This is a genomic window from Flavobacterium sp. Arc2, from assembly GCF_041431385.1.
Lineage (GTDB): Bacteria > Bacteroidota > Bacteroidia > Flavobacteriales > Flavobacteriaceae > Flavobacterium.
On the sequence record NZ_JASMRH010000013.1, the window covers coordinates 1 to 115,343 of the forward strand.

Below are 115,343 nucleotides of genomic sequence, written 5' to 3' on the forward strand. Positions count from 1 at the left end.
GGGTTCGGAAAATCGACTTTTTCTTGTTCAGATTATCTAACCTTTTTGGATAATCCCCAACTTTTGCGCTTGATCCGTTTTTCGGGGCAAAATACTGATCTCACTATGGCTTAAAAACAAAAAAGACCTTACATTGCTGTAAAGTCTTTCTGCTTTTCGATCTAGAAAATATTAGGGTTTATTTCCGTTGAGTTTATTCCAAAAAAAAAGCCTGACATTGCTGTCAGGCTTTTAAAAAGCTCCCTCTCTTGGGCTCGAACCAAGGACCCTCTGATTAACAGTCAGATGCTCTAACCAACTGAGCTAAGAAGGAAACTGTGTATTTTTATATATAAGAACTTTTTAATCTTTTTTTGTTGCTTTATAGTGATGTGCGTTTCAGTTGTAAAGCGGTGCAAAGATAGGCTATCATTTGGTTTTTGCAAATAAAAATTAAACTTTTTTTATTTTTTTTTACTTCCCTACAATTGCCTTGTAAATATCGTTTCCATTGGCAAATAATAACAGCGTTATAAGTAATACGAAACCAACCATTTGTGCGTTTTCTAGAAACTTATCGCTTGGTTTCTTACCGCTAATAATTTCGTATAATAAAAACATCACATGACCTCCATCAAGTGCAGGAATAGGTAATAAGTTCATAACACCAAGCATAATTGATAATAAAGCAGTAATTCTCCAGAACGTTTCCCAACTCCATGTACTTGGAAAAATATCAAATATGGCTTTGAAACCACCTACTTGTTTGTAAGCTCCTGTACTTGGACTGAAAATCAATTTCAGTTGTTTTCCGTATCCTACTACTTGGTTTTTTCCTTTTGTAATTCCTACTGGAATCGATTCCAAGAAACTGAATTCTTGTTTGCTTACTTTGTAGTATCCTAATTTTTCCAACGAATCAAAACTTAATCTACCAAGCTGAACGCCTAATTTTCCGTCATTGTTAACTGTAACCTGTATTTGTTTTTCTTTTTGATCACGCAATACTGTTGCAGGAATAGTCTTTCCTTTGTTGTTTTCTAATATAGTTTGTGCTTGATCAAAGTATTTTGCAGTTTGTCCGTTAAGGGTTACCACAACATCTTTTGGTTGTATTTCTTTATTGGTAGATTGATCGGTAACAGCACCAATAACAAACGGCATTCTGATATCTAATAAGGTTCCTTTTTCAAATTTAGACAATCGATCCACAAAATCAACAGGCATTTTTATGGTTTGCTGGGTTCCGTTTCTTTCAATAAGGATCTCTTTTCCCAAAATAACTTTCATATTGATGTCATTGTCGAACTTTGCGATTTTTACACCATCAACCGAAATTATTTTATCTCCTGTTTTGAAACCCGCGTTTAACATGGCTTGATTTTCAATCAATAAACCGTCTTTCAAATCTGAATTGGCAATATAAGTATCACCATAAGCAAAGGCCATCCCGATATAGATAATAAAAGCTAAAATGAAGTTTACCGTAACTCCACCTAACATAATGATTAAACGTTGCCATGCTGGCTTAGAGCGAAATTCCCAAGGTTGTGGTGGCAATGCCATTTGTTCCTTGTCCATGCTCTCATCAATCATTCCAGAAATTTTTACATAACCTCCTAACGGCAACCATCCGATTCCGTATTCAGTCTCTCCAATTTTCTTTTTTATAAGGGAATATTTAACGTCAAAAAACAAGTAGAATTTTTCGACTCTGGTTTTGAATAATTTAGCAGGAATAAAATGTCCTAATTCGTGAAGTATAATAAGTAATGATAAGCTCAATAAAAATTGAGAAAGCTTGATAAATAGATCCATTTTTAAATTTTAATTCTTTTTATGACTCACAAAAGTAAGGTTTTCTATTTGTATAATTTACAATAATTGTTCCACAAGATTTTAAAAGTTTGTTAATTAATGGAATTTAGGTTTTATGTTTCGGCGATGTCCACTAACTTTACTTTTTAGGAAAGTGTGCTAAGTACCCACAAGCTAAGAAAAATATTTTTAGAGATCTGCTTTTTAGGACCTACCCCGTTTAGGTATTGACTCTTAGCTTGTATCTTTTTTTGTAATGCTTTTGCAAAACAGATGAATGTATTTTACGGCTTGTGTTGCTTGAATCACTTCTCTAATAATTATTTTAACCTTTAATGATCTCAGATATATATGTCTTCAAAACTATTCACTTCGTTACAAATAAAAAGCATTTCGCTTAAAAACAGAATCGCAATTTCGCCAATGTGTCAATACTCTGCTGTTGATGGCTTTGCCAATGATTGGCATTTGGTGCATTTGGGTAGTCGTGCCACAGGCGGCGCAGGCTTAATAATTCAAGAAGCCACCAGTGTTTCTCCAGAAGGGCGCATCTCTCCAGAAGATTTGGGTCTTTGGAAAGACGAGCAAATAGAAAAATTAGCGCAAATCAATCGATTTATTGTGAGTCAGAATTCAGTTCCTGGAATTCAATTAGCACATGCCGGAAGAAAAGCAAGTAGTTCTTCTCCTTGGAATGGCCATAAAAAACTGGATGCTAAAGAAGGCGGATGGATAACCGTGGCGCCAAGTGCAATTCCGTTTCAAGATACAGACGCGATGCCAGCAGCTCTTGATAAGGCTGGAATTGAAAAAGTGCTTGCTGATTTTAAGGCAGCGACGATAAGATCAGTGAAAGCAGGATACCAAGTGATGGAAATTCATGCAGCGCATGGTTATTTATTGCATCAATTTCTTTCTCCTTTATCTAATCTTAGAACGGATGAATACGGAGGAAGTTTTGAAAACAGAATCCGTCTTACACTGGAAGTACTCGAAGCAGTACAATCAGAATGGCCAAAAGACTTACCCATGTTTGTGCGTATTTCAGCCACTGATTGGGCAGATGGAGGATGGAATGCAGAAGAATCTGTACAGCTTTCTACAATTTTAAAAGAAAAAGGGGTTGATTTAATTGATGTTTCATCAGGTGCATTAGTGCCTTATCAACAGATTCCTGTAGCACCTAATTACCAAGTACCGTTTGCTGAGCAAATCAAAAAAGAAAGCAGAATCTTAACGGGAGCCGTAGGTCTAATTACCAAAGCGCATCAGGCAGAAGATATTATTAGCTCTGGAAAAGCAGATTTGGTTTTGTTTGCGAGAGAATCTTTAAGAGATCCTAATCTTGCGTTGACCTTTGCTAGAGACTTAAATGAAGATATCGCTTGGCCACAACAATACGAAAGAGCTAAGAAATAGTTTTTAAGTTTTTTTTTAAAACATATAAGTCATTTAAGTTTTGAGTCTCTTTACATAGACGACTTATATGTTTAATAAACTATTAAATCTGCGCTATCTGCGTGCCATCAGCCATAGAGTAGACGTATTACATGTCTTCAATAAATTTATATGTTTAAATTACACAGATATATAAACGATAAAAAAATCCGTTTTTATCTGTAACAATCCGTGTTATCCGCGTTCCATTAGACAAACAAATAAAAAACATGCAAAAAATAAAAACCGCCTTGCTATCCTACGGTATGTCCGGAAAAGTATTCCATGCACCATTTCTAGAATTTCACCCCGGATTTGAATTGCTCGGATCTTGGGAACGAAGTAAAAAATTGATTCAACAGGATTATCCTAATGTAAAGAGCTATGCCACTTTGGAGGACGTTTTGGAATCCGATGCTGAGTTGATTATCGTCAACACTCCAGTGGGAACTCATTTTGAATATGCCAAAAAAGTACTGCTAGCGGGCAAAAATGCCGTAGTCGAAAAAGCCTTTACTACCACAGTTGCCGAAGCGCAAGAATTGGTGAATTTAGCGACTGAGAAAGGAGTGAAGCTCGCTGTTTTTCAAAATAGGAGATGGGACAGTGATCTTAAAACGGTAAGACAGATTCTTTTAGACGGTGTATTGGGAGAACTAGTTGAAGCCGAATTCCATTTTGATCGCTACAATCCGCTTTTGAGTCCGAAGCTACACAAAGAAACGGCCAATGATGGGGCCGGAATATTAAAAGACCTTGGGCCACATTTAATAGATCAGGCGTTGTATTTGTTTGGATTTCCGCAAGCTGTTTATGCCGATATTAGAATTACCAGAGAAAACTCTCTGGTTGATGATTGGATTGACATTTTGCTGTATTATCAGGAATTCCGGGTGCGTTTAAAAGCTGGCTTTTTTGTTCGGGAAGCAAATCCCGCCTATACTATTCACGGTAAAAAAGGATCTTTCTTGAAACCACGTGGCGATGTGCAGGAAGACGATTTGAAATTAGGTAAAAAACCAAATTTAGATACTTGGGGAACAGAGCCAATTGAAAAAGAAGGACTCTTGCATACTGAAATTGACGGCACAATAGTGCAAGGCAAAATTCCAACACTACAAGGGAATTATTATGATTTTTTTGACGGAGTCTACGATTCCATTGCAAACGGCAAAGAAGAACCAGTTACCGGACAAGACGGACTAAGAGTCATGCAAATCATCGAAGCGGCAATTCAAAGTAGTGCTCAGAAAAAAGCAATCTATTTATAGTTGTTAGATTCTTTTTAAAATAGTAACCATTAAGGAATTAAGAGATACACAGTGTGAATTCTTTATTCAACCTTAATTCCTTAATGGTTTATATCCCGATTTTTACCGTCTCTTGGCAGAAAATCAGTGCTTTACAAGATAGAATTCATACTTTTTATAAACAATAACGATGTAATTACAGTCCATTGTTGTTTTGATAAAATCCTCGCCTCGCTTTTTTGTATTTTTGTGCCTTTCAAATAATAAAACAGCTTGTTTTGATAGATTTAAATTTTATAGACCGGTTTAAAACCGAAGGAAAACTCAAAAAATCATACAAAAACGCGAAACTTTCTTATCTAAGAAGAATTCGTTATGCTGTTTCTGCATTTTACTTTGGGATGGGATTGTGTTTTGCAACCTGGGCCAGTAGAATTCCAGATATTAAGATGGCATTGCATTTAAGCGACGCTGATTTAGGAACTATCTTATTTGCACTTCCGGTAGGACAGTTGATGATGATGCCTTTTTCGGGGAAATTAGTCACTCGGTTTGGAAGTCACCGCATCGGAATATTTTCATTATTAATGTATGCTTTTAGTCTTAGCAACATGGGGTTAGCTACTACTTCATGGCAATTAGCATTGGGTTTATTTCTATTTGGATTATTCGGAAATATGAATAATATCGCCATCAATACGCAAGGTGTTTATACAGAGAAACTTTACAAGAAAACGATCATGGCTTCTTTTCATGGGGTGTGGAGTTTTGCAGGTTTTACCGGTGCATTGATTGGTTTAGCGATGCTTTCATTTCAGCTTTCTCCGTATCACCATTTTTTAATCGTTGGTGTTATTGTGATTACATTGATTGCGTTTAATTATAAGTTTTTGATAAAAGCTAAAAGAACTCCTATAACTGTAGAGAAGAAAAAATTATTCACAAAGCCAGACAGTGCTTTGATTTGGCTGGGAGTCATAGGTTTTGGGTGTATGGCAAGTGAAGGAATTATGTTTGACTGGAGCGGAATCTATTTTAAAGATGTAGTCAAAGCTCCTGGTCCGTTAATTATTTTGGGATATACTTCCTTTATGATTATGATGGCAAGCGGACGCTTTTTAGGCGACGGTCTGATTTTTCGCTTTGGAAGAAAAAAAGTGATACAAACCAGTGGGCTTCTAATATCTACAGGGCTTTTCACAGCCGTAGCTTTTCCATACTTAATTCCATCTACACTTGGTTTTATGCTAGTTGGACTAGGAGTTTCTACCATCGTGCCTACCTTATATAGTCTTGCAGGAAAAAATCCCACCGTTCCACCCGGAGAGGCTTTAACCATCGTTTCGAGTGTGAGTTTTCTTGGGTTTTTAATGGGGCCGCCCGTTATTGGCTACATTGCTGAACTGATGGGTTTACGATTTTCTTTCGCCTTCATTGGTGTTTTCGGAATTTTAATCGCTTTAATGGTGAGCCGAATCAAAGCCATTCAATAATTTTTTTGGAGCACTACTTTTATTACTTTCAAGAACGTATCACCTGCTCTTCGCTATATCTTTCATCTCGTTTTAAGAACGAGATAAAAGGATGCCGCTGTGATCAGGGCTATTTATTGCGCTAGGGGGTCCTAACTAAAAGGGAGTAATCGTTACAAGAACCTCTCTACTACAAAAACATTTCCCTTGTAAGAAGTGCGGCATTATCGATGTTTCGCTGGGAATACATTAAATAAATTAACTGTAAATAATATTATTTAATAAAAATTTAACAACGGTATTGAAATTTAATTATATTTATCGTGTGAAACAAAAGAATCAAATGGTTCCTTTTGTTTTTCAATACCACTTTTATCGAAGTAGTCCTTTTTGGTTTTAAACCAAATTTCCCAAAAACACTTTTTTTTTATTTCTGATGCCAAATCCTATTTTGGATTTTTGTTGTGCCCAGAAATAAATTCAATCCTATTTTATTTAAAATTGAAAGTTCCCAAATCGCTTGGCGGACCTATTGCATTTATTTTAAAAAAAGGAATTTATGAGAAAAATTGGGCTGACACTTTTCGTTGTTTTACAAATAGGATTTGCTTTTGCACAAAATAAAACGGGAATTTCAGGAACTGTTTTAGATGCCAAAACACAACAGCCCTTAGCCTATGTCGTCGTTTCAATTCAAAACACAAACGCGATGCAGCTCACAGAGACCAGCGGGAAATTTAGTTTTGACGACTTAATTCTGGGCGATCAATTGGTGCTTTTCCACAGTCAAGGCTACAAAGACGCCTTGTTTCCAGTAACAATCCATGCGGGAGAAGTACTCGATTTAGGCACGATAATGCTGGAGGAAGATGAAATTTCAGACCAGCAGCGGAGTTTAATTCGGCTTTTCGAAAATGATTTAACTGATGACAATAGTGGTTCAGAAAGTACGTCAGGATTGCTACAGTCTTCCAAAGATGCTTTTCAGCAAGCCGCCGCTTTCAATTGGGGTCAGGCGCGTTTCCGGATTCGGGGACTGGATAGTGAAAATGCAATAACCATGATCAATGGTGTTTCCATGAATAAATCCTATGACGGCAGACCACAATGGAGCAATTGGGGCGGACTAAACGACGCCACCAGAAATCAGGAATTTACCGTGGGTACCGCCCCGTCTGATTATACTTTTGGTGGCATTTTAGGAACTCAGGAAATCAATACTCGCGCTTCCATTTATAGACCAGGAACTAGAATAACTGTGTCAGGAACGAATACAAATTATAATTGGCGCATGATGGGAACCTTTGCTTCAGGAATGAGTGACAGCGGTTGGGCCTTGGTTGTTTCGGCAGGAAAACGATATGCAGAGGAAGGCTATTTTGAAGGAACTACCTATGACGCGAATTCTCTTTTCCTGAGTGTTGAGAAGAAATTAAGCGACAGTCATTCCCTGAATTTTACCGGTTTTTATACCCCAAATAGCCGAGGAAAGAATTCGCCAAATACCGCTGAGGTAACAGAACTAACCAGCGGAACCTATAATTCCTACTGGGGATATCAGGACGGAAAGAAACGAAACGCCAGAGTAAAAACCATCGAAGAACCCATCTTGATGCTCAATCATTATTTTAAGATAAACGATCACAGCAATCTTAATTCTAGCGTGATGGTTCAGTTTGGGAAAATAGGAAACAGCAATCTCGATTACCAAAATGCCAACAGTCCGGATCCAACTTATTTTAGAAAATTACCCAGTTATTACAGTTCGTTGTATGGCAAAGATGAGGGAGAATATTCAGGGGATTTTACACCAGATTATGAAAACGCGGAGAAGAGCCGAGTTCAGTTTTTAGCAAATCCTCAAATTGATTGGGATGCGCTGTATCAGGCTAATCAAAAGGCAATAATAAATTCTAATGGAAATACTACGGGCTACGAAGCGGCCAAAAGTCATTATGTTTTATACGAAGACCGCACAGACGATCAAACTATAGTCGCTTCTTCTAATTTCAATACGCAGCTTAATGAAAATTTGATTTTTAATGCGGGAGGGTCTTTCCGAAAATTAGAATCTCACAATTACCAGCTCCTTTTGGATCTTTTGGGCGGTTCCTACTTTGAGGATATTGATGGTTTTTATAGTGGAAATCAAGCACAGTCTGATTTGAATAACCCAAACAGGCAGGTTGTTGTAGGAGATGCTTATGGATACAATTATAAATATGCAGCCACTGTTTTTGATGCTTTTTCCCAGTTTAAATTTTCTTACGATAAAGTCGACTTCTATTTGGCTCAGTCTTTTTCCGCTACAAATTATCAAAGAGAGGGTTTGTATAAAAACGGAATTTATGAAACGATTTCCTTTGGCAAAAGTGAGAAAGTACCTTTTGAGAATTTCGGGTTTAAAGGAGGTGTCTTATTTAAAGTTTCAGGGAAACAGTCATTAAGTTTCAACGGCGCCCATTTGTCTAAAGCGCCCACTATTAAAAATACATTTCCTAATTCCCGATTAAACAATTCTATTGTGGACGGACTACAAAGTGAAACGATAAATAGCCTGGATGCAACCTATGTGTTGCGTTCCCCAAAGTTAAAAGCGCGACTGACGGCTTATTATTCGACAATAAAAAATGCGACTAAAACTTCCTTTTTTTATGCCGAAGGTATTTTTGACAATGGCGCCGGGTATACAAATACCAATGCTTTTGTAAGCCAAACATTAACGCAATTAGATCGTAAGAATATTGGCGGGGAATTTAGTTTTGAATACCAACTCAACAGTACGATAAAAGGGAGTTTTTCTGCAGGCTACGGTCAGTTTACCTATGATAGTAACCCTAATGTGAGTATTAATAATGATGCAGTTGCTTCCGTAGAAAATACCAAGCCGTCATTCGATTTTGGAAAAGCAATTTTAAAAAACTACAAACAAGCCGGAATGCCGCAACAGGCGTACGGACTAGGGATTGAATACCGTGATCCCAAATATTGGTGGATAGGAATTAATATTAATTATTTGGCAGACAACTATATTGATGTCTCTCCCATATCAAGAACAGATCATTTTTACACTAATCCTGCCAGCGGATTTTCTTTTCCGGAAGCTACAGAAGAGAGGGCTAGGGAATTATTGAAACAGGAAAAATTTGATCCGGTGATGTTGCTTAATCTTATAGGAGGGAAGTCATGGCGCATCAAAGGGAAATACCTGGGACTTTTTGTGAGCGTCAATAATGTACTCGACAACAACTATAAAACGGGTGGCTACGAGCAGGCAAGAAATGCTAATTTTAGACAACTTAATCAGGATGTTTCTGGTGGTACGCCCTCCTTTGGCAACAAATACTTTTATGGCTACGGAAGAACTTATTTTGTTAATCTCAACTTCAATTTTTAATTATAAAAAACCAATCTTATGAAATCTACTTTCTATAGTTTCCTTTTTTTGATGGTATTTGGCGCTATTTTTTCGGGCTGCGCAAGCGATGCGGTGGAGATACCAAAACTGAGTTGTACGCAACCTGATTTAGCCACAAATAAAACCGTAGCAGAAGTTCGAACTAACGCCGGAGCCATTGTTACACAATATACATACGACGACATCATTGAAGCCTATGTGGTTTCCAGTGATGAAAACGGTAATTTTTTCAAAACTATTTCTTTGCAGACTTTAGGAACTGCAACAACTCCTGCCATAGGATTTAGCGTTCCTGTTGATGCGACTAATACCTATGTTGATTTTAGAGTGGGGAATAAAGTGTATGTGAAACTAAAAAATCAGTACACTGATATCAATTATGGAAGCCTTCGTATTGGTAGTATTTATGTCAACTCCTATAATGAAGGTGCGGTGGGACGATTGTCGCAAAACGACTATAAAAATGTATTGCACGCTTCTTGTACCACTTTAGGAGAAGACCTTTTGGTACGACATCTTACGATTCCAGATTTAGTTTCTGATGCCAACATAAACACTTTGGTAGAATTGTCAGACGTTCAGTTTACCGAGGCAGCGCTCGGCCGACACTATTTTGAAGAAACGAAGAATATTGGTGGTGCGACTAATTGGAGTTTGATAGATAAATTTGGGAATCAGGTACTTTTTAGAACGAGTAGTTATGCTGATTTTGCCCAAAGCATGGTTCCTGGCGGAAACGGAAAGGTGAGAGGAGTTTTAACCAAATTTGGTTCTGATTATCAGTTGCTGTCCCGTTCCGAAAAAGACGTGGTTATGACCCAAACAAGAAGAGCTCCGTTTTTCTCTCAAGATTTCCAATCGGTGGTGGATAAAACCAATTTGAGTCTGCCTGGCTGGGCAAATATTGTTCAGAGTGGTACAATCTTCTGGAAGGGTACTGTGTATTCTGGGAATGGTTATGCCGAGTTTAATACCACAGGGGCCAAAGTGTTGTCAAATATCGCTTGGTTGATTTCGCCTAAAATTGATATGGATACACATACTAATGAGATACTCACTTTTAGAACAGCTCAACATCACCTCGATGTGGATTCTCCACTGAATTCGCTGGAAGTACTGGTGTCTAGTAATTTTGATGGCGTGAATGTAACTAAGGCGACGTGGACTGCACTCAAAGTAATATTACCTAAACAGGCTACACCTTGGTATCAGTTTGTGGGTTCCGGTGGAGTAGATTTATCTTCTTATAAAGGGAAAATAAACATCGCTTTCAAGTACACCGGTTCTGGGAAGAATCTGGCTTTGGACGGTGCCTTTCAAGTGGATGATGTTCAGGTTTTTGGAGATTGATGGTAACTACATAGTAGTAAAAAATATAATTTATGTAGTGTGTATTTTATATATTTGCCAACTTACTAATCAAATCAAATTATGAAATCTATTTTATTATCACTCGTTTCTTTATTATTCGTTTCTTGCTTATCAGATACAAATACAGAAGTAGAAACTCAAGCTGTTGATTATACAGTTAAAAATGAAAAAGAAATTGTGGATTATATTGCCGCAAATAAATTGACTGCTACAAGAACCGATTCAGGTTTGTATTATGTAGTTAATGAAGCAGGAACAGGTATTAAACCAACAGCTTCTTCTAATGTTACAGTAGCTTACAAAGGATATTATACCAATGGAAATGTGTTTGATAAAAGTACTGATGAAGGTATATCGTTTGGTTTGAACCAAGTTATAAAAGGATGGACAGAAGGGATTCCTTATTTTAAAGAGGGAGGTAGCGGTATTCTATTAGTTCCATCTGCTTTGGGTTATGGAAATAACGGTAGCGGACCAATTCCAGGAGGTGCTGTTATTCTTTTTGATGTTAAATTAATCAAAGTGAATTAGTTTAAGTTCATACATTATAGAAATAAAAAAAGGCTGTCTAAATTTTTAGACAGCCTTTTCTACTTTTACATAGTCACTATTATTTTATTTCAATAATGCTAACGGCATAACCTCCGCCTGGCGCACTCAATTGAGATAGTTTAGACTTGCTTGTCACAACTACTTTACGAATAACGTAGGCTTGAGGGTTTGTTTTGTAATGCGCATCTTTTGCATCGGCATAGATAGTCGCGGTGTATTTTTTTCCTTTATCTAAGAAATCAAATTTGATATTTGAAGTACGTGGTGTTTCACCATTTACATTTCCTACAAACCAGTTGTTAGTTCCTTTAGCTTTACGGGCTACAGTAATGTATTGTCCTGGTTCTGCTTCAAGGTATTTGCTTTCTGTCCAGTCGATGGCTACATCTTTAATGAACTGAAAAGCATCCAAAAAGCGATTGTAATTTTCAGGTAAATCGGCTGCCATTTGTAACGGACTGTACATAGTAACATACAAAGCCAATTGATTTGCAATTGTGCTATTTACATGCGAATGATTGTCAGGATTCAATTTGCTCAAATCCATTTCGAAAATACCTGGCGTATAATCCATTGGACCACCAATTAAACGGGTAAAAGGCAATAAAGTAACATGGTTAGGTTTAGAACCACCAAAAGACTGGTACTCTGTTCCTCTAGCCGATTCGTTCCCAATTAAGTTGGGATACGTTCTGCTTATCCCTGTAGGACGAACAGCCTCATGTGCATTTACCATAATTTTATATTCTGCTGCTTTTTCTAACGCATATTGATAATGGTTTACCACCCATTGGTTGTAATGATTTTCCCCTTGCGGCAAAATATTCCCTACATAACCACTTTTTACAGCATCATATCCATTGTCTTTCATGAATTGGTAGGCTGTGTCTAAATGGCGCTCGTAGTTGCGAACAGATCCTGAAGTCTCATGATGCATAATCATTTTTACTCCTTTAGATTTTGCATACGCTTGGATTCCTTTTACATCAAAGTCTGGATAAGGAGTTACAAAGTCAAAAACATAATCTTTAGAATGACCAAACCAATCTTCCCATCCTTCATTCCATCCTTCAACTAAAACACCACCAAAACCATTTGCAGAAGCAAAATCAATATATTTCTTGACATTTGCAGTAGTCGCTCCATGTGTACCGTTCGGTTTTGCTTTAGTGTAATCAGTTACGCCCAGTTCTACAGAAGGGTAGTCATTAGTATACGACCAAGAACTTTTACCAGTAATCATTTCCCACCAAACACCAACGTATTTAACTGGTTTAATCCAAGAGGTATCTTCAATTTTACAAGGGTCATTTAAGTTCAATGTCATTTTAGAAGCCAAAATATCTCGGGCATCATCGCTAACCATAATGGTACGCCATGGAGAGGTGTTAGGTGCTTGCATGTATCCTTTATCTCCTATCGCATCTGGCGTTAACCAAGATTCGAAAATCATGTTTTTATCATCTAAATTCAAGTGCATACAAGAATAGTTAATTAATGCAGCTTCGTGAAGGTTGATGTATAATCCATCTGCCGTTTTCATCATTAATGAAGTTTGCACCCCTGTAGTTGAAAACGAAGTTTGAGAAACATTAGCAGTCTTTGCTTTTTCGCTTAAACCTCTAATTTCAGATAATTTAGAAGTGGTGAAATCGTATTCCTGCGTGTCGTAATCTCCAGGAATCCAAAATGCGGTATGATCTCCTGCCATCGCAAATTGCGTTCTTTCTTCTTTAATTACAAAATAAGTAAGGTTCTTTTGAGTCGGAAATTCATAACGGAAACCTAGACCTTCGTCGAATAAACGAAAACGAATTACGATTTGTCTGTCAGTTCCTTTTTGGTTTAAAGTAACGGCAAGTTCATTATAATGATTGCGAATTTGGGCTACTTCACCCCAAACTGGTTTCCAGTTTTCGTCAAATGTGGCCGTTTTTGTATCTACTATTACGAAGTCATTCAGTAATGATTTTTCGTCGTTTTTTAGTTCTAAACCTAATTTACTGGTTTTTATAACCTCTTTGTTTTTGTATTTTAAAGCGTATGTAGGAGTTCCGTCGTTTTGTAACGAAAATTCCATTGTCAAGGCTTCATTTGGGGATTTTAATTGTTGTGCATGGGCACCACTAAATAAGGCAAGCCAGATAAAGGAAGTGAAAAATAAATGTTTCATTTTTTTGGAATAAATTAATGATTACTATTTGTTGGGTCGTACTATGCTGTTCTTATGTAAGTTCGATATCGTAAATATATGCCCTTTATGCCTCGAATGTTTTTGTGATTTTTAAAAAGTAGATTAGGGAATGTTTTAAGAGCTACAAGTTGCTAATAATCAAGTTTTTGTATATATTTGGTAATAAAAAAAAGTAGTGGGTTTTTAATCAAAAAAGGGAACAGTAAGACTGGTTTGACAACCAAACGTACTTGTAGCGTGTCGATTTCTTTATTTAATTCCCGTTCCTATTCGCATGACATTAGCCTCGAATTCCTCACGCAGACCTGCTGCTTTGTTTTTGATTTGGGAACGATAATTATAAATTGTGGAAACAGAATAGCGAAGGAAAACAGCAATTTTAGCGCTATCCTTAATACCTAAACGGATCAGTGCTATTATTCTTAGTTCGGTATTCAAAAGCTCTCCGTCTTTCAGTTGGGTTAGATCTGTGTCAACAAGTAAAGCTTCAAATTCGTTGATGAAGTCAGGAAAGAGTAATAAGAAGGTTTTGTCAAAATTCGTGTAAAACTCTTTTAATTCAGATTCTATAAACTGTTTTGATTTGATTGCGCTGATGAGGTTGTTCATTTTACCTGCGGTTGCCATCACATTCAGTTTTCGACGATAACCTTCTAATTTCCCAATATAATCTGAACATTGATCCATGTATTTACCAATGTAAATCTCTTTTACAAGGTTAGCTTCTGTTAATGTACTGTTTGTCTCTTTTAGTTTTAAATTAATGGCTTGTAAGGCAACATTTAGTTCTAGCAATTGAGAATTTGCTTCGTTCAGCTCTTTTTGTGCAGTCTTTAATTTTTTCATTTGCTTGAAAAGTAGAATCAGTACAACTAACAAGATTACAGTTAGTAAACTCATACTAACTAGAAATAAAACGAGTTGTTTTTGGTTCTTTTGATTCTGGTGTTCATAAGCTTCACTGATGATGGGCATCATTTTAGAAATCTCGTAGGTTCTCAAACGAGCATTGCAAAAGAGCGCGTCTTCTAGTGAACGTTGTATGTATTTGTAGGCTCTGTCTATGTCGCCTTCTTCGTATAATAAAAAGGCCAGATTGCGAAGTGAAATATTTTCTTTTTTGGCCAACTTTAAATCAGAAATTGCAGAAATGGCCAACCATTTTTTCTCCGCTTCTCTATCTTTTTTTTGATGATAGGCATAAGAAATAATGTAAGCAAAGACCGCCCGATCAGGATCAGAAAGAGAAATACTTGGAAAAACACTAAGGAGTTGTTGCAACGATTGGTCCTCTTTGCCTTTTTTTATTAAAAGCTCTGCTTGAATAATAAGGTGTTGTCGCGCTTGTTTGGGAAAATACTGCAGAGAAGAATCACGGTATTTTTGTGTTAAGGCAGCATATTTTTCTTTTTCATAAGTGGAAGTAGCATAATCGTACATGTAGCCATAGAGAACCCTATTAACAACGTAATAAGAACCCTTTAATTCTGGAGAACGATTACCTGGATTTTTTGCAAGAATATCGGTTGCCTCTTTGTACATTCCTAAAGTACCCATTATGGATGCGAGATTTAGTGCGGCTTGATCACTTCTTTTGGAATCGTCTAGGCGAATTGCGATTTGCATACTTTTTCGAGCAAAAACCAAAGCGGAATCCGATTTATATACTCTGTATTCTTCGTATAGTTGGTCATAAACCTCCTGTTTTTGAAGTTCGCTCAAAGAAGGTTTTAAAAGTTGCTTAAGGGAGTCAATGGTATGCTCTTTTTGATTTGAATAGAACTGATGATTCTCGATTGTCTGATCCAATTCCCGCAGCAAAGACGCTGAATTCTCTTGAGCCAAAAGCAAAGCCGGCAAAAAGAGAACAAAGAAAAATGGCAAAAATCGATTCATTAAAAGGGAATTTAGATTGGGTAAAATTAACTAAAAATACAAAGGAATTCACGATTCCTAGGGCTAAATAAATAGTGGTGTTCTTAGTTATAATCAAAGGGAACACGAGTTTTTAAACGATTAGCAAACATTGTAAAATGCAATTATTAGTTTTAAACCTATAAATACTATCAATTTTCACGGCTTTCGCTTTTTATAAAGACATATATTCCATAAGTATCGCGCAAATCATTAAATTTGTAGCTTATACAAAGATATGTTAGAAAAAGAAGTAATAAATTTCGAAAAAACAGCCATTGTTGGGATTGTAACTCAAAATCAAAGTGAAGAGAAGCTTAATGAATATCTTGACGAATTAGAGTTTCTAACCTTTACGGCAGGTGGACAAGTGGTCAAACGTTTTTCACAAAAAATGGAACGACCAAATCCTAAAACATTTGTAGGAACTGGAAAAATAGAAGAGATTCATCAGTATGTAAAAGAGAATGAAATTTCAACATTGATATTTGATGATGAATTGACTCCTTCGCAACAAAAAAATATTTCAAAAGTAATAGAGGAATGCAAAATTCTCGACAGGACACACCTTATCCTGGATATATTTGCGCAAAGAGCAGAGACTTCTTATGCCAGAACCCAAGTAGAATTGGCGCAATGCCAATACCTTCTACCTAGGCTTTCTGGAATGTGGACTCACTTAGAGCGTCAAAAAGGAGGAATTGGAATGCGTGGGCCTGGTGAGACTGAAATTGAAACAGACAGACGTATTGTCCGTGATAGAATTGCCTTATTGAAAGATAAAATCAAAGCGATTGACAAACAAATGGGCACACAACGCGGTAATCGCGGAGCTATGGTTCGTGTTGCTTTGGTTGGTTATACTAATGTTGGGAAATCAACTTTGATGAATGCCATTGGGAAAAGTGATGTTTTTGTCGAAAACAAGCTTTTTGCCACTTTGGACACCACAGTTCGAAAAGTAGTTATTAAGAACTTGCCTTTCCTGCTTTCTGATACGGTAGGTTTCATTCGAAAATTACCTACACAACTAGTAGATTCTTTCAAGAGTACGCTGGATGAGGTTCGTGAAGCGGATCTATTGTTGCATGTCGTTGATATTTCACATCCTGAATTTGAAGATCATATTGCATCGGTGAATCAAACGTTGATGGATATCAAAGCAAACGACAAACCGGTAATTATGGTTTTCAATAAGATTGATGCCTACAAGCATTTGACGATTGATGACGATGACTTAATGACGGAGAAAACACCAAGACACAATACTCTAGAAGAGTGGAAATCTACTTGGATGAGTCGCGTAGGAGAGGAGAATGCGTTGTTCATTTCGGCAACAAACAAAGAAAATTTCGAGGAATTAAGAGAACGTCTTTATGAAACAGTAAGACAAATTCACATTACGCGTTTTCCTTACAATAAGTTTTTATATCCTGATTATAAAGATGCCATCGAGAAAGAAGACAAAGAAGATCAAGAAGAGGAAACAATAGAGTAGTTCCTAACTCTCTTAAAATATATAGTACCCCAATCCCTTTTGATATTTCATTAGGGATTTTTTTTGGGGCATGCCCCAGCCTCCACTGCGTTGCAGCTGCGTCAGGATATCCGCAGCGCTGCATCATAGCTTATTTCATACTTAAACCCAATAATAAATGCTAAAAAAGTATTTTTAGGGCTTACAAACAGCTATTTATTGCAGATTTAGTAAAAGCAGGTATAAATACCTGCTTGTTATTGTTAATAAAACGTTAACTTGCTAAAATAATTTTAATTAACAAAGTTTTTTTACTTTCTCCGCCAGTCATTTGGGTTGATTTTATCTTAGCTCATAAATAAATCGATTCCATATGAAGCAAAAACTACTTTTTATAAGTGCCTTATTTTTAGTATTGGTCAGTCAACTTTCGCAAGCCCAAAACAGCTCCAATGATTATTTGGTAAGAGCCACGACGGGAACTTCGGGATCTTCAGAAAATGTAACGGCAAACAACAAGCAATATGTTGTACAGCAAAGTATAGGACAAGCGAGTGTAATAGGGACATTTTATAGCAATGAGTACACCGTGCGCCAGGGTTTTATACAGCCCGATGTATTGGCAAAAATTATAGATTTAGGCATTCCATTAAACTTGGAAGCCATTGTTTATCCAAATCCATTTGTAGAAGGTGTCACCATATCCTTTACAGAACAAATTAACGGCAAAGTAGAAGTGGCTGTTTTTGATCTGTTGGGACGACAGGTATTTTCAAAAAGCTATGCGGCCAATCAAGAGCTAAAGGTTCAGTTTAGCGACCTTCCTGTTACGGGTTATATTTTAAAGGTCACTGCCAACAACAAACAATTCATAAAAAACATACTTAAAAAGTAAGCCGCAATCCAGGATTTATTTATCCATTGATTCTTTTTACTCAAAAAACAACAACTAAAAAAACGCATCAAAACAACATGAAAAAAATTACTTTAGTACTGCTGCTAATCGCAGCAACAAACTTTGCCGTGGCACAACAGCTGTATGTAGAAGGCGGAAAATCATTAACGTCATTCGATTACAAAAACGCACAAGGCAATAGCCTTGACAATCTACAAGCTACCACACACAGTTTTATGTCCATAGGGTACACAGAGCAATTGTTCACAAAAAACCTGAAGCTATCATTGGGCGCAAATTATGCGGGTTATGGCGCGATAGGGAGCGATGATGTTGTAGGGAACTTTATGGAATGGGATGTAAACTATGCAGGATTAAATGCAGGGCTGGATTATAAGTTGTTTAACATTAAAAAAGCAAGTGTTTTTGTAAAAGCAGGGATGTCAGCCGCATTTTTTGTTCAGGGCAGCCAAACACTTAACAATAGTGTGATTGACTTAAAAAACAATGATGACTTTAATTCCACTTTAATAACCATGCAAATAGGGGCAGGTTTCTCACATCCCATTTCAGAAAACCTTTCTTTTTATGTGCAATACTTGTATGGAAAAAGCTCAGATATGGCTTCAGGGAATGCAGAATTAAGAATTGAGAGTAACAATATAGGCTTTGGACTGCTAATTGACATTTCCAAGAAACAGTAAACTGCAAAATAAGAATACGATACAAATTAGAATAAAAAAAAACGATTATGAAAAGACTACTACTCTTATTGCTCTTATTAATGACGGCATTCCAAGGTTTTTCACAAACCAAAGGAATCAGTTACCAGGCGGTTATATTAAATCCAAAAGCGCAGGAAATACCAGGAGTAAATGCACAAAATAATATATTGGCCAACACCTCTGTTTCGATAGAATTTACTGTTGTAAATGCTTCAGGCACTGAAGAATACAAAGAAAAGCATACTACAAAAACGGACAGGTATGGTATGATCAACCTTTTGATAGGAACCGGAACACAAACAAGTAATACTGATTTTGCGGCTATTGTTTGGAACGGTAGTACAAAGAAATTAAAAGTGGGGATTGATTTTACAGGGGGCAGTAATTTCAGCCCTTTAAGTGAGCAAAACTTGACCTATATGCCACAGCCACCAACGGTAGAAGTGACTATTGAAATGACAAAAAATTCGGTAGCTATTGCTGCAGAAAAGGCAAGAGCATTACAAGCTGAACAAATTAATGCTACTGGTATTACAACATTGAAAACGGAACAAAGCACTCAGAATACTGCCATTGCATTAAATACAGCAAAAGCTGGAATTACACAATCTCAGGCAACAACCATTAGCAATACAAGCGGAATAAACACAGGCGATCAGGATATTTCAGGGATTGCCATAAATGCAGCTGGTATTACAACATTAAAAACGGAGCAAAGCACTCAGAATACTGCTATTGCATTGAATACTGCTAAAGCTGGAATTACACCAGCGCAAGCAATTGATATCGCTACAAATAATGCAAAAGTATCCTATCCGGGCGACCAAGATATTTCAGGGATTGCCATAAATGCAGCTGGTATTACAACATTAAAGACGGAACAAAGCACTCAGAATACTGCCATTGCATTAAATACAGCAAAAGCTGGGATGACACCATCTCAGTCAACAACCATTAGCAATACAAACGGAATAAACACAGGCGATCAGGATATTTCAGGGATTGCCATAAATGCAGCTGGTATTACAACATTAAAAACGGAGCAAAGCACTCAGAATACTGCTATTGCATTGAATACTGCTAAAACTGGAATTACACCAGCTCAAGCAATTGATATCGCTACAAATAATACAAAAATATCCTATCCGGGCGACCAAGATATTTCAGGGATTGCCATAAATGCAGCTGGTATTACAACATTAAAGACGGAACAAAGCACTCAGAATACTGCCATTGCATTAAATACAGCAAAAGCTGGGATTACACCATCTCAGGCAACAACCATTAGCAATACAAGCGGAATAAACACAGGCGACCAGGACATTTCAGGTATTGCGACCAGTTCAACAGCAATTGCGGCAGAAACCTCTCGTGCAATAACTGCAGAAAAGGCTAATGCATATGCAATTGCAACAAAAGTCGATAAAGAAGTAGGTAAAGGATTAACTACCAACGATTACACGACAGTTGAAAAAACAAAAATCGCCGCAATAGTAGGTGTTAACACAGGCGACGATGCAGTAAATACTAAATATAGCAGTTTAGTAACTAATGCAACACATACAGGTGATGCTACAGGAGCTACAGCTCTTACAGTGGTTGCAATAAATGGCACTTCTTTAGCTAGTTTAACAACGGGAATTTTAAAAAACACGACAACAACAGGAGTTCCTTCTATTGCAATCGCAATTGATTTTCCAACACTCAACCAAAATACAACAGGTACTGCTGACAATGTAAGTGGTACAGTTGCCATTGCAAACGGAGGTACAGGAGCAACTACAAAAGCAACAGCTTTTGATGCCTTAAGCCCAATGAATGCAACAGGGGATATTGTTTATGGTGGAACAAATGGAGCTGGCACAGTCTTACCAAAAGGAACAGCTAATCAGGTGCTAACTATGAATGCTGGCACAACTGCTCCTGAATGGACTACTCCCGCAACAGGCCAGACCTCAGGCACAACAGCAGGCGATATGCAATACTGGAACGGTACAGCATGGGTAATAGTAGCAACTACTGTAAATGAAGGGGCTGCACTGCAAATGATAAGCGGAGTTCCAACGTGGGTTGGTGGAACACCTCCGACAGTTCCTGATGCACCAATTATAGGAACAGCTATTGGAGGAAATGGTCAGGCAAGTGTAACATATACTGCTCCAGCAAGGAATGGTGGTTCAATAATAACTGAATATACGGCAACTTCATCACCAGGTAATATTAGTGGTACCTTGACACAGGCAGGAAGTGGTACAATAAACGTTATGGGGCTTACCAATGGGACCACATATACATTCACGGTGACAGCTACCAATACCGCTGGTGATAGTTCGTCAAGTGCATTTACCAATTCAGTAACGCCTTCACCACCTCTGACAGTTCCTGAAGCACCAATAATAGGAGTTATCGACCTAATTGGAACAAGTGCATTTGTAAGATATTCTGTCCCGACATTTGATGGTGGTTCACCAATAGTCTATTATACAGTTTACTATGATGATAGCCGAAGGCAGCAATCTGTGATTTCAACACGGTTAGAAGATGCTGGAATTGCGATATATCGTCTTTCTGTTGGTTACAGATATGAATGCACAGTAACAGCAACGAATGCAATTGGAGAGAGTGAACACTCAAGTTCTAGTGATTTTTATGTAAGTGAAGCTTATGATCAAATGACTGCTGAGGAAATAAGCCAATTGTTTGCCCAACAAAAGACTAGGTAATTTACGTGAAGGTAGAGTATTCATGAATGCCATCAATAATAAAAATAATCCAATGAAAAAATACTATACCTTTATCGTAACCCCCCTGGTGCTCCTCTGCGACGAGTACCTACTTAAATTGAAAGATAAGTCGTAGCGTTTGCAACGCGGATAATAAAAAGCCCTTTTGATGAATTTCAAAAGGGCTTTACAGTATGCTTATTTTTGTTGGTTTCTAGAAACCGTAATTCACACCAACTCCAAAAGCCACTTCGTCGCAGCGGATTGCTTCTATCCCTCAAGTGTCCTCAGTTTAATTTGTATGCTAGTTTCCTCTATCAGCAATCATTAATCAATATTATTTTTTGCCACACATAGGTAAAGCAGTAAAGGTCTTAAAAGGTTTTTGGGCTAAGTTGAGGTATTTGAGGTCGTTGTTAAATTTAGTAACAGTTAAATTTGTGTGAATGGACAAACAAAACTACTTTTGATAGTATCAAATGATGCTATCAATGAAACCACCGTATGAGATTACACCAAATATTTTAAAACTGATAAGTGCTATTTCTGAGAAATTAGAGGAAGTTAATGCAAATTTTTTAAACAGACAATCTCCACAACTTAGAAAGCAAAATAGAATAAAAACAATTCATTCTTCTTTGCAAATTGAGGGTAATACGTTAACAGAAGAACAGATTACTGCATTAATTGAAAACAAAAGAGTTATCGGTCCTGAAAAAGATGTTTTGGAGGTTTTGAATGCAATTAAAGTGTATGAAAGACTAGAAGAATTTAGCTTTTCATCTGATAAGAGTTTTTTGAAAGCACATTCGGAATTGATGTCAGGTTTAATAGAAAACGCAGGGAAATATAGAAGAAAAGGAGTAGGAATAGTTAAAGGAACTAAAGTCGAGCATGTTGCTCCGCCTTATGAAAATGTTCCTTATTTAATGAATGACTTATTTGAATATCTTAAGAATTCAGATGAATTGGTTCTTATAAAAAGCTGTGTCTTTCATTATGAAATGGAGTTTATTCATCCATTTCTAGATGTAAATGGTAGGATGGGTAGATTATGGCAAACTTTAATTTTAATGTCAGAATACCCAGTATTCGAGTTTTTACCTTTTGAAACACTAATTAGTAAAACTCAGAGTGAATATTACAAGTCATTGGCTATGAGTGACAAATCAGGAAAATCAACTTTTTTTATTGAGTACATGCTTGGGGTGATTAATGAATCGCTGAGTTCTTTACTCTCTTATAATAACAGAGTTTTAAAAGATATTGATAGATTAGACTATTTTTTAAATCTTGGTTTAAACGAATTCACAAGAAAGGATTATATGAATATTTTTAAAGATTTGTCATCGGCAACAGCAAGTAGAGACTTAAAAAAAGGGATGCAACTAAATTTATTTAAAAGTGAAGGCAGTCTTAATAAAACTAAATATATTGTAAATAAAAACTAGGGTTCGCAATGCTGGATTATTAAAAATAGAATCTTTATGAGATTGCTTCGGCAGTTCGCTATCGCTAGTATCCCATCTGGTGCTCGTTTGCGACGAGTATCTACTTAAATTTAATGATAAAACGTAGCGTTTGCAACGCGGATAATAAAAAGCCCTCTTGATGAATTTCAAAAGCCCTTTTGAATACGCTTGATATTGTTGTTTTCTAGAAATCATAATTTACTCGAATTCTAAAAAACTCACCTATCTGAAAGGATTGTATTGAGTTGTCATGGTATATTATTCTCAAAGCCACGTTTGTCAAATATATTTGTTGGTTTTCATGGGGAACTTCAGCCCATTAAGAAGAATATTACGCATTAGAAATAATGGTTATAGACTTAGACTTTGTTATTTCTTATCTTAAATCAAGTGTTTGAAATCTTATAGTCGGTAACTTTGTGTGTAATTAATTTTAGTTTATAAAGTACAGAAACCAGCCAATTATATGTCAAACATAGTAAAGCCAAGAATACTTATTACAGGAGCTACCGGTCAGGTTGGTGGCAAAACAATCGACTTTCTTTTATCAAATACTTCCATAGAAATTGTAGCCGCTGTAAGAACAGCTAAAAAAGCAGTTCCCTTTACCAATAAAGGAATCGAGACAGTTATTCTAGATTTTGATGATGAAAGTACGCATATCCCCGCTTTTAGAAACATTGATCGGGTCTTTATTATTACTGGATATACCGTAGACATGCTCCGCCAAAGTAAAGCACTATTGGATAATGCCAAAAAAGCAGGAGTCAAACACATAGTACATCTTGGTGCTTGTGGTCCAGACGACACCACTATTGGGCATTGGGCGTGGCACCAGTTTGTGGAACGTTATATAGAATGGTCCGGTTTTTCTTTTACTCATTTGCGACCTCAAGATTTTATGCAGAATCTACTGAGTTATGGTGGCAAAAAAGTAATAGCAGATGGTGTACTTCATCATTATGTTTCGGATGCCAGACTGAGTTGGGTTGATGTGGAGAATGTAGCGGAAGTGGCTGCTCTCACTTTAGCGTTTCCGGAATTGCATGCTGGCAAAACGTATAGGCTTGGCTATGATGCTAAAAATTTTAGTGAGATAGCTGCTCTGATGACTTCCATTATTGGCAAGCCTTTTCGTTATAACCCGCTTTCCCCCGATGTGTTTCTTCAGTCAATGATTGATTCAGGTGCAGAAATGGCGTACATGGGATGTGTATATGACCATTGGAAACGGTATGCTGCAGGGACTATTCCTGGTGCTGATAGTACATTTGAAAATTTTCATGAAATCACAGGTAAACAGCCTACAAAATGGATCGATTTTATCGAGAAACATAAAACAGAATTAGAGTATTAAAATCCTGATATGGAAGTTAATCATTCTCTCTGGTTCTCGTTTGCGAGAAGGACCTATTTAGTTTAATAAGATTAGTTCGGCATCCTAGCTAACAAAAACAAGAATTTGCTACTTCCTCCGCAACAGTGAATCTGCAAATCAAAAGCCCTTTTGAAATTTTCAAAAGGGCTTTTGATTACGTTTTTTATTGGTGGTTTCTAGAAACCGTAATTAACCCCTATTCCAAAGACTTCTTTTACTTGTACCGCTTGCACGGAATTGTCATCGTATATAGTTTGCAAAGCGACATTTGCTGATAGGTATTTGTTGATTTTCATTACCACATTCATTTGGTAATCGATATCTACATTTTGTGGATTGTCCAAATAATTAGAATATAAATTCAGACGATTCTCTATAGAAACGTTCGCCATTATAACGAACTTGTAGTAAGCTGCAATGCTAGCTCCAAATTCAAATCGAGAGTTGTCTCCTTGTAAAACACCAAATGACGGGCCAAATTCTGTATAGTGATTGTGTACCAAGATCAGTTTTGAGGTCGCCGGAGAAAAATTCACACTCAGGTTATTGCTTTTTTTCCAAAGCATACCAGGTCCTAATTGGAAATAAGCCGGAGAGAAAAAATGGGAGATATTCACATCGTTTTTATCATAACCAGCGTCCATCTGCGTTTTAAAATTGAAAAACATAGAATAGTACCAGTCGCCTTTTGCTTTTTTACCCCAAATGGAATTCAGCTCTAAACGGTCATCTGTTTTAGCAGTTTTGTCATCGCCCTTAATTTTAGTTAAACCATAAGCAAGGATGAATTTATTATCCCAAACAACGTCTCCTTTTTTATAGTTGAAGTCGTAGTTTATGCCAAAATTCCCTGCTATGTTTGAAGTTCCACCACCGAGCCATTGTTTGTTGTAGGCTGACTGGTTAAAAAGCAGAGAGAGGTTTCCTTTTTTTGTCCAAACCTTAGTGGTATCTTTTGGAATTTCTTGAGCGCTTCCAACAAGTACAGTTAGAATAAAAACAATGGAAAGTAGTGATTTTTTCATGTTTCGGTGTTTTTAATTGATCCTATTTTTTTGCTTTATATAAGGGAACGGCAGAGCAAGCTTCACCATACATGATGCTGCGGGCGAAGGGTTGCAAATTCTGTGCGGCCAAAACATAGGCACGCATAGGCACTGGTTTTTGTGAACAGCCTTTTATAATAATTGATTTATTAGCATACGCTGAATAGTCAATTTTAGCTAGTAGCTCTTCATATAAAGCGGCATTTAAATCGTCAATGTTTCCATTTGTTATTTTCTTGGCATAAGGGGCAAGTTGAATCGTCACTAAGATGGAAGCCCATGCGGGAACAATGGCGTCCGTACTGCAATTGACAGCTACAAACTGATCCTGATACTGCGTCCAATCATGATTTTTAAGGTGTTCCCTAAAATCCTTTTCTTTCAATAGAAATCCTTCCAAGAGCCATTGTGAAATGTCAACCTGGGATCGAATGCCTTTTGGGTAGTAATCCTCTAAATCGAATACTTCCAGCGCACTATTTGCTACTTTATTAATTATCTCTTCCATGTTCTTAGTTTAAAGGTAAGAAAAAGTTAAGGGTTTAAAGTTAGATTGACAACTTTAAACCCTTAAATTCTAAACTCATTTTTAAAGCATTCCTAGTTCTAATTTTGCTTCTTCGCTCATTAAGTCTTTGCTCCAAGGTGGGTCAAAAGTAATTTCTACTTCGGCATCCTTTACATGCTCAATTGATTTTACTTTTTCTTCCACTTCTCTTGGTAAACTTTCTGCAACAGGACAGTTAGGAGAGGTTAATGTCATCAGGATTTTCACTTCGTAATCAGTATTTACCATTACGTCATAAATCAATCCTAATTCATAAATATCTACAGGAATCTCCGGGTCATAAATTGTTTTTAACTTTTTTACGATCGCTTCTCCTAATTCGTTTGTGTCTATATCTTGTTCCATTTTTATTTTAGTTATATTCTGTTTTTATTTTTGTGAATTGAATGCCAAAGCATACATTTTTATATTCTTGATCATTGACACTAATCCGTTAGCACGTGTTGGTGATAAATGTTCTTTCAATCCTATTTCGTCGATAAAATCCATATCGGATTCGAGAATGTCTGTGGCAGTTTGATTTGAAAAAGTACGGATCAATATGGCAATAATTCCTTTTGTCAAAATCGCATCACTGTCGGCGGTGAAGACTACCTTGTCATCATTTTTCTCTCCCTGCAACCACACTTTCGACTGGCATCCTTTTATCAAATTACTTTCTGTCTTGAATTCTTCTTTGATTAATGGAAGCTTTTTTCCTAATTCGATTATGTATTCATATCGCTCCATCCAGTCGTCAAACATGGAGAATTCGTCTACTATTTCGTCTTGTATCTCTTTAATTTTCATCGTTTTGTTTTGCAAATGAATTTATTTTATTTACGAACTTTTCAATCTCATTTGGTGGAAAACCATGGTCAAAACTAGTTGTTTCATAGGTTTTATCTTGAAATTTGATTTTAAAATTTGCAATTGCCGCACCGTCATAAAAACGTTTTTCGGTAGGTGCCTTAAGTTTTGATAAGCTATCTAGTTCTATTTTACTGAATAAGTCTACTAGCTCTTCCCAATCATTGTCTGCAATCTTTGTAGCCACGGCTTTGTCGAGTCCACGTCTGTCTATGGAAATGGTGACCATTTGATTTTGAACCGTTATTTTTTGGTAAAATCCTCTTGAATTTGCAGTGTACTCAATAACTGCAGATTCTAGATTTTGCTTGTTTTGAACTTCACAGCTCTTTCCAAGAAAAATAGTCAATAATAGTAAAGATAGTATTCTCATTGTTTATAAACTTAAGATAACATTAGTGTTGCTCTTTTTACCGCTTCAACCATAACGTCAATTTCTTCTTTTGTATTGTAAAAAGAGAATGAAGCTCGTATTGTCCCCGGAATATTAAAATAAGTCATAATCGGTTGCGCGCAATGATGCCCAGTTCTAACCGCTATTCCTAATTTGTCGATTATGGTACCAATATCGTATGGATGAATGCCTTCAATATTAAACGAAATTACGGAAGTTTTTTCTTTTGAGGTACCAAAAATTTTCAAACCTTCAATTTCTAATAAACGTTTTGTTCCGTATTCCAATAATTCTAACTCTTGTTTTTGAATATTTTCAAAACCAACAGCATTCATATAATCGATCGCAGTTCCTAAAACTATTCCGCCAGCAATATTTGGTGTTCCTGCTTCAAATTTATGGGGTAGTTCAGCATAAGTTGTTTTTTCGAAAGTTACCTCTTTGATCATTTCGCCACCACCTTGATAAGGAGGTAGTTTATTTAACCAATCTTCTTTTCCGTATAAAATTCCTATTCCCGTTGGGCCGCATATTTTATGTCCAGAAAAAACATAGAAATCACAATCTAATTCTTGTACATCAGGCTTTAAATGGGGTACGGCTTGTGCTCCATCAATTAAAATAGCAGCGCCAACGGCATGTGCTTTATCAATCATGTACTTGATAGGGTTGATTGTCCCTAGTGCATTTGATATATGATTTGTCGTGACAATTTTAGTTTTTTCAGATAGTAATTTATCGTACTCGGCCATGATCAATTCCCCTTTTTCATTCATAGGGATGACTTTTAGGATAGCGCCTGTTTTCTCGCACAACATTTGCCAAGGCACGATATTACTGTGGTGTTCCAATGCTGAAACTAATACTTCGTCACCGGGTTTTAAAATAGCAGCAAATCCGTTAGCTACTAAATTGATTCCGAAAGTAGTTCCTGAAGTAAATAGTACTTCATGAGAAAACTTGGCGTTAATATGATTTTGAATTTTACCACGTGAAATTTCGTAAGCATCGGTGGCTAGTTGACTCAAAGTATGTACGCCGCGATGGATATTGGCATTAATTTCCTGATAGTATTTTGAAATGGCATCAATCACTATTTGTGGTTTCTGAGATGTGGCTCCGTTGTCGAAATAAACCAAAGGCTTTCCGTTTACTTGTTGTGAAAGTATCGGAAAATCGGCTCTTATTTTTTGAATGTCTAGCATAATTATTTAGAAAAGTTCTAAATACAAAAGTACTAAAATCCTAATTGTTTTCGCTGCTAATTCACTGTTTTTTATGTTTGTTTCTTATGCTTTGATAGAAATATACTATTGAATTAATGATGAAAAATTTTACTAAATTGCAGTAAAATAGTATCAAATGAAAAAATTCTTTAAACTCGTTGGTTTTGCCTCTTTTATCGGGATTCTTTATTATGGATTTATAACCTATCCCAAATTAGATTTGATTTCGGGCTTTTCAGCCAAAAGTATTGCTTCGGGACATTTTATAGATCATCGTTCTATGGAAATGATTGAAAAAGGAGACAACGATATTAAGATGATTGATTTGGCTACAAATACAATTGACGAAAACGGACAATTTGCAACCGCTTCTGTTTATGGTTTGAAAGAGAGAAAAGCAATTTACCGTGAAGGTTTAGGTGCAACATTAATAGATGCTGATTTTGACATAAGCGCGCCATACGAGGTTCCCAAAAGAACCAAGTTAGTTTCTGACAAGCTTTTTCCCTACGGAAATCAGGAGGCGAAAGATACGGTTTTCAGTTCAGTGGATTATGCTAAGCTGAATGCGGCTGTAAGCAATGCTTTTGACTCGACAGATAAAAAAGACAAAAGAACGCGCTCTGTTATTGTAATACACAAAGACCGAATTATTGCAGAGAAATACGATACGGGTTTCGATAAAGACAGTAAGATTCTGGGTTGGTCGATGACCAAAAGTATTACGGCTACTATTTTTGGGATACTTGAAAAACAGGGAAAATACGATATCTACAAACCAGCTCCGATTGTGGAATGGCAGAAAGACAAACGCAAAAATATTACTACAAACGACTTGCTTCATATGAATTCAGGATTGGAATGGGAGGAGAATTACAGCACGATTTGTGATGCAACTAAAATGCTATTTCAAGCGGAGAACATGGGAAGGGTACAACTCGAAAAACCATCCGTGTTTGAACCCAATACACATTGGAATTATTCCTCAGGAACAACAAACTTGCTATCTTATATTTTGAGAAATCAGTTTAAGACCCATCAAGAATATTTAGATTTTTGGTATTCGGCGTTGATTGATAAAATAGGAATGAAATCGATGGTGGTTGAAACGGATATGGCAGGAAATTTTGTAGGATCATCCTATTCTTGGGCTACTACGAGAGATTGGTCAAAATTTGGTTTGTTGTACTTGCACAAAGGAAACTGGAATGGTGAGCAGTTGTTTGATGCTGGTTGGGCTGAATATGTGGCAGGACCAACCAAAGGATCAAAAGGAGATTATGGAGCCCACTTTTGGTTAAATGCTGGTGGGAAATTTCCAGATGTGCCTAGAGATATGTTTTATTGCAGCGGTTTTCAAGGACAGATGGTAGCGATTATCCCGTCAATGGATTTGGTTATCGTGCGCATGGGCTTAAAAGAGAATCCAGAGTTTGATTTTAATGGGTTTTTGAGAGGAGTGATTGGGAGTTTGAAGAGGTAAACAAAATGTAAAGATGTAAAAGCACGTTTTTATAGCCCCGATAGTAATGGAAATCCTTTTTGAGGTTTTTCACCGAAAAAAGATTGAAATGAAAAGCGGGAATAGCTCCCAAAAAACAGAAGAGTTTATAACAAATGTAAAAAGGCAAAGGGCGCAAAGTTCATTAAAAACTCTGCGCCCTTTGCGTAAAACTTAGCGTCCCGATAGCTATCGGGATTGCGGTTATAAATTATTACAAATCAAATCCAATTTTAACACCTAATTTGGTGGCGATAATTTTAGTGATTCTTTGTTTTAATTCTGGTATTTTGATGCTTTCGATAACGGCATTCGAGAATGCGTACATTAATAAAGCTTTGGCTTCTTTTTGTGGAATTCCACGTTGACGCATGTAGAACATAGCTGTTTCATCTAGTTGCCCGATGGTACAACCGTGTGAACATTTTACATCATCAGCAAAAATCTCTAATTGTGGTTTAGCGTTTATTGTTGCTTTATCACTCAATAGGATATTATTGTTTTTTTGGAATGCGTTTGTTTTTTGAGCTTCTTTCTCTACGTAGATTTTCCCGTTGAAAACACCGGTCGAACGGTCAGAAAAGATTCCTTTGTAATCTTGGTGGCTTTCACAATTTGGAGTAGCATGTTGTACCAATGTGTAATGGTCTACGTGCTGTTTTTCTCCAATAATCGTAATTCCGTTTAAGTAACTTACTATTCTTTCTCCAAAATGGTAGAAGTTCAAGTTGTTTCTAGTTAGGTTTCCACCAAAAGAAAAAGTATTAACCGCAACACTACTTTCTTGTTTTTGCGACACGTAAGTATTGTCAATCAAGTTAGCGGTTAGGTTGTCATTTTGAATTTTATAGAAATCCACTATGGCGCGTTTTTGAGCAAAAATCTCAGTAACCGAATTGGTTAATACTGGATTTTCAGTCAAACTCTGGTGACGCTCAATAATTTGAACATGTGAATTTTCACCTACAATTACCAAGTTTCTGGGTTGGACCATAAGCGCAGACTCATTTCCCGTAGAGAAATACATGATTTCAATTGGTTTGTCAGCGACTTTGCTTTTTGGGATATTGATGTAAGCTCCTTCAGTAGCAAAAGCCGTATTCAATGAAGTTAAACTTTCTTCTTTGTTAGCAATTTGATTATAGTAGTTGTCAATAATCATTTTGTATTTTGGTTTATTCAATGCCGAAGACATTAAGCAAACATCGATTCCTTCGTGGGTTGTAGACGATAAGTACGAACTGAAAATACCATCAATAAATACTACTTTATAAGTATCTACTTCATGTAAAAAATATTTTTTTACATCAGAATATTGAATACTGTTTTCTTTTTTAGGGAAAACGGTAAAGTCGTTTTTTAAGAGAGCATTTAGCGAAGTATATTTCCAAGCTTCATCTTTCTTTGTTGGGAACCCTTTATTTTCAAAGTTTTTCATAGCCGAAGTTCTTACATCGTGAAGTTCAGTGTGAACATCGATGCGCTCTTCGAAAGCCATAAAAGACGAGATTAATTTTTCTTTCAAATCCATTTTTTTTATTGTTTAAAGTTTAAGGTTTAAAAATTTAAAGTTAGCTCGCGGCAACTTTAAACTTTAAACTTCAAACAAAATTTTATGCTTCTTGTTCTTGTTTGATCCAGTCGTATCCTCTTTCTTCTAGCTCTAAAGCTAAAGAAGCGTCTCCAGATTTTACAATTTTACCGTTAAGTAAAACATGAACGAAATCAGGAACGATATAATCTAATAAACGTTGGTAGTGCGTAATTACTACAATTGCGTTTTTGTCGCTTTTTAATTTATTAACTCCGTTAGCTACGATACGTAACGCATCGATATCTAATCCAGAATCAGTTTCATCAAGGATAGCCAATTTTGGCTCTAACATTGCCATTTGGAAAATCTCGTTACGTTTTTTTTCTCCACCTGAAAATCCTTCGTTAAGAGAACGAGACAAAAATTTTCTGTCAATTTCTAATAATTCTGATTTTTCACGAATCACTTTTAGCATTTCGTTAGCAGGCATTTCTTCGTGTCCGTTTGCTTTACGAGTCTCGTTGATTGCTGTTCTGATAAAATTCGTTACTGAAACTCCGGGAATCTCTACTGGATATTGAAACGAAAGAAACACTCCTTTGTGTGCTCTTTCTTCTGGAGCTAATTCACTAAGGTCTTCTCCTTCTAAAGTGATTTCTCCTTCGGTTACCTCGTAGTTTTCATTTCCTGCAATGATTGACGCAAGCGTACTTTTTCCAGCACCGTTTGGCCCCATTATGGCATGAATTTCTCCTGCTTTTACTTCAAGATTAATTCCTTTTAATATTTCTTTGTCACCTATTGAGGCGTGTAAATTTTTTATGCTTAACATTCGTTTTTTATTTTAAACCATTAAGGTATTAAGATTCATTTAGTTCTCTTTTGCAGCAGGAAAATTATCCTACCGAACCTTCAAGAGATATTTCCAATAATTTTTGTGCTTCCACAGCAAACTCCATTGGTAACTTGTTTAGTACATCTTTACTGAAACCATTCACGATTAAAGCAATTGCCTTCTCAGTTGGGATTCCACGTTGATTGCAATAGAAAACCTGGTCTTCACCAATTTTACTTGTTGTAGCCTCATGTTCAATTTTTGCTGATGGATTTTTGCTTTCGATATAAGGGAAAGTATGTGCTCCACAGTTGTTACCCATTAATAACGAATCACATTGTGAAAAGTTTCTAGCGTTATCTGCATTTGGCGAAATACGAACTAAACCACGGTAGCTGTTTTGTGATTGTCCCGCTGAAATTCCTTTAGAAATAATGGTCGATTTAGTATTTTTACCTAAATGGATCATTTTTGTTCCCGTATCTGCTTGTTGAAAATTATTGGTAACAGCAATCGAATAAAACTCACCTACTGAATTGTCTCCTTTTAATATAACAGATGGATATTTCCAAGTTACGGCAGAACCAGTTTCTACTTGTGTCCAGGAGATTTTTGCATTCTTCTCGCAGATTCCTCTTTTAGTCACAAAATTGAAAACTCCACCTTTACCTTCTTTGTTTCCAGGATACCAGTTTTGTACTGTAGAATATTTAATTTCTGCATCGTCCATAGCAACTAATTCTACTACGGCAGCGTGCAATTGATTTTCATCACGACTCGGTGCAGTACAACCTTCAAGGTAACTTACATAACTACCTTCATCGGCAATTAGTAATGTTCTTTCAAATTGGCCTGTTCCAGCTTGATTTATTCTAAAGTAGGTTGAAAGTTCCATTGGGCAACGAACGCCTTTAGGAATATAGCAAAATGAACCGTCAGAGAAAACAGCTGAATTCAATGCGGCGTAAAAATTATCTTTTTGTGGGACAACAGTTCCTAAATATTTACGAACTAATTCAGGATGTTCTTTAATGGCTTCAGAAATACTCATGAAGATTATTCCTTTCTCACCTAATGTTTTCTTGAATGTTGTAGCGACTGAAACAGAGTCAACAACAATATCCATAGCCACATTATTCATCATCTTTTGCTCATCGACAGAGATACCTAACTTTTTATACATTTCTAAAAGTTCCGGATCTACATCATCTAATGTTTTATTAGGATCTACCGCTTTTGGCGCAGAATAATAAGAAATAGCCTGAAAATCTGGTTTTGTATAATGTACGTTTGCCCACTCTGGTTCGATCATTTCCTGCCAAGCACGAAAAGCCTCAAGACGCCATTCAGTCATCCATTCTGGTTCTTCTTTTCTAAGCGAGATAGCGCGAACGATATCTTCGTTTAAGCCAATAGGAAATGTATCCGATTCTAATTCGGTGTAAAATCCGTACTCATATTCTTTAGTTTCGAGTTCGAGTTTTAAATCGTCTTCTGTGTATTTTGACATTTTTTCTTCTAATTAGAACCATTTAGGAATTAAGTTGATTTGAGCGTTGTATGCGCTTCATTTTCTTAATTTCTAAATAGTGTGAAATTTATGTTTTTTAAGTCGATGTGTTATTAAAGTGAGAAACTTTCCCCACATCCACATGTTCTATTTGCATTAGGATTGTTGAAAATGAATCCTTTTCCGTTTATTCCGCCAGAGAACTCTAAAATTGTTCCAGCTAAATAAAGAAAAGATTTTTTCTCCACTGCAATTGTTATTTCGTTGTCTATGAATATTTTATCGTCTTCGCTTTTGGCTTTGTCAAATTTCAAATCATAAGACAAACCGGAGCATCCGCCACTTTTCACGCCTACTCTTACGTAGTCTGTAGCAGCATCAAAACCGTCCTCTTTCATCAAATCGATGATTTTCTTTTTGGCAGTATCTGAAACCTTTATCATTGTTATATTGATTTTGTCTAAATTAACTACAAAGGTACTATATAAAAACCTTTTTCCATAACCGATAACATTTTTATAACTAATTGTAAAATAGAAAAAGTCTATGCTATTTCATTTAAAGCAGATCAATTTTCATAAATTGCAATATCTTTATGAAAAAGATAAGGATTCAAATAAAAATCTCCTTTTTGTTAAAGGATCGGGTGATCTAATTAGAATCTTTTAATTCTTCAATTTTTAATCTTTCAATTCAAAAAAAATGAAATTATATCCTATAGAAACAGGGAATTTTAAATTAGATGGTGGTGCAATGTTTGGAGTTGTTCCAAAAACTATTTGGAGCCGAACCAATCCTGCAGATGCTAATAATTTGATCGATATCGCAGCAAGATGTCTGCTTATTGAAGATGGCAAACGATTAATATTAATTGACACCGGAATGGGTGATAAGCAATCAGAGAAATTCTTTGGTTACTATTCGCTTTGGGGTTCTCACTCTATGGATAAATCGTTGGCGAAACATGGTTTTAGTCGTGATGACATTACCGATGTTTTTATGACACATTTGCATTTTGACCATTGTGGAGGAAGTGTACAATGGAACAAGGAGAAGACAGGCTATGAGCCAGCTTTTAAAAACGCTAAATTTTGGTCGAACGAGAATCATTGGGAATGGGCGACAAAACCTAATCCTAGAGAGAAGGCTTCTTTCTTATCTGAGAATATTTTGCCAATGCAAGAAAGCGGACAGCTGAATTTCATCAAAAAGCCTGAAGGTGATTTTCTCGAAAAATCAGAATTGGGATTTGGGATTTTCTTTGCAGACGGTCATACCGAAAAGCAAATGATTCCTCACATTCAATATAAAGGTAAGACGATCGTTTTTTGTGCTGATCTATTGGCTACAGCTGGACACATACCAGTTGCCTACGTAATGGGGTATGACACAAGACCGTTGTTAACGATGCCGGAGAAAACCAAATTCCTTAATGCTGCTGCCGACAATGATTACTATTTGTTCCTAGAACATGATGCGCACAATGAGATTATTACCGTGCAACATACCGAAAAAGGAGTGCGATTGAAGGAAGTTTTCTCTTGTGAAGCCGTTTTATAAAGAAAAGGGTGATAGTATGGTTTAGAAAAAAGCTACGTAAATAGGTAAGTTTTGAATTTGTTGCAAAATTTTGAAGAAGTTAAAATGGGATCTAAAGTATCTCTACATCACGAATTCTTCCCTCAGGATGATTAGGTGTTGAAAAAACAAATCGAATAGGAGTTTCTTAGCCTACCAGCATTCCTGGGAAGAAGAAAAGCGTTAAGAGCATATTTTTCTGATTGTTCAAAAATGATTGAGAACATAGACAAAGGTTCTTACGATTTTGAAAACAAAGAGACTTACATTAAAATGTTTGATGATTATTTTAAACAGTTTACTAATTAAGTATAAAATTTTTTGAATTAAAATACAAAAAGAGCTGTCTGAAAGGATAGCTCTTTTTTTGATACGACACTATTATGGGATTAATCAGGATGCCCTTGAGAAGCAGTTATAAACTCATAAATTAGTGTTAATCTCATTATTTTTGTAACAAAATAAATTATTTTAGACCAATATTTACAACTCATAAAGAAAATAATCAATGAATAGTATTAAACCGATTTGCCTTTCTGCCTTTGCCGTTTTGGTTTTGGCTGGATGTGGAGCTCAAAAACAAGTTTCAAGTTTTAGTTCTTTAACGGCAATTACCGCCCCTTTAAATGTTAAAAAAACTGCTGCTTTACAAGAAAATGAATTAAAACGTTGGAGTCATCTAGACATCGTAAATGACACTATTCCTGGAATGAGTGTTGACAGAGCTTATGCAGAACTTTTAAAAGATAAAAAAGGAGTAAAAGTCATTGTTGGAATTGTAGATTCAGGTGTGGATATCGAACATGAGGATTTAAAAGATGTGGTTTGGACTAATACAAAAGAGATTCCTGGAAACGGAATTGATGATGATAAAAATGGATACGTTGATGATATTCATGGTTGGAATTTCCTTGGAGACATCACCAAAGAAAATCTTGAATATGAAAGAATTATCAAAGATAAAAATTTAGTAGATGAGGTAACTTATCAGGAAGCGAAGAAAATCAATGATGAAAAAATAGCTAAAGCAGAAGCAGGGAAAACTCGTTTACAGGAACTATTAACTGTAATGGCAAGTGCGGATGCAATTGTAGGTAAGAATTTAGCGAAGCCTATTTATACTAGTGACGAAGTAAATGCGATTGACTCAAAAGACACGACAATATTAGAAAGTAAAGTAACAATGCAAAGAATGCTATCTTATGGTATGAGCATAGTTGATTTGCAAAAAGCGATTCAAGGTGATATTGACGAAATGACTGCCCTTCTTAATGGGGATAATCTAAAACAAGATTATAGAGCAGTATTGGGAGACAATCCAAACGATATCACTGATACAAAATACGGAAATAATAATGTTATGGGTCCAGATAAGGAAGAAATTCTTCACGGAACTCACGTTGCAGGAATCGTTGCTCAGGTTAGATATAACAATATAGGAGGGGATGGAATTGCTAATAATGTTGAAATTTTGACTGTTCGTGCGGTGCCAGACGGAGATGAGTATGATAAAGATATCGCACTTGGAATTCGTTATGCAGTTGATAACGGAGCGAAAGTAATCAACGGTAGTTTTGGAAAAAGTTTTTCTCCTCACAAACAATGGGTATATGACGCTATTAAATATGCTGAAAAGAAAGATGTATTAATTGTTCATGCTGCTGGAAATGATTCAAAAGACATTGATTCATACAATAACTACCCTAACGATTCTGATGATAAAAAAACAGAATTTGCTGACAACATGATTACTATTGGTGCACTGAATTTTGAGTATGGTGATAAAGTAGTGGCGCGTTTCTCTAATATTGGGAAAGTGAATGTTGATGTTTTTGCACCAGGTGTAAAAATTTATGCTACAACGCCAAATAACACTTATAAATACTTGCAAGGTACTTCAATGGCTTCGCCAAATGTTGCTGGAGTTGCGGCTTTAATTCGTTCTTATTATCCAAAATTATCAGCATCACAAGTAAAACACATTTTGATGGATTCAGGTGTTGCGATTGCTGAAAATGTTGTTGTAGGAGGGAATCCAAAAGACAGCCGTTCTTTTACAACTTTATCTCAATCAGGAAAGATAGTAAACGCATACAACGCCTTGTTAATGGCGGATAAAATGTCAAAAAAATAAAGAGAATAGTTATAAATCCAATGGAAGGACAACTGTCCTTCCATTTTTTATTTAAATACCATGAAAAAACTGCTTTTAATTTCTTTTATTATTTTTAATTTAGCAGCCGTCTCTGCCCAAAGTTCGGCTTATTGGCAACAACATGTTGACTACAAGATGGACGTTGCTATGGACGTTAAAAATTATCAATACAAGGGGACGCAAGAATTAATTTATACTAATAATTCGCCAGACACTTTGAGAAAAGTGTATTATCATTTGTTCAATAATGCTTTTCAACCAGGCAGCGAAATGGATGCGAGATTACACAGCATCAAAGATCCTGATGGAAGAATGGTAAACAAGGTTAAAGTAGATGGTAAAGACGTTAAAGTAAGTCGTATCGAAAGCTTAAAACCAAACGAAATAGGCTACTTAAAGATTACTGATTTTAAACAAGACGGTGTTGCCGCCGAAGCAAAAACAGTGGGTACAATTCTTGAGGTTACTTTGGCTAAGCCAATACTACCGAACAGCAAAACTACTTTCACATTAAATTTTGACGGACAGGTTCCAGTACAAATTCGTCGTTCTGGTAGAAACAATTCAGAAGGTGTTGAATTATCAATGGCGCAATGGTATCCAAAAATGGCCGAATTTGATTTTGAAGGTTGGCATGCTGATCCTTATATCGCCAGAGAATTTCACGGTGTCTGGGGAGATTTTGACGTAAACATTACTATTGATAAAGAATATACTTTAGGAGGTTCAGGATATTTGCAAAATCAAAACGAAATTGGACATGGATACGAAGACGCTGGTGTTAACGTAATCTACCCTAAGAAACTAAAAATGTTAACTTGGCATTTTGTAGCACCTATGGTTCATGATTTTACTTGGGCTGCAGATAAAAACTACATTCATGATGTAGTAAAAGGACCAAATGATGTTGACTTGCATTTCCTTTATAAAAATTATCCAAAGACTATGGAAAACTGGAAAAAGGTTGAGCCGATGATGGTTAAAGTAATGGATTTTTATAATAAAAATATTGGAAACTATCCATACAAACAATATTCATTTATTCAAGGTGGCGATGGTGGAATGGAATATGCCATGTGTACTTTGATGCTAGGAAACGGAACAGTTGAAGGGATTTATGGAACAGCAACACATGAATTAGGACACTCCTGGTTTCAACATATTTTAGCTTCAAATGAATCAAAACACCCATGGATGGATGAAGGGTTTACAACTTATGTAGAAGACTGGGCAGTAAATGAATTAGGAACAAAAAAAGTAGAAAACCCTTTTGAAGGGAATTACAGAGCTTATTACAGTTTAGTAAATTCAGGAAAAGAGCAACCGCAAACTACCCATGGAGATCGTTATGATGAAAACAGACCGTACAGTATTTCATCTTATGTAAAAGGGAGTTTATTTTTGTCTCAATTAAATTACCTGATAGGAGAAGATAAAACAGCAGAAACCATCAAAAGGTATTTTTATGATTTTAAATTCAAACATCCTACACCTAATGACATCAAAAGAACCGCTGAACGTGTTTCAGGCGCTAATTTAGACTGGTATTTAGTGGACTGGACAGAAACGTTGAATACTATTGATTATGGAGTCAAAGCGGTAACTGATAACGGTGATACAACTACTGTAAGTTTAGAAAGAATTGGCAGAATGCCAATGCCTATTGACCTATTAGTGGAGTATACTGATGGAACTATGGAAAGCTTTTATGTTCCATTGCGTATGATGAGTTTTGAAAAAGAGAATCCTAATCCGGAAGTAAAAAGAACGATTTTGAATGACTGGACTTGGGCTGCTTCTAACTACGATTTTACAATTGGGAAAGCAAAAAGCACAATCAAAAAAATCACTATCGATCCAAGCGGATTAATGGCTGATGTAAAACAAGAGAATAACGTTTTTAAACAATAAATTGTATTTCTAAACTTAAGTTTTGGTTCATGAACATTAAATATAACGAATCTAATAAATCAATAGAGATTAAGGATGGGCTTAAAAACTATGCCTTTTTAATAAACTTTTTGATGGTTTTAAATCTACTGAATGCGATTCTAAATTTATCAGATGTAAAAGCAAGCTTTGGTTTTATGAAAATAATATGGTTGGTATTAGGAGTTGTTTCGATTGTGATACTTTATAATTCTATTTTTAAAAAATCAACAAGAGAGAAAATACCTGCTGATCAAATAAAAGGATTGAATAAGCGGATTTTTTTAGGAAGGAAAAAATATTTTATAGAATTAAAGAATGGGAAAACCCGTGATTTATTAGAAGTGAAATCAGAATTAGAATTTACCAAACTGAGTAAGATGTTTACAAAAAATGGAATTCTACAATAAAAACAAAAGGTCGCAAAATTTATATTTTGCGACCTTTTTTGTATTTAGGAAAAGGAGAGTATTGTGTTCAACGAAAGGAAACACTAAATTTGTATCAAACGATTTTATAAAAAGACATGAAACCAAGTATAACAATTATTGGCGCAGGAATTTCAGGACTTTCAGTAGGGTTATATTTGCATCGCGAGGGATTTTCTGTAAAAATTATAGAGGCTAGTGACAGGGTAGGTGGGAGAATTAAGACTGATGTGGTAGATGGATTTAGGCTAGATCGCGGTTTTCAGGTTTTGCTTACCTCTTATCCTGAAGCGAAAATGCTTTTGGATTACGAGGCATTAGAACTTAAAAAATTCTTACCTGGCGCAACTGTCCTTTATGATGGAGGTCAATTTGAAATTGCCGATCCTTTTCGAAGACCTTCAGCGTTATTGTCTACCGTTTTTGCCCCAGTGGGTTCGTTGAAAGATAAATTCAATACTTTTGTATTGAAACAAAAATTAATAAGGAAATCGATTAAGGGCATCTTTTTGCAAGAGCAAAAAACCAGCTTGGAGCAATTGAAAAGTTACGGATTCAGTTCAAAAATGATTAATCGTTTTTTTAAACCCTTTTTCTCGGGTATTTTTCTAGAGAACAAATTGGAAACCCCAAACAGGATGTTTGATTTTGTTATGAAAATGTTTTCAGAAGGTGACGCCGCACTTCCCGCATTAGGTATGGAAGAAATCCCAAAACAACTAGCTATTCAATTGCCTGCCGATACTTTTTTGTACAATACAAAAGTCGTCGACATCCATGAAAACAGCATTTTCACCAACTCGGGTGCTGAAATAAAATCTGATATTATTATTCTTGCCACTGAGGCAAACGAACTTGTTTCTAAATCAAAAAGTAATGTTGAAACCCAACATCGGTCTGTTACTAATGTCTACTTTCAAACTACGATTGCACCTTCAAACAAAGCAGTTGTAATTTTAAACGCCTCTGAAGAAGAAAAAGTGGTAAACAATTTGACTGTCATGACAAACGTCAGCACAGCCTATGCTCCTGCGGGGAAAGTTTTAATTTCGGTATCTTGTAATGGGATCTTAGATTTTGAGGACCAGGAATTAGCAAAAAAAATCAAAGAGGAACTAGAGCCTTGGTTTGGAAAACAAGTGGAAGATTGGTCGCACTTGAAGACCTATAAAGTTAAATACGCATTGCCAAATCTCACTGTTCTTAAAGATGATTTGACAATTGCTGATATGAAAATCAATGACACTTTATATTGCTGTGGCGACCATTTGTTAAACGGTTCCATAAACGCGGCTATGAAGTCAGGGCGTCTAGTTGCAGAGTTGATAATATCAGAGCACGACAAGAAATAATTTTTCAAAACTATCGACTACTTTTTATGGTTTTAAAAAAAAAACAGAAGCAACTTTTGTAAAAGCGGCTTCTGTTTTTTTATTTGATGTTAAATATAATTGTTGTCTTTTAGCCCCGGTAGTAGTGATATCCTTTGCTTTTGTTCTTTAAAAAAGCAAAGATAAAGCGAATGACGGGTGGGTGGCCTTGACGAGAAATCCATTTCTGCTTCTAATAAAGACAATGATAACAATTTAATTACTCTTCTATTTTTCTTAGATTCTCTAACATGTCTTTAGTCATCGTTTCCAAGTCATATTTGTGATTCCAGCCCCAATCTTCTCTTGCTTGGTGATCATCGATACTTGCAGGCCAGCTGTCAGCAATTTTTTGACGGAAGTCTGGTTCGTAAGTAATAGAGAATTCTGGAATATGTTTCTTGATTTCTGCTGCGATTTCTGTTGGCGTAAAACTCATTGCAGCAAGATTGTATGAAGAATGAATTTTAATTTCTTCTTTTGGAGCTTGCATAATTTTTATAGTTGCCGCAATTGCGTCGTCCATATACATCATTGGCATTTTAGTTTCCGATGAAAGGAAACACTCGTATTTTTTATCTTCTAGTGCTTTGTGAAAAATATCTACGGCATAATCAGTAGTTCCACCACCTGGAGGAGAAGAGTAACTGATTAATCCTGGATAACGGATGCTTCTAACATCCACACCAAATATATTATGGTAGTATTCACACCATCTTTCACCAGATTGCTTACTGATTCCATAGACCGTAGATGGTTCCATAATAGTATATTGGGGAGTATTTTCTTTTGGTGTTGTCGGGCCAAAAACAGCAATGCTCGAAGGCCAGAATATTTTTTTAATTTTTCCAGCTTTCGCCAAATTCAAAACGTGAAATAGAGAATTCATATTTAAATCCCAGGCAAAAGCAGGGTTTTTCTCTGCTGTTGCAGACAGTAATGCCGCCATCAAATAGATTTCGTCAATTTTATGAACTTCTACAAGATGCTCAATCTGATTGAAATCCAATGCATTTATTACTTCAAAAGGACCTGAATTAACAACATCGTTATTTAGTTTTCGAATATCGGAAGCGATTACATTATCAGTTCCATATATTTTTCTTAGAGAATGGGTTAACTCGGTACCTATTTGTCCACAAGCGCCTATAATTAATATTTTCGTACTCATTTTAAATATTTTTTGAGTAGCAAAGATAACGTTTTCGCTACTGTTTTTGCAGTGTTGCTTCAGGATTGTAAATCCAATATGAAAACACCTAAAATGATAATTTTTTACTCGTTGTTTTAGCGTTTTTGATGCTATAAATGTAGCATTTGCTATCTAATCGGAATTTGCATATTCGAATCTGTAATTATAAATTTACTTTGTAACTTTGTGGTTCCTTGTAATCGCAATGAAATGAGCATAAAAGAATGTTGACCGCGAGAAGATAGCGGCTTTGCAAAGTACATTGGAACCTAAAAAACAGCAGATAGCTTCACTATGAAATATAAAATAGCAACCTTTCTTTTTTTGATTATTAGTCTTTCTTCGTGTAAAGAGGATGACCAAAAAAGGATTGCAGAGAATGAAAAAGACGCCAAAAAAAAAGAAATTATTTTTTCGAATATAAATAAAGGCTGGGTTTTTTATGACACACCAATAAATACTACTGCAGAAGAAAGTGAAGGCACCTGGAATGAGTTTCGTTTATTTTTGAAGGAGCTGGCTCAAAAACCCAAAACGACTATTGGAGCTTTTCAACAAAAAGCAAAAGCCATTTCAAAAAAAGCGATGGCATTGAATGAAAACCTGCCTATTCAATTTAATAAACCTCAAATTAAAAGCAGAATTTCAACGCTAATTACTAAAGTGCGATTACTGGATTTGTACATCCATTTAGATGCTATTTCAGATAAAAAAGTAGTTGGTTTGATTTCTGAAATCAACAAAGAATTAGCTTCGTTACAGCGTGAAATGGATAAAATTGTTGAAAAAAGCAAAATTCCCGTAGAACTAGGAGAATCTGATTTAATGAAAATGATGGATGCCTCCAGAGCCATTCCCAATAGTAGTCCAACAATAAACGATCCAAATCTCCCTCAAATTGAGTAAAGCTGCCCTATATAACATCTTTGATAATTCGCCTAAAATTCAACAAATCGTTGAACGTTTACAGGAAAATAATCAACCAAAATTACATCTTGATGGCTTGCTGGGATCAGCAACATCTTTTGTCATACGAGCGTTATTTAAAAAAGCAGATGCTCCTTTCCTTATCGTTTTAAACAATAAAGAGGAAGCAGCCTACTATTTGAATGATTTAGAACAAATGATTGGTGATAAGGATGTGTTGTTTTATCCAGGCTCCTATCGCCGTCCGTATCAAATTGAAGACACAGATAACGCCAATGTTTTGTTGCGCGCCGAAGTGCTCAACAGAATAAATTCCCGCAAGAAACCGGCTGTAATCGTAACATATCCCGAAGCGCTATTTGAAAAAGTAGTGACTCGTAGAGATTTAGATAAAAACACATTAAAAGTGTCCGTAGGCGATAAGATATCGATAGATTTTATCAACGAGGTTTTATTCGAATATGAATTCAAAAGAGTCGATTTCATTACAGAACCTGGAGAGTTTTCTGTTCGTGGAGGTATCGTCGATGTGTTTTCTTTTTCAAATGATAATCCGTACCGAATCGAATTTTTTGGAGATGAAGTCGAAAGCATTCGTAGCTTTGATGTATCGACCCAGTTGTCACTTGAAAAACAGAATAAAATTACGATAATCCCAAACGTGGAGAACAAAGTTTTTCAGGAGAACAGAGAAAGCTTCCTGGACTATATTTCAGAGAAAACAGTGCTGTTTATTCAAAATACCGAAGACCTTTTTTCTCAATTAGACAAGCAATTTGCTAGGGCAGAAGAAGCTTTTGAAAAATTGTCAAAAGACATTAAACATGCTACGCCGGATCAATTGTTTTTGAACCAAAAGACTTTTATAAAAAGAGCCTTAGACTTTTCGATAGTAGAATTGAGTCCAACGCCAATTTTTAAAATCGCTAAGAAATTCGAATTCCACATTCAGCCACAACCGTCATTCAACAAGCAATTTGATTTGTTGTTGAACAACCTGAGTGAAAATCAGTTTAACGGTTATAAAAATTATTTATTTTGTTCAAATGAAGGACAGGCAAAACGATTTCATGATATTTTTACAAGTTTAGACGAATCCAACTCAGAGAATATCCGAAAACAATACAATACGATTGTTATGCCTTTGTACCAAGGTTTTATTGATGAAGAAAACCAAATTACCTGTTATACCGATCACCAGATTTTTGAACGCTACCATAAATTCAACATTAAGAGTAGCTATTCGAAAAAGCAAAATATCACTTTAAAAGAATTAACAACGCTGTCCGTTGGTGATTATGTAACACACATCGATCACGGAATTGGACGTTTTGGAGGTTTGCAAAAAATACAGGTCGAAAACAAAACTCAGGAAGCTATAAAACTTGTTTATGCTGACAATGATATTGTGTATGTGAGCATACATTCACTACACAAAATCTCAAAATATACGGGTAAAGACGGAACACCGCCCAAAATTTATAAGTTGGGATCGAATGCCTGGAAAGTTTTAAAACAAAAAACAAAGGCAAGAGTAAAACACATAGCGTTCAATTTGATTCAGCTTTATGCTAAAAGAAGATTAGATAAAGGATTTCAGTTTGCACCTGACAGCTATTTGCAAAACGAATTAGAAAGTTCCTTTATTTATGAGGATACTCCGGATCAAACTAAATCTACGCAGGAAGTAAAAGCGGATATGGAAAGCGATCGTCCGATGGATCGATTAGTGTGTGGTGATGTAGGTTTTGGAAAAACAGAAGTTGCCATTCGTGCTGCTTTTAAAGCAGTGGATAACAGTAAACAAGTCGCAATTCTAGTTCCTACAACTATTTTGGCGTACCAACATTACCGAACGTTTACGGAGCGATTGAAAGACATGCCGGTAACCATTGGTTATTTAAACCGATTTAGAACAGCCAAACAAAAAGCCGAAACTTTAAAAGATTTAGCAGAAGGGAAACTGGATATCGTTATCGGAACGCATCAATTGGTTAATAAAAATGTAGTTTTTAAAGATTTGGGTTTGTTAATTGTTGATGAAGAACAGAAGTTTGGCGTTAACGTAAAAGACAAATTAAAAACTATTGCCGCTAACGTGGATACGCTCACATTGACCGCAACGCCAATACCGAGAACCTTGCAGTTTTCTTTGATGGCAGCGCGGGATTTATCTGTAATTACGACGCCGCCACCCAATCGGTATCCTATTGAAACTAATGTTGTTGGTTTTAGCGAAGAGATGATTCGGGATGCGATTTCATATGAGATTCAACGCAACGGACAAGTATTTTTTATCAATAATAGAATCGAAAACATAAAAGAAGTTGCTGGAATGATTCAGCGTTTGGTACCCAATGCTAGAGTAGGAATTGGTCACGGACAAATGGAAGGGAAAAAGCTGGAAGAATTGATGCTAGCTTTCATGAATGGAGAATTTGATGTTTTGGTAGCAACAACAATTATCGAAAGTGGTTTAGATGTTCCAAACGCGAATACGATTTTTATCAATAACGCAAATAATTTCGGTTTGTCTGATTTGCATCAGATGCGTGGTCGAGTTGGGCGTAGTAATAAAAAAGCATTTTGTTATTTTATCTGTCCACCGTATTCGGCAATGACAGACGATGCCAGAAAAAGAATTCAGGCATTAGAACAATTCAGTGATCTGGGAAGCGGATTTAATATCGCGATGAAAGATTTAGAGATTCGTGGTGCGGGAGATTTATTGGGAGGTGAACAAAGTGGTTTTATCAACGAAATAGGTTTTGACACTTATCAGAAAATCATGAATGAGGCCATAGAGGAATTAAAAGAAAATGAATTCAAGGATTTATATCCTACAGAGAATAATATTGAAACCAAAGAGTACGTAAAAGACCTGCAAATCGATACTGATTTTGAGTTGTTATTCTCTGATGAATACATCAATAACATTAGTGAACGATTGAGTTTATATGGTGAATTAGCGGCTGTAAAAAATGAAGAAGAATTACAAATATTCCAGACAAAACTGATTGACCGTTTTGGGCCAATGCCTCCGCGAGCAATTGCTTTAATGAATAGTATTCGAATCAAGTGGATTGCGACTCAAGTAGGAATTGAGAAACTAGTGATGAAACAAGGCAAGATGATTTGTTATTTTGTATCTGATCAACAATCTGATTATTATCAATCGCAACGTTTTAGAGCGGTGCTACAGTTTGTTCAAAAGCACACTGACCTTTGTAAAATGAAAGAGAAACAAACGCCAAATGGCTTGCGTCTGCTAATCACTTTCGATAATGCAAAATCAACAAGAAAAGCTTTAGAGTTGATGGAGATGTTGGGAAAAAGAGATTAATTTAAGTTCAAAACGGATAGTCTAATGGAATTGCAGCAAGTAATCAGTGTTCAGTACTTTAGTTTTCAGTGCTGGGAAGACATCTTTTTTAGCCCTACACTCTAAGTTTTCTACAGAGTATATAATCTACCGTTTACAGTATATTTAAATCCCTCCATTTCCACATAGGCTCCCCTCCCTCGGAGGGGGCCGTGGGGAGGATTCCTAATTTTTCAAATCTTTGATTACTTTAAAAGCAACATCTACTTGTTCTTCACTTACTAAAATAGTGAATTCATTAGAGGTCGAGATAACTTCATTAATGATAATCCCTTCCCAGGCTAAACGCTGAAAGATGAAGTAATATATACCGGGAACAACAATGTTTTCTTTTGGTAATTTAACAGTGATTGAAGCTAGGTTGTCTAGTTTTTGGATCAGTTTTTCACTTACAAAATGCTTTTCAACTAGGTGGTTTACACTATTGCTTACTACCAGATTGATTTCATTTACCCCTCTGGATGAGGTGTAAAAAACATCAGCTAAGGCATTAATGTCTGATATTAGTTGGGCTTGTTTGTTGAAAACCGTTTCAGAAACAGAGAATGTATAATCCGTCAAAGCAGAGCGTACGGTTATCTCGCCTATATTTTTTATTACCTTATTAATTTTATGATTTAATCTAAAATCAAGTTCTTCCGTTAGTCTCTTTAACGACATTACAACCGCGCCTTGTTTTACTTCTTTGCCAAACTCATTTTCTAATTCTGACATTATATTTCTTGATAATGACGTCAGATTAATAATTCCAAGAGATAGTGCGTTTAATAAAAAAGGCTTTGTTTTGATGTAATTTTCGACAATTGATGAAACAGTTTTCATAATATATTTAGATGTTTTTACTTAGATCTAGTAGTTAATTGATTTATTGGCTGTGTTAAAAACGTATGCAAATATAAATAAAAAACATTTTGTTACAAATATAACATCAAAAATAATCAATTAAAAATGATAAAAGGCATCTATAAGGTGTTCAATAACAAAAGATTTACCTTCTTTATGGATGGCAATGATGTCAAAACGGACATCAACATCGATCTCTTTTTCATTGACATAGGCGTCAACGGCTTTTACAAGTAGTTGAATTTTTTTAGGTTTCACAAAATCCTGAGGCAATCCAAATTCTAGTGAGGAACGTGTTTTTACTTCAACAATAGCAAGGATATTTTCTTTTTTAGCAATGATATCAATTTCTGCTTTTTGAAAAGTCCAATTGGTATTTAAAATAATATAGCCTTCTTTCCTAAGAAATTCTACCGCCATTTCCTCACCCAGCTTCCCTAAATCATTGTGTTCAGCCATTTTATTAATTTTAAACCATTTGAATTCTAATTTTTTTAATTGAAAGTGACTGATGCACTTTGTGGAGTCACTTTCATCTGAACAGTTTCGCCTAAAACAAGTGCACGGTTGTCTCTAATATGACCTGCCGGAAAGTTATAGATAACAGGAATATTGTATTTTTTAGTAACATCTTCTATAATTTCAACGGCATTTTTGCCCCATGGAATATCATTGTCTTTCATTTCTGTCATAGAGCCCACAATGATTCCTTTAACGCTTTCCAAGCAACCGTTACGTTTTAAATTCATCATCATACGGTCTATATGATATAAATATTCATCTAAATCTTCAAGGAATAATATTTTATCTGTGCAGTCAATTGCCGATGGTGATCCTAGTAAACTGTATAGAATAGATAAATTCCCACCTACTAATTCCCCTGATGCACTACCTATTCTGTTTTTTAAGTCAGACGTAATAGTATAACTCAATTTTTCGCCAAATAGAGAAACACGTAAGCTTTCAATCGCTTCTGGAGTTGCTCTGGCAACTGTAACAGGCATAACACCGTGAATGGTTTTAAAGCCCATGGTGTTGAGATGATTGTGTAAAACAGTGATGTCACTAAAACCAACAATCCATTTTGGGTTTTGTTTGAATTTGGTAAAATCCAATAAATCAATGATTCGTACCGTACCATAACCTCCTTTTACACACCAAATCGCTTTAATATTTGGGTTGTCTAATTGCTTCTGAAAATCGGCTGCTCTTTGGGTATCAGTACCCGCTAACTGATTGTCATCTAAACCAATTGTGCTGCCAATAACAACTTCTAGTCCCCAGCTATGTATTAAATCTATAGCAGGTTGCAGGTTATTATCAAGGTTTTTTCTGGCTGTTGCCAAAATTGCAATAGTATCTCCTTTTTGTAAAATGGGTGGTGTTGTCATTAGTGTATGGGCTTGACTGTTGAAAGATTGTAAAATAAAAAATAAAAGTAAGGCTTTATAAAGACCGAAACTACTGTTTATAGGCCAAAATCGGGTAGTACGCATGTTTTTGTTTTTCGGGGATATTTAAAATAAGTTAAGTCATTCAAATAGACTAAAAACCAAAGATAAGGAATTTCAAAAATAATTTGAACTTTGTTCTTAAAATGGAGTATTTTTACTCAAATAGTTGCTGGTATTGAGGGTTATAATTAATTTTTATAAATCAAATATGAGATTTAAACGGTGGTTTTTAGTGTTGTTTTTTATTATGCCAATAATAAATGGATTTAGCCAGCAAAAAAAATATGCGATTCATACAGTTGCATTTTATAATTTTGAAAATCTTTTTGATACTATAAATGACCCCGCTACAAATGATGATGAGTGGACGCCAAAAGGAGCACAACGGTGGACGTCCAAAAAATACAATCAAAAACTACAAAATCTTTCCCGAGTATTACTTGAAATTGGTTCGGCTGAAAACACAAATTCCCCTACATTCATTGGTTGTTCTGAAATCGAGAACAGAGGCGTTCTGGAAGATTTAGTCAAGGAATCAAAAATGGCCAACAAAGAGTATGGAATCATCCATTTTGATTCTCCTGATAAGAGAGGAATTGATGTGGCTTTGTTGTATCAAAAACAATATTTCCGACCTACAACTTATACCAATATTCCTTTAATAGTATACCGAAAAGAAGTTGTGAAAAAGGCGTATTCCAAAATAGAAGCGGAAGAAAAAACGGACGATACCTTACAAATAAGTAATTATAATAACCGTGTCTTTACGAGAGATCAGCTTTTAGTAACTGGTTTTCTCGATGGCGAAGAAATTAATATTATTGTCAATCATTGGCCTTCGCGCTCCGGCGGAGAGAAAAAATCAAGTCCCTTTCGAGAAGCGGCAGGGGAATTAAATAGAAGAATAATAGATTCTTTGCAACGCATAAACCCAAACGCAAAAGTGCTAACCATGGGGGATTTAAATGATGGGCCTTACAATAAAAGTGTAAAAATTGCCCTTGGCGCTAGAGCCAATAAAGCCGATGTTCTTCCATTAGGCATATACAATCCCTTTGAGGATATGGCAAGAAAAGGTTTGGGTACGATTGCCTTCCGGGATTCCTGGGATATTTTTGACCAAATCATGGTTTCGCAATCGCTGATTCAGAATAATTTTTCCTCTTTTAACTATTGGAAAGCAGGGATTTACAACAAGTCTTTTTTAATACAAACTTCCGGCCAATATAAAGGATATCCAAAACGACATTCAGAGTCAGAAGTTGGTTTCAGTGATCATTTTCCAGTTTATATTTACTTGATAAAAGAGGTGAAATAGAAAGTCAGATGGGTTGGTAGGTTAGAAATTTACAATGAATTTGGGGATGGTGTTTTGTTGCGCTTCTAATTGGTAAATTCATTAGAACCTTATTGAAATAGTTTATGATTTTATAAACTTTACCGCTTCAGACTTTTTAGTAACTTAGCGCAACATTAATTAACAACTAAAATAAAATGGCAATTTCAAAACCTTTCAACCTTACTAAATGGATTGATGAAAACCGTCAATTGTTGAAACCACCGGTGGGGAATAAGAATTTATATATGGATTCCGGTGATTATATTGTTATGATTGTTGCGGGTCCTAATGCTCGAAAAGATTTTCATTATAATGAGACTGAAGAATTGTTTTATCAATTAGAGGGTTCTATAAAAGTGATTACACAACAGGATGGCGAGCGCAATGTGTTAGAGCTCCATGCTGGCGATATGTACCTACACCCAGCAAAAGTTCCTCATTCCCCATTGCGTTCAGAGGGCTCAATCGGCTTGGTTATTGAACGAAAAAGGGCTAGACAAGGCTATAAAGATGGGTTACTATGGTTCTGTGAGAACTGCAACCATAAATTACATGAAGTGTATTTTGAACTAAACGATATCGAAAAAGACTTTATACCGCATTTTGAAGATTTTTATAAGTCGGAAGCATTGAGAACTTGTGAAAAATGCGGAACAGTTATGGAGTCCGATCCTCGATTTATGGCCAAAGAGTAAAGTCTATACTGAATTATTTTTTTTAGGAGCTATTTCCCGTCATTCGCTGTATTCCCGATAAATAAAAACTACGGCTTGAAAAAAGCCTTGTTTTTCTAAATCGGGAGATGCCGCTTCTACCGGGGCTATAAAATCGCCAGCGCACAATTCTATCTTTTTTTTTAATTAAGATGAATCGCATAAAGGACTTGGTTTTGAAAAAGAACGTCTTGTTCTTACCAATATTTTATAAGATGATTTTTGTATAATAGGTCTTTAAACAATATCTTTACATAAAAATATAACAATTTAAACCAAAAAAGTTACAATGATAACAATAGCAAATCAATTCGGAATGAAAGAGGCTTTGGCACAATTGGGCATAAAGGACATAAATGAAGGAACATCAACGGGGTTAAATCATTTTTCAAATGGAGAAATCCTTGAAAGTTATTCTCCTGTAGATGGCCAATTGATAGCGAAAGTTAAAACTTCTACAGCTGCAGATTACGAAAAAGTAATGCAGTCTGCTACGGAAGCTTTCAAAACATTCAGATTGATGCCAGCACCGCAACGTGGTGAAATCGTGCGTCAGTTTGGAGAAAAATTACGTGAAAATAAAGACGCTTTAGGTAAATTGGTTTCTTACGAAATGGGGAAATCATTACAAGAAGGATATGGAGAAGTTCAGGAAATGATTGACATCTGTGATTTTGCAGTAGGTCTTTCTCGTCAATTGCATGGATTAACAATGCATTCTGAGCGTCCGCAACATAGAATGTATGAGCAATACCACCCATTGGGAGTTGTTGGGATTATCTCAGCGTTTAACTTTCCAGTAGCAGTTTGGGCTTGGAACACAGCATTAGCTTGGATCGCTGGTGATGTTTGTGTTTGGAAACCATCAGAGAAAACGCCACTGTGTGGAATTGCCTGTCAAAATATAATTGCTGAGGTAATTAAAGAAAATAATCTTCCAGAAGGAATTTCTTGTTTAATAAACGGAGATTATAAAGTGGGGGAAATGATGACTAATGACAAACGTGTACCGTTAATTTCTGCAACAGGTTCTACTCGTATGGGGAAAATCGTTGCGCAAACAGTAGCAGGTCGTTTGGGAAGATCATTATTGGAATTAGGTGGAAACAATGCAATCATCGTTACGCCAGATGCTGATATTAAAATGACTGTTATTGGAGCTGTTTTTGGAGCTGTAGGAACTGCAGGACAAAGGTGTACTTCAACACGTCGTTTAATTATTCATGAAAGTATTTACGATACAGTAAAGGACGCTGTTGTGGCTGCTTACAAGCAATTGAGCATTGGGAATCCATTAGACGAAAACAATCACGTTGGGCCGCTAATCGATACGCATGCGGTTGAAATGTACAATAGAGCGTTAACTAAAGTAGTAGAACAAGGTGGTAAAATTCTTGTTGAAGGTGGTGTTTTTTCGGGAGAAGGGTATGAAAGTGGGTGTTATGTGAAACCTGCAATTGCAGAAGCTGACAATTCATTTGAAATCGTACAACATGAAACGTTTGCTCCAGTATTGTATTTATTGAAATATTCTGGAACTGTTGAAAATGCGCTTGACGTTCAAAACGGAGTAGCTCAAGGATTATCATCTGCGATTATGACGAACAACCTGAGAGAAGCAGAGCATTTCTTATCTGTTGCAGGATCTGATTGTGGTATTGCTAATGTGAACATTGGAACTTCAGGTGCTGAAATCGGTGGTGCTTTTGGAGGAGAAAAAGAAACAGGTGGTGGACGTGAGTCTGGTTCAGATGCATGGAAAGTGTATATGCGTCGTCAAACCAATACAATCAATTATGGAACTTCTTTGCCTTTGGCACAAGGAATTAAATTTGATTTGTAGTCAATAAAAATCATAAACTAAAAAAGGCAATTTGAAAATTTCAAATTGCCTTTTTTTTATTGTAAAAATGTAATGATTGTTGGTTCAGGCTACAAATTAAATGATGCTCCAATATTAAAAACAAACTGATTGTTTAAATGGTCGAATCCATTTACGTTTTTATCATATTTAGCAATCGGCACTCCAGCTTCTCCGAATAATCCAAAACCTTCGGTAAAGAAATAACGGAAGCCTAAATGAGCTCCAAAATTTTTCAAACCTAAATCTAAACCAGGATAAACATCCATTTTAGGATCTAATTGCATTACACTTCCTAGGTTAGCATTGAAACGTGCTTTAAGGTCGATACGATCTCCAAATGATGGGGTTTCTCCAAGTGCATTGGTATTTACAGATAATAAGTAATTTGAGGTAAGTCCCAAGGACATGTTTTCTCCAATTCCAAAATCAGAAGAAATGAAAATTCCTGTCCCTCCATCTTGTATGTTAAAACCTACTTGACCTTTTACATCTCCGTTTCCTTTGAAAGCTTGTGCGTTAATAAGACCTACGGTACATAGTAATAATAATGTAATTACCTTTTTCATAATTGTGTTTTTTTTAATAAAATCGCTACAAAATTAACCTTTTATAATTTAATTTCGTCCCTTTTCATCAAAATACAAAGTGTTCAAGGGTTCACTTTGCCAGAATTCTTTAGTGTCGATATCCATTATAGTCAAAGGGCCTTTAAAAGCGGCTCCCGTGTCTACATTCCAGACACAAGCCATTTGTGTAGGTTCCGTTTTACCGATGCGGGTGACGGGGGTATGTCCTATGTAGATTTCGTCATAAAGTGTCAATCGTTTTGGATAAGTCAAATCATTGGGTTTAATACTTCGGTCTAATGACAAGGCCGTTTCCCACAAGGTTCTATCCCAATAAAATAATTTTGGGTAAAATTCATAAGTAACCCCATTCATATTTGTAAATCCGGCATGAACAAAAAGGCGTTTCCTATCATCAAGATAATAGTCCTTTAACGAAAGTAAAAAGTCAACATGTAATTGTTTTGTACTAGCATCTACTTTTTCATAAGCAAGTACAGTTGCCTCGCCACCATGCTTGTACCACATAAGGTTGTCTTTGCTGTCTTTTAGCCAATGCAATAATAATTCGTCATGATTACCCCGAATAAAGATGCAGTTGTTTGTAGTATTCAATTCAATTAAGTAATCGAGGACTTGTGGAGATTGGCTCCAGCCATCTACATAATCTCCTAAAAAAATCAAAGAATCTTCCTTAGTAACCTTGGCTCTTTCCATGATTTGGTGTAGTGCACGTAAGCCTCCGTGTATATCTCCTATAACTAATGTTCTCATTTTGTGTTTGGTCAATCGCGATTATAAAAAACAACAATAATGTTTTTTTTCTAATCCATAAAATTAAGGAAAAGAGTTGGGAAGTGAGAATTTTTATGCTTTTTTTTATCTAAAAAGAAAATGGAACCAAAAATAGCATACCAAGTAAAAGCAGTCCGATTGTGTTTAAAGTAGTTTTTTTGAACATTAGTAATTCAACTTCTATGAGAAAGACCCGATCATTAATTCTGGCAAACTATATACTAATTGTTAGGAAGGAAGGTTAGATTGGGGAAAGTAGGATAATTGAAATTTTGTGCGAATTAGATTGCGGTCATAGGTGGATATTTAAATATTTTTTTTATTTAATGTCTTGATTATGAAATAAAACACCTTTTTTTAACTACCAAAATATCACTATTTTTGGTGATTGTTTACTGTGGTATTTTGAAGTAACTTTACAAAAAAAATTTCTGTAATGAATACACTTATCGTCTTATCGCTTTTAATTATTCGAATGGTCGCCAATTTCATTAATGACCTTTTTACTGCTGCTTGTCACTTTTAAGAGCTATTAGTAGAAGATAATTTTTTTTAAAGGAAGTATCGCCACTGCAGATGCTTTCTCGCAAACCCTTGTCTAAATTTTTGTAAATTTTGTCAGAAACTTAAAGCACTAATAAATTGAGGTTGCAAGTTTCTAAACAGCATTTCGTATATTAGTTTTCTTATAGTGACTTAATTTTTTTATTTCACATCGTACTTCATCTTTCTCAAAATTCGCATCGCTTCTTTAAAAGACAGATAGATGTGGGGGAAAGGTTTTAAAAGAGACTTTGCTTCTTCTAGTTTTTCTTTAGCATCATCAAATCCGTTGAGGTAACAAATCATGAAGGTAGAGGGTAAATTTTCCAGATCTTTGCGCTCACTTGCGGTTAATGTGACTCCCTTTTTTAGTTTTTCTAACACAGCAAGATTAGAATTGTAAATGTGATAAAGCATTTTCCGGCTGAATTCTGGAGGTTGGAAGAGCATTTCATTTTCTATTTTGTAATAACCATTTTCATAAAAATAGATGGTTTGTTTCTCTAAGGGATAATAACTCGTTTTATCATTCAGGCCCAAAGAAAGGTATTCAATGATTGTAAAAGTATCGTCATCATAAGTGATCGTAACCACATCTTGAGCAGAATAAAACAATTTAATTTGCTCATTTATCAGCTCTATATCAACGCGTGACAAAAACGTTTTGTCACGCACTCTTTTTGGAATTCCAGCCCAGCAAATCACAAATAATTCTTTGAATACTTTGTATTTAGGCGCCATGTCTTTGTGGCGAAAATTCATAAAATCAAATACGCCGTCTAAAGTATATTCGATATTGTTTCTGGCATTATTCTCAATTCCGATTACGGTTTCCGAGTTTTGAAAATTCTTTTTTATTTTTTCTTCCGTTGGCATCGTGTTGCTGCCGTGTCTGATAAAGACACTATTGACTAGAATAGTATGGATTCCTTTTTTAAAATAAGAGGTGTTGTTTTTTGGTTTTACGGTCACTAAACCAATCACTTTGTCTTTTGGTAAATTCGGGAAAGGGACATTTTCATATTGAATCTTAGGAGGGTTTTCTAAATAAGCATTCACTAAATTTTGAATGTGGCTGTCATCAAAAAAATCCACCCCTACGATTTCATTATCTTGATCTTCGACGCCTACCACAATATAAGAATTGTTTGCAGGGTTGGAATTAGTTAAAGCGCAAATATGTTTTAAAAACTTTGCTTTTCCTTCACGAGTGTGCAGGTTCAATTGGCGCTTTTTGTCATAAAAGCTACTCTCGTCATTTTGGGCGAGCAGGTTTTTAATTAAAAGGCGCTTGTTGATCATTTAGATTACCATTATTGTTGATTACTCCGTTGGATAAAAATATTTAAAAAACTGAGTGCCTTTAGCGTTTTGCTTTAATCCTTTTTTACGATTGTTGAAGAAGCTTGTGCAGTACTCATCACTACTAAATCGGCAATATTAACATGGTACGGTCTAGATACAACAAAGTGAATAATATCAGCAATATCTTCTGGTTGTAGGGGTGTGAATCCTTGGTACACTTTTTCGGCTCTATCTGTATCTCCTTTAAAACGCACTTCACTGAATTCAGTTTGCACCATTCCGGGGTGAATAGCACCCACTCGTATTCCAAATGGATTTAAATCCATTCGCATGCCTTGATTTAGTGCATCAACTGCATGTTTTGTGGCACAATATACGTTCCCGTTTGGATATACCTCTTTGGCGGCGGTAGAACCGATATTGATAATATGACCTGATTTTCTTTCAATCATTTGGGGAATTATGGCTTTCGAAACATATAATAACCCTTTTACATTTATATCGATCATGGCATCCCAATCGTCTAAATTACCTGTTTGAATAGGATCTAATCCGTGTGCGTTACCGGCATTATTAATAAGAATGTCGATGGTAGAAAAGTCAGCGGGTAAAGAAGCGATGCTTTCTGATACGGCTTTTTTATCGCGTACATCAAATAGTAAAGTATGTACCGCTGTCAGTTTTGAAAGTTCTTTTTCAAGTTCGGCCATTCGGTCCTCGCGCCTGCCGCATAGGATAATTTTATAATTGTTTTTTGCTAATATTTGTGCGGTTGCTTTACCAATTCCGCTAGTTGCACCGGTTATTAAGGCTGTTTTACTCATGGTTTATTATTTCTATTGAAATCACTATTGTTGAAGTTATTTTTATTTTTTTAGATGGAAAATCTGCGATGAATTATAAGACATCTTGCCCCATGCTTTCTGCCCAGATGGCAAACCAATCTTCTTTTTCAAGGTCTAATTCGACCGCTTTCATTAACGATTGTATTCTGGCGACATTTACCGTTCCGGCAATAGGAAGAACTTTGGCTGGGTGTTTTAAAACCCAAGCAAGTAAAAGTGTATCAGCACCAAGATGGTATTTTGAGACCAATTTAGCCAATATTTTTTTCAGTCGATGCGTTTGCGGGATATCGTTTCTAAAAACAAATCCTAAGGGATTCCAAGACATCGGACGAATGTTGTTCAATTGCATGTAATCAAAACTTCCGTCAACCATAGGTTCAAAATTTGTTGCCGAGAATTGTACCTGATTGTAGCTAACTTCTGTTTTTTGACGAATTAATTCGGTTTGAGAACTAGTAAAATTAGAAAGTCCGAAGTCAAGTATTTTTCCTTCAGATTTTAGTTTTTCTACGGCTTCGGCAATATCATCTGCTTGCATCAACGGACTGGGTCTGTGCAGCAAAAATACATCTAAATAATCAGTTTGTAAATTCTTTAACGATCGTTCAACTGACCAGATAATGTGTGACTTAGAGTAGTCGTAATGTTTGATTTTGTTGTCCCGGTTTTCAGCCAGCATTTGGATTCCACATTTAGAAATCAGCTGCATTTTTTCTCTCGCTACTTTGCTTGAAGTAAATGCTTTTCCGAAGGCAGCTTCGGTAGTGTAAGAACCATAAATATCGGCATGGTCAAAGGTGGTAATTTTGTTTTCTAAACAGACATGGATCATGTTTTCCATTTCCTTTGGAGTTAGGTTTTTATCCCAAATCCCCCAATTCATTGTGCCTGCTATAATAGGCGATAATATCGTTTTGCTCATGGTTTTTATTTTTTACTGAAACCCGTAATTTTTGTAATTCAAAGTATATTTTTCAAAGTTCTTAAAAATATAAAAATTGTATCATAATTAGTCCTTAAAATTAGGACTTTATTCGAAGTTTTAACCATTTTTTAACATCTTACCTCTAAAAAATAATTCAATTTGCACTCTCAAACATAAGGCATTAAATTCAAGGTTTTAAATACATCAATATGGAAGAAAATACATCGACTTTAGACATTAGAGCAATCAATGAAAAAATCGAAAGAGAGAGCGCATTTATCGACCTCTTGACAATGGAAATGAATAAAGTGATTGTGGGTCAAAAGCACATGATTGAAAGATTATTAATCGGACTTTTGGGTCAGGGACATATTTTATTAGAAGGTGTTCCTGGATTAGCAAAAACGTTAGCTATAAACACCCTTTCCCAAGCGGTACACGGATCTTTTAGCAGGATACAGTTTACACCGGATTTATTGCCGGCAGATGTTGTGGGGACGATGATATACAACATTAAGCAAAATGAATTCTCTATAAAAAAAGGACCTATTTTTGCTAATTTCGTTTTAGCAGATGAGATTAATCGTGCGCCAGCTAAAGTGCAATCGGCATTATTAGAAGCGATGCAGGAAAAGCAAGTGACCATTGGAGACACTACTTTTAAATTGGACAGACCTTTCTTGGTATTGGCAACTCAAAACCCAATTGAACAAGAAGGAACATACCAACTTCCAGAAGCGCAAGTCGATCGTTTTATGTTAAAAACGGTTATTGACTATCCTAAAATGGATGAAGAGCGTATGGTTGTTCGTCAAAACTTAAAAGGAAGTTACGAGAAAGTGAACCAAGTTGTTTCTGTAGAACAAATTCTACGTGCACAAGAAGCGGTACGCGAAGTGTATATGGACGAAAAAATCGAAAAATATATTCTTGATATTATTTTTGCTACTCGTTATCCAGAGAAATACAAACTAGCTGACTTGAAACCATTAATCAGTTTTGGAGCTTCGCCGCGTGGAAGTATCAATTTAGCTAATGCAGCCAAATGTTATGCTTTTATAAAACGTCGTGGTTATGTAATTCCAGAAGACGTTCGTGCCGTTGTTCATGATGTATTGCGTCATAGAATTGGGGTTACTTATGAAGCAGAAGCTGAAAACGTTACCTCTGTTGATATTATCAATAAAATTATAAACGAAGTTGAAGTACCTTAAAGTTTGTTTAATGTTTAAATTTTCAGGTTGTTAAATGGCAACTTTGAAACATTAAACTTTTAAACTTTAAACAAATTATAGAATGGATACAAAAGAGCTTTTAAAAAAAGTACGAAAAATAGAGATTAAAACCCGTAGATTGAGCGATCATATCTTTTCGGGGGAATACCACACTTCATTCAAGGGGCGCGGAATGACTTTCAGTGAAGTACGTCAGTACCAATATGGGGATGACATTCGTGCGATTGACTGGAATGTTACGGCGCGTTACAATGAAGCTCACGTAAAAGTCTTTGAAGAGGAGCGTGAATTAACGATGATGTTGATGGTTGATATCTCAGGATCGGAAAGTTTTGGTTCTAAAAACCAATTCAAAAAAGACATTGTTACGGAAATTGCTGCAACCATGGCTTTTTCGGCAACACAGAATAATGACAAAATTGGGTTGATTTTATTTTCTGACCAAATTGAATTATACATTCCGCCAAAAAAAGGAAGGTCACACGTCTTGCGTATCATTCGTGAATTGATAGAGTTTGAACCCAAAAGCCATAAAACAGATATAGGTCAAGCATTAAAATTTTTATCCAGCACTCAGAAAAAGAAAGCGATAGTATTTGTTATTTCTGATTTCATGTCCGAAAATTATGAGCATCCGTTGAAAATCGCGTCTAAGAAACATGACATCACGGGAATTAGGGTGTACGATATTAGAGAACAAAAAATGCCAAATATAGGTATGGTGCCAATGACTGATGCCGAAACAGGAGAAACACAATTAGTTGACACTAGTTCGAAGACAGTTCGATTCAATTATGAGAAATATTATAATGACCAATTAATTTATTTCAAGGAAACATTCAGTAAGTCAGGCGCTGGTGTAGTAAATACTAGGGTTGATGAAAGTTATGTGACCAAATTATTAGGCTATTTTAAATCGAGGTAATGATTAACGATTGAAGATTAACGATTTTTGATCTAAGATTTTAATAGAATGTTTAAAAGATGAACAAACAGATTTTAGAAGACCGATTGATAGATTTTGCAGCTTTAATTATTAATGTTGCCAATAATTTTGAGGAAAATTATGCAGGAAATCACCTTGCAGGCCAAATAATTCGTTCAGGAACATCGTCAATCAAAAATTAGTGCCTCAAATTGAACATAAAAAATGAATAAATTTTACCTACTAGTACTGCTTTTTTCCACTGCTATTTTTGCCCAGCAAAAACGAGTGGTAACCAGTATAGATACGACTAAGAACAAAATTGGCGCCGAGTTTAAATTGACGGTAAAAGCGTCAGTGGATACTTTATCTAAAGTTGATTTTCCAAAACTTAAAAATATCGGAGCTCTCGAAGTAATTCGGTCTTATCCTATAGACACGATTAAAAATAATGACCGTTATGAATTAATCAAAAAATATGGGTTAACACAGTTTGATTCTGGGAAATATACGATTCCAAGTATAAAGATTCTTATTAACAGTAAACCATATTTAACGGACTCGATTTCTGTTGACGTGGCAAATGTTGAGGTGGATACTTTAAAACAGAAGATGTATGATATTAAAGACATTGTTCCGGCAAAGAGTTCGATAGGTGACTGGTGGAAATACTTATTGATTATAGCTTTAATTCTTGGGATAGGAGCATTAGTTTATTGGATTGTTAAAAGACAACAAAAGAAAAAGATTGAAGAAGAGGTGTACAAAACACCAATAGAAAAAGCAACCAGCTTACTGAATACCTTAGAGCAAAAAGAACTTTGGCAAAAAGGAGAAGTGAAAGCTTATTATAGTGAATTGACAGATATTGCTCGTAATTATATTGAAGAAGCAATTGATATTCCAGCTATGGAAAGCACAACTTCAGAGTTGATTTTGGGTCTTAGAGCTGCTTCTGTAAGAAAGAAAATGACAGTTTCGCAAGAGACAATAGAGAACTTGGAACGTGTTTTAAAACAAGCCGATTTGGTTAAATTTGCCAAATCTAAACCAGTAGAGTACGAAATTACCGAGGATCGTAATAAAATACAAAAAGCAATTCTTACACTAGACAGTTCTATTCCTGTAGAAGTCGAAATTGAAGAGGATACTTTATTGAATGAAGCACAAAAACAAAAACAGATCCAAATTCAACTAAAGAAAAAGAGAAGTAAACGCATACTAATTGCAGTGGCTTCGGTTGTTTTCTTATTGTTAGCAACTACCACTTATTTTATCGCTACTAAAGGATTTGATTATGTAAAAGATACAATTATCGGACATCCTACCAAAGAATTGCTTGAAGGAGAATGGATAAGAAGTACGTACGGAAACCCGGGAGTTGCTATTGAAACGCCAAAAGTGCTACGAAGAATTGATTTAACAAAATCGCTTCCAAAAAATGGTTTGCAGCTAGTTAAAGAAATGCAATCTTTTGCCTATGGTAGTTTTGTGGATAATTTTTATTTGATGGTTTCTACAATTAAATACAAGCAAGAAGCCGAAATTGATTTGAAGAAATCGATGGAAGTTACCTTACAGACATTAGAATCTCAGGGAGCACAAAATATGATAGTGAAACAAGAAGATTTTGACACTAAAGAAGGGGCTAGTGGTTTAAAATCATATGGAACGTTTTCAAGATTCAATGTCGATTCTAATAGCAGCGAAAAGCTGTATTATGAAATAGTGCTATTTAGTCAAGAAGGCGGATTGCAACAAATCATGATTTTCCATGAAGAAGGGGATTCGTACGCCAATGAAATATCAGACCGAGTCTTGAGCTCTGTCGAATTAATACAAGTAAGTAAATAATGGGAAATATCACATTTTTAAATCCTGAGTTTTTCTGGTTGTTTCTTTTGATTCCAATAGCCATAGTGTGGCTATTTGTGAAGAGAAACGATCAGTCAGCAACTTTAAAAATAAGTTCAATTAAGGGATTTAAATCTTCAGAATCTTTATTGGCGAAGCTAAAGCCTTATTTGAGCGTATTAAGATTAGCTGCATTAAGCTCTTTGATTGTAGCTATGGCTAGACCTAGAACGGTTGACATCAGTAATAAAACAAAGACGACAAAAGGGATAGACATCGTTATGGCAGTCGATGTGTCAGGAAGTATGCTCGCCAAAGATTTGAAGCCGAATAGAATGGAAGCTTTAAAAAGAGTAGCCGCTGATTTTGCAGATGAAAGACCTAATGACAGAATAGGACTTGTAGTTTATGCTTCTGAAGCTTATACGAAAACTCCAGTTACCAGCGATAAAGCCGTTGTTCTGGAGGCCATCAAGAGTATAAAATATGATAATGTTTTACAGGATGGAACTGGAATAGGAATGGGATTAGCAACGGCTGTAAATCGTTTAAAAGATAGTAAAGCCAAGAGTAAAGTGATTATCCTTTTAACAGACGGTGTGAACAATGCAGGTTTTATTGAACCGGAAACGGCGGCAGACATCGCAAAACAATATGGGATTAAAGTTTATACGATCGGGATTGGAACAAACGGTATGGCAGAATTTCCATACGCGGTAGCTGCCAACGGTGATTTTTTATTCAAAATGATGAAAGTCGAAATTGATGAAAAGCTAATGAAAAGTATTGCCACAAAAACTGATGGACGCTATTTTAGAGCAACAAGTAACAGCAAACTGGCTGAAATTTATGGCGAAATCAATAAACTGGAAACGACTGAAATTGAAGAATTAAAATTCTATGATTATGATGAGAAATACAGGCCTTTTGTTTGGCTTGCCGGTTTCTTATTATTAGCTGAGATAGGATTAAGAAATACGGTTTACAAAAGCTTTATATAGAATCCTTCGCCCAGCCCCTAAGAAGGATGTGGAAATTGGACGTGAAAATTGGGATTTGACTTTTGGAATTTGGAATTTGTCCCGATTATTCGGGATTGGAATTTAGAAAATTATGGAATTAGACGAAATAAAATATTTATACTTACTTTTTATACTGCCAGCAGTGGTGGTACTATTCCTATACAATTTATATTGGAAAAGAAAAAAGAAAAAGGAATTTGGTGATCTGGAATTAATAAAAAAATTGAGTCCAGAATCTTCTGTTTTTAAACCTGTTTTTAAACTGGTTGTAATTCTTTTGGCTTTGACGGGATTGATTTTTGGGTTAGTTAATCCAAAAATTGGAACTAAAATGGAAACAGTAAAACGAGAAGGAATTGATATCGTTTTTGCGATGGATGTATCCAAAAGTATGCTGGCGGAAGATATTGCTCCAAGTCGATTAGAAAAAAGTAAGCAGATTGTTTCCCAAATTATCAATGAATTAGGAAGTGACAGAATAGGGATTGTGGCCTATGCAGGTAGTGCTTTTCCGGTATTGCCCATTACTTCAGATTACAGTGTGGCAAAAATGTTTCTGCAAAGCATGAATACCGAAATGGTATCATCGCAAGGAACGTCGTTAGATGAAGCCATAAAGCTATCTTCCACTTATTTTGACGATAAGAGTAAAACTTCGAAGTTGCTTATTTTGATTTCTGATGGAGAAGATCATTCTGACGGTGCTCAAGCTGCCGCAGAAGAAGCGAATAAGCAGGGAATGAGAATTATTACGATAGGGTTAGGAACTGAAAAAGGAGGAACGATTCCTTTAAAGAAAAATGGTGTTGTAGAAAGTTATCAAAGAGACAACAATGATGAAGTTGTTGTTACAAAATTGAACCGTGCTAGTTTAGAGACGATTGCTAAAGCGACCAAAGGTGGCTATATCGATGGGAATAATACTAAAGAAGTCGTGGCGTACATTAAGAATACATTAGATAAAATTCAAAAAACCGAATTTGAATCTACGCAAATGGCCGACTTTCAATCACAGTTTCAATGGTTCCTAGGATTCGCTTTTGTGTTGTTGTTTTTGGATCTATTTTTGCTGGAAAAGAAAACAAACTGGGTGAAGAAGTTGAATTTATTTAACGAAGAAAAATAAATGTCTATTCTTTAAGAGGTTTAGCTTCTAAGGAATAGCATAATTTAAGAAAAATGAAGAATTTTAAAAAATACATATTTACGACTTTCGCGCTTCTTTTTTTAGGGCTGGGGGGAGTATTGGCACAAGAGAAAGATAAAAGTTTGCCTAAAGCAAATGAGGAATATGCAGACAATAAATTTGTTGATGCAGAAGCTGATTATAGGATTTCAAGTTCAAAATTTCCAAATGGAACTGCTGCTCCTTATAATTTGGGAAATGCGATCTACAAACAAAATCAAGCTTCTGAGGCTAAGTTTGCTTACGCCAAAGCAATTAAAAGCACTAAATCAAGATCTGAGAAGCACAAGGGCTTTCATAACTTAGGGAATGTGTTTATGAAGGAAAAAAATTACACAGAGGCCGTTGAAGCATATAAAAATGCGTTACGCAATGACCCTACTGATGAGGAAACAAGGTACAATTATGCATTGGCAAAAAAGATGCTAAAAGAAAATCCGCCTAAAGACGACAAAGACAAAAAAGACAAGGATAAAAAGGACAAAGACAAAAAAGATCAGGACAAGAAAGATCAGGACAAGAAAGACAAAGACAAAGATAAGAAGGACGATAAGGGCGATGACAAGGATAAGGATAAAAAAGATGGGAAGAACAAGGATGATAAACCCAAAGATCAAGAGAAACCGAAACCACAACCTGGTGGAATTTCGAAACAACGATTAGAAAATCTTTTGGATGCTGTAAACAATGAAGAAAAGAAAATTCAAGATAAAGTAAACGCCACTAAAGTAAAAGGAAAACCAACAAAAACAGAAAAAGATTGGTAATTGAGATTTTTTGCGGGAAGAATAAAACAAAGTGCTAAAACAGAGAACAAAATAAATCCGAAAGGAAAGATAAGTGTTGAATAAAAGATGAAAAGATATTTAATTTTAATACTGTTAAGTTTTCAAGGACTTTTGGCTCAGGTACAATTTGAGACTAAAGTGAGTAAAACCACGCTCGGACTAAACGAAAGGTTGCGAGTTGATTTTGCGATGAACATCGATGGGGATAATTTTACTGAGCCTTCTTTTGACGGATTTAGAGTTATTGCAGGACCAAGTCAACAAGTGAGTCAGTCTTGGATAAATGGACGTAGTACTTTTGAAAAAGTGTACTCTTACTACCTTCTACCCAACCAAAAAGGGAATCTAACAATCAAGCAGGCGACTATTGAATACAATGGGCAGGTTTATAAAACTAGTCCGGTAAAAATAAATGTAACCGCCGCGGTTGAACAACCTAGAGATCCTAATGATACCAGTATTTCTGCAGACAATAATTTGTATTTAATTGCTGATATTTCTAAGACAAATCCTTATGTAAATGAACCTATAACGGTTGTTTACAAATTGTATTTCAGTAATAATATTGGGATAAGCAATTTTAAAGAACTCAATAAGCCAAAATACAATGATTTTTGGAGTCAAAACATTGAGATTAAACAATTAGTTGCCGAAGAAGGAATGTTCAAAGGGGAACGTTATCGTTATATCGTACTTAAAAAAGCAGTTTTATACCCACAAAAATCAGGTAATTTAACTATTGAGCCACTGTCATTGGATATCGATGTGCAATTGCCCACAAACCGTAGGGACGTTTTTGGTCGTGTTGTTATAGCTGATGATAGTAAAAGAGTATCTGCAGGTGCGAAAACGATCAATGTAAAACCACTTCCTGAAGCAGGAAAACCAGATGATTTTTCAGGTGCTGTAGGAAATTTTGGTTTCAAAGTGACGCCTACAAAAACGAGTTTGAAAAACGGGGAAAGCCTTGACTTGGTAGTGAGTGTTACCGGAAAAGGGAATATGAAGTTATTCAATTTACCAAAGCCGGTTGTTCCTAATGCTTTAGAAATGTATGATGCGGTTCACGGTGAAGATGTGAATACGTCGTTAGCAGGAATGTCAGGGAAAATTTCAGACAGTTATACAATAATACCACAATACAAAGGTAATTATCCTGTAAAACCAATGCAATTCTCTTATTTTGACCCTGGATCAGGTAAATACAAAACGATAAGCTCTCCTGAGATAATGATTACTATTTTAGATGGTCCCACTGCTTCTGATGCAGTAGCCTCCAATTCAGGAAATGGTAAAAATAAAATTTCTGCTACAGAGCAGTTCAAATTTATCAAATTGAAAACAAATTTTGTGGCGATTAATAAAGATGATTTCTTTGGTTCCAAATTGTTCTATGGTTTATTGTTTTTTCCTTTTTTGTTGCTGCCAATAATAGTGTTGCTGAAGAAGAAAAAAGAAGCGATTGATGGAGATGTAATAGGGAATAGGATAAGAAGAAATAATAAACTGGCAAAGAAATATTTATCGCAAGCCAAAAAGCAGATTAATAATAAAGAGCCGTTTTATGTTGCCCTTGAGAAAGCAATGCATAACTTTTTGAAAGCTAAATTGCATATTGAAACTTCAGAGATGAGTAAAGATAATATCAAAGAACTTTTGTTGACCAGGAATGCAAATCCTGTGGCAGTAGATGACTTTATTGCGCTAACTGAGAATTGTGAAGTTGCGAGATACGCTCCTTCATCTAGTGCGACCATCCAAAAAGATTATGATAAAGCAGTGTCGATAATTTCTGATTTGGAAAAACAAATCTAAAATTGACAATAAATAATTTATAATTGACCATCCGAAAAATGAAGAATATTTTTTATATATTATTACTGACAACTCAAGTTTTCTTTGCTCAAAATGGCTTTGAAACGGGAAATGATTTGTATAAAGCAGGAAAGTACGACGAAGCGATTGATGCTTATGGAACTGTGTTGAAATCAAACAAGCAATCTGCAGAATTGTATTTTAACCTTGGGAATTGCTATTATAAGTTAAATAAAGTGGCACCAGCTATTTATAGCTACGAAAAGGCCTTAGTGTTGAGTCCAAATGACCGTGAGGCCGCAAATAACCTTAAGTTTGCCCAAAAACGTACCATTGATGAAGTAAAAGTAGTTCCTAAAGTTGGGTTTGCCAAGTTGCTTCGTGATTTCACCGCAATTTACCATTACAATACTTGGGCATGGATTGCCGTAGGATTAGCAGTTTCATTTTTACTGGCTTTTTTAGGGTATTACTTTTCAGAAACCACAGTAGTCAAAAGGATTTCGTTTTTTGTCATGTTTGCACTTATTATTTCCATATTTATAGTAATTGCAGCTGCCGTCTTTGAAAAAAGCCATTACGATAATGAAAAACCAGCTATTGTTTTTGTAGAAATTGCAGAGGTAAGAAGCGAGCCGCAAAAAGGAAGTGCCGTTATTTTTGTGCTTCATGAAGGGACAAAAGTCTATGTTGAAGAAGAAGTAGACAGTTGGAAAAAAGTCCAATTAACGGACGGTACAGAAGGTTGGATCGAAAACAGTGCTATCAAGGAAGTGAAGTAGTTTTTCTTCACTACTCAAACACTGTGAAATCAAACATCATTCTGTTTTCTTGGTTTCTCTAAAATCAGTATACCACTTTTCTAAGGAAGGATAAATATATTTTGAAACTTCTTGAATGGGGTTGTAAAACATGGATTTATTAAGTGTCTCTTCTTTTGCAATCATATTGTTTATATTGATTTTCTGAAAAAGATTAATTACAACGCTTAAAAGCAAAATGGTTTTTAGAACACTAAAAACACCTCCTGCCAGTTTATTGAATATTCCTAAGAAGGCAAAGTCCATAATTCCCGTTAGTACTTTTGCTAATATATGAACGGCCAATACTACTCCGATAAACGTGAGCCCAAAAGCGATTATTTCGATATATTCTGGAGGCCAGGAAACGTGATTGGCAAGCATTGCTCTTATCATGTAAGAGAATTTTATAGCCATATAGATTCCTAGAATAAGTGAAATCAAGGAAGCCAGTTCAATAAAAAGCCCATTTTTCATGCCTTTGAATAAAGCATATAGAAGTAATGCACCCAAAACAATATCTAAAAAACTCATAGTTTAAGAATAAAGAGATTAGAACAAAGATAGAAGAATAAAGAAAATAGAGGGAAGAACAGAGAGAAAAGAAAGCAAAAGAGAAAAGTCATTAAAAGAATAAAGAAAAATAGAGAATAGAAAATACCGAAGTCAAAAACGTAGTTCCTATCTTTGCCAAAATCAATTTTTTCAAACGCAAAGAATGAGGACTTTTGTCTTTATTCTTTATTTTATTTTCTAAAAAAATGTCAAGAGACAACCAACTTAAAGAACGCTGGGAACAGCTTGTAGATATACTTTCCAATCAATTTTCACAAGGAGAAGACCTAGATTTAGATGCCATCATATACCTGATTGGGGTTCAAGAACTCGGGAAAGTACACCGTGAATATAAGAAAGACGAAAAATTAAACCTGATGCATATTGCGATTTGCCGTTTATTAGAACCTTACGGATTCTATGAATTTGAATTCTTCGATGAAGAAGGCTGGCCGCATTATCGCGTTAAAGAGGAGTTGCCAACGCTTAAAGCAGGAGAACAATCCGTTTTAATGAAAGAAGCTATTGTGAATTATTTTATCGAAAGAGAGTTGATTGAGTAATCATTTTTCGGTAAACACTCATGAATTAATAGGCTACTGGCTAAACTTTGAAATTTAAACTTTAAACCTGAAACAAATTTTTGTAAATTTGCACTCTCAATTATTGGATGAAAATGATAGATAAGATAAAAGAATATATTGGGGAAGCGCAAGCATTCTCAACACAAGATAAAGCAGAATTAGAGACATTTAGAATTAAATTTCTTGGAAGCAAAGGACTGTTGAAAGAGCTTTTTGCTGAGTTCAAGAATGTTCCTAATGACCAAAAAAAGGAATTTGGACAAGTAATCAATTTACTTAAAACTTCCGCAGAAGAAAAAGTAAAAAGCATTCAGGAAGCATTCGAAAGTAAAGAGGAAACTAAAGGTTTTTATGGTGATTTAACGCGTTCGGCTGAACCGATAACTATTGGTTCCCGTCACCCTATTTCATTGGTAAAAAACCAGATTATTGATATTTTTTCTAATATTGGTTTCAATGTTTCTGAAGGACCTGAAATTGAAGATGACTGGCATAATTTTACTGCATTAAACCTTCCAGAATACCATCCGGCACGTGACATGCAAGATACTTTTTTCATTCAGACTGATCCAGATATTTTGTTGCGTACGCATACGTCGTCTGTACAGGTACGTTACATGGAAGAAAACAAACCGCCTATTAGAACGATTTCTCCAGGAAGAGTTTTTCGTAACGAGGCAGTTTCATCTCGCTCTCACTGTATTTTTCACCAAGTAGAAGGATTGTACATCGATAAAGATGTTTCTTTTGCCGACTTGAAACAAACTTTATTGCATTTCACTAAAGAGATGTTTGGGAAATCAAAAATACGCTTGCGTCCGTCTTATTTTCCGTTCACTGAACCTAGCGCCGAAATTGATATTTATTGGGGTCTAAAAACCGAAACGGATTATAGAATTACCAAAGGAACTGGTTGGTTAGAAATTGGTGGTTGTGGTATGGTAGATCCTAATGTTCTTAAAAATTGCGGTATCGATCCAGAAGAGTACACTGGTTTCGCTTTTGGAATGGGAATTGAAAGAATCGCTATGTTGAACTATCAAATAGGTGATATTCGCATGTTTTATGAAAATGACGTACGTTTCTTAGAGCAATTTAAAGCCACTATTTAAAAATTAAAAGAAGAATTTGGAGCTATTTCCAGCTATTCGTTACAATCTTTTCTTGTTTTAAAGAAAAACCAGAAAAGGATTTTCACTTCTATCTGGGCTAGGAATAGTGAATTATACAATATAAGTGCTTCGAGATATCGACGTAAAAAATAAGCAATGAAAAAAGACATTATAATCCCTGAAGTAGAGAACGTTTTCGTGGCCGCAGTCCAAGAATGGAGTGACGACTTTATGGAAAAGGTTTGGTATGCTTATTTAGTAAATGACAGTGACTTTCTTATCGAAAGTGTTATGGTCGTTTCTAAAGCATTTGGAACTATCGACGGCGAAATGAAAAAAACATCATTGTTGCGTCATGCTTTTGTGGAAGTCCCTCCGGTTTCGGTGGTGAAAATTGAAATGCTAGAAAAAAGTGTTTTAGTACTAAATAATGAGTTCATGGTAACTTTTTTCATTGGGAATAAATTGTACGACAAGAAATTTATATTTAAAGCCAATTCTATTAATGAAAAGGATGTGGAAGAAGTTCCTCTTTTATTTGTAGATGGTGTTATTGTGAGGTAAGTGTTTTCAAACGTTAATAAAAAAAGCAGCTATGCCCTTGTTTAAAGGAGATAGCTGCTTTTTTATTTTGAAAAATTAATACCTATAAAAGCTGTACTAGTAAAAATAGCAGCTCAATTTTTTATAATTTACTAACCTTTGTTAATGTATCTGTTGCTAAATAGCTTCCGTCTTTATTAAGATACCAAGCTCTAACTTTAGGGATTTTGATTCCAGAAAATTCCTCTTCATCGCTTAGTAGAATATATTCTCCGTCCTTTTTAGTTTCATCGTGGTAAAATTGATATACTTTTAAAGCATAAGTTTTAGGATCAAAATAGAAGAACCAAGCATCTTTACCAACTCCTTCTTCATATTTTACTTTTAAAACAAGATACTCTTTCCCTAAGAATTCCTTTTTCTCTACTGCGGAATCAATAATAGTCCCTGGGTCTTTTAGCTTCATCGGTAAGCCATATAAGTAAGTATAGTAATTTTGCATGAATTTAGTTCGTGCTTCGGTAAGATTGTAAGTTTTTATTTCCTCTTCGGTAAAATTATTTTTACCATCCAGACTCAATAAGAATGTACCATTAGTTACGCTATATCCAACAGTTTTGTCATTCTTTACCATAGCAAGTTTAAAATACTGATTTGGAAAATCTATACTTATGTCGCTTAAACGTTCGGTACCGTTTGGCATTGTCATACCGATGGTTAGTTTTCCTTTAAAATGACCCCAGTTACCTTGTGGGTCGTGATAATGTATTGCTCGTTCTAATAGTTGCTCGCCGCTAATTTCTTGAGCAGAAGTCTTGAAAAAGACTAGCAGGCATAGTAGTAGTATAGTTCGGTTAACAAAAGATATACCTGTTTTAGGAAGAATGAGTGTCATATGCATGATTGTTTAAATGGCTTGATTAAAATAATCTAAATACGATTCTAATCTAGTTGATCTGTCAATTTCTTGAAAACAGCTCTGGCATCTTTGCCTTCATATAAGATTTGATAAACAGCATCGATAATTGGCGTTTTAGCGCCATAACCTTGATTGAGTTTATAAGCGCTTTTAGTAGCGTAATATCCTTCAGAAACCATACTCATTTCCATCATAGCACTTTTTACGGTGTATCCTTTTCCGATCATGTTTCCAAACATCCTGTTTCTAGAAAAAACAGAATATCCCGTTACCAATAAATCCCCCAAGTAAGCCGAGTCGTTAATGTTACGCTTCATTTTATGGACCTTCTTGATGAATTTTTTCATCTCTCGTATTCCGTTACTCATCAATACCGATTGGAAATTATCTCCATAACCCAAACCATGTGCTATCCCTGCTGCTATAGCATAAATGTTTTTAAGCATCGCAGCATATTCAGTTCCTATGATGTCATCAGTAATCTTCGTTTTAATGTAATTTCCGGAAAGATTTTTGGCTACTACTTTTGCTTTTTCGGAATCACCACAAGCAATAGTTAAATAGGACAAACGCTCTAAGGCGACCTCCTCAGCATGGCATGGACCTGTAATTACACCAATATTATGGTAAGGGATTTCGTATTTAAAATGGAAATGTTCACCTACAATCATACTCGTTTCAGGAACGATTCCTTTGATCGCAGAGAAAATTACTTTGTCTTCCAGAGAAACAGTTAGTTTTTCCAGTTCACCATTTAAAAAAGCGGATGGTATAGCAAAAATAATATAGTCAGCATAGGCAACTGCTTCATTAATATCGCTTGTTAGTTTTAATTTTTTTGTATCAAATTCAACAGAACTTAAATAATTCGGATTGTGTTTGTGTTTTTTTATATGTTCAATTGCCTCTTCATTTCGCATATACCACGAAACCTCAGAAAGATTGACACATAACATTTTTGTTATCGCTGTTGCCCAGCTTCCACCACCAATAACTGCAAATTTTATCTTACCGCTCATCTGTTTATTAAATTTAACCAAAAGTACTTAAAAATGGATTAATTTAACCAAAAATAAGTTTTGATACTGAAGTTTTATTAAGTAAAAAAAGCAAAAAATTATAAATAAATAATTTTTTATAATTCCATACAATATACCCATTTTTTTAACGTTGTAACTTACTATATATTAAGTTATTTAGAAATATATGAAATTGGAATTAGTTAGTTTTGTTTTGGTGTTAAAAAAAAGGCGTCCTAGAATTTAATTCAAGAACGCCTTTTTATTTTAAGCTGGATTTTTACCTTTTTTAACTAGTAGCTCATTTCAACAATTTCTTTTACTTTGTCTAATGTGATATTTTGTCTTTCTCCTAAGCCTTTCCATCCTCTTTCCTCAAAACGTTTCACGATGAAATCTGCTGTGTCATCGTATTCTTTTGTGTAGTCAGAAAGTTTAGTATCCATTCCCATCGTATGGAAAAACTCAACCGTTTTGTTAATCGCTTCATTGGCAATTTCGTCTTCGGTACCTTCTAAGTTGAAGATGCGTTTTCCATATTGTGCCAGTTTTGCTTTCTTAGTCTCAAACATCACTTTGTATAAACTTGGAGCGATAATAGCTAATGTTCTCGCATGGTCAATTTCATACTTAGCAGTCAGTTCATGACCAATCATATGGGTTGCCCAATCATTAGGGACGCCTTTTTGGATTAAACCGTTCAAAGCCATAGTACAACTCCACATAAAGTTAGATGCCAAGGCATAATCTTTAGGGTTTTCCACCACTTTTGGACCAACTTCAAGTAAGGTTTGTAAAATTCCTTCAGCAATACGGTCTTGTAAATATCCTTCGTGAGGATATGTCAAGTATTGCTCCATCACGTGTGTGTATGCATCAACGACTCCGTTTTGTAACTGTCTTTTTGGTAAAGATTCGATTACTGTTGGGTCGCAAATAGAGAATTGCGGAAACAAAGCAGAACCTCCAAAAGCAAGTTTTTCTTTAGTTGACTCGATAGTCACCACAGCACCAGAGTTCATTTCGCTTCCTGTTGCAGGCAAAGTTAAGACAGTTCCAAATGGCACTGCATTTTCTTTAATTAAAATACGCTTTTGCAAAATCTCGATTGGGTCTCCATCATAATTAACGGCGCCAGAAATAAATTTCACACCATCAATTACAGATCCACCTCCAACGGCAAGTATGAAATCTATTTTTTCTTCTTTAACAACGGCAACAGCTTTCATTAAAGTCTCGAAACGGGGATTAGATTCAATTCCGCTAAATTCCACAATTTCATGACCCTTAAGATTGTTGATCACTTGTTCGTATATTCCATTTTTAAAGATACTTCCTCCACCGTAAGCCAATAATATCTTAGCTCCTTTAGGTACGAGGGTTGCTAATTTTTCTATTTGTCCTTTTCCGAATACAAGATTCGTGGGATTATATAATTCGAAGTTTAACATGATTATTATTTTTTATTTAATTGGTGTAATAACTTTTCGGCAACTAATTTAGATGAAGCCGGATTTTGTCCGGTAATCAACAAACCGTCTTCAACTGCATAAGGATGCCAGTCTTCTATTGATGAATAGGTAGCTCCGTTTGCTTGTAAAGCGTCTTCTAATAAAAATGGAACAACATCTGTTAATCCTACTGCTGCTTCTTCGGCGTTAGAAAAACCAGTCAGTTTCTTTCCTTTTACTAAGAATTCTCCGTTCACTTTTACATTTTTAAGTGCTGCAGGTGAATGACAAACAAATGCTACCGGTTTTTTATTAGAATAAAAAGCAGCAATTAAATCAATTGAATTTTTATCAGTTGCTAAATCCCATAATGGCCCGTGACCTCCTGGATAAAATACAGCATCATAATCAGACTCTTTTACGTCAGTTAATTTATGCGTTTTGCTTAATTTTGCTTTAAGCTCTGTGTCTTTGTCAAATCTTTTAGTGTCTTCTGTTGCGGCAGATGGATCATCACTTTTAGGGTCAATTGGAGGCTGACCTCCTAGTGGCGTTGCAATATCAATTACAACTCCTTTATCTGCTAACTCATAATAGGGTGCTGCAAATTCTTCAACCCAAAATCCTGTTTTTTCTCCTGTGTTCCCTAATTCTGAGTGACTAGTTAGAACGAATAATACTTTTTTCATCTTAGTTTTTTTTGTTTTTTGTGCAGTTGCTGTAAAACAACCTACTGTTAATACTATTAATGCAAATAATGCGACTTTTTTCATTTTGTTATTATGTTTGTACAAATTTACGGCGAATATGTTATTAGTAAAAATAATTTAAATTATGTTTGTGATAAATATATTTATATCATGGTTAATTTAGAATGGTACAGAACGTTTAAATCCGTTTATAAAAACGGTAATTTTTCGTTAGCTGCCAAAGAATTATTTATCAGTCAACCGGCGGTCAGTCAGCAAATGTCTATGCTGGAGGCGCACGTAGGCTATAAACTATTCAATAGAAAATCCAAAGGCGTCGAGCCAACAGAATATGCTAAGTTACTGAATAACTTGATAATAGAAGCATTAGATCGGTTGGAAAATGTGGAAAATGGTTTTCGCACCAAAGCTTTTAATGCCAACCGATTAATCACAATAGGGATATCTGAACATTTATTCAGTAGTTTGGGGAGTTCGCTAATTTCAAAATTCGACTTTATTGATTTTAGTTTTCATGAAAATCAAACGCTCTTCGAATTGGTTAATGCCAAGAAGCTGGATTTTGCAATTGTAACTGCCAAATACGACACTTTTGACACCATTCAGAAAAAAGTGGGTGACATCAAACAAATTATAGTGGGTTCAACTGCCATTGATGCCACTGGATTAAAAACTAAAATTAAAGGGAATGATTTTGCTGCGACGGAGAATTGGCTGAATGAACAAATTTGGTATAGCCATGATTCTGGAATTCCGCATGTGAAATTATTCTGGATGTATGTCTTTAATAAAAAAAGGCCCTCCGTAATCCCTAATTTCATTATTCCTTCTGAATACGAGATGTTAGGGGTGCTCTCAAAAAATACCGGGGTTGCGGTTGTGTGGAATTGTAATGCCAAGTCTTTCTTGCAGAACAAAAAACTACAGTTACTATGGGATAGTAAACAAATGGCCAAAACCGAGGTGTTTTTACTGTCAGGTAAAAATGATAATTTTAATACTGCTTTTCAAGAAATTGAAGCAGAATTGAAAAAGATATTAGAGTGATTATTTTTTGTAAAAATTATTGTGATCTATGTATTCCCATACTTTAACTGGTAAAAGAGGCTGAATATTTTTTCCTTCTTTAATGTTTTTTCGAATAAAAGTAGAAGAAATTTCGACTATGGGGGCGTCAATCAAATGCACTTTTGGGTGATTTTTCAACTCTAGATTTTCAGGTTCAGATGAAATTCGTGGGTAGACGTAGATTGCGTGATTTTGTAAAATAACTTCGTAATTTTTCCACTTGTACAAAGATTTTAAATTGTCTTCTCCCATAATCAACGAAAATTCATGGTTTGGGTATTTCTCTTCTAGGTGAACTAGAGTATTTACCGTATAATTAGGCTGAGATAATTTGAATTCAATATCGGAAGGTTTCAATTTAGGAAAATCCTCGGTGGCGAGGTGCACCATTTGCAAACGGTGGTAGTCGTCAAGTAGGGTGCTTTTTTTCTTTAAAGGGTTGTGTGGGGTGACAACTAACCAAACTTGGTCTAAATCGGCATTTTCAGCCATATGATTGGCAATGATCAGGTGCCCAATATGGATTGGGTTAAAGGTTCCGAAATACAATCCTATTTTCATAAATATTTTGTTTCACAGAGATTCACAAAGGTTTCAGGAAGACTCACAAAGTAATTTATAAATTTTTCGTGTTTCTCTCTATTTTTTCTTTGTGAATCGTTGTGTAATAGTTATTCTTTTACAAAATCCTTCACCAACTGATACGCTTCTTCAAGAGCAATATCCAAATCATAGTTTTTGATAATTACATCAAATTGTGGTGCTGTGGCTAACTCAACCGAAGCTTTAGCGATTCGCATATTGATTTTATCTTCACTCTCAGTGGAGCGTTTCTTTAAACGAATTTTTAACTCATCAATACTTGGTGGTTTCACAAAAACAGCCAATGTTTCTTCAGGGAATTTAGATTTGATTCGCAATCCTCCAGCAACATCAATATCAAAAATTACATTTTTTCCTTTGGCCCAGATCCGGTCTACTTCACTTTTTAAGGTTCCGTAGAAATTGTCTCTGTATACTTCTTCCCATTCCAGAAAGTCGTCATTCTTAATGTGTTGTTTGAATTCTTTAGTAGACATGAAGTAGTAATCTTTTCCACTTACTTCCTCGCCTCTGGCATCACGAGAAGCTGCCGAAATTGAGAATTCTAAATTCAGATCTTCTTGGCTTAATAAATGTCTGACGATTGTCGTTTTTCCGGATCCTGAGGGTGCCGAAAACACGATTAATTTTCCTCCTTTGCTCATTGTACTATATTTATGCTTTTCTACAAAGTTTTGAAAAACCATGCAGATATAATTTAATTAAACCTTGTGAAAAGAGACTTGATAAATGGAGTCTCTGCAGGTGAATGTTACAAAACGTTCAAAACTTGTTCCTTGATTTTTTCTAATTCGTCTTTCATCTGAACGACTAATTTCTGCATTTGTGCATGATTGGATTTAGATCCCATAGTATTAATTTCACGACCCATTTCTTGAGTAATAAAACCTAGTTTTCGACCGTTAGCTTCTGTTCCGTTTAAGGTTTCTAAGAAATAATCCAGGTGATTTGTTAAACGTACTTTTTCTTCGGTTATGTCCAGTTTCTCTAAATAGTAGATTAATTCCTGTTCAAAACGATTTTCATCTACATTTACTTTTAACTCATCAATAGCAGTTTGTAGACGGTCTTTTATGGCTTGTACGCGTTCCGGATCTAATGCTAAAGCTTCAGTCATGTACTGACGAATGTTTCCGATGCGCAATTGAAATTCTTTTTCTAATGAAAGCCCTTCGTCTCTTCTAAAAGTTTTAATGTTATTTAAACTTTCTTCGATTACTACCTTAATTTGAGCCCAGTCATTCTCGTCAATTTCATCACGCTCAATTTTTAAAGCATCTGGCATTCTCACGGCCATTTTCATCAATTCTGTTTCGTCAGCATCTGCATAAACGGCTTTCAATTGATTGATGTACGCTTTTACGATGGGCACATTCACTTTGGTAGTCGTTTGTTCAGCGGTACTTTCGATAAAAATAGAAAAATCTACTTTTCCTCTTTCAAGTGCGGAAGCAATTTGAGTACGTAGACCCAATTCCATTTCACGGTAAAGAGAAGGTATCCTCACGTTTAGATCTAAACCTTTACTATTTAAAGATTTTACTTCTACTGTTATTTTTTTGGTTGGTAACTGAATAGTTGCTTTACCAAAACCTGTCATTGATTGTATCATATATTTTTCTAAAAGAGTTCAAAGGTAGTAAAAAAGTGGTCAGTGGTTAGTTTTTTAGTTTTCAGTCTCGGTCTCGGTCTCCGTTTTTACGTTGCAATTCTCACATTTGAGGTTCGATTCCAATTTTTGGATTTTACTTTTCAAGTTCGATCTGCTCCTCCTTCAAAGGGAGTTTGGGGGAGGATGTTACCATATAAACACCCGTGAATATCAATAGTGCAGCCAGTATTTTCACTAGATTTAGTTCGTCCTTACCTAATCCTATGGCGAAAACAGTGGCGAAGAAAGGTTGTAAATAAATAAAAACAGCAACGGTTGTTGGTTTTAATTCTTTCATAGTGAGAAGATTTAACAAATAGGTAACAAAAGTCGAAATGGCCACCACAAAACCTATTTTCCAATAGATAATCGCCGGGACAGTTACCCAGTTGACGACTTCAAATTGGCTCCAGCCAAAAGGTAAGACCATCAAAAAACCAAACAGATAAATCCATTTTACAAAGGTGAACGCATTGTATTTATCCATTAATTTCTTGACGATTATTAAATAAAAACCATACGATATAGCATTTACCAAAACTAGGATGTTACCGAGACTTGCATTTGTGGCACTACCAATGGATCTGCCGTATAATATGAGAGATCCCGTTCCTATCAATCCTAAAATAATTCCCATCACCATGCGTTTTCGCATGCGTTCTTTCATGATAACTGCCGAAAGAACTAGCACAATCATTGGGGTTGTTACCATAATTACGGATGCCGAGATGGGAGAAGTAAGGCTTAATCCCTTAAAAAAAGTAAGCATGTTAAAAGCTACGCCAAAGAATGCAGCGGCAATAATACGCGGAAAATCGTTGAAGGCTATTTTTTCCTTTGGCATAAAAAGCCAAGAAAACCAAAACAAAAGCATAGCCCCACTTACTCGTAATAAAATAAAACCATAAGCATCGATGTACTTTGGCATTACGTCCTTTGCTATAGTGAAAGTGACCCCATAGATAACTGAAACAATGGTAGCGCCAAACAGTGCAACATTCCTTTTAGACATTAGCTAACGCTTTCATCACCTGAAGCATGTTTTGTTGGGTTCCACCTACGTAAACGGCGTTGTTAATGACAAAAACGGGTCGGCTCAAAAAAGTATAATGTTCTAAGATGTATTTTTTATAGTCGTCCTCTGTCAAGGATTTGTCCTTTAAATTCATAGACTTATACAACTGTGCTTTTTTGCTAAACAACGCTTCATAACTTCCTGAAAGTTGGTACATTTCGTCTAGTTCGTCTACTGTCAATGGATCTTGTTTGATGTCGCGAAACACAAGGTCATTTCCTTTTGGTAACGATTTTATAATTTTTCTACAAGTATCGCAGGAAGCGATGTAATATATTTTGTTCATAATAAGATGCATTTTCTTTGTGCAAAGAAAATTAATTTGAGACGGAAAATGATTATTTTTATCAAAAAATTAGAAAAATGCAACAAACACTAGACGTTACTAGAACAAGTAGAAACATACTATCTCAAATGCTGGCGGGATATACATTAGAACAACTGAATAAAATTCCCGAAGGATACAACAATAACTTGATTTGGAATATTGCCCATGTTATTGTCGTTCAACAAATGTTAGTTTACAAATTATCGGGATTGCCCATGATGATTTCAGACGAAATGGTCGAAAAATATAAAAAAGGAACCAAGCCAGAACATATTGCAACTCAAGCCGAGGTCGATGAAATCCAAGCCTTACTTCTAGAAAGCATCAATCAAACGGAAACCGATTTGGAAAATAAAATCTTTATTAATTATCAGGAATACCCAACATCTGCAGGGATTGTGCTAAAAAGTGCTTTAGATGCGTTGGCTTTCAACGACTTTCACGAAGGGTTGCATATTGGGATTGCAATGAGTATTCGTAAGTTTATTTAGAAGCTAATCTCGCTTTTCGTTACAACCTCTCACTCTCCACCCTTTTTTTCTAAGCGATAAAAGGAGCTTCCTCTGGTCGCTCTTTTCTACCAGAAAAAAATAGGGTGGAGTACAAGAGGATTTCCACTTCAATCGGGGCTAGGTATTTTGTGGGAGTTTCATGTTTTGGATATTTGGAAAATAAACGTAATAAAAATATTGGTTCTATTTACTACTAAAATTACAAATGGAAGTTCGCGGTACGTATCTTAGTCAGTATATTTTATTTCTTTATACTTTTTAAAATAGATATAAGTTCCAGATGCTAAGACAATTATACTTGCGACCCAAATGTAGTAACCTTGCCTAATTGATAAAATTTTTCCAGAAGTCCCGCTTTCTGCTGCAAGTATAGAATCCCAAGAATAGAATGAAATCGCAAGAAACCCTGCTATAAAAGCGAATTTTACAGCTATAGCTTTATCCATAATTAAACAAAATATTGTGATAAGACATAAAGGATTTGCCAGCCAAATTACCCATTCTAGGAGACCACCACCTAAAATAGCAATACTGCCCATCAAAAAGCACGATAATGACGTCATAATTTGTACACCTTGATATTTGTATGAAAACGCATCGGAAGTCAACGATGTAACAAATATTGAGAGACTCAATACAATAAGCAATATCTTGAACAAACTTTTTCTCATAGATTTTTGTTTTAATTTCTAAGCGCTCGCAACCTTTCAAGTTTATGTTTTTTCATTCCTCCAATAATTTTAAAACCTAGTGTTAAGACTTAACCTACTTCAAATTTAGATAGTCATTGACTTCGTTATAAGACAGCAATAATTCCTTTGTTCCATCAGCATAAGAGGCGACTTCATAGGGATTGTAAAACAACAGTAATCCTTTATCGGTATAAAATATGTTTTGAGGCAAATGAAAAGTATCGTCTTCAAATAGTAACCCCGTTTGGTTTATCGACCCTTTTTCGGGGATTTTGTATTTGTTTCTGAATTTTTTTTCGGCGAAAGCCTTAAAGGATTTTCTATCCTTAAATAATTGATGTTGCAAGATTGTTTTTCCTGTATTAGAGTCAAACAGCAAAGAACGAAGTCCTTGATAACCGTGAGCACCGCCAGTGTAGGTGTAGTGTTTGATTTCTATGTTAATGATATTTTCAGACACGTATTTAACTTCACCATTAATCTTTGCTTCCCAGCCAAAAGAATCTTTTGGAAAATCCTTCTGCAGTTTCTCGTACGAATCGATGAACGAACTGACCAGTCCTTTGTAATCAGTCGATGTATAGGGCTTTTCTCCAAAGTAGACGATCTCTTTTAAAACAGAGAATACTTTTTTATTGATGCTGTCAGCGACTATTGGGACGTCTTTTGCAATAGGAACTTGTATAATTATATGAGGACAATCACTCTTGCAAGCCAAAGTAGTTTTTTTTTCAAAAGTTTGATTTTCGAAAACCAGTTCTTTTTCGCAACGGGCAAAAAGAAAGAATACGGACGCGAAAAGAATATAGTTTTTCATTTCAAAAATTGTTAATTAAATACAAAGGTAGCAACTTGTACCTTCCTAAGAATAAATTAATGGGTAAGTTTGTAAAACCATTAAAATTGAAAATAGAAGGATATGAAATTCAACACTAAAACAATACACGGCGGGCAACATCATGATCCAAGTACAGGGGCAGTGATGCCGCCAATATACCAAACGACCACGTTTGCACAAATAAGTCCGGGGCAGCCTATTGGGGATTATGAGTACAGTAGAACTGCAAATCCTACAAGGTCAGCTCTGGAAAATGCTTTGGCGAGTATTGAAAATGGTGCACGAGGATTGGCTTTTTCATCAGGATTAGCGGCAACAGACTGTTTGATGCGTGGATTGAAAGCAGGTGATGAAGTGATTGCTATGGATGATTTGTACGGCGGAACTTATAGATTGTTTACAAAAATATATAAAGATTCAGGTATAATATTCCATTTTGTAGATATGAATGACACAGAAAAATTTAAGTCATTGATTAATGAAAACACCAAATTAGTTTGGGTAGAAACACCAACGAATCCTATGATGAAATTGGTAGATATTGAAAAGATTGCTAAAATCACAAAAGCGAATAAAGTGCTTTTTGCCGTCGATAATACTTTTGCAACGCCTTACTTGCAGAATCCATTGGATTTAGGAGCAGATATTGTGATGCATTCAGCGACAAAATACCTTGCGGGACATTCTGATGTTATGGCAGGTGCTTTGATTATGAAAGATGAAGAATTAGGTAAACAAATGCATTTTCAACAATTTGCTACTGGAGCAACATTAGGGCCGATGGATAGCTTTTTAGTGCTGAGAGGAATAAAGACGTTGCATTTAAGAATGCAAAGACATTGCGAAAACGGAGAAAAAGTAGCGGAATTTTTGGACAGTCATCCCAAAGTTAAAATGGTATATTATCCAGGATTGCTAAGTAATCCATTTCATGAAATTGCTAAAAAGCAAATGCGTGGTTTTGGAGGCATGGTTTCTTTCAATTTCGTATCTGGTAAAAAAGAAGATGCAATTGATTTTCTTGAAAAAATAAAACTGTTCACCTTGGCAGAGTCTTTGGGTGGAGTAGAGTCATTAGCAAATTACTCTGTAATGATGGCGCACGCATCGATTCCAGAAGATAAAAGAAAGGAAATTGGGATTACTGATGATTTAGTTCGATTAAGTGTAGGTATAGAAGATGTAGAGGATTTAATCGAGGATTTAAAACAAGCACTAGCGTAATTAGTGTAGCTTCGTTCTTCTTAGTTCGGGGGGAGTGCAAAGAATAAAAGCCCAATTCTAAATTTTAGAATTGGGCTTTTATTTATAAGTGTTTTATGGCTATTGTAAGTAGTAGATGTAACCAACGTTCAACCAAACTAGCCAGTCGTTAGCTTTATTCTCTTTGTAAATATCAGGGTTTGGATTTAGACCATCGACCCAATTGCTGAAAAAATATTGAAATCTCAAATCAATCATTAAATCGCGCAAAGGAGATAATTTATAACGTGTTCCTACACTCGATACTACAGACCAAACCGTGCCGCCTTCGGTTGAAAATCCATAAGGGTGATTGTCTGTTGGGGTTAAGTATTTTGGAAATGTTGTAAGCGGTGTCCCCAAAGGACCTAAGGTCGAGTAGGCTTTGGCGTTATAATAACTAAACTGTCCGCCTAAACTAATAAATGGTCCTAAACTTCCATTTGTAGCAGTAAATCTTCTAATACTCAAAGGGAAATACTCTAGTTGTATTCCTATATTAGTGATGGCTGTACTTCCTTTCATTGCTCGTAATTGGTCTGCTCCAAGTCTTGTGCGCTCAGGAGCTACCCATTCTCCCAGATGTTCTAAGTCGGTTTTGTTATAGGATAATTCAGTTCTTAGTTTGAAGTGGTCGTTAAAATAAGTGTCAGGAGTATAACAGTTGCAATCTGCTTCATAAGAAAAATTGAGATAATGAATAATCCCAATTCCTAAACCAGTATTCCCAGCATTTGTACTAAAATCATACCTTTCTCCATAGTCTGATTGAAAAGCAACAGGACCAGCAATAACACCTATCTCATGTGAAAAGCCAAATTGAGCGTTTGAATTAAATGAAAAGCCAAAAAGGACAAATAAAAGAATAGTGAGGTGTTTGAGCATTTTTTTGTTAAAATTTCAAGTCCTGACAAATATATAAAAAACATCATTCATCCTTTAAAAATAAATTTAAAAATAAATAATTAAAAGGTAAATTGCTTAAGAAAAGCACAACGTTTTGCAGAAAATCACAACTTCAAATCGTGATTTTTTAAAGAATGCTTAGTAAAAATATAATTCGCCAATATATAGTAAAATATTATTAAGAAATATTCTAAGAACACCTATCTTTGTAGTCACTAACGAAAACGTTTTCTTAAACGTTAATAATCTAAGAATCATGTCACAAAGTATTACTACTTTTATTGAAGAGGTTACTAAAAAAAACCCGAACGAGCCAGAATTTTTGCAGGCAGTTTTAGAAGTTGCTGAAACAGTAATTCCTTTCATTGAAGAAAATAAAAAATACCAAAACAAAATGCTTTTGGAAAGAATGGTTGAGTCTGATCGAATCATTATGTTTCGTGTAGCTTGGATTGATGATAAAGGAGCTACTCAAGTAAACAGAGGATACCGTATACAAATGAATTCGGCTATCGGACCATATAAAGGAGGACTTCGTTTTCACCCTTCGGTAAATTTAAGCATCTTAAAGTTTTTGGCTTTCGAACAAACTTTTAAAAACAGCTTAACTACATTGCCAATGGGTGGTGGAAAAGGTGGTGCTGATTTTGATCCAAAAGGAAAATCAGATATTGAAGTAATGCGTTTTTGCCAAAGTTTCATGACTGAATTGTCTAAACATATTGGAGCAAATACGGATGTACCTGCTGGTGATATCGGTGTTGGAGGAAGAGAAGTTGGATTTATGTTTGGTCAATATAAAAGACTAAGAAATGAATTTACAGGAGTTTTAACTGGTAAAGGAATTTCTTTCGGTGGTTCATTAATCAGACCAGAAGCTACAGGATACGGAGCAGTTTATTTTGCACAAAGTATGTTGGAAACTAAAGGAAATAGTTTTTCAGGTAAAACAGTTGTTGTTTCAGGTTCAGGAAACGTTGCGCAATATGCTACTGAAAAAGCAACTCAATTAGGTGGGAAAGTAGTTACTATGTCAGATTCGGCAGGTTATATCTACGATGCTGATGGTATCGATAGTGAGAAACTAGCACACGTAATGGAGATTAAAAATGAATTGAGAGGAAGAATAAGTGACTACGTTGCTAAATATCCAAACGCTAAATATTTCGCAGGGAAACGTCCATGGGAAGTAAAATGTGATATTGCACTACCATGTGCAACTCAAAATGAATTAAACGAAGACGAAGCTAAAGCTCTAGTAGCAAATGGATGTATTTGTGTGGCTGAAGGTGCTAACATGCCTACAACACCAGATGCTGTTTTAGTATTTCAAAATGCTAAATTATTGTTTGCTCCAGGAAAAGCATCTAATGCAGGTGGAGTTGCGACTTCAGGTTTAGAGATGTCTCAAAACTCTTTAAGATTAAGCTGGTCTTCTGAAGAAGTAGATGAAAAATTAAAAGGAATTATGCTTGCTATTCATGCTTCATGTGTACAATACGGTAAGGATGCATCAGGATATGTTGACTATGTAAAAGGAGCTAACATCGCTGGATTTGTAAAAGTAGCTGACGCTATGCTTGCTCAAGGAGTGGTATAAATTTTTTTTTTAAATAATTTAAATGCCTTCTGCCGTCCCGATACTTCGGGATTGAGTAGAAGGCATTTTTTTTGGTTAGAACAAAAACCGAATACTTTCGTTTGTACTATATTTGTGAATTATAAGTGCACCTATAATGAAAAAAATATTTTATAGCTTTCTGATTTTGCTACTCACACAAATGGGTTTTTCTCAAAACAATTTGTTATGGCAGGGCTATTTTTCATACAATGAGATTAAGGATATTTCAGCCTCGTCTACCACAATTTTTGCCGCCTCAGAAAACGCTTTGTTTTCTCAAAACACAATTGATAGCCAAATCAAAACAACCAATACGGTTGATGGACTTTCCGGGCAAACAATAAGTTCTTTATATTATAGTTCTGTTTTTAATAAAACGGTGGTTGGTTATGAAAACGGACTGATAATCGTAATTAATGAATCTGATGGCAGTATGTTGAAAGTAGTTGATATTATCAACAAACAGCTTCCTGCAAACATGAAAAAAGTGAATCATTTCACTGAATTGGAGGGTATTGTCTATGTCTCTTGTGATTTTGGTATTGTCCAATTTAATTTAAAGAATATGCTTTTTGGGGATACTTATTTCATTGGAGATGTTGGTGCAGAAATAAGTGTTAGACAAACGGCTATCCATAACGGGTTTATTTATGCTGCGACAGAGAACGGCATTCGTCGTGCATCGATTTCAAGTAAAAACTTAAATGACTACAAGCAATGGGAAGTGATTGCGGTAGGGAGTTGGTTAAGCGTGGTGTCTTTTGGAACGGAATTGATCGCAGTTAATAGTTTAGGAAATATACATAAATATAATGCAGGTATAAATTCGTTTATTGGGTTGACGACACTACCAGAGCCTGCAGTGGATACTAGGGCTAATAGTTCCTATTTAATAGTGACTACTACCGCCGCTGTTTACATATATAATACGCAATTGACTTTAATACGTCAGATAAATAACAATCAAATTCCCGATTATAGTCCTGTTTTCAGTTGTGCTACCAGTATTAATGATGTGATTTACATTGGAACAAAAGAAAATGGCTTGCTAACCACAACAATCTCTGCGGTTTCTGCTTTTGAAAACACAACGCCTATGGGGCCGTCTAGAAATAATATTTTTGCCTTTCAAGCTACCTCAAGTTCTTTGTGGGCAGTTTATGGAGACTACGATTCTGCTTATAATCCTTATGGATTAGATAGTTATGGGATTAGTAAATTTAGTCAGGCTGGATGGTTAAATATTCCTTATAAATCGGTTTTAGGTGCAAAATCAATATGTAGAATAACGGTCAATCCTAATAAAGAGGAGGAAGTGTATGCTAGTTCATTCTTTTCAGGATTGCTAAAAATAGAAGAAGAGAAGCCAACGTTTTTATATAATGAAACCAATAGTGGCCTGGAATCAATAACATTTGCAGGTCCGAGTTATATTGATGTGCGAATAAATGGGGCTGCATTTGATAAAAATGGAGCTCTTTGGGTTACAAATAGCCGAGTAAAAAACGGATTAAAAGTGTTAAAAACCAGTGGGGAGTGGCAGAGTTATTCGACAGAAAATATATTAGATGCTAGTGAGGATAATAGTTTTGGTAGAATGGTCATTGATAAAAACGGTACTAAATGGATGGCAACAAATAGAGATGGTGTCGTTGGTTTTAACGAAAGTAATAACACATTCAAAAAAATCACAATAGGCACTGATTCAGGAAATCTACCAGCTTCAGATGCTAGAGCTTTGGCTATAGATAACAGAAACCAACTGTGGATAGGGACAATAAAAGGGCTGCGCGTATTGTCTAACGTTGGGAATTTCCAAACAGGAGATCAACTAACGACGAATTCAATAATTATATTAGATGATAATCTTGCACAAGAATTACTTTATGAGCAATTTATCACGGATATTGCAGTGGATGGAGCGAACAATAAATGGATAGGTACCGCTGATTCTGGTTTGTTTATGGTTTCAGCGAATGGTCAGGAGACGAAGTATCATTTTACGATAAGCAATTCTCCTTTGCCTAGTAATGTTATTAATGACATCGATATCAATAGTACAACTGGTGAAGTTTTTATAGCCACGGCTAAGGGAATGATTTCGTTTAAAGGTATTGCAACAACAGCAAGTGAAGATTTAACGAATGCTTATGTTTACCCCAATCCAGTGCGACCTAACTATGACGGAACGGTAAAAATTGCTGGATTGATTAATAAAGCAAATGTAAAAATCACGGATATTGCTGGTAATTTAGTATATGAAGCGATTTCTGAAGGAGGTACTTTAGAATGGGATACAACTGCTTTTGGGAAATACAAGGTGTCTTCTGGGGTGTATATGATTTTCATATCAGCGCAAGACGGAGTGGAAACCAAAGTGAAGAAAGTAATGATTATCAGATGATTTTTTGCGGTTATGAGTTCGGGGTTTTTAAAGGCTTAAACTTTAAATTTAAAACAAAAAGTAATGCAGGTTAAAACAAAAGCTATAGTGCTTTCATCACTAAAATTCCAAGAAAAAAGCTTGATTGTGAAATGTTTTACACTATCGCATGGGTTAAAGTCTTATTTGGTTCGTGATGCTTTTTCTGGGCGAAAATCCAACCAAAAAATTGCTTATTTTCAACCGTTGTCTATTCTCGAAATAGAAGCAGTGCATAAGAACAAAGGTACGCTAGAGAGCTTTAAAGAAATAAAACTAAGCACACCTTTTCAAACGATCCACTCCGATATTTATAAGAGTACCATTGTGATGTTTATTTCTGAAGTTTTACATCATTCGATCCATGAAGAAGAAAAAAACGAGTCGCTTTTTGAATTTCTAGAAGCTGCGTTGCTTTGGCTTGATAACCAAGATGAAACAGCCAATTTTCATTTAATTTTAATGCTGGAAACTACTAAATATTTAGGTTTTTATCCGGATACCTCCGATATGGACATGCCTTTTTTTGAAATGACTAACGGTATTTTTACTCCCTTTCATGCTATTAGTTCCTTGACTGAGCATGAGTCAAATTTGTTTAAAAAACTTATCGCTTTGCGATTTGACAATGACCAAAAAATCTTTCATGTTATTGAAAGACAAATTGTGCTTAAAATCCTGATCGATTACTACAGTTTTCATCTTGACGGCTTTAAAAAGCCGAAATCCCTTGATGTTTTAAAGGAGGTTTTTTCTTAAAGCTGAAAATTTCAGATTAAATTCTGTTTTGTATTTAAAAGAACAGGTGGGTGCCATCAAATCTGTTAGTCTTAAAATTATCAATGTTATTTGGTAAAGCCGTTAATGAATTTTTCGAGTTAGATGATGATGAAAAACAGTAGCTAAAACAGTAGATTTATAAGAATTTATAGGGATTAAATCGGCTTAATAAACAAAATCTGCGTCAATTCATGAAATCCGTGTTTAATTATTGAAAATTCCTTACTTTCGCACTTCGATTAAAGAAAAGGATAAAATGAGCACAAAATTTACTGAATACAAAGGACTTGACTTACCAACTGTAGCATCAGAAGTACTAGATTTTTGGAAAAAAGAAAACATCTTTGAGAAAAGTGTGACTACACGTGAAGGGAATACTCCTTTCGTATTTTTTGAAGGTCCGCCTTCGGCAAATGGATTACCGGGAATTCACCATGTAATGGCACGAGCTATCAAAGATATTTTTTGCAGATATAAAACACAAAAAGGGTTTCAAGTTAAGCGTAAAGCAGGTTGGGATACTCACGGATTGCCTGTGGAATTAGGTACCGAGAAAGAATTAGGTATTACAAAAGAAGATATAGGAAAGTCTATTTCCATCGAAGAATATAACGAGGCTTGTAAAAAAACCGTAATGCGTTATACGGATGTTTGGAATGATTTGACCGAAAAAATGGGCTATTGGGTAGATATGGAAGATCCGTATGTGACTTATAAGCCTAAGTATATGGAGACCGTTTGGTGGTTGCTCAAACAAATCTATAATAAAGATTTGATGTACAAGGGCTACACTATTCAGCCATATTCTCCAAAAGCAGGGACAGGATTGAGTTCTCATGAGGTGAATCAACCAGGAAGTTACCGTGATGTAACGGATACTACTGTTGTGGCTCAATTCAAAGTTTTAGAATCATCAAGAGAACTATTGTGTTCTAAGTTTTATGATTATATCAGTTCAAAAAATCTACAGCATTATAAATTATCAGTTTTAGATCTTGATGAGGTTTATTTCTTGGCTTGGACAACAACGCCTTGGACTTTACCATCTAATACAGCTTTGACTGTTGGTCCAAAAATTGAATATGTTTTAGTAAAAACGTTCAATCAATATACATTTTCTTTAACCAATGTCGTTTTAGCTAAAAACTTAGTTGGAAAACAATTTGGGAAAGGATTTTATGAAAGTCAAGATCTTGCTGACTTTGAAAATTTCAAAGAAGGAGATAAAAAAATTCCATACCAGATCCTTGCAGAATGCAAAGGAGCTGATTTAGTTGGGATTCGTTACGAGCAATTGTTGCCATTCGCATTGCCTTATCAAAACGCAGAAAATGCTTTTAGAGTAATTTCAGGAGATTTTGTTACCATTGAGGACGGAACAGGAATTGTACATACGGCACCTACTTTTGGAGCAGATGATGCAAAAGTGGCGAAAGAAGCAACACCAGAAATTCCGCCATTATTGGTTTTGGATGAAAGTGGTACTCCAGTTCCTTTAGTAGACTTACAAGGGAAATTCACCTCACACATGGGTGAGTATGCTGGTAAATATGTAAAAAATGAATATTACGACGATGGCGAAGCGCCAGATCGTTCTATTGATGTAGAACTTGCGATTCGTTTAAAAGAAGAAAACAAAGCATTTAAAGTAGAGAAATATGTCCACAGTTACCCGCATTGCTGGAGAACAGACAAACCTATTCTATATTATCCGCTTGACTCTTGGTTTATAAAAATCACTGAGGTAAGAGACAGAATGTTTGACTTAAACGAAACGATTAACTGGAAGCCAAAATCGACAGGAGAAGGACGTTTTGGAAACTGGATAAAAAATGCCAATGACTGGAACTTATCTCGTTCCAGGTTTTGGGGAATTCCACTGCCAATCTGGAGAACAGAAGACAAACAAGAAGAAGTTTTAATAGGTTCAGTAGGAGAATTGTATAACGAAATAGAAAAGTCAATTCAAGCCGGATTCCAAAAAGAAAACCCTTTCAAAGGATTCGAAATTGGGAATATGGATGAAGAAAACTATGATTTAATTGATTTACATAAAAATGTAGTCGATGAAATTACTTTGGTTTCTGCTTCTGGGAAACCAATGAAGCGTGAAGCTGATTTGATTGACGTTTGGTTTGACAGTGGATCTATGCCTTATGCACAATGGCATTATCCTTTTGAAAATAAAGATAAAATTGACGAGAATAAAGATTTCCCAGCTGATTTTATTGCTGAAGGCGTGGATCAAACCCGTGGATGGTTTTATACTTTACATGCAATTGCGACTTTGGTTTTTGATAAAGTAGCTTATAAAAATGTAGTTTCAAATGGATTAGTCCTAGACAAAAATGGACAAAAAATGTCCAAACGTTTAGGAAATGCAGCAGATCCTTTTGAAACATTAGCTGAATACGGTCCGGATGCTACAAGATGGTATATGATATCGAATGCAAATCCTTGGGATAATTTAAAATTTGACCTTGAAGGAATCGCTGAGGTTCGTAGAAAGTTCTTTGGAACCTTATACAATACCTATTCGTTCTTTAGTTTGTACGCAAACATAGACGGGTTTAAATATGAGGAAGCTGAAATTCCATTAAATGAAAGACCTGAAATTGACCAATGGATTATTTCAGAATTGAATACCTTGATAAAGGATGTAGATGGTTTCTATGCCGATTATGAGCCTACAAAAGCAGCTCGCGCTATTTCTGATTTCGTACAAGAAAATTTAAGTAACTGGTACGTTCGTTTATGCAGAAGACGTTTTTGGAAAGGGGAGTATGCCCAAGATAAAATTGCAGCTTATCAAACGTTGTATACTTGTTTATTGACGATAAGTAAATTAGGAGCGCCTATTGCACCTTTCTTCATGGATAAGCTTTACAGAGATTTAACCTTAGCAACACAGTCAGAAAAATTTGACAGCGTACATTTGGCAGAGTTTCCAAAACACGTTGAAAACTTTGTTAATAAAATGTTAGAGAGTAAAATGCAGAAAGCGCAGACTATCTCGTCATTAGTTTTATCACTCCGTAAAAAGGAAATGATTAAGGTACGTCAGCCCTTGCAAAAGGTAATGATTCCAGTACTTGACGAGAGGCAAAGACTTGAAATTGAAGCTGTTTCCGACCTCATAAAGGCAGAGGTAAATGTTAAAGAAATCTTATTTTTAGATGATGCCTCTGGGGTTTTAGTGAAGCAGATTAAGCCAAATTTCAAGACGTTAGGGCCACGTTTTGGTAAAGATATGGGCTTGATTTCCAAGGAGATACAGAGTTTTTCTGCCGAAAAAATCAATCAATTGGAAAGCGACGGAACGTTAGAAGTGGTTATTGCAGGAAAAAGCATAACTTTAACAATAGAAGATGTAGAGATTTCGTCCCAAGATATTGAAGGATGGTTGGTAGCTAATTCTAACGGAATAACGGTTGCGCTTGACATTGTTATTTCTCCAGAATTGAAAAAGGAAGGAATTGCAAGAGAGTTAGTCAACAGAATTCAAAATATCAGAAAGGATTCGGGATTTGAAGTGACGGATAAAATAAAAGTACATTTGCAAAAAAATGAAACTCTTGAAGAGGCGGTAATGCCAAATGTTGATTATATTAAGTCAGAAACATTAACAGAAGAATTAGTTTTTGAAGATAACATAAGTGATGGAGTTGAAATTGAATTTGACGAGATAAAAACAAAAATAACAATTACTAATAATTAGATTATGGTAGAGACACCAACAAGATATTCTGACGCTGATTTGGCAGAGTTCAAAGAGATAATCCTAAATAAAATTCAAAAAGCGCAATTCGATCTAGATTTGATAAAAAGTGCTTACATGAATGATTTGAATAACGGAACTGATGATACTTCACCTACATTCAAAGCATTTGAGGAAGGTAGTGAGTCTATGTCTAAAGAAGCAAATTCACAATTAGCGATCCGTCAGGAGAAATTTATTCGTGATTTAAAAAATGCATTATTCCGCGTAGAGAATAAAACATACGGTATATGTAGAGTTACAGGTAAGCTAATTAGTAAAGAGCGACTAAAAATTGTTCCTCATGCTACCATGAGTATCGAAGCTAAAAACTCGCAACGCTAAGAAATTTAAATTTTCAATAGTAAAATTCCAAATTCCAATAATAACTTATAAAATTATTGGGATTTGGAATTTATTTTTTAGAATTTAACTACTTTTGCGCCACTTAAAATTTATAAAATGTCATTACGAAAAGCGTATCTACTTATCTTCATTATATTAATCGTTGATCAAGTTTCGAAAATATATATCAAAACTAATTTTGTATTAGGAGAAGAAGTGGAAGTTTTTAGATGGTTCAAAATTCTATTCATTGAAAACGAAGGGATGGCATGGGGTACTGAAATCCCTGGGACTTACGGTAAATTAATTCTAACGTTATTTAGGTTAGTTGCTGTTGGTGGAATTGGGTATTGGTTATGGGATTCTGTTGAGAAGAAGCACAGTTCAAATTACTTGGTTGTAGCTATTGCATTAATACTGGCAGGAGCTTTTGGAAATATAATTGACTCTGTTTTTTATGGTGTTATTTTTGACGATAGCCACTCTCAATTAGCTACTCTATTTTCAGATCAACCTTATGGAACCTATTTTCATGGTAAAGTAGTTGATATGTTTTATTTTCCATTCTGGCATGGAACCCTGCCTAACTGGTTGCCTATTTGGGGCGGGAATGATTTTACTTTCTTCAATGCCATCTTTAATATAGCTGATATGGCTATTTCGACAGGTGTAGGGATATTAATATTTTTCAATAAAAAAGCTTTTCATAAGAGTTAGACTTCAAAAGTCAGATAAAAAAAAGACCAATTCAGAATTGAATTGGTCTTTTTTTTATTTTTTATTATGCCCCGGTGCATAATATTTTGCGCTTTTACTGCCATTAATTTTTTTGGCTTGCCCAGGTGGAATTCTTTTTGCTTTATAATTTGACTTGTTTGTTGTAGTTCTGAAGCTACAACTTGACAATGATATAGTAAAGAGGATAACCATAACGGTCATAACAAATTTTGAAGTTTTAGTAACTTTCATAAGTTAAAATATTTTTTAGACTGCGAAATTAGGTGTTATTGTTCGAAGTTGTAGCTGTTTTTTGGACTGATGCAATAATCCATACAAATATCGTCTTCATGAGTATCGTTAATTGACGCTTCAGGTTCAAAAAATGAGAGTCCAATTTTAATAGTTTCCGGGGCGCATTCTCCTAAAAATCGATCGTAGAAACCTTTGCCGTAGCCCACACGATGACCTTGTTTGTCGTAAGCCAATAACGGTATAAAAACGACTTCAATTTTATTAGAAGGAACTTCGATTCCGTCAACGGGTTCTGGAATGTTATATTCGTTTTTCTTTATTTTTGTGTTGTCAGTCAAAAGGAAATGGGTCATCTTTCGAGTTTCGAAATCTGCTTTTGAAATGATTATTTCTTTATCTTTCCCAGAAAGTAAGTGCAGGATTAATTCGGTGTCGACTTCTTTTTGTTCCGTAATGGGCAGAAAAATATGGAAATATGTCTTTTCCCAAATAGGCAATGCGAGCAACTGATTAGTAATAGCTAAACTCATGGTCTCTATGTCGATGTCAGTCAATTGACTCCTTAGCGCCTTATACTTCGAGCGTAATTCCTTTTTATTACTTTGCATTCCTAATTGTTTTTGAGATGTGGTAAATCGCATCGCCTTGATAGACAATGGGAGAAAGGTTTGCATTGATGATGTAGCCCTCATTCGGTGCGTTTACCGTTCGCTCAAACTCTCCAAAAGGATCCGTAATGATAGCAAGAAGAGTTCCTTTTTGCACATAACGGCCTATGCAGCCATTATCATGTAATAAACCAGAACATTGTGCTCGTATCCAAGACGATTTTTCAATATAAATAGTTTCCGATTCTGTTTCCTCAATACTATGTTTCGAATCTAACATATCAAGATGGCTTAAAAGGCGTTTTGTACCTTGTACCCCAGCATCTGTAACAGACTCATTAATATTAAGGGATTTTCCTCCTTCAAAAAGCAACATTTTCACGTTCAATTTGTGGCTTGCATTCCTGAACGAACCGGGAACGTTTTTAGAAAATAAAGTAAACGGAGCATTAAAGGCATTTGCTAATGTTATTAATTCCGGATTATTTGGAGCAAGTCGAATCTGAGGAGCATTGAATCGGCTGGCACCCCCTGCATGAAAGTCAACTGCGTAATCAATTAAAGGCATAATTTCAGTAAGCGTGTGATAGGCGAAGCGACTAGCAAGAGAGCCATTCTTGCTCCCTGGAAAAACGCGATTCAAGTCCCTGCCATCGGGAAATTTTCTGCTTTTGTTAAGGAAACCAAACATATTTATTATGGGAATGCATATGATTGTTCCTTTTTTCGGGATGTTAATTTTCTTAGTGATAAGTTGGCGAACGATCTCAATACCATTGATTTCATCACCATGAATTCCCGCTGAAAAAAGAACAGTGGGGCCATCGATTTTAGAACGATGAATTATTATTGGAATTTTTAGTTCGCCAGTGTTATGTAGTTTGGCAATTTCCATATCGATTGTTTTGCTCTCGCCTGGCAAAATGGATTCTCCTAAAATGATAATGGGTTTGATGTTTTTCATGATGTATTAAAAAACCAAAATTAGAAATTATTATTTGTAATTCGTAAATTTGGACTTAAATAGATAAATAACCTCAAAGTAATAAAAATGGATATGCATCTCGCCGAATCAAGATGTATCTTTGTGAAATAACATAATAATGCAAAACCCAACTCTAGCGCTTCAAATACAAACATTACCTGATGGTCCTGGTGTATATCAATATTATGATAAGGACGGAAAAATATTGTATGTGGGGAAAGCCAAGAATCTAAAAAAAAGAGTTTCTTCCTATTTCAATAAAATTCATGATGTTGCCAAAACGAATGTATTGGTAAAAAAGATTGTAACTATAAAGCATATTGTTGTTCCTACAGAAACAGATGCGCTACTGTTAGAAAATAATCTTATAAAAACCTTGCAACCGCGTTACAATGTATTGTTGCGCGACGATAAAAGCTACCCTTGGCTGTGCATAAAAAAGGAGCCTTTTTCCCGAATTTTTTCCACTAGGAGAGTGGTGAAGGATGGCTCGGAGTATTTTGGTCCATACACTAGTTTTAAAACGGTGAATACGATTCTAGAGTTGATAAAAGAGCTTTATCCATTGCGGACATGTAATTATGATTTAAGTAAGTCAAATATAGAAAGTGGGAAGTTTAAGGTTTGTCTGGAATATCACATCGGGAATTGTAAAGGACCTTGTGAAGGGCATGAATCCCTTGAAGATTATCAAAAACAAGTGGATGCCATTCGAGAAATACTAAAAGGAAATTTCAAAGAAAGTATGAAAGACTTCAAAAGGGTGATGATGGATTTAGCTCAAAATATGCATTTTGAAGAAGCGCAGAAAATAAAAGAAAAAATAGAAGTGCTTGAGAATTATCAATCACGCTCCACAATCGTAAACCCTAAAATCACTAATATCGATGTGTTCTCCATTGTTTCTGACGAAAGCGCCGCTTATGTAAATTTTTTACAAATTTCACATGGTTCGATTATTCGATCTCATACTATGGAAATCAAGAAAAAACTAGAGGAAACCGATGCTGAATTATTAGAGTTGGCGATAATCGAACTCCGAGAACGTTTCCAATTATTATCTAGGGAAGTAATTGTTCCTTTTTCAGTTGATTTGGGTGAAAATTTAAAAGTGACGGTACCACAATTAGGAGATAAAAAACAAATTTTGGACCTTTCTATTCGAAATGCAAAATTTTATAGAATCGAACAGTTAAAGCAATTGCAAATTGTAGATCCTGATAGGCATACTAATAGGATTATGGCGCAAATGAAAAAAGACCTGCGATTGTCATTTGAACCAAGGCATATTGAATGCTTTGACAACTCAAATATTCAAGGGACAAATCCAGTTGCTGCTTGTGTCGTGTTTAAAGATGGTAAACCTAGTAAGAAAGACTATCGTCATTTTAATATAAAAACGGTTGAAGGACCAGATGATTTTGCGTCAATGACCGAAGTAGTGTATCGACGTTACAAAAGGCTATTGGATGAAAAGCAGCCTTTACCGCAGTTAATAATTATTGACGGTGGAAAAGGACAGCTTTCGGCAGCGTTAAAAAGTATAGATGATTTAGGGCTGAGAGGAAAAATAGCAATAATTGGTATAGCTAAGAGGTTAGAAGAATTGTTCTACCCGGGAGATTCAGTTCCTTTGTATCTAGATAAAAAATCAGAGACGTTGAAAGTAATTCAGCAATTGCGAAATGAAGCGCATCGATTTGGTATTACACATCATAGGGATCAAAGGAGTAAAGCGGCGCTAAATTCTTCAATAGAATCCATTCCTGGGATTGGCGAAAAAACAATGTTAGCATTAATACAACATTTTAAAAGTGTTAAAAGACTGAAATTAGCAACCGAAAAGGAAATTTCTGATGTGATAGGTGGTTCAAAAGCCAAAAAAATAGTCGACTTTTACAAAATGGTAACTGAATGACCTTAAGCGAAATAATAATTTAACAAAGAGTACTACCAATAAATATCCCATGCTTTTTATGAAAAAACAGATCCTTTTACTTTTTGTTTTATTGAGTTGTTTGAATTTGTTTTCCCAAGAAAAGAACAGACCAAAAATAGGCTTGGTTTTAAGCGGTGGTGGTGCCAAAGGTTTTGCTCACATAGGGGTTTTGAAAGTGCTTGAGGAAGCAGGCTTGAAAATTGATTATATTGGTGGAACAAGTATGGGAGCCGTTGTTGGAGGGCTTTATGCTTCGGGATACACTGCGTCTCAGATTGATTCGATATTTCAATCCACTAATTTTGATGAATTAATAAGTGATTTTATTCCAAGGTCTTCCAAGAATTTTTATGAAAAAAAGAATGATGAACTGTACGCTCTCGTACTACCATTTAATAAATTTAAAATAGGAATACCGGAGGCCCTTTCTAAGGGAATGTATAATTTTAATCTATTAAGCAGAATAACAAGACATGTAAGGCATGTGAGGGATTTTAATAAATTGCCAATTCCTTTTTTATGCATCGCTACTGATATTGAAACGGGAAAAGAGGTTTTATTAAATAAAGGAAATCTGGCGCAGGCCATGATTGCCACCTCCGCATTTCCATCCTTATTTTCTCCAGTAGAAATAGATGGTAAACTCCTAGTAGACGGCGGAGTGACTAATAATTACCCTATCGATGAAGTAAAAAAGCTTGGTGCAGATATAATCATTGGTGTAGATGTACAAGATGATTTAAGAGATAGAAATTCCCTTAAAGATGCCACTAAGATTTTGGTTCAAATCACAAACCTTCATTCGATAGAAAAAATGAAGGAAAGTATTTCGAAAACAGATATATACATCAAACCTGATATTAAAGATTATGGAGTTATTTCATTTGATAAAGGGAAGGAGATTATTATAAAAGGCGAGGAAGCTACTTTTGCAGTGTATGAAAAAATAGAAGCGCTTGTGGGCGATTCAAATAAATATCAAAAACCAAAATTAAAAATTTCAACAGATAGTTTGTGCATTGACAATATAAATTGCGATGAGTTAGATAATTATACTAAAGATTATGTGATTGGGAAATTAAGATTTAAGCCCAAAACTAAAATCACATATAAGCAGTTAGAAGCAGGGATAAATAATATTAATGCGACAGAAAATTTTAGAACTATTAATTATACGCTGAATCCAATCGATGAGAAGGATGATTTGAATCTTATTTTAAAAGAGAATAAAACAAAATCCTATTTAAAATTTGGCTTGCATTATGATGGTTTGTTTAAAAGTGCTGTCTTAGTAAACTTAACTCGTAAAAAAACATTGTTTAAAAATGATGTTGCATCGCTGGATATTGCACTTGGCGATAACTTCAGATATAATTTTGGCTATTATATTGAAAATGGTTACAATCTAAGTTTTGGATTTAAATCCTATTTCAATCAGTTCAATAAAAATATAACCAGTGAATTCAGTATTTTAGATTTTCAAGACTTAGGTGTAAGTTCAATTAATGTTGATTTTTCGGATGTGACAAACCAGATTTATTTCCAATCTTTATTTGTGCAAAAATTTCTTATAGGTGGAGGGTTAGAGTATAAATTTCTGAAAATTAATTCAGGAACATTGGCTAATAGCAATCCTGTGATTGACAAAAGTAATTATTTAAGTCTTTTTGGGTATTTGAATTATGATTCATTTGATAACAAGTTTTTTCCTAAAAAAGGATGGTATTTTTCTGGAGACATACAGTCTTTTTTAGTTTCATCGGACTACACAGATACGTTTAACCAATTTTCGATTGCAAAAACTGATTTTGGATTTGCTACAACAATCTTTAAAAACACTACGATTAAAATTCAAACAGAAGCTGGATTTTCATTTGGAAATGACAGCGTTAGCTTTTTTAATTTTGTTTTGGGAGGGTATGGCTACAATCAAATCAATAATTTCAGGCATTTTTATGGTTATGATTTTTTAAGTTTAGCAGCTAATAGTTATGTCAAGTCGACAGGGACTATTGATTATGAGTTTTATAAAAAAAACCATTTGAATTTTTCTGCAAATTTCGCCAACTTGGGAGATAGAATGTTTGAGTCCGTTGGTTGGGTGTCGCTGCCAAAATATTCAGGTTATGCAGTAGGGTACGGTTTAGAAACCATTATCGGTCCAATAGAAATTAAACATACCTGGTCTCCAGAAGTTAAGAAAGGATATACATGGTTTAGTGTTGGATTTTTATTTTAAATTTAATCTATATCAATAAAAATTCCGATATTTGTTATAATGAAAACTAAATGGCTAGGTTTATTGGATTATCTTCAATTCCTCATCAAGAGAAATCCTGAATGAGTAACTATTTTTTGATTTAACTTAGTGCGTTATAAAGTAATCTCTACTTTAAACTGTTAAACTTATAAATAAATAATCATGCCATTATATCATAAATTGGGGACTTTCCCTCAAAAAAGACACACACAATTTGAAAAACCTGAAGGGGGTTTTTATTACGAGCAACTATTTGGAACAGAAGGTTTTCACGGGAATTCTGCATTGATGTACCATGTTCACCGACCTACACAGGTAAAAGAAATCATTAAAAGCTATTCTGTCGAGCCTAAAATTGCCATTGGTAAAAACATTAAGTCCTTATTGTTAAAAGGGTTTGATTTAAAAGCCGAAGATGACTTTCTAGACAGCCGTAAAGCATTGCTTGTTAATAAAGACTGTACTATAGGGCTAGCTGCACCAAAGAAATCATTACGCGAGTATTTTTATAAAAACGCCGATGCGGATGAAATGATATTCATTCACAAAGGGAAAGGGAAACTGCGCACCATGATGGGGAATATCCCATTTGAATACGGAGATTATCTGATTATTCCTAGGGGGATTATCTATCAGATTGATTTTGAAACGGAAGTTAATAGATTGCTATATGTCGAGTCTTTCGCGCCAATTTATACGCCAAAACGTTATAAAAATGAATCAGGTCAACACCTGGAGCATTCACCATTTTGTGAGCGCGATTTTATTTTGCCAAATGAATTGGAAACTGACGACGAAAAAGGAGATTTTCTTATCAAAATTAAAAAAGAAGGAATGATGCATGAAGTGGTTTATGCCACGCATCCTTTTGATGTAGTGGGTTGGGATGGCTACAATTTTCCATACGGATTCAGCATTCATAATTTCGAACCTATAACAGGACGCGTTCATCAACCGCCACCAGTACACCAAACATTTGAAACATCTACTTTTGTGATATGTTCATTTGTACCAAGGTTGTACGATTACCATCCAAAAGCAATTCCTGCTCCCTACAATCATAGTAACGTAGATAGTGATGAGGTTTTGTATTACGTTGACGGTGATTTTATGAGTAGAAATAATATCGAACAAGGTCATATTACATTGCACCCAAAAGGGATTCCGCACGGACCAGCTCCTGGAGCTATGGAACGTAGTATTGGACATAAGGAAACGCACGAGTTGGCGGTAATGGTAGATACTTTTAGAACACTTATGGTAACAGAAGAAGCCATGGGAATCGACGATGGTCAATATTACAAATCTTGGGTTGAGTAAGTCGTTACGAGTAACGTGACAAACTAATCTCACTTAGTATATCAAGTTGTATAAGGAGCTTTTTCCTGCTGTACGCGATATCTTTCTGTTTTTAAAGAAAAAACACAAAGGATGCTGCTTCCATCAGGGCTAGGCTTTGGAACAATCAATAACATTTTCGGTAATGATAAAAAACCGAATTATAAAAAATAAGTAAAATGGCAAAAGAAGTAAAATCAGTAGAATACGGATTAGAAAAAATATTTGAAGGAGCGCAAGATTTCCTTCCTTTATTGGGAACTGATTATGTAGAATTCTATGTAGGAAACGCAAAACAATCAGCACATTATTATAAAACGGCTTTTGGATACCAATCATTGGCTTATGCAGGCTTAGAGACTGGAGTAAGAGATCGAACTTCTTATGTGTTGAAACAAGATAAGATACGTATCGTTCTGACGACACCTTTAACTCAAGATTCTCCTATTCATGAGCATTTAAGAAAGCATGGCGACGGAGTGAAAGTAGCGGCTCTTTGGGTAGAAGATGCAACTAGTGCTTACGAAGAAACAATGAAACGTGGCGCTCGTTCTTTTATGGAGCCTACAGTTGAAAAAGATGAATTTGGTGAAGTAGTGCGTTCTGGGATTTACACCTATGGCGAAACCGTTCATATTTTTGTGGAGCGTAAAAATTACAAAGGTGTTTTCTTGCCGGGATATAAAGAATGGAAATCAGATTACAACCCAGAACCTACCGGATTGAAATACATTGACCACATGGTAGGGAATGTAGGTTGGAATGAAATGAATACTTGGGTTAAGTTCTATGAAGATGTGATGGGGTTTGTAAATTTCCTTTCTTTTGATGATAAACAAATTAATACAGAATATTCAGCCTTAATGAGTAAGGTTATGTCTAATGGAAACGGTCGTATTAAGTTCCCTATCAATGAGCCTGCAGAAGGGAAGAAAAAATCACAAATCGAGGAATATCTTGATTTTTACGGCGGACCCGGAATACAGCATATAGCAATCGCAACCGATGATATTATTAAAACAGTAAGTGAGTTGAAAGCTAGAGGTGTGGAATTTTTGTCGGCTCCTCCTCATACTTATTATCAGGCAATTCCAGAACGATTGGGAGACCACATGAAAATGATGAAAGAGGATTTAAATGAAATAGAAAAGTTGGCTATTATGGTAGACGCAGATGAAGAAGGGTATTTATTACAAATCTTCACAAAACCAGTACAAGACAGACCTACTTTGTTTTTTGAAATTATTCAAAGAATGGGTGCTAAAGGCTTTGGGGCGGGTAACTTTAAAGCTTTGTTCGAGTCTATAGAGCGCGAGCAAGCATTGCGAGGAACGCTGTAGAAATGCGTTTTTTTTGCATTATGTGAAAAAATAACTATCGAACTAGCTGTAATTTTGTGAATGATATGTTAAACTTTATTTTTTGATAAAAAATGTGGTTTTGTTGTATACCTTTGCACTCGCAAAATGGAAGGGGTGGTTTCCTTCCGTATTGATATAAATTTCATAATTTATAGTTTTTTGGTTAGTTAATAGCATAAAAACTCAGTCATTATTTGACTGAGTTTTTTTGTTTTGATATATTTGGAACAAAATTTGCAAGTCGAATCAATAAATAGACAAAGTACGTTATGAAAAAATTTATACTATTCTTATTATTGATATTAACCGTAAGTTTTGACTCTCCTAAAGATGATGCTTACGATGTGGGTGAATGGTTTAAATTCCGCATCCATTATGGTATTGTAAATGCTGGATATGCTACACTAGAAGTCAAGGACGCGGTGGTAAGTAACAAAAGAACATATCATGTTATTGGCAAAGGATTCACGACAGGGATGTCTCGCTTTTTTTTCAAAGTGGATGACCTGTATGAAAGTTATATTGATAAAGAATCTGGTAACCCGCTTCAGTATGTAAGGAAGATTAACGAAGGAGGATATACTAAAAATCAAGAAGGTTTTTTTAACCAATCAGCTAATACTGTTTTGGTAAAAGATTATAAAAACAGAAACGAAAAAACTTTTGTTACCCCAAAAAATACTCAAGACATTTTATCTGCGTTCTACTATTTGAGAAATTACCCCAATATTGATAAAATTAATCCAGGTGAGTCGATTGTCATCAATATGTTTGTTGATGATGAAACCACAAAATTTAAGTTAAAGTTTGTAGGTCGTGAAGATATTACAACTAAATTTGGCGTTGTGTCATCTATGATCTTTAAACCTATGGTGCAATCAGGTCGTGTTTTTAAAGAACAAGAGAGTCTAACAGTCTGGATTTCAGACGACAATAATAGATTGCCTATTCGAATAAAAGCGGACTTAGCAGTGGGGTCAATAAAAGCAGACTTGGATGCATTTAAAGGACTAAACAATCCATTTAAAATAAAAAGATAATGAAAATTAGTGAGAATGCAGAAGCTATTTTAAACGAAATTGAGCAAAAGTATGCATCCATAGACCAAAAAACAGAAACGCACTTAGAAGGGTTACTTTGGTCTAAACCAATTACCTATTGGGATTACATCCAGACCGATGCCTTGTTAAATATACAAACACAAAGGACAACTCTTCCAGATGAAATGGTTTTTATCATGTATCATCAGGTCAACGAATTGATATTTAAGATGATTCTTTGGGAGATGAATCAAATTTCCTATGCTGAAAATATCAAAACAGATTTTTTTACAGAAAGGTTAATGAGAGTCAGCCGTTATTTTGACATGCTTACTACCTCTTTCAGTATTATGGAAAATGGGATGGAAGTAGAACAATATATGAAGTTCAGAAACACTTTGACGCCTGCAAGTGGTTTTCAAAGCGCTCAGTACCGTTTGATTGAATTTTCTTCTACAGATTTGATTAATCTTATCGATAATAGGTACAGAGGGACTATCGATCGAAATACGCCTTACGAACATGCTTTTGAACATTTATATTGGCAAGCAGCGGGCAAAGACTACGCAACTGGTAAGAAGTCCTACTTGTTAGAAGAATTTGAAAGAAAATACAAAAAGTCATTTTTAGATTACATGGAGGAGTATAACACTATTAATATCTGGCAGAAATTCAAGCAACTTCCAGATGGTGACCAGAAAAACCCTGAGTTAGTAAAAGCAATGCGTCATTTTGATCATACCGTAAATATTACCTGGGTGATGCAACATCTTAATGTGGCTATAAAGTACATTGATCAAAGCGGAAAAGGTACTGGCGAAGCAACCGGAGGAAGTGACTGGAAGAAATACATGCACCCAAAATACCAGCGAAGGATATTTTTTCCGGAGTTATGGAGCGCTGATGAATTAGCGAACTGGGGTGTAGAAATTTAAGTTAAATTAAAAAAATAAAATACGGTTTGAAGCAAGTAGTAATAATTTTTATAGTATTGACAGTAATACTATCCTGCAATAAATCCAATAATAAACCAGAAATACAAAGTAAAATTAAGACCGTTAAACCAATAGCAGAAGATTCTGATTTTGGGTTTAATTATTCTGAATTCAATGTCGTTCACGACACCATCAAAAGAGGAGATACTTTTGGTACAATTATAAGCAAACAGAACATTGGGAACCGAAAAATGTTTGAGATTGTAAACAGTGTGAGGGATACTTTTAATGTTCGTTACATTAAGCCTAACAGAGCATACACGATGCTTAGGTCAAAAGACAAAACAAATAAGTTAGAGGTTTTTGTATATCAACCAGATGCTTTGAGCTATTATATTTTTGATTTTAGAGATAGCACAGTCGTAGCTCATAAGAAAATAAGACCTATTACTATCAGAAGACGGACTATAGGTGGTGTTCTAAAAGGATCATTATCTGAAACTTTAGGGAATGCCGGAGTAGAGGCAGCTTTAGCAAGTAGAATCACAAAAATATATTCATGGTCAATTGACTTTTTTAAATTAAAAAAGGGCGACCGCTTTGCTCTTACTTTTACGGAAAGATTTATAAATGATTCAATTTATGATGGAGTAGAGAATCTGGAAGCTTCTTTTTTTGAATACAAAGGCAAAATCATTTATGCCTTCCCTTATGTTCAAAATCCTGCTTCAGGAAAAGTGGGGTATTATGATGAGGACGGAAAAACGTTAAAGAATTTCTTTCTTAAAACACCTATTAAATTCAGTAGATTGACTTCGCGGTTTACAATGAATAGATATCATCCAGTGCAACACAGGTGGAAAGCACATAAAGGAACTGATTATGCTGCTCCAACGGGTACGCCAATTACAACCACTGCTTCAGGAACAGTCGAAAGAACTGGGTATACTGCAGGAAATGGTAATTATGTGAAGGTAAAACACAATGGTACCTATTCTACTCAATATTTACACATGTCAAAAATTTTGGTTCGACGTGGTCAACATGTCAATCAAGGAGATGTTATTGGTAGAGTTGGGAGTACGGGTTTAGCAACAGGACCTCATGTTTGTTATCGCTTCTGGAAAAACGGAAAACAGGTAGATGCCTTAAAGTTGAAGTTACCAGGAGGAGAACCAATGAACAGTGCAAATAGAGCCCGTTATTTAAAGACTATTGAGCCATTAAAATTTGAGTTAGACAGTATTGGGAATTTATAAATCAAAAGGTTGATTTATTAGGGAGCGCAATTATTTACTATAGATAATTGCGCTCCCTTCTTTTTTGGCAATTAATTTTTTTTTGATTTCTCTTAAATTGTGATAAAAATTAAAAGGGTTAATCAATTAAAACTAATTTCAGTATTTTTGTCAAAATAGAACTAATACTTGAATTAAAATAAAAATGGCCTTAAACACAATAAACCCCACACACACAGAATCCTGGAAAAAACTGCAAAAGCACTTTGATGAAATGCAAAATGCTACTATGCAAGGGATGTTTCAGGCGGATGTTACCAGAACAGCTAAGTTTAACCTGAAATGGAATAATTTTTTAATAGACTATTCAAAGAATATTATCAATCAAGAAACCATTGATCTTTTGCTGGAATTGGCAAATGAAGTAGGTTTGAAAAAGGCGATTTCAGATTACTTTAGCGGAGAGATCATTAATCAAACCGAAAACAGAGCGGTACTTCATACTGCCTTAAGGGCAAAAGAATTAGCAGTAGTAAATGTAAATGGGGAAAATGTAATTCCTGAAATTTATGGTGTAAAAAGAAAGATAAAAGCTTTTACAAATGAAATAATTGCAGGAGGAAGAACGGGATATAGTGGGAAACCTTTTACTGATATTGTAAATATAGGTATTGGAGGTTCTGATTTAGGTCCGGCTATGGTTGTTGAAGCATTGCAGTTTTATAAAAATCAGTTAAATGTTCATTTTGTTTCAAATATAGATGGAGATCATGTAAATGAAATCGTAAAAAGACTAAATCCGGAAACGACTCTTTTTGTTGTTGTTTCTAAAACATTTACAACCCAAGAAACATTAACAAATTCCGAAACAATCAAAGAGTGGTTTTTATCTAAGGAATTTGGAACAACTCAAGAGGATATAGCCAAACATTTTGTGGCTGTGTCTACTAATATTCAAAAAGTAACTGAATTTGGAATTAATCCAGACAATGTATTCCCGATGTGGGACTGGGTTGGTGGTCGTTTTTCATTGTGGAGCGCCGTTGGGTTAACGATCAGTTTGGCAGTAGGCTTTGATAATTTTGATGAATTGTTAAGTGGTGCAAATGAAATGGACGACCATTTTAACAGTGCTGATTTTGATCAAAATATGCCGGTTGTACTGGCTTTATTGAGTATCTGGTATAATAACTTCTTTGGGGCTGAAAGCGAAGCTTTGATTCCTTACACACAATATCTTCAAAAACTGGCTCCTTATTTACAACAGGGGACAATGGAAAGTAATGGTAAAAGTGTAGGTAGAGACGGAAATCCTGTTAATTATGAGACTGGAACTATTATTTGGGGAGAACCGGGGACTAATGCGCAACATGCTTTTTTTCAATTAATTCATCAAGGAACGAAGTTAATCCCTTCAGATTTCATTGGATTTGTAAAACCATTGTATGGTGATGAAGACCACCATGATAAACTGATGTCTAATTACTTTGCACAAACGGAAGCTTTAATGCAGGGTAAAACCGCAGAAAAGGTACAGGCTGAATTCGATAAGCAAGGACTAGACGCTGAGCGAGCAAAATTCTTACTGCCTTTTAAAGTTTTTGCAGGTAATAAGCCTACTAATACCATTCTAATTGAAAAATTGACGCCAAAGTCATTAGGATCTTTAATTGCACTATACGAACACAAGATTTTTGTGCAAGGAGTTATTTGGAATATATTTAGTTTTGATCAATGGGGAGTGGAGCTAGGAAAACAATTAGCGAATTCTATTTTAGAAGAACTTAATTCGAAAGAAATAAAAGGTCATGATAGTTCGACTGCATTCCTTTTAGATTACTATTTGAAGAATAAATAAAATTGAGATGTTAAAGTAAAGATTCGCTATTATGGATTCTTAGAATAGTTTACTAAAGCCGATATGATGGAAAGTCCTTGTTTTAATTAACAAGGGCTTTTTCTTTGCTATAAGGTTACTGCTTGTATTAGATCTTTTTATTTGTTTAACAATGATTGTAAAGTGTTAAAAATGCGGTTGCATCATGCCGGTCTTTAGAAACACACATTTACGGGGGGAATTCATAAGTCGAAATAAACATCAATTTTGGTTTGAGAGAAGTATGAAGCTTAGGACGGTTAATTCTGTTTATTGAAGTTTTTTTTTTGAGCAAATGTGTCGATTTTTGGTGTAATAGAAAAGATTGATTTTAAAGAAAAATCAGTCTTTTGTCATTTTTCGGGAATTTGTATTTTTTTTGCATTTAAACAAGTATATTAACAATTATAGATGTTAAAATTTATTAATTAACCTATTTTTAAGGAAAAAATATTAATTTAATAAATTCTATTGGGTGCGATATCAGGATTTGTTAACATTGTCTTAACTCTTTTAGTTAAAATTGTTATAATTTCGCAGCAATTAATAAAAAACAAAAAATGAAGACAATGAAAAATTGGTTACTCTCTGGATTACTGTTTTTAATGGTTACAACGGCATTTTCTCAAGGGAAAATTACTGGAACTATTACTGACGGACAAGGCTCATTACCTGGTGCAAATGTTGCAATCAAAGGAACTAAAACTGGCGTTTCTGCAGATTTTGATGGTAAATTCTCAATTAACACAACTGTTAACTCTGGAGAATTAGTTATTTCTTTTTTAGGCTTCGAACCTAAAACTGTTAAGTTTAGTGTTGCAGAAGGAACTACAAAAAACTTAGGAACTATCGTTTTAACTTCAAATTCTAATGAATTAAGTGAAATTGTTGTTGTAGGTAGAGGAATTATCGATTTAGCAAAAGGTAGAAAAACGGCAATTGCTGTTTCTACTATTAAAGCTGAAGAAATTCAGGCTAAAATTGGTTCATCTGATGTAATTCAGGCTCTTGTAAATACACCTTCTGTATATGTTGCTGGTCAAGCTGGTGGATATGGAGATTCAAGAATTAGTGTACGTGGTTTTGCTCAAGACAATACTGCTTTCTTATTAAATGGTCAGCCTATTAATGGAATGGAAGATGGGAAAATGTACTGGTCTAACTGGTCAGGAATGTCTGATATCGCAAATATAATTCAAATTCAAAGAGGATTAGGTTCTTCTAAATTAGCAATATCTTCTGTAGGAGGAACAGTAAACTTCGTTACAAAGGCTACTGATAAAAAACAAGGTGGTTTTGCTTCATTTGGTCAAGCAAATGACAACTATTTTAAATCTACAATTGCTTATAACACTGGTATGAGTAAAACCGGATGGGGAACAAGTGTTTTGTTTTCTCATTGGCAAGGTGATGGTTACAATGATGGAACTAAAGGTCAGGGACAAAACTATTTTATCTCTATAGGGTATAAAGCAAATGACAAACATAGCTTTAACTTCATTTTAACTGGAGCGCCACAAACACATGATCAAAATTATGGTAAAAAGTTAAGTGATTTTGAAAAGTATGGTAGAAAATACAATAATAACTGGGGAACTCTAAACGGAGAATATCTTTCAGCGGTTGGAAATTATTACCATAAACCAGTTGCTAACTTAAACTGGGATTTTAATATTAGTGATAAATCAAGTTTATCTACTGTTCTTTATGCTTCATGGGGAAGAGGTGGTAGTGTAGGTACTGTTGGTTCAATAAAAAGAACAGCTACTGATAATGTTGATTTTGATGCTACTGTAGCTGCAAATCTAGCTAGCACAACTGGAGCTGCAACTGGTGCATTGCGTAACTCAGTTAACAATCACGCTTGGTATGGTTTAGTAACTAATTTTAAAACAGAATTAACTGAGGATATCGACTTTAATATGGGGCTTGATTTAAGAACCTACAAAGGAACTCACTTCAGACAACTTACAAATTTATTAGGAGCTGACTATTATTTAGATAAATACAATGTAAATATTCCTAATAATAAAATATACGAGACTAACACAAATAATGCTTGGGCAGTTTTATCAAATACAGCTTCTGTTGAGAATAGATATTCTTGGGATTATGATGAAACTATTTCTTATGGAGGTTTCTTTTCTCAAATAGAATATGCAAAAGACAATGTTTCTGCATTTTTCCAAGGAGCGGTTTCAAACCAATCTCACGAAAGATTTGATAGATATGCTTACCTTCCTGCAGATGCAAAATCAGAAAAGGTTAACAATGTAGGATATAATGTTAAGGCTGGTGGTAGTTACAAAATAGGTGGTAACGGTTCATTTTATGTAAATGCAGGTTATTATTCTCGTCAACCTTACCATGATAATATATATCTTAATTACGGAAATGAAGTAAACCCATTAACTAAAAACGAAAAAGTGGTAGGTTTAGAAGCAGGTTACAGCTTTAAATCAAAATTTTTAAGCGGTAGTGTTAATGCCTATAGAACTTCTTGGAAAGATAGAGTTACTACAAGTTCTAATGAAGTTGATAATGATTTACAATACACAACTAATGAGGGAGTAGAACAACTTCACTCTGGGTTAGAGTTAGATTTCGTTGCTAAGCCATTCTCTAGATTAGATATTAGTGGTTTTGCTTCTGTTGGAGATTATCATTATGTAGGAGATGCTGTAAAAACGGTAAGAGATTCAGATAGAAATATACTTAGCAGCTCTAAAGTAGATGTTGATGGAGGTAAAGTAGGTGATGCTGCACAGGTTACTCTAGGATTAGGATTTAAATATGAAATCGCAACTCGTTTTTCTATTGATGCTGACTGGAGAAATTATGAAAAATTATATGCAAACGTTGGGTCAGTTAAAAATAATGTGGAATTACCAAGTTATGACTTAGTTGATGCAGGACTTTCTTATAAAATGCTAACAGGAAAAGATAAAAAGAGATCAGTGGTTTTTAGAATAAATATTAACAATTTATTCAATGAAATTTATGTTTCTGAATTGACTACAAACATTGCTGCTAATGCGGGTGATGTTACAATCAATGGTCTTAATGCTAATAACAAAGGGTATTATGGTTTTGGAACAACTTGGAATGCTTCTATGCGTTTCAATTTCTAGTAGTTCACAAAAAAATTATCTAGAATTTGATTTAGAATAATTTTGGAAATAATTATTTAAAAAGCAGATGAGAAATCATCTGCTTTTTTTGTTTTATGAATTTTGAATATTTAAAAGAAATAGGAGAAGAAATTGATTATAAGAAGTGAAGAGACGTTTTTTAAGCCATGATTTTAAGATACATCAAGGTTTTTTCTATTTTATGGGCATTCTTGATTTTTTGATTTTGGTGTATTTTTTACTTGACCCATAAAATCGTTGTTTTTTAACATTTTAAGTAACGAATATTTAAAATAAGTTCGGAAACAGCCATAAAGCAGATAAAAATCCAAAATTATGTTAAAAAGAACCAATCAGTGTCTTTTTATTAACAATTAATTAACATTAGTTTGCCAAAAATGTTAGATTTTTGCCAAAAATTTTTAATCTAAAAATTATGAAAAAATTATTGAAGTTATTTTTAATACTGGTTGCATTTGTAGGTGCGGGGACTAGTATTTATGCTCAGGGTAATACAACTTCTTCTATTAATGGGGTAGTTTACGACAATGAGTCAGAATCTTTGCCTGGAGCATCAGTTCTCGCGACTCATGTGTCTTCAGGAACTCGTTATACAGCTACGACTGATATTAACGGTAATTTTAGAATTTCTAACATGAGAGTTGGAGGCCCTTATAAAGTGGTTGTTACTTTTGTAGGATTTAGAACGTTTGAAGAAAATAATGTTTTCCTTCAATTAGGAGAGTCAAAAAACTTCAAAATTGTTTTAGTAGATGAAGCGAGCGAACTTAAGGAAGTTGTCGTTAAGGGTACTAAGAATAATACATTTAATTCAAAAAGGACAGGTGCTCAAACAGTAATTGATTCAGATAAAATTAAATCATTACCTTCACTTTCGAGAAATATAGCAGATTTTGCTAGATTAACTCCACAAGCTCAATTACGTGGTGATGATGTTCTTTCAATAGGTGGTCAAAATAATAGATTCAATGCTATTTATATCGATGGAGCAGTAAGTAACGATGTTTTCGGTTTAGCTGCTAATGGAACAAATGGTGGACAAACTGGGGTTAGCCCGATATCAGTAGATGCAATTGAACAATTTCAAGTGAGTGTTGCTCCTTATGATGTGAAATTGTCTGGTTTTGCAGGTGGGGCTATTAGTGCGATTACTCGTTCAGGAACTAATAATTTTGAAGGTTCAGCTTATTATTTAAATAGAAATCAAGACTTAGTAGCAAAAACACCTCCTTCTTTGGCTGGATCAAATCCAAGAACGAAATTAGCTGATTTTTCGGCAAAAACTTACGGAGTAAGAGCTGGTGGTTCTATTGTAAAAGATAAATTGTTTTATTTCATTAACTATGAAAAACAAGATAATGAAACTCCTCAACCATTTGATATAGCTAATTATACGGGTCTTTCGGCAAGTAGATTAGGAGAGTTAAGAACTAAACTTGCTTCTTACGGATACGATCCAGGTTCTTTTGAGAACAACGTAAGAACTCTTGTAAGTGATAAATTGATTGGAAAGATAGATTGGAACATCAATGATAATCATAAACTATCTTTAAAACATAGTTATGTAAAAGCAGAAAACTTTTCACCAAGTAGATCTTCTGCTTCTGCAATAAGCTTTATCAATGGTAGTCAGTTGTTTAATTCAACTACTAATTCAACTGCTTTAGAGTTAAACTCAAGATTTGGAAATAAATTTTCAAATAGTTTAGTACTTGCGTATACAAAGGTAATTGATGACAGAAATGCATCAGGAGATGCTTTCCCAACTGTTCAAATCTTTGATGGGTCTTCAGCTAGTATTTATTTTGGTGCAGAAGGTTTTTCTACGGCAAATTTTTTAAGTCAAAAAGTATTGACAATTACTGATAATTTTGAAATTAATGCAGGAATAAGTACGATTACTATTGGTACTCATAATGAATTTTCATCTTCACGTAATGTGTTTTTTGGTAATAATTTTGGCGCATACAGATACAATACCTTAGATGATTTCTTGCTAGGTAAAAGACCGAACAGATTTCAAATGAACTACTCTTTAATTGGTGGTGAAGGTGATGCGTCTTTAGGAGCTGCAGAATTTGGTACAAAACAATTTGGATTTTATATTCAAAATGAAATGAGATTAAGCGACAATTTCAAACTTTCATATGGAGTTAGAGTAGATGTTCCTGTTTGGGAAGATGGTTTAGCTAATGATGATTTTAATAATAGAACAGCTGGTCTTTTACAAGCTGCTGGTAAAGATTTACAAGGAGCACGTGTAGGGCAAGGTATATCTAACACAGCTCATATCGCACCACGTTTAGGTTTTAATTATGACGTTAATGGTAAAAAATCAACTCAGTTTAGAGGTGGATTAGGGATTTTTACTTCTAGATTACCATTAGTATGGCCAGGTGGAACGTATAATAACAATGGTATTTCTCAAGGAGCTATTTCTATTACTAATGCTACTCAAACACCAGTTTTTAATCCAAATCCTAGTGTTGCTAGTCAAATTGCACCACTTCCTGCTTCATACCCACGTCCAGGTTCTGGAGGAAAAGGTGGAAATATAGATTTATTTGCTAAAGATTTTAAATTACCTCAGGTATTTAAAGCGAGTTTTGCAGTTGATCAAAAATTACCATTTGGTTTTGTATTCACATCTGAAATCACTTATAACGATAATATTAGTGCGATTACTTATGAGAATTTAAATATCAAAGCGGCTTCAAGTAATTTATCTGGTGCTGATAATAGACCACGTTACAATGGAAATACTAGAGTAGACCCTACTTATTTAGGTATTTATTTAGCTTCAAATACAGATGAAGGTAAAGCGCATAATATCTCTTTTACATTGACTAAGAATTTCAAATCTGATTTTATTGATGCTAATATTTCTGGGACTTACTCTTATGGAAAATCAACAGTTTTATTAGACGCGACTTCTTCTCAAAACAGTTCTCAGTGGAATAATACTGAAACTGTGAATGGTGCAAATTCTTTAGCACTTTCTAGATCTGATTTTGATCAAGGAAGAAGAATTATTTCTAATGGTAATGCAACATTCAAATGGAGTAAATTTACTAAAACTAGATTAGGGTTCTTCTATGAAGGAGCTGCAGGAACTCCAATAAGTTATGTGTATAATGATTCAGGTCGTTTGTTACAAGATACGTTTTCTAATTCAGCATTGATTTACGTTCCTGCTTCTCAAAGTGAAATTAACCTAGTATCTACTGCTTCAAACACATTGACACCTCAAGCACAATGGGATGCTCTTAGTACTTTCATTGAAGGGAATAAATATTTGAGAGATAGAAAAGGAACTTATGCAGAGCGTAATGGTGATCGTTTGAAAACGACACACGTTGTAGATTTAAAATTTGCACAAGAATTTATTATCACATCAGGAAAAAAGAAACATACATTGGAATTCACAGCTGATATTTTTAACTTCACAAACCTTTTGAATAAAAATTGGGGTAAAAGATATTTCACAAGTTTTGACCAAGTTCAATTGCTTAAACAAGAAGGATTCTTAACTGGAACAACTACACCTACATTTAGTTATGATCCTAAAATAGCTAACAATATTAACCAAATTGATGACGTTGGTCTTAATTCATCAAGATGGCAAATACAAACAGGAGCTCGTTATACTTTTAACTAAGTTCTGTTAACTTTAAAAAACCCTCATTTCAATTAGAAATGAGGGTTTTTTTTGGCCTTTTTTGTTTATATTTGAATTTCAAAAAATAAATTATATGTACGAATTTTTAAGAGAATTTCATTCTGGTTGGGCTTATATTGCTCTAGTGTTATTAGTTGTTGCAGTTGTTAATGCTTTTGTTGGAATGTTTTCCAAAAAAGAATTTACCGCTAGGGATAGAAAGATTGCAATCTTTGGATTGATAGGAACGCATACTCAACTATTAATTGGATTGATTTTGTATTTTGTTTCTCCTCTTGGTTTTGCTTCATTGGGACAAATGTCTGATAAAGCATTGCGCTTGACTTCTTTAGAGCATCCTCTAATTAATATTATTGCTATTACATTAATCACGATAGGGTGGTCTAAACATAAAAAATTAATAACAAGTGAATCTAAATTTAAAACTTTTTCTATTTTTTACGGAATTGGATTATTGCTTATTTTGAGTAGAATTCCATGGTCAATGTGGTTATAAAAAAAACAAAAAAAGTCCTATTTATAGGACTTTTTTTATCAAGGTATGGTTTTTGTTTAAACAGAGTCGAACTAAAAAGTTAATAATGAGAAAATCAATAACAGTCCTCTTTCTATTTGCCGTGGTTGCATTGGTTAGTAGTCAAGGGCAAATTATAAATAATCAAAAAACGCCAATTCAGAAATCTGTTATTCAAAAGTCTTTAGTGGCACCCAAAGACACTGTCAAAAAGACAAAAGTCCTAGTTCTTCCGCAAGTACAAGAAATTAAAAAAGACACGGTCGAAGACAAGATGGGGGAGTTAGTATTGTACAAAAAAGATGCGCACGCCTCTTATTATGCTGATAAATTTCACGGAAAAAGAACAGCTAGTGGTGTTTTATTTGACAAGAATAAATATACTGCAGCTCATAAAAAATTCCCGTTTGGAACTAAATTAAAAGTTACGAATCAAGTGAACGGACAATCAGTTATTGTAGAGGTTACAGATAGAGGTCCTTTTGTAAAATCGAGAGAAATTGATCTTTCAAAAAAGGCTTTTATGGAAATAGCAAAAAATAAAGGTATTGGAGTTATGACTGTTACGATTGAGGTTTTTAAAGATTAATTAGTCCCAATTTGTAAATGGATTGATGCTTAAATTTGAATTGTAATATCGATTGTCATTAGTCACTTCTTGTCCTAGCCAATTTGGTTTTTCAAACGGTTCACTTTCATATTTAAGCTCAATTTCGGCGACAATTAATCCTTTGTTTTCGCCATAAAATTCGTCTACTTCATAGATATGCTTTCCTATTTTTACTTCAAAGCGAGTTTTATCAATAACTCCTTTTTGACATAGTAACAATAGGTTTTCGGCTTCGTCTACGGGGATTTCTTTTTCCCACTCAAAACGGGACATGCCTGTCTCATTTGACACTCCTTTTATCGTTATGTAGGCCTTGTCTCCTTTAGTTCGAATTCTAACCGTTCGTTCCGAAACGGAGCTTAAATAACCCTGTTTAATTCGGTTTTGAGAAAAAGATTCTTTTTTATAAGCATCTGACGTAACTAAAAATTTTCTTTCTATTTCTATCATGTTAAATTGTATTTGGCTTTAATGTAAAGTGTCTATTTCAGTTTTAGGTGCTGTGTTTTTATTTTTTAATCTAAAAAAATTAGATTTTGATAAAAAAATAAAGGGGATGCTGTCGCTTTCAATATTTTGTGAGGGTCTCCAATAGTCCAAATGTATCAAATATTTATACTGCAATAGAATGTTTTCATAGAAAAGCTATTTAAATTTGTATCATGTCAGAAAGTATTCCAAATAGAAAAATCATACACATCGACATGGATGCTTTCTATGCCTCTGTGGAGCAAATGGATAATCCTTCATTGCGTGGGAAGCCCGTTGCTGTGGGTGGTTCTGA

96 protein-coding genes and 1 tRNA gene (1 of these 97 running past the window's edge) are annotated in these 115,343 nt (G+C 35.1%); 57 read left to right on the plus strand and 40 right to left on the minus strand.

The window, feature by feature from the left end; genetic code table 11:
• Positions 1–239 precede the first annotated feature (239 nt).
• Positions 240–313 (minus strand) — tRNA-Asn (locus QO182_RS10405).
• 140 nt (positions 314–453) lie between these two features.
• Complete coding sequence (gene rseP / locus QO182_RS10410) at positions 454–1,797, minus strand: RIP metalloprotease RseP (protein ID WP_371561503.1); 1,344 nt, start codon at positions 1,795–1,797, stop codon at positions 454–456.
• 351 nt (positions 1,798–2,148) lie between these two features.
• On the opposite strand from rseP, the gene QO182_RS10415 reads away from it, so the two are divergent.
• From QO182_RS10415 to QO182_RS10440, 6 genes are all read left to right on the plus strand, one after another.
• Complete coding sequence (locus QO182_RS10415; protein WP_371537788.1) at positions 2,149–3,216, plus strand: NADH:flavin oxidoreductase/NADH oxidase; 1,068 nt, start codon at positions 2,149–2,151, stop codon at positions 3,214–3,216.
• A gap of 248 nt (positions 3,217–3,464) precedes the next feature.
• Positions 3,465–4,505 carry a Gfo/Idh/MocA family oxidoreductase gene (locus QO182_RS10420; protein WP_371537785.1) on the plus strand — a complete coding sequence of 347 codons (1,041 nt, stop codon included), beginning with the start codon at positions 3,465–3,467 and terminating at the stop codon, positions 4,503–4,505.
• Positions 4,506–4,762: 257 nt separating this feature from the next.
• The gene (locus QO182_RS10425; protein WP_371537782.1) at positions 4,763–5,977 is read left to right on the plus strand and encodes an MFS transporter; all 1,215 of its coding nucleotides are present in this window, start codon (positions 4,763–4,765) and stop codon (positions 5,975–5,977) included.
• Between the two features lie 538 nt (positions 5,978–6,515).
• A complete protein-coding gene (locus tag QO182_RS10430) occupies positions 6,516–9,353 on the plus strand; it encodes a carboxypeptidase-like regulatory domain-containing protein (protein WP_371561506.1) in 2,838 nt (945 codons plus the stop codon).
• An 18-nt stretch (positions 9,354–9,371) separates the two neighbouring features.
• Positions 9,372–10,724: a DUF5689 domain-containing protein gene (locus tag QO182_RS10435; RefSeq protein WP_371561508.1), complete on the plus strand. Its 1,353-nt coding sequence runs from the start codon at positions 9,372–9,374 to the stop codon at positions 10,722–10,724.
• An 81-nt stretch (positions 10,725–10,805) separates the two neighbouring features.
• A complete protein-coding gene (locus QO182_RS10440) occupies positions 10,806–11,276 on the plus strand; it encodes an FKBP-type peptidyl-prolyl cis-trans isomerase (RefSeq protein WP_371561511.1) in 471 nt (156 codons plus the stop codon).
• 79 nt (positions 11,277–11,355) lie between these two features.
• Here the strand turns inward: QO182_RS10440 and QO182_RS10445 are convergent, their stop codons facing one another.
• On the minus strand, positions 11,356–13,470 hold the full coding sequence (locus QO182_RS10445; RefSeq protein WP_371561514.1) for a glycoside hydrolase family 97 protein: 2,115 nt from the start codon (positions 13,468–13,470) through the stop codon (positions 11,356–11,358).
• Between the two features lie 270 nt (positions 13,471–13,740).
• Positions 13,741–15,387, minus strand: a complete 1,647-nt coding sequence (locus QO182_RS10450) for a DUF6377 domain-containing protein (RefSeq protein WP_371561517.1) — start codon at positions 15,385–15,387, stop codon at positions 13,741–13,743.
• 256 nt (positions 15,388–15,643) lie between these two features.
• Between QO182_RS10450 and hflX the strand changes: the two genes are divergently transcribed.
• From hflX to QO182_RS10480, 6 genes are all read left to right on the plus strand, one after another.
• A complete protein-coding gene (hflX, locus tag QO182_RS10455; RefSeq protein ID WP_371561520.1) occupies positions 15,644–16,903 on the plus strand; it encodes a GTPase HflX in 1,260 nt (419 codons plus the stop codon).
• Between the two features lie 352 nt (positions 16,904–17,255).
• Complete coding sequence (locus tag QO182_RS10460; protein ID WP_371537762.1) at positions 17,256–17,777, plus strand: T9SS type A sorting domain-containing protein; 522 nt, start codon at positions 17,256–17,258, stop codon at positions 17,775–17,777.
• Positions 17,778–17,854: 77 nt separating this feature from the next.
• On the plus strand, positions 17,855–18,481 hold the full coding sequence (locus QO182_RS10465) for an outer membrane protein (protein ID WP_371537759.1): 627 nt from the start codon (positions 17,855–17,857) through the stop codon (positions 18,479–18,481).
• Between the two features lie 47 nt (positions 18,482–18,528).
• Entirely contained in the window at positions 18,529–21,225 is a 2,697-nt protein-coding gene (locus tag QO182_RS10470) for a fibronectin type III domain-containing protein (protein ID WP_371561522.1), read from the plus strand.
• Positions 21,226–21,716: 491 nt separating this feature from the next.
• Positions 21,717–22,676, plus strand: a complete 960-nt coding sequence (locus QO182_RS10475; protein WP_371561524.1) for a Fic family protein — start codon at positions 21,717–21,719, stop codon at positions 22,674–22,676.
• A 487-nt stretch (positions 22,677–23,163) separates the two neighbouring features.
• Positions 23,164–24,054: an SDR family oxidoreductase gene (locus QO182_RS10480; protein ID WP_371561526.1), complete on the plus strand. Its 891-nt coding sequence runs from the start codon at positions 23,164–23,166 to the stop codon at positions 24,052–24,054.
• A gap of 197 nt (positions 24,055–24,251) precedes the next feature.
• Here QO182_RS10480 and QO182_RS10485 read toward each other — a convergent pair whose 3' ends face one another.
• The 6 genes from QO182_RS10485 to QO182_RS10510 all read right to left on the minus strand — a co-directional run bounded on the left by QO182_RS10485 (position 24,252) and on the right by QO182_RS10510 (position 28,137).
• Positions 24,252–25,100: a DUF3078 domain-containing protein gene (locus QO182_RS10485; protein ID WP_371561528.1), complete on the minus strand. Its 849-nt coding sequence runs from the start codon at positions 25,098–25,100 to the stop codon at positions 24,252–24,254.
• Positions 25,101–25,122: 22 nt separating this feature from the next.
• Positions 25,123–25,629: a DUF2480 family protein gene (locus tag QO182_RS10490; protein WP_371537747.1), complete on the minus strand. Its 507-nt coding sequence runs from the start codon at positions 25,627–25,629 to the stop codon at positions 25,123–25,125.
• 81 nt (positions 25,630–25,710) lie between these two features.
• Entirely contained in the window at positions 25,711–26,034 is a 324-nt protein-coding gene (locus QO182_RS10495) for an SUF system Fe-S cluster assembly protein (protein WP_339919201.1), read from the minus strand.
• Positions 26,035–26,058: 24 nt separating this feature from the next.
• The gene (locus tag QO182_RS10500) at positions 26,059–26,478 is read right to left on the minus strand and encodes a SufE family protein (RefSeq protein WP_371537744.1); all 420 of its coding nucleotides are present in this window, start codon (positions 26,476–26,478) and stop codon (positions 26,059–26,061) included.
• Complete coding sequence (locus QO182_RS10505; protein ID WP_371537741.1) at positions 26,468–26,911, minus strand: hypothetical protein; 444 nt, start codon at positions 26,909–26,911, stop codon at positions 26,468–26,470. The genes QO182_RS10500 and QO182_RS10505 overlap by 11 nt, the downstream gene beginning before the upstream one ends.
• An 11-nt stretch (positions 26,912–26,922) precedes the next feature.
• A complete protein-coding gene (locus tag QO182_RS10510; protein ID WP_371561531.1) occupies positions 26,923–28,137 on the minus strand; it encodes an aminotransferase class V-fold PLP-dependent enzyme in 1,215 nt (404 codons plus the stop codon).
• Between the two features lie 157 nt (positions 28,138–28,294).
• Between QO182_RS10510 and QO182_RS10515 the strand changes: the two genes are divergently transcribed.
• Complete coding sequence (locus QO182_RS10515) at positions 28,295–29,641, plus strand: serine hydrolase domain-containing protein (RefSeq protein ID WP_371561533.1); 1,347 nt, start codon at positions 28,295–28,297, stop codon at positions 29,639–29,641.
• 232 nt (positions 29,642–29,873) lie between these two features.
• Here the strand turns inward: QO182_RS10515 and sufD are convergent, their stop codons facing one another.
• From sufD to QO182_RS10535, 4 genes are all read right to left on the minus strand, one after another.
• Positions 29,874–31,190 (minus strand): Fe-S cluster assembly protein SufD, encoded by a 1,317-nt coding sequence (sufD, locus tag QO182_RS10520; protein WP_371537731.1) that lies wholly within the window; start codon positions 31,188–31,190, stop codon positions 29,874–29,876.
• Between the two features lie 82 nt (positions 31,191–31,272).
• The gene (gene sufC, locus QO182_RS10525; RefSeq protein ID WP_371537728.1) at positions 31,273–32,025 is read right to left on the minus strand and encodes a Fe-S cluster assembly ATPase SufC; all 753 of its coding nucleotides are present in this window, start codon (positions 32,023–32,025) and stop codon (positions 31,273–31,275) included.
• Between the two features lie 64 nt (positions 32,026–32,089).
• The gene (gene sufB, locus QO182_RS10530; protein ID WP_371537726.1) at positions 32,090–33,538 is read right to left on the minus strand and encodes a Fe-S cluster assembly protein SufB; all 1,449 of its coding nucleotides are present in this window, start codon (positions 33,536–33,538) and stop codon (positions 32,090–32,092) included.
• Positions 33,539–33,651: 113 nt separating this feature from the next.
• On the minus strand, positions 33,652–33,981 hold the full coding sequence (locus QO182_RS10535) for an iron-sulfur cluster assembly accessory protein (RefSeq protein WP_339919192.1): 330 nt from the start codon (positions 33,979–33,981) through the stop codon (positions 33,652–33,654).
• A 259-nt stretch (positions 33,982–34,240) separates the two neighbouring features.
• Here QO182_RS10535 and QO182_RS10540 point away from each other — a divergent pair, with 259 nt between their 5' ends.
• The 5 genes from QO182_RS10540 to QO182_RS10560 all read left to right on the plus strand — a co-directional run bounded on the left by QO182_RS10540 (position 34,241) and on the right by QO182_RS10560 (position 40,980).
• The gene (locus QO182_RS10540; RefSeq protein ID WP_371537724.1) at positions 34,241–35,098 is read left to right on the plus strand and encodes an MBL fold metallo-hydrolase; all 858 of its coding nucleotides are present in this window, start codon (positions 34,241–34,243) and stop codon (positions 35,096–35,098) included.
• A gap of 526 nt (positions 35,099–35,624) precedes the next feature.
• Complete coding sequence (locus tag QO182_RS10545) at positions 35,625–37,250, plus strand: S8 family peptidase (RefSeq protein WP_371537721.1); 1,626 nt, start codon at positions 35,625–35,627, stop codon at positions 37,248–37,250.
• A gap of 60 nt (positions 37,251–37,310) precedes the next feature.
• Positions 37,311–39,182, plus strand: coding sequence for a M1 family metallopeptidase (locus QO182_RS10550; RefSeq protein WP_371561535.1), 1,872 nt, complete (start codon positions 37,311–37,313; stop codon positions 39,180–39,182).
• A 29-nt stretch (positions 39,183–39,211) separates the two neighbouring features.
• Positions 39,212–39,610, plus strand: coding sequence for a hypothetical protein (locus QO182_RS10555; protein ID WP_371561538.1), 399 nt, complete (start codon positions 39,212–39,214; stop codon positions 39,608–39,610).
• Between the two features lie 116 nt (positions 39,611–39,726).
• Positions 39,727–40,980, plus strand: a complete 1,254-nt coding sequence (locus tag QO182_RS10560; RefSeq protein WP_371561541.1) for an NAD(P)/FAD-dependent oxidoreductase — start codon at positions 39,727–39,729, stop codon at positions 40,978–40,980.
• Positions 40,981–41,218: 238 nt separating this feature from the next.
• Here the strand turns inward: QO182_RS10560 and QO182_RS10565 are convergent, their stop codons facing one another.
• Entirely contained in the window at positions 41,219–42,169 is a 951-nt protein-coding gene (locus tag QO182_RS10565) for an L-threonine 3-dehydrogenase (RefSeq protein ID WP_371561544.1), read from the minus strand.
• A gap of 315 nt (positions 42,170–42,484) precedes the next feature.
• Here QO182_RS10565 and QO182_RS10570 point away from each other — a divergent pair, with 315 nt between their 5' ends.
• Both QO182_RS10570 and mfd read left to right on the plus strand, forming a co-directional pair.
• On the plus strand, positions 42,485–43,096 hold the full coding sequence (locus tag QO182_RS10570) for a hypothetical protein (RefSeq protein WP_371561546.1): 612 nt from the start codon (positions 42,485–42,487) through the stop codon (positions 43,094–43,096).
• Positions 43,089–46,460, plus strand: a complete 3,372-nt coding sequence (mfd, locus tag QO182_RS10575; RefSeq protein ID WP_371561548.1) for a transcription-repair coupling factor — start codon at positions 43,089–43,091, stop codon at positions 46,458–46,460. The genes QO182_RS10570 and mfd overlap by 8 nt, the downstream gene beginning before the upstream one ends.
• A 204-nt stretch (positions 46,461–46,664) precedes the next feature.
• Here the strand turns inward: mfd and QO182_RS10580 are convergent, their stop codons facing one another.
• The 3 genes from QO182_RS10580 to QO182_RS10590 all read right to left on the minus strand — a co-directional run bounded on the left by QO182_RS10580 (position 46,665) and on the right by QO182_RS10590 (position 48,838).
• Positions 46,665–47,321: an aspartate kinase gene (locus tag QO182_RS10580; RefSeq protein WP_371537704.1), complete on the minus strand. Its 657-nt coding sequence runs from the start codon at positions 47,319–47,321 to the stop codon at positions 46,665–46,667.
• A 120-nt stretch (positions 47,322–47,441) separates the two neighbouring features.
• Positions 47,442–47,801 carry a YraN family protein gene (locus QO182_RS10585; RefSeq protein ID WP_371537701.1) on the minus strand — a complete coding sequence of 120 codons (360 nt, stop codon included), beginning with the start codon at positions 47,799–47,801 and terminating at the stop codon, positions 47,442–47,444.
• Between the two features lie 35 nt (positions 47,802–47,836).
• Entirely contained in the window at positions 47,837–48,838 is a 1,002-nt protein-coding gene (locus QO182_RS10590; RefSeq protein ID WP_371561550.1) for an LD-carboxypeptidase, read from the minus strand.
• A 166-nt stretch (positions 48,839–49,004) separates the two neighbouring features.
• On the opposite strand from QO182_RS10590, the gene QO182_RS10595 reads away from it, so the two are divergent.
• The 3 genes from QO182_RS10595 to QO182_RS10605 all read left to right on the plus strand — a co-directional run bounded on the left by QO182_RS10595 (position 49,005) and on the right by QO182_RS10605 (position 52,691).
• Positions 49,005–50,114 carry an endonuclease/exonuclease/phosphatase family protein gene (locus tag QO182_RS10595; protein ID WP_371561552.1) on the plus strand — a complete coding sequence of 370 codons (1,110 nt, stop codon included), beginning with the start codon at positions 49,005–49,007 and terminating at the stop codon, positions 50,112–50,114.
• A 176-nt stretch (positions 50,115–50,290) separates the two neighbouring features.
• Positions 50,291–50,830 carry a 3-hydroxyanthranilate 3,4-dioxygenase gene (locus tag QO182_RS10600; protein ID WP_371537694.1) on the plus strand — a complete coding sequence of 180 codons (540 nt, stop codon included), beginning with the start codon at positions 50,291–50,293 and terminating at the stop codon, positions 50,828–50,830.
• Positions 50,831–51,137: 307 nt separating this feature from the next.
• Positions 51,138–52,691, plus strand: coding sequence for an aldehyde dehydrogenase family protein (locus tag QO182_RS10605; RefSeq protein ID WP_371561554.1), 1,554 nt, complete (start codon positions 51,138–51,140; stop codon positions 52,689–52,691).
• An 89-nt stretch (positions 52,692–52,780) separates the two neighbouring features.
• Here QO182_RS10605 and QO182_RS10610 read toward each other — a convergent pair whose 3' ends face one another.
• From QO182_RS10610 to QO182_RS10630, 5 genes are all read right to left on the minus strand, one after another.
• On the minus strand, positions 52,781–53,278 hold the full coding sequence (locus QO182_RS10610; RefSeq protein ID WP_371537692.1) for a DUF6646 family protein: 498 nt from the start codon (positions 53,276–53,278) through the stop codon (positions 52,781–52,783).
• Between the two features lie 48 nt (positions 53,279–53,326).
• Positions 53,327–54,052 (minus strand): metallophosphoesterase family protein, encoded by a 726-nt coding sequence (locus tag QO182_RS10615; protein WP_371561556.1) that lies wholly within the window; start codon positions 54,050–54,052, stop codon positions 53,327–53,329.
• A gap of 726 nt (positions 54,053–54,778) precedes the next feature.
• Complete coding sequence (locus QO182_RS10620) at positions 54,779–55,918, minus strand: ATP-binding protein (protein ID WP_371561558.1); 1,140 nt, start codon at positions 55,916–55,918, stop codon at positions 54,779–54,781.
• Positions 55,919–55,992: 74 nt separating this feature from the next.
• The gene (locus QO182_RS10625) at positions 55,993–56,745 is read right to left on the minus strand and encodes an SDR family NAD(P)-dependent oxidoreductase (protein WP_371537686.1); all 753 of its coding nucleotides are present in this window, start codon (positions 56,743–56,745) and stop codon (positions 55,993–55,995) included.
• A gap of 73 nt (positions 56,746–56,818) precedes the next feature.
• Positions 56,819–57,691, minus strand: coding sequence for an aldo/keto reductase family oxidoreductase (locus QO182_RS10630; RefSeq protein ID WP_371561560.1), 873 nt, complete (start codon positions 57,689–57,691; stop codon positions 56,819–56,821).
• A gap of 212 nt (positions 57,692–57,903) precedes the next feature.
• On the opposite strand from QO182_RS10630, the gene QO182_RS10635 reads away from it, so the two are divergent.
• From QO182_RS10635 to QO182_RS10675, 9 genes are all read left to right on the plus strand, one after another.
• A complete protein-coding gene (locus tag QO182_RS10635; protein WP_371537680.1) occupies positions 57,904–58,908 on the plus strand; it encodes an AAA family ATPase in 1,005 nt (334 codons plus the stop codon).
• Positions 58,909–58,990: 82 nt separating this feature from the next.
• Positions 58,991–59,854, plus strand: coding sequence for a DUF58 domain-containing protein (locus tag QO182_RS10640; RefSeq protein ID WP_371537677.1), 864 nt, complete (start codon positions 58,991–58,993; stop codon positions 59,852–59,854).
• 59 nt (positions 59,855–59,913) lie between these two features.
• On the plus strand, positions 59,914–60,057 hold the full coding sequence (locus tag QO182_RS10645) for a four helix bundle protein (protein ID WP_371537674.1): 144 nt from the start codon (positions 59,914–59,916) through the stop codon (positions 60,055–60,057).
• A gap of 22 nt (positions 60,058–60,079) precedes the next feature.
• Complete coding sequence (locus tag QO182_RS10650) at positions 60,080–61,708, plus strand: hypothetical protein (protein WP_371561562.1); 1,629 nt, start codon at positions 60,080–60,082, stop codon at positions 61,706–61,708.
• Positions 61,708–62,709: a VWA domain-containing protein gene (locus QO182_RS10655; protein WP_371537668.1), complete on the plus strand. Its 1,002-nt coding sequence runs from the start codon at positions 61,708–61,710 to the stop codon at positions 62,707–62,709. Before QO182_RS10650 ends, QO182_RS10655 begins: the two co-directional genes overlap by 1 nt.
• Before the next feature lie 112 nt (positions 62,710–62,821).
• A complete protein-coding gene (locus QO182_RS10660; protein WP_371561564.1) occupies positions 62,822–63,856 on the plus strand; it encodes a VWA domain-containing protein in 1,035 nt (344 codons plus the stop codon).
• A gap of 53 nt (positions 63,857–63,909) precedes the next feature.
• Positions 63,910–64,683 carry a tetratricopeptide repeat protein gene (locus QO182_RS10665; protein ID WP_371561566.1) on the plus strand — a complete coding sequence of 258 codons (774 nt, stop codon included), beginning with the start codon at positions 63,910–63,912 and terminating at the stop codon, positions 64,681–64,683.
• A gap of 87 nt (positions 64,684–64,770) precedes the next feature.
• Positions 64,771–66,519, plus strand: coding sequence for a BatD family protein (locus tag QO182_RS10670; protein ID WP_371537661.1), 1,749 nt, complete (start codon positions 64,771–64,773; stop codon positions 66,517–66,519).
• Positions 66,520–66,557: 38 nt separating this feature from the next.
• Positions 66,558–67,301: a tetratricopeptide repeat protein gene (locus QO182_RS10675; protein ID WP_371537659.1), complete on the plus strand. Its 744-nt coding sequence runs from the start codon at positions 66,558–66,560 to the stop codon at positions 67,299–67,301.
• Between the two features lie 36 nt (positions 67,302–67,337).
• Here QO182_RS10675 and QO182_RS10680 read toward each other — a convergent pair whose 3' ends face one another.
• Positions 67,338–67,853 carry a CvpA family protein gene (locus QO182_RS10680; protein WP_371561568.1) on the minus strand — a complete coding sequence of 172 codons (516 nt, stop codon included), beginning with the start codon at positions 67,851–67,853 and terminating at the stop codon, positions 67,338–67,340.
• 227 nt (positions 67,854–68,080) lie between these two features.
• Between QO182_RS10680 and QO182_RS10685 the strand changes: the two genes are divergently transcribed.
• The 3 genes from QO182_RS10685 (at position 68,081) to QO182_RS10695 (ending at position 70,134) form a co-directional block, all read left to right on the plus strand.
• The gene (locus QO182_RS10685; protein WP_371537653.1) at positions 68,081–68,437 is read left to right on the plus strand and encodes a hypothetical protein; all 357 of its coding nucleotides are present in this window, start codon (positions 68,081–68,083) and stop codon (positions 68,435–68,437) included.
• A 113-nt stretch (positions 68,438–68,550) separates the two neighbouring features.
• Positions 68,551–69,570, plus strand: a complete 1,020-nt coding sequence (gene pheS / locus QO182_RS10690) for a phenylalanine--tRNA ligase subunit alpha (protein ID WP_371537651.1) — start codon at positions 68,551–68,553, stop codon at positions 69,568–69,570.
• A gap of 156 nt (positions 69,571–69,726) precedes the next feature.
• Positions 69,727–70,134: a hypothetical protein gene (locus QO182_RS10695; protein WP_371537648.1), complete on the plus strand. Its 408-nt coding sequence runs from the start codon at positions 69,727–69,729 to the stop codon at positions 70,132–70,134.
• Between the two features lie 121 nt (positions 70,135–70,255).
• Here the strand turns inward: QO182_RS10695 and QO182_RS10700 are convergent, their stop codons facing one another.
• From QO182_RS10700 to QO182_RS10715, 4 genes are all read right to left on the minus strand, one after another.
• A complete protein-coding gene (locus QO182_RS10700; protein WP_371561570.1) occupies positions 70,256–71,008 on the minus strand; it encodes a DUF6503 family protein in 753 nt (250 codons plus the stop codon).
• A gap of 47 nt (positions 71,009–71,055) precedes the next feature.
• Positions 71,056–72,051: an NAD(P)H-dependent glycerol-3-phosphate dehydrogenase gene (locus QO182_RS10705; RefSeq protein WP_371561572.1), complete on the minus strand. Its 996-nt coding sequence runs from the start codon at positions 72,049–72,051 to the stop codon at positions 71,056–71,058.
• Positions 72,052–72,344: 293 nt separating this feature from the next.
• Positions 72,345–73,502: an iron-containing alcohol dehydrogenase gene (locus QO182_RS10710; protein WP_371561574.1), complete on the minus strand. Its 1,158-nt coding sequence runs from the start codon at positions 73,500–73,502 to the stop codon at positions 72,345–72,347.
• A 5-nt stretch (positions 73,503–73,507) separates the two neighbouring features.
• Positions 73,508–74,275 carry a type 1 glutamine amidotransferase domain-containing protein gene (locus tag QO182_RS10715; protein WP_371537637.1) on the minus strand — a complete coding sequence of 256 codons (768 nt, stop codon included), beginning with the start codon at positions 74,273–74,275 and terminating at the stop codon, positions 73,508–73,510.
• Positions 74,276–74,284: 9 nt separating this feature from the next.
• Between QO182_RS10715 and QO182_RS10720 the strand changes: the two genes are divergently transcribed.
• Positions 74,285–75,259: a LysR family transcriptional regulator gene (locus QO182_RS10720; protein ID WP_371561575.1), complete on the plus strand. Its 975-nt coding sequence runs from the start codon at positions 74,285–74,287 to the stop codon at positions 75,257–75,259.
• Here QO182_RS10720 and nadD read toward each other — a convergent pair whose 3' ends face one another.
• The 5 genes from nadD to QO182_RS10745 form a co-directional block, all read right to left on the minus strand.
• Positions 75,260–75,841 carry a nicotinate (nicotinamide) nucleotide adenylyltransferase gene (gene nadD, locus QO182_RS10725; RefSeq protein WP_371537631.1) on the minus strand — a complete coding sequence of 194 codons (582 nt, stop codon included), beginning with the start codon at positions 75,839–75,841 and terminating at the stop codon, positions 75,260–75,262. It lies immediately after the preceding gene.
• A 110-nt stretch (positions 75,842–75,951) separates the two neighbouring features.
• Positions 75,952–76,527 carry a guanylate kinase gene (gene gmk, locus QO182_RS10730; RefSeq protein ID WP_371537810.1) on the minus strand — a complete coding sequence of 192 codons (576 nt, stop codon included), beginning with the start codon at positions 76,525–76,527 and terminating at the stop codon, positions 75,952–75,954.
• Positions 76,528–76,634: 107 nt separating this feature from the next.
• Complete coding sequence (locus QO182_RS10735; protein ID WP_371537628.1) at positions 76,635–77,495, minus strand: YicC/YloC family endoribonuclease; 861 nt, start codon at positions 77,493–77,495, stop codon at positions 76,635–76,637.
• Between the two features lie 133 nt (positions 77,496–77,628).
• Complete coding sequence (locus tag QO182_RS10740) at positions 77,629–78,546, minus strand: DMT family transporter (protein WP_371561577.1); 918 nt, start codon at positions 78,544–78,546, stop codon at positions 77,629–77,631.
• The gene (locus tag QO182_RS10745) at positions 78,539–78,895 is read right to left on the minus strand and encodes an arsenate reductase family protein (RefSeq protein WP_371561579.1); all 357 of its coding nucleotides are present in this window, start codon (positions 78,893–78,895) and stop codon (positions 78,539–78,541) included. The genes QO182_RS10740 and QO182_RS10745 overlap by 8 nt, the downstream gene beginning before the upstream one ends.
• A gap of 77 nt (positions 78,896–78,972) precedes the next feature.
• Between QO182_RS10745 and QO182_RS10750 the strand changes: the two genes are divergently transcribed.
• Positions 78,973–79,428 carry a DinB family protein gene (locus QO182_RS10750; protein WP_371561581.1) on the plus strand — a complete coding sequence of 152 codons (456 nt, stop codon included), beginning with the start codon at positions 78,973–78,975 and terminating at the stop codon, positions 79,426–79,428.
• Positions 79,429–79,676: 248 nt separating this feature from the next.
• Here QO182_RS10750 and QO182_RS10755 read toward each other — a convergent pair whose 3' ends face one another.
• Positions 79,677–80,120 carry a hypothetical protein gene (locus QO182_RS10755; RefSeq protein ID WP_371537617.1) on the minus strand — a complete coding sequence of 148 codons (444 nt, stop codon included), beginning with the start codon at positions 80,118–80,120 and terminating at the stop codon, positions 79,677–79,679.
• 94 nt (positions 80,121–80,214) lie between these two features.
• A complete protein-coding gene (locus QO182_RS10760; RefSeq protein ID WP_371561583.1) occupies positions 80,215–80,958 on the minus strand; it encodes a DUF3298 domain-containing protein in 744 nt (247 codons plus the stop codon).
• Positions 80,959–81,060: 102 nt separating this feature from the next.
• On the opposite strand from QO182_RS10760, the gene QO182_RS10765 reads away from it, so the two are divergent.
• The gene (locus QO182_RS10765; protein WP_371561585.1) at positions 81,061–82,203 is read left to right on the plus strand and encodes a cystathionine gamma-synthase; all 1,143 of its coding nucleotides are present in this window, start codon (positions 81,061–81,063) and stop codon (positions 82,201–82,203) included.
• 99 nt (positions 82,204–82,302) lie between these two features.
• Here QO182_RS10765 and QO182_RS10770 read toward each other — a convergent pair whose 3' ends face one another.
• Positions 82,303–83,106 (minus strand): glutamate dehydrogenase, encoded by an 804-nt coding sequence (locus QO182_RS10770; RefSeq protein ID WP_371537611.1) that lies wholly within the window; start codon positions 83,104–83,106, stop codon positions 82,303–82,305.
• 277 nt (positions 83,107–83,383) lie between these two features.
• Between QO182_RS10770 and gdhA the strand changes: the two genes are divergently transcribed.
• From gdhA to QO182_RS10800, 6 genes are all read left to right on the plus strand, one after another.
• Entirely contained in the window at positions 83,384–84,727 is a 1,344-nt protein-coding gene (gdhA, locus tag QO182_RS10775; RefSeq protein WP_371561588.1) for an NADP-specific glutamate dehydrogenase, read from the plus strand.
• Between the two features lie 136 nt (positions 84,728–84,863).
• The gene (locus QO182_RS10780) at positions 84,864–87,152 is read left to right on the plus strand and encodes a T9SS type A sorting domain-containing protein (protein ID WP_371561590.1); all 2,289 of its coding nucleotides are present in this window, start codon (positions 84,864–84,866) and stop codon (positions 87,150–87,152) included.
• 63 nt (positions 87,153–87,215) lie between these two features.
• The gene (gene recO, locus QO182_RS10785; RefSeq protein WP_371561592.1) at positions 87,216–87,929 is read left to right on the plus strand and encodes a DNA repair protein RecO; all 714 of its coding nucleotides are present in this window, start codon (positions 87,216–87,218) and stop codon (positions 87,927–87,929) included.
• A gap of 277 nt (positions 87,930–88,206) precedes the next feature.
• On the plus strand, positions 88,207–91,668 hold the full coding sequence (ileS, locus tag QO182_RS10790; RefSeq protein ID WP_371561594.1) for an isoleucine--tRNA ligase: 3,462 nt from the start codon (positions 88,207–88,209) through the stop codon (positions 91,666–91,668).
• A gap of 3 nt (positions 91,669–91,671) precedes the next feature.
• Positions 91,672–92,052: a TraR/DksA family transcriptional regulator gene (locus tag QO182_RS10795; RefSeq protein ID WP_371561596.1), complete on the plus strand. Its 381-nt coding sequence runs from the start codon at positions 91,672–91,674 to the stop codon at positions 92,050–92,052.
• 117 nt (positions 92,053–92,169) lie between these two features.
• Positions 92,170–92,769, plus strand: coding sequence for a lipoprotein signal peptidase (locus QO182_RS10800; protein ID WP_371537593.1), 600 nt, complete (start codon positions 92,170–92,172; stop codon positions 92,767–92,769).
• A gap of 54 nt (positions 92,770–92,823) precedes the next feature.
• On the opposite strand, the gene QO182_RS10805 is transcribed toward QO182_RS10800, so the two are convergent.
• From QO182_RS10805 to QO182_RS10815, 3 genes are read right to left on the minus strand one after another with little or no spacing between them, the layout of a single operon-like run.
• Positions 92,824–93,021 carry a hypothetical protein gene (locus QO182_RS10805; RefSeq protein WP_371561598.1) on the minus strand — a complete coding sequence of 66 codons (198 nt, stop codon included), beginning with the start codon at positions 93,019–93,021 and terminating at the stop codon, positions 92,824–92,826.
• A gap of 35 nt (positions 93,022–93,056) precedes the next feature.
• Positions 93,057–93,632 (minus strand): 5-formyltetrahydrofolate cyclo-ligase, encoded by a 576-nt coding sequence (locus QO182_RS10810; RefSeq protein ID WP_371561600.1) that lies wholly within the window; start codon positions 93,630–93,632, stop codon positions 93,057–93,059.
• The gene (locus QO182_RS10815; RefSeq protein ID WP_371561602.1) at positions 93,622–94,596 is read right to left on the minus strand and encodes a succinylglutamate desuccinylase/aspartoacylase family protein; all 975 of its coding nucleotides are present in this window, start codon (positions 94,594–94,596) and stop codon (positions 93,622–93,624) included. The genes QO182_RS10810 and QO182_RS10815 overlap by 11 nt, the downstream gene beginning before the upstream one ends.
• 139 nt (positions 94,597–94,735) lie before the next feature.
• Here QO182_RS10815 and uvrC point away from each other — a divergent pair, with 139 nt between their 5' ends.
• The 12 genes from uvrC (at position 94,736) to QO182_RS10875 (ending at position 114,538) form a co-directional block, all read left to right on the plus strand.
• Complete coding sequence (uvrC, locus tag QO182_RS10820) at positions 94,736–96,535, plus strand: excinuclease ABC subunit UvrC (protein ID WP_371561604.1); 1,800 nt, start codon at positions 94,736–94,738, stop codon at positions 96,533–96,535.
• A 58-nt stretch (positions 96,536–96,593) separates the two neighbouring features.
• Positions 96,594–98,795 carry a patatin-like phospholipase family protein gene (locus QO182_RS10825; protein ID WP_371561606.1) on the plus strand — a complete coding sequence of 734 codons (2,202 nt, stop codon included), beginning with the start codon at positions 96,594–96,596 and terminating at the stop codon, positions 98,793–98,795.
• Positions 98,796–98,978: 183 nt separating this feature from the next.
• Positions 98,979–100,136 (plus strand): homogentisate 1,2-dioxygenase, encoded by a 1,158-nt coding sequence (locus QO182_RS10830; protein ID WP_371561608.1) that lies wholly within the window; start codon positions 98,979–98,981, stop codon positions 100,134–100,136.
• A gap of 197 nt (positions 100,137–100,333) precedes the next feature.
• Complete coding sequence (gene hppD, locus QO182_RS10835; protein ID WP_371561610.1) at positions 100,334–101,494, plus strand: 4-hydroxyphenylpyruvate dioxygenase; 1,161 nt, start codon at positions 100,334–100,336, stop codon at positions 101,492–101,494.
• Positions 101,495–101,784: 290 nt separating this feature from the next.
• Complete coding sequence (locus QO182_RS10840; protein ID WP_371561612.1) at positions 101,785–102,555, plus strand: DUF3108 domain-containing protein; 771 nt, start codon at positions 101,785–101,787, stop codon at positions 102,553–102,555.
• Entirely contained in the window at positions 102,555–103,490 is a 936-nt protein-coding gene (locus tag QO182_RS10845) for a tryptophan 2,3-dioxygenase family protein (RefSeq protein WP_371561615.1), read from the plus strand. Before QO182_RS10840 ends, QO182_RS10845 begins: the two co-directional genes overlap by 1 nt.
• 26 nt (positions 103,491–103,516) lie before the next feature.
• On the plus strand, positions 103,517–104,749 hold the full coding sequence (locus QO182_RS10850; protein ID WP_371561616.1) for a peptidoglycan DD-metalloendopeptidase family protein: 1,233 nt from the start codon (positions 103,517–103,519) through the stop codon (positions 104,747–104,749).
• Between the two features lie 184 nt (positions 104,750–104,933).
• Positions 104,934–106,586 (plus strand): glucose-6-phosphate isomerase, encoded by a 1,653-nt coding sequence (pgi, locus tag QO182_RS10855; protein WP_371561618.1) that lies wholly within the window; start codon positions 104,934–104,936, stop codon positions 106,584–106,586.
• Between the two features lie 587 nt (positions 106,587–107,173).
• Positions 107,174–109,735: a TonB-dependent receptor gene (locus QO182_RS10860; protein WP_371561620.1), complete on the plus strand. Its 2,562-nt coding sequence runs from the start codon at positions 107,174–107,176 to the stop codon at positions 109,733–109,735.
• A gap of 436 nt (positions 109,736–110,171) precedes the next feature.
• Positions 110,172–113,414, plus strand: a complete 3,243-nt coding sequence (locus QO182_RS10865) for a carboxypeptidase regulatory-like domain-containing protein (RefSeq protein ID WP_371537564.1) — start codon at positions 110,172–110,174, stop codon at positions 113,412–113,414.
• 94 nt (positions 113,415–113,508) lie between these two features.
• Positions 113,509–113,931: a hypothetical protein gene (locus tag QO182_RS10870; RefSeq protein WP_371537561.1), complete on the plus strand. Its 423-nt coding sequence runs from the start codon at positions 113,509–113,511 to the stop codon at positions 113,929–113,931.
• 85 nt (positions 113,932–114,016) lie between these two features.
• Positions 114,017–114,538 carry a septal ring lytic transglycosylase RlpA family protein gene (locus tag QO182_RS10875; protein WP_371537560.1) on the plus strand — a complete coding sequence of 174 codons (522 nt, stop codon included), beginning with the start codon at positions 114,017–114,019 and terminating at the stop codon, positions 114,536–114,538.
• Here the strand turns inward: QO182_RS10875 and QO182_RS10880 are convergent, their stop codons facing one another.
• On the minus strand, positions 114,539–115,009 hold the full coding sequence (locus tag QO182_RS10880; RefSeq protein ID WP_371561622.1) for a CYTH domain-containing protein: 471 nt from the start codon (positions 115,007–115,009) through the stop codon (positions 114,539–114,541). It lies immediately after the preceding gene.
• Positions 115,010–115,221: 212 nt separating this feature from the next.
• On the opposite strand from QO182_RS10880, the gene dinB reads away from it, so the two are divergent.
• Positions 115,222–115,343, plus strand: partial view of a DNA polymerase IV gene (dinB, locus tag QO182_RS10885; RefSeq protein ID WP_371537554.1) — the beginning only. It continues 961 nt past the right edge of the window; the window shows 122 of its 1,083 coding nt (coding positions 1–122); the start codon lies at positions 115,222–115,224; its stop codon lies off the right edge, out of view.

Bases quoted from the DNA above. Each gene is read 5' to 3' on its own strand.
- rseP (WP_371561503.1), bottom strand. From the start codon at position 1,797: ATGGATCTATTTATCAAGCTTTCTCAATTTTTATTGAGCTTATCATTA.
- QO182_RS10415 (WP_371537788.1), top strand. From the start codon at position 2,149: ATGTCTTCAAAACTATTCACTTCGTTACAAATAAAAAGCATTTCGCTT.
- QO182_RS10420 (WP_371537785.1), top strand. From the start codon at position 3,465: ATGCAAAAAATAAAAACCGCCTTGCTATCCTACGGTATGTCCGGAAAA.
- QO182_RS10430 (WP_371561506.1), top strand. From the start codon at position 6,516: ATGAGAAAAATTGGGCTGACACTTTTCGTTGTTTTACAAATAGGATTT.
- QO182_RS10435 (WP_371561508.1), top strand. From the start codon at position 9,372: ATGAAATCTACTTTCTATAGTTTCCTTTTTTTGATGGTATTTGGCGCT.
- QO182_RS10440 (WP_371561511.1), top strand. From the start codon at position 10,806: ATGAAATCTATTTTATTATCACTCGTTTCTTTATTATTCGTTTCTTGC.
- QO182_RS10445 (WP_371561514.1), bottom strand. From the start codon at position 13,470: ATGAAACATTTATTTTTCACTTCCTTTATCTGGCTTGCCTTATTTAGT.
- QO182_RS10450 (WP_371561517.1), bottom strand. From the start codon at position 15,387: ATGAATCGATTTTTGCCATTTTTCTTTGTTCTCTTTTTGCCGGCTTTG.
- hflX (WP_371561520.1), top strand. From the start codon at position 15,644: ATGTTAGAAAAAGAAGTAATAAATTTCGAAAAAACAGCCATTGTTGGG.
- QO182_RS10460 (WP_371537762.1), top strand. From the start codon at position 17,256: ATGAAGCAAAAACTACTTTTTATAAGTGCCTTATTTTTAGTATTGGTC.
- QO182_RS10465 (WP_371537759.1), top strand. From the start codon at position 17,855: ATGAAAAAAATTACTTTAGTACTGCTGCTAATCGCAGCAACAAACTTT.
- QO182_RS10470 (WP_371561522.1), top strand. From the start codon at position 18,529: ATGAAAAGACTACTACTCTTATTGCTCTTATTAATGACGGCATTCCAA.
- QO182_RS10475 (WP_371561524.1), top strand. From the start codon at position 21,717: ATGAAACCACCGTATGAGATTACACCAAATATTTTAAAACTGATAAGT.
- QO182_RS10480 (WP_371561526.1), top strand. From the start codon at position 23,164: ATGTCAAACATAGTAAAGCCAAGAATACTTATTACAGGAGCTACCGGT.
- QO182_RS10485 (WP_371561528.1), bottom strand. From the start codon at position 25,100: ATGAAAAAATCACTACTTTCCATTGTTTTTATTCTAACTGTACTTGTT.
- QO182_RS10490 (WP_371537747.1), bottom strand. From the start codon at position 25,629: ATGGAAGAGATAATTAATAAAGTAGCAAATAGTGCGCTGGAAGTATTC.
- QO182_RS10495 (WP_339919201.1), bottom strand. From the start codon at position 26,034: ATGGAACAAGATATAGACACAAACGAATTAGGAGAAGCGATCGTAAAA.
- QO182_RS10500 (WP_371537744.1), bottom strand. From the start codon at position 26,478: ATGAAAATTAAAGAGATACAAGACGAAATAGTAGACGAATTCTCCATG.
- QO182_RS10505 (WP_371537741.1), bottom strand. From the start codon at position 26,911: ATGAGAATACTATCTTTACTATTATTGACTATTTTTCTTGGAAAGAGC.
- QO182_RS10510 (WP_371561531.1), bottom strand. From the start codon at position 28,137: ATGCTAGACATTCAAAAAATAAGAGCCGATTTTCCGATACTTTCACAA.
- QO182_RS10515 (WP_371561533.1), top strand. From the start codon at position 28,295: ATGAAAAAATTCTTTAAACTCGTTGGTTTTGCCTCTTTTATCGGGATT.
- sufD (WP_371537731.1), bottom strand. From the start codon at position 31,190: ATGGATTTGAAAGAAAAATTAATCTCGTCTTTTATGGCTTTCGAAGAG.
- sufC (WP_371537728.1), bottom strand. From the start codon at position 32,025: ATGTTAAGCATAAAAAATTTACACGCCTCAATAGGTGACAAAGAAATA.
- sufB (WP_371537726.1), bottom strand. From the start codon at position 33,538: ATGTCAAAATACACAGAAGACGATTTAAAACTCGAACTCGAAACTAAA.
- QO182_RS10535 (WP_339919192.1), bottom strand. From the start codon at position 33,981: ATGATAAAGGTTTCAGATACTGCCAAAAAGAAAATCATCGATTTGATG.
- QO182_RS10540 (WP_371537724.1), top strand. From the start codon at position 34,241: ATGAAATTATATCCTATAGAAACAGGGAATTTTAAATTAGATGGTGGT.
- QO182_RS10545 (WP_371537721.1), top strand. From the start codon at position 35,625: ATGAATAGTATTAAACCGATTTGCCTTTCTGCCTTTGCCGTTTTGGTT.
- QO182_RS10550 (WP_371561535.1), top strand. From the start codon at position 37,311: ATGAAAAAACTGCTTTTAATTTCTTTTATTATTTTTAATTTAGCAGCC.
- QO182_RS10555 (WP_371561538.1), top strand. From the start codon at position 39,212: ATGAACATTAAATATAACGAATCTAATAAATCAATAGAGATTAAGGAT.
- QO182_RS10560 (WP_371561541.1), top strand. From the start codon at position 39,727: ATGAAACCAAGTATAACAATTATTGGCGCAGGAATTTCAGGACTTTCA.
- QO182_RS10565 (WP_371561544.1), bottom strand. From the start codon at position 42,169: ATGAGTACGAAAATATTAATTATAGGCGCTTGTGGACAAATAGGTACC.
- QO182_RS10570 (WP_371561546.1), top strand. From the start codon at position 42,485: ATGAAATATAAAATAGCAACCTTTCTTTTTTTGATTATTAGTCTTTCT.
- QO182_RS10580 (WP_371537704.1), bottom strand. From the start codon at position 47,321: ATGAAAACTGTTTCATCAATTGTCGAAAATTACATCAAAACAAAGCCT.
- QO182_RS10585 (WP_371537701.1), bottom strand. From the start codon at position 47,801: ATGGCTGAACACAATGATTTAGGGAAGCTGGGTGAGGAAATGGCGGTA.
- QO182_RS10590 (WP_371561550.1), bottom strand. From the start codon at position 48,838: ATGCGTACTACCCGATTTTGGCCTATAAACAGTAGTTTCGGTCTTTAT.
- QO182_RS10595 (WP_371561552.1), top strand. From the start codon at position 49,005: ATGAGATTTAAACGGTGGTTTTTAGTGTTGTTTTTTATTATGCCAATA.
- QO182_RS10600 (WP_371537694.1), top strand. From the start codon at position 50,291: ATGGCAATTTCAAAACCTTTCAACCTTACTAAATGGATTGATGAAAAC.
- QO182_RS10605 (WP_371561554.1), top strand. From the start codon at position 51,138: ATGATAACAATAGCAAATCAATTCGGAATGAAAGAGGCTTTGGCACAA.
- QO182_RS10610 (WP_371537692.1), bottom strand. From the start codon at position 53,278: ATGAAAAAGGTAATTACATTATTATTACTATGTACCGTAGGTCTTATT.
- QO182_RS10615 (WP_371561556.1), bottom strand. From the start codon at position 54,052: ATGAGAACATTAGTTATAGGAGATATACACGGAGGCTTACGTGCACTA.
- QO182_RS10620 (WP_371561558.1), bottom strand. From the start codon at position 55,918: ATGATCAACAAGCGCCTTTTAATTAAAAACCTGCTCGCCCAAAATGAC.
- QO182_RS10625 (WP_371537686.1), bottom strand. From the start codon at position 56,745: ATGAGTAAAACAGCCTTAATAACCGGTGCAACTAGCGGAATTGGTAAA.
- QO182_RS10630 (WP_371561560.1), bottom strand. From the start codon at position 57,691: ATGAGCAAAACGATATTATCGCCTATTATAGCAGGCACAATGAATTGG.
- QO182_RS10635 (WP_371537680.1), top strand. From the start codon at position 57,904: ATGGAAGAAAATACATCGACTTTAGACATTAGAGCAATCAATGAAAAA.
- QO182_RS10640 (WP_371537677.1), top strand. From the start codon at position 58,991: ATGGATACAAAAGAGCTTTTAAAAAAAGTACGAAAAATAGAGATTAAA.
- QO182_RS10645 (WP_371537674.1), top strand. From the start codon at position 59,914: ATGAACAAACAGATTTTAGAAGACCGATTGATAGATTTTGCAGCTTTA.
- QO182_RS10650 (WP_371561562.1), top strand. From the start codon at position 60,080: ATGAATAAATTTTACCTACTAGTACTGCTTTTTTCCACTGCTATTTTT.
- QO182_RS10655 (WP_371537668.1), top strand. From the start codon at position 61,708: ATGGGAAATATCACATTTTTAAATCCTGAGTTTTTCTGGTTGTTTCTT.
- QO182_RS10660 (WP_371561564.1), top strand. From the start codon at position 62,822: ATGGAATTAGACGAAATAAAATATTTATACTTACTTTTTATACTGCCA.
- QO182_RS10665 (WP_371561566.1), top strand. From the start codon at position 63,910: ATGAAGAATTTTAAAAAATACATATTTACGACTTTCGCGCTTCTTTTT.
- QO182_RS10670 (WP_371537661.1), top strand. From the start codon at position 64,771: ATGAAAAGATATTTAATTTTAATACTGTTAAGTTTTCAAGGACTTTTG.
- QO182_RS10675 (WP_371537659.1), top strand. From the start codon at position 66,558: ATGAAGAATATTTTTTATATATTATTACTGACAACTCAAGTTTTCTTT.
- QO182_RS10680 (WP_371561568.1), bottom strand. From the start codon at position 67,853: ATGAGTTTTTTAGATATTGTTTTGGGTGCATTACTTCTATATGCTTTA.
- QO182_RS10685 (WP_371537653.1), top strand. From the start codon at position 68,081: ATGTCAAGAGACAACCAACTTAAAGAACGCTGGGAACAGCTTGTAGAT.
- pheS (WP_371537651.1), top strand. From the start codon at position 68,551: ATGATAGATAAGATAAAAGAATATATTGGGGAAGCGCAAGCATTCTCA.
- QO182_RS10695 (WP_371537648.1), top strand. From the start codon at position 69,727: ATGAAAAAAGACATTATAATCCCTGAAGTAGAGAACGTTTTCGTGGCC.
- QO182_RS10700 (WP_371561570.1), bottom strand. From the start codon at position 71,008: ATGACACTCATTCTTCCTAAAACAGGTATATCTTTTGTTAACCGAACT.
- QO182_RS10705 (WP_371561572.1), bottom strand. From the start codon at position 72,051: ATGAGCGGTAAGATAAAATTTGCAGTTATTGGTGGTGGAAGCTGGGCA.
- QO182_RS10710 (WP_371561574.1), bottom strand. From the start codon at position 73,502: ATGTTAAACTTCGAATTATATAATCCCACGAATCTTGTATTCGGAAAA.
- QO182_RS10715 (WP_371537637.1), bottom strand. From the start codon at position 74,275: ATGAAAAAAGTCGCATTATTTGCATTAATAGTATTAACAGTAGGTTGT.
- QO182_RS10720 (WP_371561575.1), top strand. From the start codon at position 74,285: ATGTTTGTACAAATTTACGGCGAATATGTTATTAGTAAAAATAATTTA.
- nadD (WP_371537631.1), bottom strand. From the start codon at position 75,841: ATGAAAATAGGATTGTATTTCGGAACCTTTAACCCAATCCATATTGGG.
- gmk (WP_371537810.1), bottom strand. From the start codon at position 76,527: ATGAGCAAAGGAGGAAAATTAATCGTGTTTTCGGCACCCTCAGGATCC.
- QO182_RS10735 (WP_371537628.1), bottom strand. From the start codon at position 77,495: ATGATACAATCAATGACAGGTTTTGGTAAAGCAACTATTCAGTTACCA.
- QO182_RS10740 (WP_371561577.1), bottom strand. From the start codon at position 78,546: ATGTCTAAAAGGAATGTTGCACTGTTTGGCGCTACCATTGTTTCAGTT.
- QO182_RS10745 (WP_371561579.1), bottom strand. From the start codon at position 78,895: ATGAACAAAATATATTACATCGCTTCCTGCGATACTTGTAGAAAAATT.
- QO182_RS10750 (WP_371561581.1), top strand. From the start codon at position 78,973: ATGCAACAAACACTAGACGTTACTAGAACAAGTAGAAACATACTATCT.
- QO182_RS10755 (WP_371537617.1), bottom strand. From the start codon at position 80,120: ATGAGAAAAAGTTTGTTCAAGATATTGCTTATTGTATTGAGTCTCTCA.
- QO182_RS10760 (WP_371561583.1), bottom strand. From the start codon at position 80,958: ATGAAAAACTATATTCTTTTCGCGTCCGTATTCTTTCTTTTTGCCCGT.
- QO182_RS10765 (WP_371561585.1), top strand. From the start codon at position 81,061: ATGAAATTCAACACTAAAACAATACACGGCGGGCAACATCATGATCCA.
- QO182_RS10770 (WP_371537611.1), bottom strand. From the start codon at position 83,106: ATGCTCAAACACCTCACTATTCTTTTATTTGTCCTTTTTGGCTTTTCA.
- gdhA (WP_371561588.1), top strand. From the start codon at position 83,384: ATGTCACAAAGTATTACTACTTTTATTGAAGAGGTTACTAAAAAAAAC.
- QO182_RS10780 (WP_371561590.1), top strand. From the start codon at position 84,864: ATGAAAAAAATATTTTATAGCTTTCTGATTTTGCTACTCACACAAATG.
- recO (WP_371561592.1), top strand. From the start codon at position 87,216: ATGCAGGTTAAAACAAAAGCTATAGTGCTTTCATCACTAAAATTCCAA.
- ileS (WP_371561594.1), top strand. From the start codon at position 88,207: ATGAGCACAAAATTTACTGAATACAAAGGACTTGACTTACCAACTGTA.
- QO182_RS10795 (WP_371561596.1), top strand. From the start codon at position 91,672: ATGGTAGAGACACCAACAAGATATTCTGACGCTGATTTGGCAGAGTTC.
- QO182_RS10800 (WP_371537593.1), top strand. From the start codon at position 92,170: ATGTCATTACGAAAAGCGTATCTACTTATCTTCATTATATTAATCGTT.
- QO182_RS10805 (WP_371561598.1), bottom strand. From the start codon at position 93,021: ATGAAAGTTACTAAAACTTCAAAATTTGTTATGACCGTTATGGTTATC.
- QO182_RS10810 (WP_371561600.1), bottom strand. From the start codon at position 93,632: ATGCAAAGTAATAAAAAGGAATTACGCTCGAAGTATAAGGCGCTAAGG.
- QO182_RS10815 (WP_371561602.1), bottom strand. From the start codon at position 94,596: ATGAAAAACATCAAACCCATTATCATTTTAGGAGAATCCATTTTGCCA.
- uvrC (WP_371561604.1), top strand. From the start codon at position 94,736: ATGCAAAACCCAACTCTAGCGCTTCAAATACAAACATTACCTGATGGT.
- QO182_RS10825 (WP_371561606.1), top strand. From the start codon at position 96,594: ATGAAAAAACAGATCCTTTTACTTTTTGTTTTATTGAGTTGTTTGAAT.
- QO182_RS10830 (WP_371561608.1), top strand. From the start codon at position 98,979: ATGCCATTATATCATAAATTGGGGACTTTCCCTCAAAAAAGACACACA.
- hppD (WP_371561610.1), top strand. From the start codon at position 100,334: ATGGCAAAAGAAGTAAAATCAGTAGAATACGGATTAGAAAAAATATTT.
- QO182_RS10840 (WP_371561612.1), top strand. From the start codon at position 101,785: ATGAAAAAATTTATACTATTCTTATTATTGATATTAACCGTAAGTTTT.
- QO182_RS10845 (WP_371561615.1), top strand. From the start codon at position 102,555: ATGAAAATTAGTGAGAATGCAGAAGCTATTTTAAACGAAATTGAGCAA.
- pgi (WP_371561618.1), top strand. From the start codon at position 104,934: ATGGCCTTAAACACAATAAACCCCACACACACAGAATCCTGGAAAAAA.
- QO182_RS10860 (WP_371561620.1), top strand. From the start codon at position 107,174: ATGAAAAATTGGTTACTCTCTGGATTACTGTTTTTAATGGTTACAACG.
- QO182_RS10865 (WP_371537564.1), top strand. From the start codon at position 110,172: ATGAAAAAATTATTGAAGTTATTTTTAATACTGGTTGCATTTGTAGGT.
- QO182_RS10870 (WP_371537561.1), top strand. From the start codon at position 113,509: ATGTACGAATTTTTAAGAGAATTTCATTCTGGTTGGGCTTATATTGCT.
- QO182_RS10875 (WP_371537560.1), top strand. From the start codon at position 114,017: ATGAGAAAATCAATAACAGTCCTCTTTCTATTTGCCGTGGTTGCATTG.
- QO182_RS10880 (WP_371561622.1), bottom strand. From the start codon at position 115,009: ATGATAGAAATAGAAAGAAAATTTTTAGTTACGTCAGATGCTTATAAA.